Here is a 115,343-nt window from a genome sequence, read left to right as displayed (position 1 = left end):
CAGTATCGCAATGACGAAGGTCCACTAGATCCTGAGTGCGACTGCTATACTTGCCAAAATTTTAGCCGTGCTTATCTTTACCATCTTAATAAGTGTAAAGAGATGCTGGGCGCTCAATTAGCGACTATCCATAACTTGCGCTATTATCAGCGTTTGATGCAAGGTATCCGTGATGCCATTGAACAAGACAAATTTGATGAGTTTGTCAGCGAATTTTATAACAAACGTGGACAAACAGTACCTGAGTTAAATCTACGCTAATCATATTTTTGCCATTGTCATAGCTATAAAAAGGGCTTAAGAATTATCTTAAGCCCTTTTTAGTGTGTTGCTTTTATTATTTCTAGTTAATCAGTACTAGCCCATTAACGAGGTTACAAATACCACGAGCACGGCAATTGGTGCTACAAACTTAGCAACGATTTGCCATAATTGCCATGCACCATTAGACAGACCAAGCTCTTGCTGAATACTGCGTTGATCCATTTGCCAACCAACGAAAATAATTGCAGCAAGACCCGTTAGCGGGAGAAGGAATTTACTGGTAATTTTATCCAATGCATCAAAGATACCATTACCCATGATAGTAAAGTCAGACCATAGGTTAAATGATAGTAGTGCCGCAACGCCTAATAGCCAAATCACTGTACTGGCAACGATGGTTGATACCGTACGACTCATCGGTGTACGTTCTTCTAAAAACTCAACGGTTGGCTCAAGCAATGAGATTGATGAGGTAATAGCAGCAAAAGTAATAAGTAAGAAGAACAATGTACCAATGATCGTCCCTGCGCCCATGCTACCAAAAGCGATCGGTAAGCTGACAAAGATAAGACCAGGACCCGAAGCAGGGTCTAAACCATTGCTAAAGATGATTGGGAAGATTGCTAGACCAGCAGCCAAAGCAATAACCGTATCTAAGATCACAACAGTACGGGCGGTTTTTAGTAAGTTCACTTCACGACCCAAATATGAGCCATAAGCAATCATAATACCCATACCAATAGATAGGGTGAAGAAGGCATGACCCAATGCTGCAAGCATCACATCCCCAGTCAACTTGCTAAGATCCGGTGTAAATAGATAAGCCACTGCTTCACCAAAACCACCGTTAATCACGTTATAACCAACGATGACGAACAAAATCACGCCTAGTAGTGGCATTAAGACTTTAGCCGTGGTTTCGATACCTTTGGTCACACCAATACCGACAATCAAAGCAGTAATAGCCATAAACACGGTATGCCAAATCGTCAATGTACCTGCTGAAGCCAACATAGCATCAAAGGTCGCAGCAATAGAATCACTGTCTTGACCAATAAAACTGCCTGTGCCTGCTTTAGTAATATAGTTGAGTGCCCAACCGCCAATCACACTATAAAACGATAGAATTAAGAAACCACCTAAAATACCTGACGCGCCAATGATGCCCCAACTACGCGACTTACCTTCACTTGCTGCAACATCCGCAAAAGTGTTGACTGGGTTCTTTTGCCCACGGCGACCAATCAGCCATTCAGCGACTAGAATCGGAAAACCTACCAGCGCGATACAGAATAAATAAGCGATAACGAAAGCTGAACCACCGCTTTCACCGACCATATAGGGAAACTTCCATATGTTTCCCAAACCAACTGCTGAACCAACCGCTGCCAATACGAAGCCAAAACTTGAGCTCCACTGTGCATGTTCTTGTTTATTAATAGCCATTTTTTCCGTCCTCGTGCTTCAATTAACATCACTGATAATCTTCCTTGATTATCATAAATAGCCATGAGAAATATCAGGCTATTCAATAAACACCTCAATGTGAGGCGTCCAGCAACATTAAGAAAGAATTGTTTACAATATCGTAAAGGCTCAGTTTCTGCTAAGCCACCAAAAAAGTCAAGCGCTCATAAACATAAAAAGCCATAACAATTGGTTATGGCTTCTGGTAATTTTATCTATAACTGACAAGAGTTTGGCTGATTACTGAATGCATACTATATATGATTTTCAGCAAAAGCCAATCGCCGTTCTAGCGCACCACACCACGGCGGCTTTTTTGTAGTGAATCAATGAGCAACTGGATTTTTGGCTCTTTTGGTAGCAACTCATTATTCAAAACCTCAAGCGCTTGCACGGTCGTCAGACCAGATCTAAAAATCATACGATAAGCTTGACGCAATACCTCAATTGTCTCTTTTGACCATCCTTTACGACGCATACCTTCCACATTGAGACCATGAGTCGTTGCTGGATTACCAGATACCATGGTAAAGGCGGCTACATCTTTTAGAATCAGACTTGCGCCCCCAATCAAGCTATAGTCATCAACCGTACAAAACTGATGAATACCTGAATTACCGCCAATGATCGTGTGATTACCAATAGTCACATGCCCTGCAACGCCAACATTGTTGGCCAATACATTATGATCGCCAATCACACAATCATGAGCCACATGAGTGTTCACCATCAGTAGATTATGGCTGCCTATTTTAGTGAGCTCACTATCTTGTGCAGTACCACGGTGTAAACTACAGGCTTCTCGAATGGTATTATGATCGCCAATCTCAAGCCAAGTACGCTCACCAGCATACTTTAAATCCTGAGGATCTTCGCCAATGCTCGCAAATTGATAAAACTCATTGTGTTGACCAATACGAGTCAATTTGGTAACAACTACATGGCGATGCAGAACCGTGTGAGCACCAATAGTGACCTCATCACCGACGATACAATACGGACCAATGATAGCAGTCTCATCAATTTGGGCGGACGGTGAGATGAGTGCTGTTGGATGGATCTGACTCATAATGTGGGCCTTTGTATGATCTGATGCGAGTAAATGGTAAAACAAATACAGCCAATTTAGTTTTATGAAAAAACCTAAGCATGGCTCTGCTGTTAAATGCGAGTGTCAATTATAATGCTTATGACCCGCTTTGACCTAATTCTTTAGATGCTTTGTTTAAAGAATTAGATCAGCTACGAGGCACAATGGCTATTGGTAGACGTTATTGTTCTTGGCGAGCAATCATTATTTGCGCACTGGCAGCTAACTCATCGTCAACATGTACAGTACAGTCAAATTTATAAATACCACGCTTCTGCATCACTGTTTTGGCACGAATAGTCAGCTGATCACCAGGAATCACTCGACGTTTAAAACGGACTTTATCAACACCTGCAAATAGATATAAATAACCATCTTCTGCAGTTAGACCAGCACTGATAAATCCGAGCACGCCTGAGACCTGAGCCATGCACTCAACCATAAGTACCCCTGGCATAATCGGCTCATCAGGAAAATGACCATTGAAAAACTCTTCATTGATAGTCACATTCTTAATACCCGTAATGCACTCACCAGGCGTACAATCAATAATCTTATCTACTAAAAGAAAAGGATAACGGTGTGGCAAATAATGCTTTAACGTATGATAAGTTAATGGCAGCGTAAGACCTTGCTCAGCTAAGCTTTTCATTTCTTTATCATTCAAAATATCGATATCGGTGCTGCTCATAATGGTGCTTCCTTGCTATGTTTCAAATCGCTATGATTTTACTGTGTTTGTATATATGCATTGATATTTTCGCTAATCACGCCCAAGCTGACGGAAGCGTACAGCTGCCCGTCGCCAGTTAGCGGTCGGCATAGCAGCCGTTCCAGAGGAGTATGAACCAGCGGTTTTGATAGATTTGGTTACCATGGTCATCCCAGATAAAGTGACATCATCTGTAATCTCAATATGACCTGTGATACCGACCGCACCGCCAATAATACAGCGCTTGCCGATACTAGTGCTGCCCGCGATACCCGTTTGAGCCGCGATGGCCGTGCCATCGCCGATACGCACGTTATGAGCAACTTGTACCAAATTATCAATAATAACGTGATTGCCAATAACCGTATCATCAATGGCACCTCGGTCAATGCAAGTTTGACTACCAATTCGCACATGGTTGCCAATTACGACCCGTCCTAACTGAGCGATACGCTCCCAGCCAGTGGTACTAGGATCTTTGGTTGGTGCAAAACCAAAGCCTTCTGCACCCACACTGACACCCGCGTGTAACCTTACATGATCACCAATGACACAATCATGCCCGATCACCACTTGTGATTTAATAACGCCATCAGTACCAATAGTCGTATTTTCTTCGATCACCACATGCGCCGCAAGTGAGCTACGCGCACCAATTTGCACATAATCGGCTATCACACAAAAAGGCCCAATATTCACCTGCTCACCAATGACCGCACTATCAGCAATCACAGCGCTAGGATGAATACCACCAGACAGTGACTCACGAGCAAACAACTGGCTAGCACCAGCATAAGCTAAGTATGGGCTTGCGACGACTAACGCTATCGCTGTGGCGGGCACTTGGTCGCGATATTCTCCAGTAACCAATACAGCCCCTGCCTCGCTAATAGCCAGACTAGAAATATAATGAGGATCGGCCAAAAAGCTTAACTGATTATGACCAGCCGTGGTCAAACTACCAATACTGCTGAATTTTTGACGTAACTGTTCAGCGCTGATTTCAGCCTTATTGGTGATGGGCTGACGCTGCTCAATCCGAGTGATAAGTTGCTCAATCGTTATCATAGTGACTATTAATATAAATATTATTATGAATAAGACAATCGCCAAGCTGAACAATCACCTTGGCGATCTACTAATATCTAACAGATGCTGCGTTCATGTAAGTAACTGCTATGGTTAATGACATGAACGCAAACAATCATGCTACGTTAGAACGTATTACCAATCTGGAACTGAACTTTTTCAGTTTCATCGCCTTCTTTATCACCAATAGGTACAGCATAACTTAATGAAATTGGACCAATTGGCGTATACCAGGTTATACCTGCACCCGCACTAAAGCGCATACTATTGTCTTGCGTCAACAGTGGTACGCCCGTATCAGTACCGTCATTAGGATTGATAAAAGTACGATCTTCCTTATCAGTCGTATCAAATACTTGACCACCTTCGGCAAACAATACTGGACGCACTTGATCTGCCCAATCACCCTTAAACGGCATTGGCAAAATTAGCTCACTACCGAAGCTGACTAGCGCATTACCACCGATGTCTTCGTCTTTGTAACGCACATCATCATTTATGGCATCATAATACGTTTGTGATTTTGGCCCAAGGGTTGAGGCCTCATAACCACGTACAGAGCCATAGCCCCCAGCATAAAAGTTTTCATAAAACGGCAAATCATTACCATAGCCAAGCTTAGTATAACCGCGTGCTACCCAGTCTTTGTAGAAGGGATAATAGATGTTGCCGCTATAAACAAGTTTTTGATAGTTGGTATCACCCAAGCCAATGGTGGCATCGACCGTATGGCTCATACCTTTGGTCGGGAACACTGGACGATCTAAGGTGCTATAGTCCCAGCCGAATAGTAGGTTATAAGTATTGTAGTCATTTTTAAAGCCTGTGCGTCCAGAAGCCTGATTTTCATCATTGACAAAGTTCTCAAACGTACCGCCATCATCAATAATTTGCTGAACGTTTGATACACCCAAGAAGCGACCACCACGTACTGAAGTGTTATCAACATTCAAACCGGCACTAACACGTTTGGTTTCGTCAACAGGATAACTATAGTTCAGCGTAGCACCATAAGAATCGGTGACATAGTTACTAACGTTTCTATCATCGTATTTCGTTTCACGATAATAGGCACTAAGACCTTGTGAGACGCCGTTTTCGGTAAAGTACGGATCGGTATAACCCAAGCTATAAGAATCACGGGTTTCTGAGCGTGATAGTGCCGCTTTCACACGGTTACCTGTACCCATAAAGTTGTTTTGTGTTAGATCTAACTGGAAAGTCACACCGCCGCTTTGCGAGTAACCCGCGGCAATCGTTGAGCTACCAGAAGGCTGCTCTTCAACCGTATAATTGATGTCTACTTGGTCTGGTTGGTTCGGTACTGGTTTTACATCAACGTTGACGGCTTTAAAGAAGCCTGTACGCATCAGACGTGTCCGTGACAACTGGATTTTGTCACTAGTTGCCAACGCGCCTTCTAGTTGACGCATTTCACGGCGCAGTACTTCGTCTTGAGTTTTGATGTTACCAGTAAAGTTAATACGACGAACGTAAATGGGACGTGCAGGGTCGATGAAATAATCGATATCCACTACTTTGGTCTCGTCATTGATACGTGGTACTGGTCTCACCTGCGCCAAATAATAGCCTTCATTACCGTAACGACTCTTAAGTGCCGCGGTGGTTTCATCGAGCTTGGCTTGGGAGTATTTTTCATTGGGTGCAAAAGTCACCAACTCTGTTAGTTCATTATTCTCAAAAGTCGGCTTACCTAAGAAATTCACTTCGCCAAACTGATATTGTTCGCCTTCGCTTAGACTCACTTCGATAAACACACTGCTCTTATCTTCACTGATGTTAAGCACCGCATTATCTACTGCAAAACGCACATAACCATCGTTTTGGTAAAGCGCTTTTAAATTCTCTAAACTGGCAGCCAGTTTTTCTTTGGCATAACGATCAGACTTTGACAGCAGACGTGTCCACGAAGACTCTTTTACCGCAAAAACGTCTTTGATTTCTTCATCACTAAAGTGTTTATTGCCAATGATATTAATATCGACCACTTTGGCAGGTTTGCCTTCGACAAAACGCACGTCGAGCTTGACGCGATTGCCATCAAGTAACGTTTGATCAACCTCGATATTGCTGTTGTAATAGCCTTGGCTGATATATTGTTGCTGTAGCTCGTTGGCGACGCCTTGTAGCGTGGCTTGTTTCAGCACATTGCCGGCAGACAGACCAGCATTGTCTAGCCCTTGCTCTAACCCTTCTTTTGGAATGAGCTTATTGCCCTCAAAATTGACTTCAGCAATCGTGGGGCGCTCAACGACATCAAACCGTAGCTGTCCACCTTCGATACGGCTTTGAATATCAGCAAAATTTTCGGTCGCATAAAGCGCCTTAATACTGGCTGCTAAACTACTGTCATTTACCGTATCCCCTACCGAAATAGGTAGAACCGGATAGAGGCTATCGGGGGTTAAACGTTGCAAACCATTGAAACCGATGTCAGTGACTACAAATTCTGCAGCCTGTACTGGCATACTCATCATCGCTACAACTAACGGCAACCCTGCCGCGCTCATAAATAAAGGCGTACGCATAAACACTATCCGTCAATAAAAAACTTGCTTAAGTTAAGTTAAAAAGCCCATATTGTCTAGCGCATTTCGCATGAAATTTAAGCACATACGCAGCAGACTCAGAACACTTTATATAAAATGCATCACAAAATAAACTAAAAATTACGATTAGTACAGAGGCCATGATACAGAGCATGCTACCTATCATGGTCATAATCATCCCATAATAGGCGTAAAACCATTAGTATCTCGTGCCTTATCGATCATATTAGCGATTCGCTGGTCAAAACAGCCGACTAATATCATTACCAATTGCTAACACCATGAAACCTGCCAGCAAGAGTAAGCCGATATTTAGTCCAATCATTTGCACCCCTTCCGAGAGTGGCTTACCGCGAATCAATTCAATAAGATAATACACAATATGACCGCCATCCAATACAGGAATGGGTAAAAGATTGAGTACAGCAAGGCTCAAACTAATCAAAGCCGCCGTCGATAACACCATCTGCCAACTGATATCAAAACTCTGTTTGGCCACTTTAGCGATGGTAATCGGCCCTGACAAATTGTCCAAACCAATCATGCCAGACAGCATCTTGCCCATCGAGCTAACCGTCATCACTGCGAGCTGTTCAGTTTTCTCAAATGATTTCACCAATGACTCACCAGGGCCATAGACTACAGTGGTCTTGTAAGCGTCAGGAATAACAATTTCGGACTGTGCCACCATAGCACCAATTTGCCCATAATCGTTACCCAAATTGTCTTTTTTGCCTTGCGGCATAATCTGAAGCTGTACGGTTTTACCATCACGCAATACTGTGAAGTTAAGCAAAGTTTCAGGACTGTCGCGGATGATACGAGTGGCACTGAGCCAATCTTTAATTGGTTGATCATTGATAGCAACAATACGATCGCCTACTTTTAGTCCTTGGCGACTGGCGGCACCATCAGGGGTCAAATCACCTACTATCGGTGCAATATCTGGTTGCCATGGCAGCATGCCAAAGCTGGTCAACGCATCTTTACCTTGCGCGCTGCCTTGCATAAACTGAGTTACGGGCGCTTGATAAGTTTTGATCGCATTATCAGCTTGTGTCTCTGATTGCAGAGTAATACTGACATTGTCCGTCTCGCCCATTCGTCCAGCAAGCCGATAGTTGATGCCTTCCCACGTTTGTACCTCATGCCCATCAATCGCAACGATTTTGTCGCCAACTGGCAACTGTGCCATAGCAGCAGGCGTCTCGGGTAATATCTGCCCAATCTTCGTCGCCAGCTGCTCTGATGGTGTCATAAACAACACCCAAAACAGCGCAATAGCAATGATAAAGTTCATAATAGGACCAGCGGCAACAATCGCAATCTTTTTTAGTGGATGCTGACGATTAAACGCCAAATGTTGCTCAGCTTTTGCTACCTCGCCTTCGCGCTCATCGAGCATTTTGACATAACCACCAAGTGGCAAAGCAGAAATGCGATAATCAATACCGCTTTTTTTGCTCGTCCAGCCAAAGAGTTTGGGACCAAACCCGATAGAATAGGTCAAGACTTTAACGCCGCAAAGACGAGCGACGATATAGTGTCCCCATTCATGTAAGGCAATAAGCGGACCTAAGACAAATATTGCCGCAAGGAGCGTTAATAAAAACGTCATGATCTTTTCTCAGTATGGTTTCTCAGCATTCTTTCTTAGCATTCTTTCTTAGCATCTTTTATTAACGACGCAGTTGTTGATACACTTACACCAACTTTGCCACAAGTTTGTCCGTCAGGTGACGTGCTATTTTATCAATTGCTAGTATATCTTCTATGTCAGCCGTTTCATTTAACGGTGGCAGCTGTATGTCATTCAAAGCCTGCTCGTTGATATCAGCAATATCGGTCAGGCGAATTTTTCCAGCCAAAAACGCCGCCACGGCAATTTCATTCGCTGCATTTAAGACAATCGTCGCTTGTGTGCCCGCTTGCATCGCCTGTCTTGCCAAACGCAAACAGGCAAATTTTTGCAAGTCAGGCTCAATAAACTCTAAGCTGCTGAGCGCAAATAAGTCTAACGGCTGTGAGCCGCTATCGATACGATCAGGGTAACTGAGCGCATGGGCAATGGGCGTTTTCATATCGGGACTGCCGAGCTGCGCCAAAAAGCTACCATCGCTATATTCTACCATTGAGTGAATGATACTTTGTGGATGAATCACCACATTTATCTTATTTTCAGGCAAATCAAACAAATGACAAGCTTCAATCAGCTCAAGCCCTTTATTCATCATCGTTGCTGAATCGACGGATATCTTTTGACCCATTGACCAATTTGGATGTTTGACCGCTTCAGCGACGCTCGCTTGCTGCATCTGCGCAAACGATTTTTGCAAAAACGGTCCACCAGAGGCCGTTAACCATAACTTGCGCACGCCGTGGTTTGGCTGATGAATTTGAGTATTGTCCTGCTGAATAGCCAGTGGTAAACACTGAAAAATAGCATTGTGCTCAGAATCAAGCGGCAGCAAAGTAGCGTTATGCATTTTGACCGCATTAATCATCACTTGCCCTGCCATCACCAGCGCTTCTTTATTGGCTAGTAAAATACGCTTACCTGCACGAGCAGCGGCTAAAGTAGAAGGCAGACCAGCTGCGCCTACGATCGCAGCGACAACGGTATCCGTCTGCGAATCAGTGGCAATATCAACCAGCCCTGCTTCGCCGCCTACCACATCGATGTCAAGACCTGCCGCACGGAGTCGCTGGGCAAAATCATCGACTGCGGCGGTCGGTACGCTCACGCGCTTTGGCAAAAACTGCTGGCAAAGTGCAAACAGTTTGTCTAAACGGTGATAGCCTGACAGAGCGTAGACCGTGTAAAGCTGTGGTTGCGCCGCTAATATTGCTAACGTGCTATCGCCAATCGAACCTGTCGCGCCTAGTACGGCGATGCGTTGCGTCATAACCATCGGTGCCTGTAAATAATACTCTAAAAAATTAAATAAGAAATCGATAAAACGTTTGATAAATAAGAGATAGACAATATCCAGTGTATTGACTAGTCACTCATCTTAACTACTATAATTAGGGCGTATCATCGTCTATGAATTATTTTTTCAGTCCTAAACCACTATCAAACCTAACTGCTGTATCGCCCAAAAACCAAGCGCAAATATCGGTGTGGCAGAGAGCAGTGAGTCGATACGGTCAAGCACGCCGCCATGCCCCGGTAAAATCGTTCCTGAATCTTTGACATCAGCGCGGCGCTTAAGCATCGACTCAAATAAATCGCCAAGTACCGAGGCTAAAATAGTCAAGGCTGATAATGCTACAAATGCGACTAACGGCACACCCGTCAATTGCAACTTAAATACACTGATGGCAATGACCACGAGCAGACCAGTGACCAAGCCACCAGCCAGCCCTTCCATACTTTTATTGGGTGAGACGTTCGGTGCCATTTTGCGGCGACCAAGCTTACGCCCCACAAAATAAGCGCCACTATCTGCGCACCAGACCAAAAGGAACACATAGAGCAACCACCATGCTGACAGTTGCCACAAATAAAACATCGCCGTAATCGATGCGGTCAATATCACCGCACCCATCAATGCCAGTTTTTTGCCATACCAATTGGTATGAGTCGGGAACACTCGCACCCAAGACAGCGCCATTAGCCATATAGCCAGTGAAGCCACCCACCAAAACAGCCATGTGACTTTAAACATGAGTGATACTAGGGTCAACACCAAAACCAATAGCACAAACAGCGCAGGATGACGCCACTTAGGCATCAGCTTAGTCCATTCGTGAGCGGCAATAATGACGCCAATCGCTAACAGCGGTGCAAATAAAATAGGGGTTTGGCTCGCAAACATTGCAATACCAACGATAATAACGAGAACAACTGCCGTCTTAATTCGTTGCCACATACTTATTGAGCCTTATAATAATGAAAAACGCATGGTCAAAACGTGCATTATAGCAGCTAATCTACAATAGCCCACTAATAGCAGTTGACGCTTATTAACGCGGTTTATTATTTCACAAACAAGCAATATTAACTACTTATAGGATAACCGCTTTGTAAGAGCTTTTTCCTTTACAAAATAACAGGCAAATGCTTAACACCATTAACGACTTGCTTGCTCTATCACTATCTGCTCACTGGTTTTGCCAAAACGGCGCTGCCGCTGAGCGAACTCTTTTACCATTGCTGCCAACTCATCGGCTGCAAAATTCGGCCATAATGTCTGGGTAAAGAATAGCTCAGCATAGGCTGACTGCCACAATAAAAAGTTAGAAATTCGGTATTCACCGCCTGTGCGTATCAGCATATCTACTGCTGGTGCATCTGCTAATTGCACATAGTTGCCGAGCAATTCTTTGTTAATATCATCAGCACATAACTGACCAGCCTCTACTTGCTGCGCCAGCTGTTTTGCCGCATGGGCAATATCCCATTGCCCACCATAACTGATAGCGATGACTAGAGTCATGGCTTTAAAGTCTGCTGTTTTTGCTTCAGCGTCCGCCATCAATGCTTGCAAATCATCACTCAGCTGACTGCGGTCACCAATAAAACGTAGACGAATACGATACTCATTCATGCGTGGTATTTGCTCATGAATGGTGGAGGTTAACAGTTGCATAAGTAGTGCTACCTCACTGGGCGGGCGTTGCCAATTCTCACTAGAAAATGCAAATACCGTTAATACTTCGATACCCGTATTGACGCAATACTCGACGATAGGATCGAGTGCATCTTTGCCAGCCACATGCCCTTGGCCTTTGCCCAAATCATTGGCTTTACCATAACGATTATTGCCATCCATGATGATAGCGATATGGCGTGGAAGAAGATCAGGAGCCAAAACGGCTGAAGTGGACATAGGCGAAAGTGCTTATTGTTAAGGTAAAATAATAATAACGGCTGCGATAACGATTAGAAAGCGTCATAACCATAATTCACAAACTTATCATAAACCCGTCTATGGGCGTGATTTAGTTTGCAAGATAACGCTTATAAAATACAGTTTACAAATCTGAGCAAGCCTATTACCGTATCCGATTGATATAATATTGACGCTATTATCGGTACCGTCTACACAATAATAAGCAGCCAATAGTACTGACAGATTGGCTGCTTATTATAAGGATATGACATAACGGATTTTTGTCTTACATGATCGAAAAAACCAGTGCTTTACACGTCCATCAAGTCAGTTTCTTTTTTGCTCAAACGTTTATCGATGGTTTCGATATACTTGTCAGTGATTTTTTGAATGTCATCACTCGCGCGGCGCTCGTCGTCTTCTGAGATCTCTTTTTCTTTGGCCAATTCTTTGATGTCATTCATCATGTCACGGCGAATATTACGGATAGAAACACGGCTACTTTCTGCTTCTCCACGCGCAAGCTTTTGCATGTCGCGGCGTGTCTCTTCTGTCAATGCAGGCATTGGCACACGAATCACATCGGCGGTCACTGGGTTGAGACCCAAATCTGCTTCGCGAATGGCCTTGTCGATTGCTTGTACCATGGTACGGTCAAAAGGCTGAACCATGAGCGTACGTGAGTCTTCAACGTTGACACTCGCCACTTGATTCAGAGGTGTAGGCGACCCGTAGTAGCTAACCATCACGCCTGACAACATACCCGGATGTGCGCGCCCTGTACGGACTTTGCTAAAAGTGCTCTCAAGCGCTTCCAGTGTTTTTTGCATACGCGCTTCGCCGTCTTGCTTAATCTCTTTGATCATTAGATATCCTTATTTATCGCTGTCGATAAATCATTCATTTGTTAGTAAATATACGGGTGTTCATTACTAATTATTAGCGCTGGTAGTTATTAACGACTGGTCTAATTTTAATAACTGGTATTCTCGTATTAATATTTAGAGCGTTCAGAGCGTTTAGAGTATTCAGGCAAATCAGTGATAAACGCGTGTGCCTTCATTTTCGCCCATGATGACGTTTAATAACGCATTAGGCTTGGTCATATCAAACACTTGTAGCGGCACGTTGTGCTCACGGCATAAGGCAATGGCAGTTAAATCCATCACGCCAAGTTTTTGTTCTAATACTTCATCAAAAGTTAAACCATCATATTTAACTGCATCGTCATGTAAGCTTGGGTCTTTGTCATAAACGCCATCAACTTTGGTGGCTTTTAGAATTAAGCCCGCTTCGATCTCAATACCACGTAAGCAAGCTGCCGTATCAGTGGTAAAGAAAGGATTGCCCGTACCAGCAACAAAGATACATACTTCGCCATTTTTGAGATAGCGAATGGCATTGCGACTGCTATAGCTTTCGGTCACTTCACCGATTGGCAAAGCTGACATCAAGCGAGTTTTAATATTGCGGCGCTCAAGCGCATCACGCATCGCCAGACCGTTCATAACGGTTGCTAACATACCCATTTGATCACCAGTCACACGGCCGACTAAGCCTTCTTGTTGTAACTGCGCGCCGCGATATAAGTTACCGCCGCCGACCACGATACCGACTTGAACACCAAGACCACGCAAATGGGCGATAGACAAGCTCATCTTATCGAGCACTTCGCTATCAATCCCCATCTCTTTGCCACCAGCTAAGGCTTCACCAGAGAGTTTCAGCAAGATACGAGAGTAACGCGGGTTTTTGTCAGACATGAGGTCACCTTGTTAGCATTAAATTATAATTAAAATGAGCGGTAAAACACAAATAGAGTTTGCCTTCGAATTTACTCGAAGTATCATCAATGAGGTACTATATAAGAAACACCGCAACTAATGACAAACGGGTAAAAAGGCTAAATTGCGCTAATTGTAGCAAAAACTGCCCGCGATTGGGCAATTTTCACTCGTATATTGTAGTGACTAATCAGCTACAGTGACTGCTTAGCCTTTGTAACTGGCAAACAAATCATATTCGCTAGCGTCGTCAATCGTAACCGTTAGGAATTGTCCGACTTTAACTTGAGCGGTAATCTCATCAACGTAGACGTGACCGTCAATCTCTGGTGCATCGGCATAGCTACGACAAATAGCAACGCCCTCTTCACTATCAATTTCGTCGACCAATACCATCAAGGTTTTACCGACTTTCTCTTGTAGCTTTTGCGCTGAGATGCCTTGTTGCAGCGTCATCAAACGCTCATAGCGTTCTTGCTTAATCTCTTCTGGCACATGATTTGGCAGGTCATTAGCCGCTGCGCCTTCGACTTCTGAGTAAGTAAACGCACCAACGCGATCAAGGCGAGCTTCTACTAACCAATCAAGCAAGCATTGAAAATCTTCTTCTGTCTCGCCAGGGAAGCCCACCACAAAGGTTGAGCGAATGACGATATCAGGGCAAATCTCACGCCATGCATGGATACGTGCCAAGGTATTTTCGCTATGCGCTGGGCGTTTCATCGCTTTTAGGATGCGATGGCTGGCATGTTGAAACGGAATATCGAGATAAGGCAGTAGCTTTTTCTCGCCCATTAGCTCAACCACTTTATCGACATGCGGATATGGATAGACATAATGCAAGCGCACCCAAATGCCTAAATCATTTAAGGCTTGGCACAAGTCATAAAACTTCGACTTCAACGGCATGCCATTCCAAAAACTGGTCTTATATTTCAAATCCAGTCCATAAGCAGAGGTATCTTGTGAAATAATAAGCAATTCTTTCACGCCAGCATTTTTCAGCGCCAACGCTTCATTCATCACACTGTCAATCGGACGTGAAACCAAGTCTCCACGTAAGCTTGGAATGATGCAGAAAGTACAACGATGGTTGCAACCTTCTGATATTTTTAGATAAGCATAATGGCTTGGCGTCAATTTAATACCCGCCTCATTAATCAAATCTATCTTTGGATCATAACTAGCGTCCTGACTGCGGTCAGGCTTGGGCACATGCAGCGAAACGGCTCTAATAACCTCATCATAAGCATGAGCGCCAGTTACTGCCAATACAGCGGGATGCATTTCACGGATTTTATCTGCTTCTTTACCCAAGCAACCAGTAACGATTACTTTACCGTTTTTGCTAATCGCTTCGCCGATGGCATCTAGCGACTCTTGTACTGCTGACTCAATAAAACCGCAAGTATTAACGACAACTAAATCTGCACCTTCGTAATCACTCGCCACTTGATAACCATCACGGCTAAGCTCAGTGATAATGCGCTCACTATCGACCAAGGCTTTTGGGCAACCTAGTGACACAAATCCAATTTTTGGCGCTGCACTAACTGGCATCGTAGCAGTCGCATTGGCAGTCGTTACATCACTACTTTGGGCTACACTACGGTTTTGATTGTGATTGGCTTTATGATGGTAAGGTTGGTTAGTATTTGCTTGACTGACATCTGCCTGATTGTCTTGTGCTATATTTGGTTTGGCAGGATTAAAAACGGTGGCCGTGTCTTTTAACATAGAATCTGTTGGCGTAGAAGTTGACGGTGAGGTAGTAACAGTCGTATTAACCGACTCGGTAGAAGTGTTGGGCATGGCTGACCTTGCTAGAGATAAATTGGCTGTGCGCATTGTACGTTTTTTTTGCAAAAATCGCCAGTTTTGCCGCTCTATAGTGTTGATTTATGGTTAAATATTATATCGCGTCTTCTTTTATTGTAGGCAATAGCCATGACAACCCATTTGACAACTGTAAAACCGACACCTGACTTAGCATTCATGTCACAGCATTTGTTCACCGCTATTTTATGGATCAATGATGATTTATCGATCACTTGGCTAAATGCCCAAGCCGAACAACTACTCGCTATTAGTAGTGGGCGCTTACTGGGTCAGTCTATATTGACCCTGCTTGCATCCGAAACATCCAAAGCATTGAAATCAGCCGATAGCAATCATGACAGTGACAACCATGTAACTTTCGATAAAAGTAGTGGTGAAGATACTCATGAACAAACTTGCTCTTTGAAAGAGCGATTTCAGCAAGCAAAGCAGTATCAACAACCCTTTATCGATCATGATCACCTTATCAGCACACCGCTAAATGGTAATTTATCATTCTCAGTTGATTATAGCGTGACCCCTGTCATTTATGAGCAGCAACCTTATTTTATTATTGAGATGTGGGGTAAGGATCGCCAAAGTCGTATATCAGAGGAGCAACGCCAACAGCAGCAATATAATGTTGCCCGTCATATGCTGCGCTCGGTCGCTCATGAAATCAAAAATCCGCTTGCTGGTATTCGCGGGGCGGCGCAATTATTACAGCGGCAATTCATCAAATTCAGTGACGCCTCGCCTCTTAATAGTGCTCCTCCTGCTATTCTTGGCACAAATCCTATGATAAACCCGAATAGCCATCTGCAAAAAACGGCTGAAAAACTGCGCAATTATACTGATATCATCATTTCAGAAACGGACCGTCTAACCCATCTTATTGGGAAATTCCTTGGCTCCAATCAATTACCAAATTGGCAAACGCTAAATATCCATGAGCCACTGGAGCATGTTCTATCTTTGGTCGTCAATCAATATCCGCAAGTGACGCTACAGCGCGATTATGATTTGTCATTGCCTGAGTTATGCGCTGATAAAGATCAGCTGATACAAGTGTTTTTAAATCTGATTAATAATGCCTGCGAATCGATGACTGAGTTTGAGCAAACGCTGCAGCAAAGAGAGTTGTCAGAGCCTAAGGCGCAACAACCTGTCACTTCACAAATGAGCAATAACGACAGCGCCAGTTATAAGCCAACGCTGCACATTCAAACCCGCATTGCCTTTCAACATACCATTGCTGGGCAACAGCACAAGCAAGTGCTACAAATCAATATTGCCGATAACGGTTCAGGCATTGATCCGGCATTGATCGGACAGATATTTTTCCCAATGGTGACCAGCCGTGCCGCAGGGACGGGGCTAGGATTGTCTATCGTGCAAGATATCATCAGTCATCACCATGGTATGATTGACGTGAGCTCCCAACAATCAAAAAACCTTAACGACAGCCTTAAAAATGACCATAACAATCAACACACCAGTTTTACGCTGTACTTGCCTTTCAATCAGCCAGCGCACCATGCTTAAAACAGCCAGTGCCCAAGGCTTAGAAACCATGACCTAACTTATGAAACAATCACCCTGAATCACTTGCTTATTAGGCCTGATAAATGACTGCATATAATGACCACGCCACATCTAACAGCGACAATCAAGGCTCTGCCCAAACATCAGACAATCAAGAGTCTGATAACCGAGAACCTGATAACCAAGCTACAAAAGTAACGGTCAATAATGCACCTAATACTAATCCTGCAACGTTATGGCTCATCGATGACGATGCAGCATTACGTTTGGTGTTGGCAGATACTTTTGAAGACGCAGGATTAACGGTTATCAGCTTTACTCAAGCACAAGCGGCGTGGACACGCCTCAACGATATTTTGCAACAGCAGGAATCAGCCGCTCAGTTGCCTGACGTGATATTGACCGATATTCGTATGCCCATGATGGATGGTTTGTCTTTTAGTGATTGGGTACATGAGCATTTCCCTAAGCTGCCCATTGTCATTATGACGGCGCATTCCGACCTCACCTCTGCTATTAATAGCTATCAAACAGGTGCTTTTGAATATCTGCCAAAACCTTTTGACTTAGATGATGCAGTCGTCACGATTTATAAAGCCATTAATTATCAACCCAATATGTTGGCAGCGGCGGTAGCAAACTCAACAGCTACACCTACTCCGAAGACAATTACCAAAAATCCATCAAATACTTTACCCAATATGCAGGTAAAACCCAATACCAGATCCAAGCTTGCTAGCAAAGCTACTCTGATCAGCCAAACCAATAAAACATCCAGCCCTAAAATCAAAGTTAAACCTGTTATCAGCGCTAATGACAATCCGAGCGGCATCATTGGGCAATCACAAGCGATGCAGACGGTGTTTCGTGCCATTGGCAGACTGGCACACTCACCCATTACTGTCTTGATTACTGGTGAATCAGGCACGGGTAAAGAATTGGTCGCCAGTGCGTTGCACCAGCATTCACCGCGTCACCAGCAGCCTTTTATTGCCCTTAATATGGCCGCCATTCCACATGATTTGATTGAATCTGAATTATTCGGTCACGAAAAAGGGGCGTTTACTGGTGCGACGACGACGCGACAAGGACGTTTTGAACAAGCGGATGGTGGGACATTGTTTTTAGATGAAATTGGCGATATGCCTTATAGCACCCAAACTCGGCTGCTACGAGTACTCGCCAATGGTGAGTTTTTTCGCGTCGGTGGACAGCAGCCGGTCAAAGTGAATGTACGCATCATTGCCGCTACTCATCAAAACTTAGAAGAACTGGTCAAACAAGGCAAATTCCGTGAAGATCTGTTTTATCGCCTCAATGTAATTCGCTTGCCGTTGCCGCCATTACGGACACGACCTGAAGACATTCCAGCATTAGCCCATTACTTTATGCAGCGGGCTGCTGAACAGATGAACAGTGCAGAGAAACAGTTACATCCGACAGCACTACATATCATGCAGGCTTTTGAGTGGCGCGGCAATGTCCGCCAACTTGAGAATGTTTGCCTTTGGTTGACCGTAATGGCCACAGGCGACACCGTGATGGTGGATGATTTGCCACCAGAGCTGCTTGAAAATATCTCGTCTGATTTAGAAGAATATCAAGAGCAAAGTCAGCCTTCACAAGCTATGACTCACAATGACCAAATACGCCCTCATTCCCACAGTTCAAGTTGGCAACAAGCATTGGCTGCTTGGGCTGAGCAATCGCTACAAACAGGAGAAACCGATATCTTGCAGACGGCAACTCCTGAGTTTGAACGCGTTTTATTGACGGCGGCGCTCAACCATAGTGGTGGCAAAAAGATCGCTGCTGCTAATTTACTCGGTTGGGGGCGCAATACCCTGACACGTAAATTACAGCAATTAGATATTTCTTCAGAAGAAGGACAAAATAATCGTTATTAAAGGCACAAATTCATAAGATTAAACATCATTAATATCAATAACTTATAAATATAAGTGAAAATAAATGATAAATATTTAAAAATAATTGCAAATAGGGGTTGCCAAACGTTTCAAACTCTATATAATAGCCAACCACTGAGACGCACTACCGAATCAGTTAACTGTCTATATTGTGTTTGAGTTTAAACGCTAATAATGATAGAGTAACGGAAAATGGGGCTGTGGCGGAATTGGTAGACGCACCAGATTTAGGTTCTGGCGCCGCAAGGTGTGAGAGTTCGAGTCTCTCCAGCCCCACCATTTTCGGATAGTAAATCTTAGACCCAATATCAAAGCCTGCTTTTTAGCAGGTTTTTTTGTGTCTGTTCTTTTTGTATTTAGAGTGTGGTGGATTTATATTTTCCGATTTATTTTCGTAGAGCCATTAGCTGTCAATACTTTCTAAATCTAAAAGTATCTGCTTCATACTCTGATACCTTTTTTCCACCAGCTTTGCCAATGCTTTATTAATGATACCTTGATAGTGACTATATTCAAATGGCAAGGTTGGAATAGGTTGTTGGCAATGCTCAATAGCCCACGCTTTTAATTTGTCATTACTGTTAGCACTTATCTGAAACGGTCGCTTGCCTGTTAGTATTTCAACCATCATGATGCCAAACGCATAGATATCACTTTGCACTGTTGCACTCTGACTCTTACTCTGACTTTGCCAGCGTTCAGGGGCAAGATACGCAGGTGTACCAGCAGGACTTGCCAAAATTGGGGCGTTAAGACATTCTGCTAAAGCAAAATCGGTTAACAATAAATCAGCCTTGATACAGCTATCATCCGCATGATTTGGTAAAAAATCATCTAGCAAAATATTGCTAGGCTTAATATCATTGTGTAGCCAGCCAGCGCTATGTAGAGTGGCGATAAGGTGCGCAGATTGCACAATAAAATGATGCTTTTTTTGAGTGGTTAATAAAGAGTAATTTCGAATATTAAGCTGAGTTGCTAAGCTACCACTGAGATAATATGGCATGGTAAGTATCGTCAGCTGCGAAAACTGATCTAATACCTTTACCCTTAGAGTTTCATAAGCGAGCATTGGCGGAGCAATAGCAAAAAGACTGTCTTGAAATCTCTTTTGATTGGCTGATAAATTATTGATAGATTTTAGAACACCGATTTCATGGGTTAAGCCCGCCAAATTTTGATTGCTAGCAGCCGTTAACTGCCATTTAATCATCACTCGACCAAATTGTGGATGCTGGGCACGCGCCAAGCCTTGAAAGTCATTCTCATTATAGTTACTTTGCTGGCTGATGCGCTGATGCGAAATCTCGCTATAATTCAAGCTTGAGAATAACGCAGTCAATGTTGGCAACATTTGCTGCGCTTGCATTTGTAATGCTTGTTTTGCACACGCTTTTGCATTAGAGGAATTACTGGCACTATTTTTCATGGTAAAGTGATACCTCTATATAGCTAGTATGCCACACGTCATTTTAATTTTATGAGCGACTGAGTATTATGCCCCAATCCACTAAGCCTGTTACGAATTACGCCCTACCCGACCATTTATTGGATTTACTCGGACAGTATTTACAAGAGAAAGTCACGCCCACTATCGAGATTGATCCTGCACAGTTGGCCTATCGCTGGGTCGGTGGTCATAATGGACATTTGGAGCCATTGGCAGTGAACTTATTTTTAAGTTTAGATGATTTGCATGGTATCGATACGCAAAAGGCAAAACTGGTACAAAACACACGGCAATTTCTAAAGGGCTATCCTGCCAATCATGTCTTGATGACAGGGACACGTGGTGCTGGCAAATCATCGCTGATCCGGGCATTGCTACAAGCCTATCATAGCGAAGGACTGCGCATTATTGAAATTGCCCGTGATGACCTGCGAGTGCTTGATAAGATACGCGCCGCCATTAATGCACTGCCGACCGAGTGTAGTTGTCACTATATGGTGTACTGTGATGACTTGGCATTTAATGGTCAAGACGAGAGTTATCGGACGTTAAAAAGCGTATTGGACGGCTCGCTAGACTCAGAGCAAGACAAGTTATTGGTTTATGCGACCAGTAATCGCCGTCATCTATTGCCTCAGCTAATGAAAGACAATGTCAATATTTATAATGGTCAAACCGATGAGGTCAATCCTTATGAAACCATTGATGAGACGGTATCGCTGTCTGATCGCTTTGGGCTTTGGTTGTCCTTTCATCCAATGGATCAAAACACCTATTTGCACATCGTACGCCATTATTTATCACTTTCGCCAAACCGAAATCTAGATAATGCGAATGACGTTAAAGAAACTAATAATGAAGAAAAAAATAAGATGCTACCTGATAACATCAGAGCAGCAGCGCTACGTTGGGCATCAGAGCGTGGTGGACGTTCAGGACGAGTGGCGTATCAGTTTAGCCGCTACTGGATAGGACAGACACGATTAGCAGCTGAAGACAGTCCATCGTAAAGCTTCATTAAAAATTATTTTTATGTCAGCTCTCAGTGATTAACAACCGCGTACAGAGCCCAAATATTGTACGCGGTTATTTTCTTTAATACCTGCCACATCAACCGCACCATCGACCATATATTGGTCAAAATCTGCGGCTAACCATAGATTACCTTTGTAAACGCTCTCAGCATCCAAGCGAATGTATGCCATATTTGGTGTCCTGCTATTAGGATTATCAAAGCTTTGATAACGAGCGCTAAAGTGAGTCAATATTAGATTATTTACACCACTGTTTTCTACAAAATCTGCTACCAATTGCGCACTACTATGCATTGGATCAAACTCTGGATTTTTGGCTTGAATTTTAGTCAACACCTCATGCGTATATGTCGCTTCATGCACCAATAAATCCGCATCAACCAACGCCGCAGTGAGACACGCTAGCGTATCGTTATCACCAGCCACCACTACTCGCGTTCGTGACAGGTCATCATTGACATAATCTACTGCACATAACTGCTGACCGTCTTCAGCGATGACATCTTGACCTTGCTGCAATTTACCCCACAGTGCGCTAGCGGGAATACCTTGCGCTAGTAGTTTATCCGTATCAAGCGTGCGATGCTGGATAGTCTGCGTGATACCAAATGCATGAGACGCAACCCGATGTGCTAGCGCCGTGATATCAATATCAAGCTGATGCTGGTCGCTTAATCGGATATTCACCTTGCTTGTATCACGTTGCTCAGATAGCACCTCTTCAATGGCTACAAAGTTGAGAGCAAAGGGTAAATACAATTCCGTGGTTAAGGTAATGGCTTCGAGCAATGTCGCGATTGCTTTTGGGGCAATGAGGGTCAGCGGCTCACGGCGTCCTGACATGGCGGCACTCGCCAATAGTCCTGGTAACCCGTAGCAATGATCGCCATGCACATGGGTGATACAGATAGCGGCTAGTTGATGCAAAGACAGTTTTGTATGTAACAGTTGCTGCTGCGTGCCTTCACCGCAATCTATCAGTAGCCATGGACGCGATTTTTTATTTTGATTGACATTCTGTGGTTGATTGCCTTGCTGGGCGCCAGATAAATAAGGATTCAGACATTCAATCGCCAGTGCAGTCACATTGCGCTGTTTGGTTGGCACACCAGCAGAGGTACCCAAAAAAGTCAGCTTCAACATAGATTACCTCTCTTACACATGATACTTATCTGCTATGACAATTGGCACATCATGGTTTTTTGCGCTGCAACCATCTGCCCACCATTGGCCTTACATTCACTGACCATATTGGACTCATAAGATTTCCAGCCGCCATAAAAGCTGGCCACACACAATATAACCACGAGCAATTTTTGTGACCATGCTTTAATAGATACCTGCTGATGGTTCACGTTGTCAGCAGTAGTATCAAGCGCGGGCTTAGCAGCAATGTCAGTATCGACATCAGTATGCTTGTTATGCGATTTATTTAAGTCTGTCATTTCTTATCCTAAAAAAGGTTTTGTCTATGAATAAACAAAACCCTTCGTTTTAATATTAAATCAGTCATTTATGAACGATTAAATGCGCCGCTTTTAGAACTGCAAACGACCACCATTTTCTTCTGCACGCTTAAAGGCATCACGCTCTTCACAGCGTTTTAGCCAAATTAAGATATTGGCATATTTACTGCTATCTAATCCTGTACCAGCATTAGCACCTACAACCGCAAGATGCATTTGGATATCAGCGGCACTAAATTCAGCCCCTGCAAACCAATGATTGTCTTGCAAATGCTGCTCCATCATCGCCAATATAGCATCCAGACTTTTGCTTATCATATTTTTTTCGACTTGATTTCGAATGCTTTTGCTCACAGGCTTGATGAGCATGGGCGACTGCCCAACCACTTTGGTAAATACCAAACGCATGACCAATGGCGGCATCACTGATGCTTCAGCGAAATGCAACCAAAACGTGTAAGCCTCCCACGCCGCTTCATTATCATCCGCAGGCTTGAACTGTTTCTCAATATCATAATGCTTCAACAAGTATTCGATTATAAACCCTGATTCGATGAGCACACGGTCATTTACTTCTAACATGGGTGCATGACCGAGCGGATGTATTTTTTTTAAACTGTCAGGCGCACGGTATGCTTTATTGCGCTCATAACAAGTCAGTTGATAATCGACGCCAAGCTCCTCTAACAGCCAAATAATACGAAATGAGCGCGAATTTGCTAAATGATGAAGGTGTAACATAAACCATCCTAGTTATAATGTGAATAAGTTATCGTATGAATAAGTCATAATATGTATAGTTGGTGCACACGCATTCCATTAATAAACGTTGTTAAGCGTGGCAGCACTGCTATCGATAATAGCGTAATTAATGCCTCTTTAACACAGAAACTGTGTAGAGTAATGACGAAAAACATTGCCCGCTAAGTCAAGTCTATATCGACTTGCTGGCAGGCGCTACTTTGAATGCAGCTCTTCAATTTTGCGTGTCATCTTATGGATTTTTTGCTGATACTTTCTAATTTTTCGGAAACGATGCGCGGTTAACACACCTTTAATACGACGGTTTTTCAGACGGCGACGTGGCGGGAAGCTACCCACTTGTGGCTCATTATAACCATGCAAACGGTCATCACGCTTACGTGCCAAGTAACCAAGCGCACTATCCACAATCATCATCAACAGCGCGACAAAAATCATGCCGTACATAAATAAAGAGCCGCCCTCATCGATACTTTGATGCAAAATCGTGATGGAAAATATGAATAAAAATATCGGCTCAAGGTAGCATAAGGTGCCAAATAATGAGACGGGCAGCTTTTGACTGGCAACCATGGTCAATGACATCGCAGCCGTACTGATAATGCCTAATAGTGGCAACAGATACCAAAACTTATCGGTAGATATCGCCAGCGCAAATCCGCCATTGAGATATAAAGCAATCAACACCACCGGCGTCAATAAAACAAGGTCAGAGATAAGCCCTGTGATCGGCGGCACTGCCAATTTACGACGCAGTAGATAATAAGGCGGATAACCCAAGCAAACAAATAAAGTCGCCCAAGAAATACTGCCGTACTGAAAGACATCATAGGCAATACCTGCGCCTGCGCAAATGGTGGCAATCCATTGTAACAAGCTCATGTCTTCGTTATAAAAAAACCGACCAACCATAATCATAATCATTGGATATAAAAAGTAACCCAATGTCACCTCAAGCCCTAAATCATTGACAGGTGCCCACATAAATATCCAGATTTGCGCGCCCAATATTGGTGTGGGTATGATAAATAAAAACCATTCTTTTAGCGTCTTTAGGGTTTTTAAATAATCAAAAATATGCTGCCACTGCTTCAGCACACTAATCAGCAGCACCAGACTCAATAGCATCATCAATACGCGCCAAGAAGCGACTTGCGTGCCTGACAACGGCTGCATCAATAGACCAAATAAGAATAGCAATGAATATAAAAAATTTGCTGCCACTGCAGCGATGGTACCCTGCGACGTTTGATTCGTGGTGAGCATAACGACAACCTTGAAAAATGAGCGCACGTCCTTGGCAATTTTAGAAAAAAAACAAAAGCCTCCGACGCGGACGTCGAAGGCTTTTTGATCTATAAACTCTGTTATCTACAACATTATCATATAAGATTGAGATAAATACTTGGAATATATCGTGTTTATCTTATGGTCAGTATTATGTCAAAGTCAGAATAGATAAGCAATACACCTGCTTCACTAAAGCGTGCGCCTATTCATTCAGCATCTTACTTTGCACTCAACTGCTCGATTTTTTGCTGTATTCTATCCATCTTTTTTTGATAGCGCCGAATCTTGCGAAAACGATGCGCGGTTAAAACCCCATCAATACGCTGATCTATGAAACGACGACGCGGCGGAAACCCACCCACTTGTGGCTCTCGATAGCCATGCAAATGATTGTCACGGCGGCGCTTAAGATAACCTTTTATACTATCAGCAATCATCACCAGTAATGCCAAACTTACCATACCATACATGAATAAAGAACCGCCCTCATCGAGGCTTTGACTTAGAACAGTGATGGATAAAACAAACAGCAGCATAGGCTCGACATAGCTTAACGCCCCAAATAATGACACGGGTAATTTGCTACTGGCAATCATGGTTAAGGACATCGCCAGTGCACTAAAGGCTCCTAGCAGTGGTAATAAATACCAAAACTTGATGTCCTGTGCCGCCGTATTAAAGCCGCCGCTAAAATACAACATAATGAGCACCACTGGCGTTAACAAAGCCAAGTCAGACAACAGCCCTGTGATAGGCGGCACAGCCAGTTTACGCCGCAATAGATAATAGGGTGGATAGCCCAAGCACACAAACAACGTTACCCAAGATACTGAGCCATATTGAAAGATATCATAGCCAATACCTAAGGCTGCACATAGCGCGGCCACCCACTGCAACGCACTCATATGCTCGTGATAAAAAAATCGACCAAGTACAATCATCACCAGCGGTAATAAAAAATAGCCCAAGGTGACATCCAGACCAAAGCCATTGACCGGTGCCCACATAAATAGCCAAATTTGACCACCCAAAATCGGTGTGGGCAAAATAAATATCAGCCACTCTTTCGGAGTTTTTAAGGTTTTCAAATAGTCAAAAACATGTTGCCATTGCTTGGTAAAACTGACCAACAATAGCAAACTTAGCAGCATCATGAGCACGCGCCATGAGGCTACCTGTGTACCTGTCAAAGGCAGCATAAATAGCCCAAACACAAACATCATCGAAAATAAAAAGCTCGATGATATCGAAGCAAGGGTTCCTTGAAAAGTTTGATTGGTCGAGAGCATAACAACAGCCTTAAAAATAGAACTTTATGGGCATTATTTATAAAAAATTAGAGCAGCGGAAACTTAAAGGCAGACTCTAACAATAGATGGCGTACAGAAAAAAATAAAAGCCTCCGACGATAACGTCAGAGGCTTTTTATAGAACAATCATATAAGACTAGATCAAAAAGCTAACTACTGAGACATTTATTCGTCGTCTGTGTTTTCACCGTCTGTACTATCAACATCTGTACTATCAACATCTAATTCATTGTCAGTAGCAATATCCATAACGTCATTCGTTGCTGTGTTGCCAGTCGCCGCATCGATATCTATCTGCTCTTGACCTGCCACATCAAATGTACCGTCTTCTCTCATTGCATCAACCAGCTCATCGTCACCTTCTTCATGCTCAACACGCGCCATAGCGACCAGCTTCTCGTCTTTTGATAGACGAATCAGCGTCACACCTTGCGTATTACGACCAGAGCTAGCGACGTGTTCAACAGGCGTACGAACCAACGTACCTTTGTCAGAGATTAAAATAATATCGTCTGTAGAGTCAACCTTAGTGGCTCTTACTAGCGCACCATTACGCTCACTGGTTTTGATAGCAATTACACCGCCGCCGCCACGATTTTGGGTATTGAACTCATCGATAAAGGTACGTTTACCAAAGCCGTTTTCACAAGCAATAAGAATTTCGCGTACATCATCTTCGATCACCACCAATGATTTTATCGACTCATTAGCCGCCAAACGCATACCACGGACACCTTTAGCCGTACGACCCATCACACGAGCATCATTTTCATCAAAACGAATGGCTTTACCACTGGATGCAAACAACATCACTTCTTGGCTACCATTAGTGATACGAGCGCTTACTAGCTTATCACCCTCTTCTAATCCAACCGCAATCAAGCCGTTCGAGCGAATATTAGCAAACTGCTTAAGCTCTACCCGCTTCACCGTACCATTAGCAGTTGCAAAGAACACAAAAGGTGGCTCTGCTTGCGTGCTAGCGTCTAATGAATCATCATCCCCATCTATTAGAGCATCTGTTAACGCGTCACCTTTTACCGATAGCTCTTCCACTATTTTTGGAATCGGCAGTATCGTAGTGACCGTTTCATCAGGATTTAAGCCAATTAAATTCACTAATGGACGACCACGAGCACCGCGACTGGCAATCGGCACTTCAAAACCACGTAAGCTAAAGACACGACCGCTATCCGTGAAGCACAATACGGTAGCGTGCGTTGAAGTCACAACCAAATGATCAATCACATCATCTTCTTTCATTGCGGTTGCAGACTTACCTTTACCACCACGTTTTTGTGCGACATAATCGTCAATCGGCTGAGTTTTTGCATAACCTGTACGCGAGACCGTCATGACAACCGTCTGTTCAGGAATCAAATCTTCACGGTTAAAGTCAGTACGTGAGTCAATGATATCAGTACGGCGCTCATCACCAAAGTTATCACGAATCTCAATCATCTCATTGGAGATAATGGTCATTAGCTTATCAAAATCACCAAGAATAGACTCTAAATGAGCGATTTCACGTAGCAAATCCTGATATTCTTCGGTTAATTTGTCTTGCTCAAGACCCGTTAGACGATGCAACTGCATATCTAAAATCGCGTTGACCTGCTCAAGTGATAAGCGATAACGTTCTTCGCCCTCAATCAAGCCAAATGGTGCTTTAGGATCTTCGCCTTCGATATAGTCAGGACGCACAGATTGGCTACCAGCAGCGGTCAGCATCGCCACCACGCTACCTGAACCCCACGTATTATTTAATAAGCTTTCACGTGCCAAACCGCGGTTTGCAGAGGCTTTAATCGTTGCAATAATCTCGTCGATATTGGCTAATGCAACAGTCAAACCTTCGAGCAAATGACCACGTACGCGGGCTTTGTTTAATTCATAAATCGTACGGCGGGTCACCACTTCTTGACGATGACGTACAAAGGCGGCAATCAGCTGACGCAAAGTTAATAATTTTGGCTGACCATTATCGAGCGCAACCATATTGATACTAAAGCTTGATTCGAGCGGCGTTTGCAAGAACAAGTTATTAACGATAACTTCAGCTGTCTCACCACGGCGCAAATCAATGGCGATACGCATACCATCTTTGTCAGACTCGTCACGAATCTCGCTAATACCTTCAATCTTTTTATCACGTACCAGCTCTGCGATACGCTCAATCATTTTGGCTTTATTAGATTGATAAGGTACTTCGGTAAAGACAATACGCTCACGATCGCGGTTGACACCCGTATCACTCATGGCTTCAATATGATAGCGACCACGGATGTGCAAACGACCTTTACCCGTGCGATAAGCATCTAAAATACCAGCGCGACCATAAATGATACCGCCTGTAGGAAAGTCAGGACCTGAGATGTGTGACATCAACTCTTCAGCTGATATTTGTGGGTTTTCGGCATAAGCCAAACAAGCATTAATCACTTCTGTCAGGTTGTGCGGCGCCATATTAGTCGCCATACCAACAGCAATACCAGTCGCACCATTGATTAGTAAGTTTGGAACACGCGCTGGCATGACGCTAGGCATACGCTCAGAACCATCGTAGTTGTCTTCCCAATCAACCGTGTCTTTGTCCAAATCAGCAAGCATCTGATGCGTCAGCTTGGTCATACGTACTTCGGTATAACGCATCGCTGCCGGAGGATCATCATCGATCGAACCAAAGTTACCTTGACCGTCAACCATCGGATAACGCAAACTAAAATCCTGCGCCATCCGCACAATGGCATCATAGACCGCACTATCGCCATGTGGGTGATATTTACCAATGACATCGCCGACGACACGTGCAGACTTCTTATATGGCTTATTATAGTCGTTAGATAGCACGTGCATGGCGTACATCACACGGCGGTGTACAGGTTTGAACCCATCACGCACATCAGGCAGCGCACGCGAGACAATCACGCTCATCGCATAATCCAGATAGGATTGCTTTAGTTCCTCTACGATGCCAATAGGACTGACCGATTCGCTCATATACACTCCTTCACTCACATTGTTTTTCTAATGTTGACACGTTTGTTCAAGATACTCATGGGTTATACAAAAATATAGCTGCATCAATGCGCAGCTACTATCAGAATAGTGACCCTAAAAAAGCACTGTCAAAGGTGCAAAACAATAGGAAAATAGTGATACGGTTTTTGTTAAAAATAATGTTCAATTAAAGAAGCTATTTTAGCACAAATTTGCTGATTTAGGGGCGTCTGGCTGTTATTAAAATTAAGCAAAACAGCTGATTAGCGGTTTTTTTCACTCTAATAACAAGGGTAAAAACAACTTTAACGACATACTTGTTTTGATTGACTGATTTTGCCATTTTTGCAAACAAATTTACCATCTTTTGAGCAGTGAGATACGCCGCCCATTTTGCCCGAACAAGGTGTATTCTTAGCCTGTGCTTGACTGATCGGAGCTGTGATAAAGACACAGGCAATTAGTGATAATATTATCGATTTCATATTTTTCTCTTATTGATGATTAAATGATATTCATGAAAAAACTGCATCCAGTGGATACAGTTTTTTCGATAGTCAGGCTATTTTTTATGGTTAAAATGACCTCTATTAAGCAGGTTTAAATTCCTGATTAAAGAACTCACGTGTGGCTTGCGTACAAGCCGTACTGACTAGACCGCCGTGATAGTTGCCCAATACAGCAACGCTTGCAGGTATGCCTTGCTGTGCTCCTGCATCTACTACGCGTTGAAGATTTTGAACAAAGTTACTTTGAACACTTGTTACCACAGAATTAATATTCCATTGGTTCATGGACGCCTGTCCAATAAGTTGAACATTAGAATTATCAGGACGATCATCAGCTGTCGTCGCATCAACATCTAATACTGTCACGTTAACGGTAAGCGCTGGATTTTGTGCGACACTCCCTTGAATAATAGCAGCCATTGAACTGGTATTTAGGTCATAAAAAACCGTTGGATCTTGATTACCACCACATAGCAGAGTTGGCATTTTTGGTACATATCCACGTAGATCATTGGCTTTTAAGGCTTTTCGTAAGTTGTTTTGTGGATTGGCTGCTAGTGATGCTCCTGTCATCGCGATTAGGCTATCAGGGTTCTGTAATGCATCTGCGACATAAGCGGTACGGAAGTCTGTTTTGATCAGATAATTATCATCCGCGAAGCCAATAGAAGCAAAGGGAACGGTAGGCGCTGGTAGAAGATCAAGCGTGGGATTGTTTTCAGGATCTTTTTCAAACAGCGCATTATCAGGCAGTTTATTAGCAGCGACCAACTCACCAAAGCTCAATAAACTTGGTAATTGTGTGTTTGCATAATTGGCAGTGAATATATCAGCAGTACTATTATAGACATTGCCATACGCATTTTGGAGACCAGATGCCAGTAGCGGTGCAAAACGCGATGCACCGATATTGACGTTACCCGAAAATATTGCATCACCGAACGCTGCCAGTGCATAAGGCCCTGATAAAGGTGCAATGGCAGTGACAGGCTCATCATTTTTCTCGAACATTCTTGCAGTTGCCATCGCCACATGCCCACCCTGAGAGTAACCACTGATAAATAACTTACCAGAGTCATCAAGGTTGGTGTAGTCAGGATCATTAGCGCGCTGTTGTCTTGCAATGATGGTACGGGCACTGTCTAACGCATCAGCCATGTCAGTGGCTTGTTGCTCAGCCACAAGGTATGGATGGTAATCAAGATCAGACTCATCATAACCAGCATAGTTTGGTGCAACGACGATGTAGCCTTGAGCCGCAAAGTTGGCAGCGATTAATGTCGACTCACCAGCTGCTGGATTTTGAGGATTAGCGACTTGACTAAAATCGTAGCCTTTGTCCGTAGTTGTGCCATGGGCATACAGCAAGATAGGTCGATCGCCTTGACAGTCAGCACTGTCACCACTTGGTAGCATCAAAGCTGCTGTCGCGTTGGTACGCTCACCCGCTGCACCTACTGTCGGATAGCTAACTTTTTCGATTTTGATATCGCATTTGGCATCAGGGGTTGCCGTACCATCAAGACCGAACTGGGTATTTATTTGCGCGGTGTTAAATGAGCTGATTGATTTAACTGACGTCGCAGAGTCAGAGCCTATAACAGCATCAAAGTCATTGTCATCGCCACAACCGACGAGTAGCAAGCTACTGGCAATGGCGACGGATAATAGGCAGCGCAGCATCATAGGCTTGCCCGTAGTAATGGATACTGATTGATGGGTACTGCTAGATGGTTTGTTATTTATAGCGGTAGTAGATTTAGATACGATCATGGTTGCTGTCCTTAGCGGTGATAGATCAGACGTTTGCTGAGAGTCCTTGACAATAAAAAATTTCAGTATGGCAGACTCTTTTTATTGAATACATTGGAGTATCAAATATTTTCAATAAAACTTACTCAATAATTGTTTCTTAAACCTTACTACTTATACCGTAAAATATTGTGAAAAGCTACTGGAAAACAGGTATTTAATAGCATATTTAACGCTATGGTAAAGCTAGTATTGGTGTCAAGCCTAGCTTAGATTTTGTCTTTGTTGTACGATGTTTCAAAATACCACCCTAATACAGATAGCGCTTTATGCAAACCCATAGTGAAAGTACCAAAGAACATGACAACCAATCGGCTGATCTGACACAACCAATCGACACATCAGGCGATATACGTGCCGATCGTAGCTTCGATGCGATTGCGGATCATTTTGAAAAAAAGGTCTACGGTGGCTTAAAAGGCGATATTCGATTGGCGGTGCTACGCCGTGATATCTTTGAATATAGCGCGCAAATGAGTGAAAGCCTTGAGCGACCTTTACGTATTTTGGATGTGGGTGCAGGGCTTGCGCAGATTGCAATAGAGCTGGCAGCTCAAGGTCATACATTGGTCATCAATGATATCTCAGCCAATATGCTAGAAAAAGCGAAAGCGAGTGCCGCGCAGATAGACGAAAACCTCGATATCACATGGTACGTTTGCCCTTATCAGGAACTGCCAGAAAGATTAGGCAAAGAAAATCATGAAAAGTTTGATTTAATCATGTGTCATGCGCTGCTTGAATGGTTGGCCGAGCCCGCTGCCGTGATGGACTTTTTTGATCAGCAATTAATGGATAAGGGTGCACTATCTTTATGCTTTTATAACCCAGCAAGCTTTGATTATCGCAACCTAATCATGGGGAATTTCAACTTACTCGATAATACAGAATATAAGGCGGACAACAAAAAAAGCCTCACGCCCAACCATCCTGTCGCCAAAGAAGAAGTCGAATCTTGGTTGACTGCGCATCATTATCAGACCATACGCACCAGTGGTCTGCGCGTATTTCATGATTATGCCCCGCTTAAGCGTGGTGGTCACAATGACCCAGATGCCGTGATACGCATGGAGCTGCGCTACTCGCAATTAGAGCCGTATAAATGGTTGGGACGTTATTTGCACATATTGGCGACACGATAAGCTTAAGTGCAAGCACCTGTTTTTTGGAGGGAGTTTTAATCAATATAATCGCAGCAGTGTAAAATAGGTATAAAGTAGATACAAGGCAGCCAAGCATCAATAGAATACTGTGTGCATGTCGCGAGGTTAATACTCTAATCATTTATAAATGCTGCGACTATTCTGTCTCATCAACTCTCTCTGACCTATCATACTCTGACCAAGTCGTCGCATTGATGTCTTTTTCATCAAATACCACGACGTGCTCTAGGATAGGTAAAATACCAATCTGCGATCCAATCTCGTGATTATGGTGGCTGGCGACTAAAGACAATACCGTTTGCCCGTCGTCAAGTTGCAAGCGATATAAATAGTTGGCACCGCGAAATACGCGTCCAACGACTAAAGCGGTTTGGTTGCTCTCATCATCATGAATGATATCATCAGGGCGCACCAACACCTTAATCGGTGTGCCATTAGGATAATCATACTCGCAATACTGTGGGTACCCTGATTCATCGTACACTTCCATACGTCGATAGATATCGCCTAATGCCGTCTCAACATGGCCTTCTTTGATGATGCCATCTATCATCGCGCCTTCGCCGACAAACTCGGCGACAAAAGGACTGATTGGCTCATGATATAGCTCACTGGGGGTTGCCCACTGTACCAGCTTACCTTTATGCATCACCCCCACTTTATCAGCCAGTGCAAAAGCTTCGTTTTGATCATGAGTGACCAATATTGCCGTGGTATTGGTGCGTTTAAGAATATCACGAACATTCATTGCCAATGATTCACGTAGCACCACATCTAGATTAGAAAACGGCTCATCGAGTAGCAATAATTTCGGCTTTGGCGCTAATGCACGGGCTAATGCCACCCGCTGCTGCTGACCACCTGACAGCTCATTTGGACGTTTGTCAGCATGCTCAGACAATTCAACCAGCTCTAGCATCTCAGCGACACGGGCCTTTTTGTCAGCAGCCGACCATTTATTCAGACCAAAAGCGATGTTTTTTGCCACGCTCAAATGCCCAAACAACGCATAGTCCTGAAACACCATACCCATACCGCGTTTGGCGGGTGCGACTGCATACGAGTTACGGTCAGTTTTATCAGTAAGACATTGATTGTTTAAGAGAACCGTACCATCACGGCTTTGTTCCAGCCCTGCAATCGCTCTTAGTGCCGTGGTCTTGCCGCAGCCGCTATAACCCAAAAAGCAACCAATCTCGCCTTGCTTCAATTCCAATGACAAACCATTGACGATAATCGTATCGTCGTAACCAACGATTAAATCTTGCACACTAAAATAAGGATTAGTAGCCGTAGCTGCCTCAGTATTTGTCTCAATATCTTGGCTAAAAGCACTGCTTTTTTCTAAAGACTTGCTAGGCTGGGCGGGCGGCGTCTTAACTTGAGCAACTGGTAATTTTTTTATATGCTCCAGTCTTGCCTTGGCCTTTATTGACTTGGCATTGATTGATTTAGAGTCTGCTGAGCCTTTCATTGAATCGGTGTACATAGACGGTACCAGTTAGCTATTAGTAAATAAAACCCATAGATAAAACAGTGAAAACAATCATAAAATGGAGCGCTATCGGATAATGCAGATTCACTCTAAAGACACCTTAACCTTGCTTATCGCTTTGACGCAATAATATCCAAACAGGCAGCAGCCCAACCAGCACAATCAATAAACTTGGCAATGCAGCTCGTCCCCACATGCCTTCACTGGTCATCTCAAACACCCGCACCGCCAGCGTATCCCAGCCTTGGCGACGCGTCATTAACGTAATCGGCATCTCTTTCATGACTTCAACAAACCCCATCAATAGTCCTGTCAATATTCCTGGACTAATAACGGGCAACATCACTTGACGCCAGCGCTGATAAGGACTGTCACTCAGTAATTTGGCAGCCGCTTCTTGATTGACCGTTAGTCGCTGTAGCTGTCGATCAACTGGCTGAAAACTCACCGTCATAAAACGCGTCGATAATGCCAATAGCATCACAATCACACTGCCTGATAATACTTGCTGCGTGGTAATCCCAAAGACAATCATTTGGTTGTCTAGCCAAGCAATTGGGATAAAGATGCCCACTGCCAATACTGTACCCGGCACCACATAACCCAAATTTGCCAAAGTAGTCATGAGCTTGGTCAATTTATCAGGATACTGCCGCTTAATCCACGCAATGATAATCGCCAAAAAGGCAATAAAAATCGTGGTCATGCTAGCAATCATGAGGCTGTTGGTCACAAAATCAATATAGCGCGCATCAAAATCTTGGCGAAAATTCAATGCCGTCCAGTAGATGAGCTGCAAAAATGGGATTAAAAAAGCGCCAGCAAATACCAAGGTACACAGCAATGTCATGCCCAATTTCGCAGGCGTGCTGGCATCAAAACGCTGACTGCTGCCTTGAGTCACATTATTGCCGCGCTTGGTTTGCCAATACTGCTCAAACAATACCACAATAAAGATCACACCGATGAGCAAAGCTGCCAATTGTGCCGCAGTGGTCAAACTAAAGAAACCAAACCATGCTTTGTAAATAGCCGTGGTAAAGGTATCAACATTAAAGACCGACACGGCACCAAAATCTGCCAAGGTCTCCATACTGGCAAGCAATAGTCCGCCAATAATCCACGGCAAGGCTTGTGGTAATGCCAACCGGAAAAACACGCGGCTACGGCTTAAGCCCAGCATTTGTCCCGCTTCAATCGCTCGCCTTCCTTGCGATAAGAACGCTTGACGCGCCAGCAAATAGACATAGGGATAAAACGCTAGGGACAATACCAAACCTGCTCCCCAGACATTACGGATCGAAGGAATCGCTGCATCAAAGCCTAGGTCGCGCAAACCTGTCTGTAATGGTCCACTAAAATCAACAATACCAATGGTGACAAACGCCAATACATAGGCAGGTATCGCCAGCGGTAACATCAGCGCCCACGAAAAAAACCGCTGTCCAGGGAAGCGGTACATACTGGTTACCCAAGCAAGCGCGGTGCCAATAGTGCCAGACACGACTGTTACCATCAGCAATAAAATCGCGGTATTTTTAAGCACTTGCGGCAGCACATAATCTGCCATGTGCGTCCAGATATCGGCAATTGGCTGCGTCCAAGATAGCAACACAATCAAAATTGGCAAAAGCATAAACGACGAAATCAGTCCTAAGACTGATTTTGAGATAATACGTTTACGGACGGCGTGGTCTTGGCTGACAGTCTGCTTTCCATCAATATTATGATTATCCATATTGTTGGCATTAGCACTATCATTAACTGTATCGTTTTGACGTGCAGACGCGTCTGGCGTTTTGATCATATCATTATTACCGTGTCATACGCATAAAGACCTTACAACATTATACCAAACTCAAAAATACGGCTAAAAACACTGTCCGCTTTGAACATAAAGACTATCATTTAGCCTATCAATCTTGATACTCGGGGTTGATAGGCATTGTCATTTTTGAGAATGATATGACTGTCAATACCTTATTTATAGCCTGCTTTGTCCATCAACTGAATGGCTTGGGTTTGTAGCTCACCAAACTTTTGCACATTGATATCGTCTTTTTTGAATTCACCCCATGATCTGAGCATTTCTGACTCATCAACCCCTACTTTTACTGGGAATTCTTTGTCTGAGCTGGCATAAAGACCTTGCGCCTCATCAGAAGACAACCATTCTATCAGTTTAAGCGTACCCTCTGGATTGTCTGAACCTGCGACCACACCAGCACCTGAAATATTTACGTGTGTACCAGTCGTGCCTTGGTTTGCCCAAAATATTTTCACAGGGAAGTTAGGTTTTTCATCGAGCAGACGACCGTAGTAGTAACTGTTGGCAATGCCCACTTCACACTGACCAGCAGCGATGGCTTCTAGCATACTGGTATCATCGCTGAACACGTCAGTAGCTAAGTTAGCGACCCAACCACGGACGATTTCTTCGGTTTTCTCTTCGCCCAAATGCTCCATCATACTGGCCACAAGTGACTGGTTATAGACTTTTTTAGAGGTACGTAGGCATAACTTGCCTTTCCATTTTGGATCGGCTAAATCTGCATAAGTAGACAATTGGTCGGCACTGACTTTACTTGGGTCATAAAAGATCGTACGAGCACGCAATGATAGCCCTGTCCACTGACCTTTTGGATCACGATATTTGGCAGGGACATTTTCTTCTAACACAGTAGAGGATACTGGTTGCAACAAGCCTTGCTGAGCGGCTTGCCATAAGTTACCCGCATCAACCGTGAGCAGCATGTCGGCTGGCGTGTTCTGACCTTCAGCTTGCAAACGCGCCATGAGCGGACCTGTACTATCTGTGACCAGCTCAATCTTCACACCCGTCTGTTCGGTATAACGGTCTAGCAATGGCTTAATCAACTGCTCATTTCGCGAAGAATAAATAGTAATCGTTTGACCACCTTCACTCGTAGCACCATCATTAGCAGCTGGTTGCTCAGTAGCCGCCGCTGATGTCTCCGCCTCCACGCTCTCTTCTGTTGTAGATGAATTGCTACAACCAGCCAGTCCCAACATCATGCCAAATACGGCAACAGGCAAGATAAGCTTAGTAGAAGTTAGGTTAGCGCTAATGGCATTCAATGACATGGTTTTCCCCATAATGATGCTACGAAAAGGTGAGATAAATAGATGAGATGACAATAAGATAAGACGGCGCTAAAGACCTCTAACAATAAGGTTCAATCACGCGATAATCTCTGAAACAACATACTAATAGAAATGAGATTAATTATCAATACATTTGTTTAACTCAGAAATGCACCGATAATTTGGCTCAACTGTCACTTTCTAAGTGATAAATTTATAGATCTTCATGGAGTAATGTATAGATTTTCTAAGTGATGGCATGTCTTAATTATCTTTCAATGATCTGCTGATTCACGACAGCAACCATTGACCTAAAATCACATTGACGGCGGCTTCTGTACGCAGGATACGCGAGCCTATAGTGACTGCCGCGCAACCTTGAGTGGCGAGCAGTGCTATTTCATAATCAATCCAGCCGCCCTCGCTACCGATACAAACCAGACTTGGTAATCCTAACGATGGCGGCTGTTGTAGATACTGTGTAAAGGATAGCTCACTATACGGGTGCGCCACGATGGCTCGATTGGTTACCAAACCTGCCAGCTCATCTTCCACGAATGGCTTAAAGCGTTTTTGTAAAGTGATACGAGGCGCTATGGTGTCAACCCCTTGTTGCAGCCCTTCTAATACAAACTCATCAAGGCGCTCAAGCATCGGACTTTGCCAATAGCTTTTTTGCGTGCGATAGCTATTGATTAGGATAATATCGCGCACCCCAAGCGCGGTCATATCCATGATTAAGCGGCGTAGCACTTTAGGACGCGGTAGTGCCAACACAACGGTCAAATCTAGCTTTGGTGGCGGCGCAGTGGTGAGCTGAATATCACGCAACTCAATAGCATCAGAGCGGATGCTCTCAATCACAGCAGTGCCCAAATGACCGCCCATTTGACCGATTTTCAGCGTATCACCAACTTTTGCTGTTAGCACTTTATTGACGTGATTTATTTGTGATAATTCATCAATATATGCCGCATCCGAAGAGAAGTTTTCAATGGGTAATAATAAACAATTCATAGCAGCTCTTGGCTTGGTTGTTGAATAGCATGCTGCTCGACAACCTCTTTAATCATGGTAAATTGGCGGGTCAGTACGGCTTGCTGTTGTCTCGTCATTCGCGCGCCAGCTTGCCCTGCTTGTTCCGCTACCTCAAGATCACTGAGCCAAGACACTAGCTGCTGATAAATGAGCGCTACATCCTCTTTAGCGGCAGGCTTCTTACGAGAGGATTGTTGACTCGTATCATCATTAGTAGTAGCCGTATTAACAGTAACGGGACGATAGAAAACATTGTTTGGCTGATATAACGCGCCGACCTCCGCCAATTTATCTACCACGCTTTGGCAAGACTGCGTATAGCGCCCCATGAGTACAGGCGTTGCCACACTCGCTGGCTCAACGGGATTGTGCCCACCGACATCTACTAATGAGCCGCCGACCAGTGCCACATCTGCCAACTTATACCACGCCATCAGCTCACCCATGCTATCAGCCAGATAGACTTGTGTGTCTACATGAATGCTATCTTCTGCACTACGCCGTGCCATTGTTAATTCGGACGCTTGAATGAGCGCTGCTACTTCATCAAAACGTTCAGGATGTCTAGGTACAATGATAAGCAGCGCATCAGCGAGCGCGGGATGAGACAATAGCTGTTGATGCAGTGACAATGCCGTCTCTTCTTCGCCACTATGGGTACTTGCGGCAACCCAAATCGGTCGACCAGCGATATTCATTTCTTTTGCTAATGTGGACTTTTTGACCGATTCAGAATATTGGTTTGGTACGCTAGGATTTTCTGTATAGTTATTTTCTATATCAGCTTCTATATCAGCCGCTTTATCTTCAGTTTTAGGCGTATTAATCACCCATTTGAGTGAACCTGCGACACGAATTTGCGCGCTATTCGCACCCAATTGTCGAAAGCGTTTCGCTGAGTCGCTGTCTTGGGCGATAATCAAAGTCAGATTTTTCATCATACTGGCACTGACCGCAGCAATTTTTTGATAACTTTTAAAAGAAGACGCTGACAGCCGACCGTTGACCAAGATACTGGGAATATGGTGTTCGGATAATTTGGCTAGGATATTTGCCCACAGTTCCGTTTCTACAAACAGAGCAGCGATGGGCTTGACATGCGCCAAAAAAGCCTCAATCACAGTTGGGCTGTCGACAGGTACGTAGCTATGGCTCATCCGACCTTGAGCAATATCATCGGCGAAACGGCTAGCACCGCGAGCAAAACCTGTCTGCGTGGTATTGGTTAGCCATATTTGATAGCCATCAGCCAATAATGTATCTAATAATGGCGCGACGGTATTGGTCTCGCCCAATGACACCGCATGACACCAAATAACGCCTTTATCAGTTTGCGCATTAGTCACTTTAGCCACTGGCCGCGGCGGATATTGTTTACCAAAACGCTGCGCCACTTCTTGTTGATAGTTGTCGCGGTTGTGTGAGCGTTGCCAAACTTGGAGTCGATATAGCGGCTTAAGTAAGCCAATGGCGCACTGATAATACAAAGGCGCAGTATAAACAGTGCGACTGGGCAACGATACTGGGTCAGTCGCTTCTAAAGGACAATCAGAGGATATAGGAGAAGATGGCATAAAGTTGCCCAGATTAGTAATGGCTTAAATAATATAGTCAATTCACTATAAAAGAGTGACGGCATTAACCTCTTTAAATTAAATCGACTATAGTAAGGTGACGGTAAAAAATGCGCCAATTCTACCTGAATTTAGCGATTAACAATACGCTTTACAGCGTGTTGCCATAAAATATTTTAGACAATAATTAGGATCAATATTGCCACTACGAGTATGGCGGCGAATAGCAGCTGATAGCGCTTCATGCTATGTTGCTCTTGTTTTTGTGTCGTTATCAGCGCTTGCGCCTGCTGCCATTGCCCTACTACGCTCACCGCTTCCGCGTGTCCATTCTTTGCTGCTTGCTCTAGCCAATATTTGCCAGTGTCTATATCTTGCGCCACGCCGACCCCTTGGTAATACATCTTGCTTAGTAGGCGCTGCGCACGACTGTCATTTTTGCTGGCTGCCTGCTTAACCCACTCAACCCCTGACGCTGTAGCAGCACCCTTATCAACCGTTAATCCTTCGCCAAGTAATTCATACATTGCCAAATGTAGCATGGCAGCACTATTACCCGCCTGCGCCGCCTCTTGTAGTGTTAATAGCGCTTGCTTTTTTGTCGTTAAATGACTCTCTGAAAAGCGCATTTGTGCGCGCGGCTGACTTTGCTTGGCGATATGCTGTTCTAACTGCTCCAACACTTTATGGGCTTGCTGATACTCACTATTGCCAGCCGTTTGAACGACTTCTATGTTATCTAGCTCTACGAGTAGTTGCGTAAAAATCGCAGGCGTTGGCAATTCTTGAGGAGAAGGCACTGCCGATGGTAGTGGCTGCTCTAATACCGTATTTTCTGAGGTTGTATGAGGTTGCACTGTTTCTGATTTAGACAGCACAGGCTTAGTTTGGCTCTCTTGCTGAGACAGGTTCTGAGATTCTGGCACAGCATGTGGCGTATGACTCAACCCTTCTTTTTCTAACGGTTTCTGACTATCAACCGTTTTAATGCGCTCTACATTAGCGCTTGTATTTGGTGTGCTGATATTAATGGCTGGTGTGATTGAACTGGCAACGTGATCGTCGTGCGCATGTGGCAACCTTGCGCTAACCGCTTGATAAAGACCACTCGCCACTTGACCGCCTTGTACCGCCTCAAACGGCCGATCAATATGACCAAATAGACGCATCCCTATCGGCTCTAGTGCAAAAAACAATGACGTAACGCTATTAGCATCAGCCGACTGACAATAGACAACCGCCATGTATTGATAAAAATCATCGGTTGTAAGAGCCAGTTCAGGATAGCGCTTATGTAGCTCAAACTGTCCATACCAATGCGGCGTACTTTGCCATTGCTGTGCTAATACTCGCCCTGCATAAAACGCCAAAAATACCATAAAGTTACGATAGCGTTCATCGAGCAATAATCTCTCTTCATGCCATCGACCAGTTTTAACCATCTCACGGCGTATGTGCGACAGCAGCGTATCGACTCGCTGTAAGCTTGCCAATGACTCATCTAAGATACAATCACGAAGCTCGCTTTCGTAAGCAATGCCACCAGCGATAGGACGATCCGCTAGAAAGTCTTGCCAATAGCCTGCTGCAATATAATCAAAGGGCGTTAGAGGTGATGCAGACGATGCATACATAGACAAGCGCATCCTTTATCGGGATAAATTAATAGTAATAAAAATAAGGTCATCATGGCACTAAACTGACATCAGTCGTTTACCTTACCCTAAAATCGAAAATGCTACAATAAAGGACTAAATAAGCGTACCACATTATCAAATAAACGCTCTGCACCATGGCGCTGTTGCCACTGCTCTAAACTCAAAAAACGGCAACTTTGTAAGTAGGCTTCTTGGCAATCAGCGACTTGAGCGACCATCTCTGGTGTATAAATGGCCAAGCTCACTTCCATATTTAGATAAAAACTGCGCATATCGATGTTTACAGTACCAAATAAACAATAATCCTCATCGATAACCACTGTTTTGGTATGCAACAGACCACCCTTAAACAAGGCAATCGTCACGCCTGCCTCGAGCAGCTCTTGATAATAGGCTTGTGACGCATGCTGTACAAGAAATGAATCCACCTTTTCCGGGACAATCAGCGTCACCTCAACCCCGCGTTTGGCAGCGATCGTTAATGCTCCCGAGAGCGCCTCGTCAGGTACAAAATACGGTGTGGTAATGCGAATGCGTTTATTGGCGCGATGAATAACGGTCACCAATGTATTGTAAATAACATGGGCTGTCACTTGCGGTGCGGAGGGTATCAGCTGCGCCAGCACTCCTTCTACCATCGGCATCTTCGGTATCACAATCGATGTTGAGCCAATATTTGGTTGCTTATAATAGTCGATCTCACCAGCCAATACCTTTACCCGACTGTTTAAATCATTAATGGTTGGGTTCATCACATATAGTTTACGAGTATAGCCATTTACTCGCTGATTGAGCGCGTCTAGATTGTCGTTATTTTCCGCACCAATATCCGTGGCCACCACGATCGCCATGGCGGTCGTAATACTAATAGAGTGTTGACTGGTCGTGCGTATCGCCACATCGATCCACTGTCCAACGTTTTTATTTTGTTTAAAAAATCTTGGATCGACCAAGTTAAAGCTACCGATATAGCCAATGTGCTCATCAATCACCACAATTTTACGATGATTGCGCAAGTCAGAGCGCTTAAATAGCGTTTTAAATAAACCCACTGGTAGTGACTGATGGACAAAGACACCTGCTTTTTCTAAAGTACGATGCGCGCTACTATTAAAGAAACTAAAGCTGCCCACGCTATCGGCCAATATATGACACTCAATACCACGCTGCGCTGCCGCTGACAGCGCCTCTATCACCTCTAGTACTTGTCCTTTAGGATAAACAATATAAAACTCCATCAAGATAATACTCTGAGCGGCATTGATATCTTCGATTAATCGCTGAAAGATAGTATGAGGATCCGTCAATAGCTGCATATTGTGATTAGGAAACACGCCCAGCCCCGTCCAACGCGTGCCTATTTGACTGACACCGCGGTAGTTGGCTGACAGCAGCTCTTGTCCTTGATCAAAAACCAAATTCTCACGCCGTGCCATATCATCCATCAATAAGCTTGCTTGGTCTACCCGTTGACGATAGCGCCGCCCTATCATCGGCTCACCCAATAGTATATAAGCGATGAAACCAAAAAGAGGCAAGGTATAGAGCACAGCAATCCAAGCAATAGATACACCGATATTGCGCTGCACTGACACAACACGTAGCGTCATTACTATCATGAGAACAATATGCAATACCAGACCCAAGCCTGCAAAGTCTCCCCAAGACCAGGTCGTAAAAGTTTGTTCAATAGTGGAATTTTCTATGCCCGCCTCCAACAATCAACATAAAATAAAGCATGAGTCGTAAAACACCCTCAATAGTATAGTAGTTTTTGACCATCAAACAATGACTAACCATAATAAGTTTTTATGCAGCAACCTTAGTAAACACGTGCCTTAGACTACTATTAATAATAACTTTCAGACAGTATTTTCAATTATTTTTCAAAATAGTTAAAAAACTGTTTGACAGCCATGTGTAAATCTATATAATACACACCCACAGCAGCAGAGCTTAGTGACAAACTTAGAGCTCAGTTGATGTTGAATAAATTGCTTAGCAATTGTTCGAAGGGTGATTAGCTCAGTTGGTAGAGCGTCTGCCTTACACGCAGAATGTCGGCGGTTCGAATCCGTCATCACCCACCACTATCTAGTATAGCGTTACTCTCAAGTAGTAGGCTAAGTGGTTAAATAAACTAAGTACGACCTAAGCAGCGGTAGTTCAGTTGGTTAGAATACCGGCCTGTCACGCCGGGGGTCGCGGGTTCGAGTCCCGTCCGCTGCGCCATATTTAGTAAAAAGCTAAAACGAATTTAAACTTTCAAGTTTAAGCAAGTTTCGCCTCAAGTATTAGTTTACTTGAGGTTTTTTTGTGTCTATTAATTCTGCCATACCTCTATTCACTTGCCTCTCATATCATTTGTCCTCAACCACCCTACCAGCTCTTCTCACTACTCTGAATCGTAATAATTATTGCTAGTGGTTTAGCCTACCAACTACTTCAACATATCTCCTTGTTTACAAAAATAATAAAGCTGACCATTTAGTCAGTTAATTTAATAAAATCATAAACTTAGGTAATATCAAATACTTAGAAGGCTTGATAGACCATTATTTTGAGCCAGCATATGGTTGTCACTCATTATAAAACATGCTTAACTGTTTCAAAGTGTTAAGAATTATTGCGGATAATATAGCCAACAGAGCATTTTTTATACTTTTGACAATACTTATATCGATAGCATTTATCTTCATTATTTTAGATTGCTATCAAAAATTGACCGCGCTTTATCCTTAGCAGCATTGACCCGTTTTGACAGGAAGTTAAAACGCGCTTCTGTCATATACCCAGCCTGCTAGGATGACCCACTCTATATAAAGGAATATTACTGTGCGTTATCACTTATTTGCAAACCTGCCACTGGCTAGCCAATTATGTAGAACCAATATTCAGAAAAAACTGTTTTTTAGTAGCTCATTAACCACCGCTTTAGCCGCGATCGTTGCCTTAGGTACGATGAGCAGCAGCCATGCAAAGGTGCTTTTCACCGATACCAGTCTTTCTGTACTATATGGTAATGATTATGAGCTGGTAGAAGACGGAGAATTGACGACCATCACTCTGGAGCACGCATCTACCCACAGTTGGGGCGGCGTATTTTTCTTCGTCGATCGCCATCAAGGCGCAAATGATATTGAAAACAATAGATTTAAAGAAACGTATGGCGAGTTTGCTCCCAAGTTAAAGCTTACAACTTTCGATGATAGCTTTATCAAACAGCTCAATCTAGCAGGTCAATATGAGTTTGGCTCAAACAGTACAGGCTTTAGCCAAGACAACTATATGATAGGACTAGGTGCAGATTTGAATGTCCCTATTTCTGGTATGAAGTACGCCTCCGCTTCCTTATATCATGTCTTCAATGACAATACTGATGATGACCAACAAATCACCTTAACCTACGGTTGGGAGAAAAATAACGTTGTGATAGATGGTTATATAGACTACTCTTTTAACAACGACGACTTAAAAGATCAATTGCACATCAATCCGCAAATAAAATACAACTTACAGCCACTATTGGGCATTGATAATCGCTTAGAAGTCGGTATAGAATATAGCTATTGGAAGAATAAGTATGGTAGTGATACGACCCAAAATACACCTAGTGCTCTAGTGAAGTTTCATTTTTAATCGTCTATCTGGTCTGACAGATCGCTCTAAAATAGTACTCAAACAATCCTCATGCAACCTCTCAAGCCAGCATGAGGATTTTTATTTTATACGGGTTAAACGGATATCTGAGATTCTATTTATTTTCAAAATCAATGCGTATTTATAAATTTCGTTATGGTTTTACGACGTATAATTATTCAGCATTTTTTTATTATACAGAGGACAAAATATGGAATATAACCACATACCCAGACAATCATTAGGCTTCTTCCCCACTCCATTGATAGAGCTTACTAGGTTAAGTAAAGAACTTGATGGCCCTACTATCTTTATGAAACGAGATGACAACACGGGACTGGCATTGGGTGGCAATAAAACCCGTAAGCTTGAATTTATCCTGGGTGATGCCCTTGCTCAGGGTGCTGATTGCGTGATTACGGCAGGAGCTGCACAATCCAATCATTGTCGCCAGACTGCTGCTGCCGCTGCAAGCTTGGGACTTGACTGCCATTTAGTATTAGGCGGAGAAGAACCCGAGCAAGCAAGTGGCAATCTTTTATTAGACAAAATTTTTGGATCATATATCCATTGGGCAGGTGCCCATCGCAAAGGGGAAGACATCCCTAAAATCGTTGAACAGTTAAAAAAACAAGGCAAAAAACCATACGTCATACCTTATGGTGGCTCCAATGAGCTGGGTGCTTTGGCCTTTGTAGAGGCTTTTAAAGAGTTAGAGTCACAACGTAAAAGTATGGACGTCTCATTTACTCATATCGTTTTTGCCTCTAGCTCTGGCGCAACACAAGCCGGTTTGATGCTTGGTAAAAAAATACTCAACTCGCCTGCGCACATTGTGGGTATCAATATCGATAAAGGTGAAACAGACAAAGTACCGTTTGATCAGTATACCGTCGCACTTGCCAATAACACCGCCACCCTTATCGGTGCCGATTACCAGTTTTCAGAGATCGACTTAATACTTAACTCCGATTATGTGGGCGACGGTTATGGTGTGGTTGGTACTTTAGAGAACGAAGCCATTGAGATGACTGCGCAAACAGAGGGCATACTTTTGGACCCTGTTTATACGGGTCGGGCGATGGGTGGACTCATAGATATGATTCGGTCTGGCAAAATCAAAAAAACAGACACTGTCTTATTCTGGCACACGGGCGGCGCTCCGGCTTTGTTTGCTTACTCAACTGACTTAGATATGATGAAAAGAAATGGATAAATAAATTTTGATGCATTAATACAAACTGTATATATTAACTACGATCTTATGAGCGTTGATTCAGCCGGCTCACACTAGCAATCAACGCCACCATAATCACTCCCATAATGATGAGAATCCCAGACATCATGTGCGCTCCCTCGTAATTCAGCGCCTCTACTTGCTCGTATATCGCAATCGAGACCACTTTAGTCTCATCGGATATACTACCCCCTATCATCAAAACCACGCCAAACTCACCAATAGTATGGGCAAAACTTATTAAGCTGCCGAGCACAATACCGACACGCGCTTGTGGCAGAGCGACTCTGAGAAACCGTTTGAAACGGCTTGGCTCCAATAAATGTGCCACTTCCATCACGCTTTGTGGAATACGTAAAAATTGGGCGTAGACAGGCTGAATATAAAAAGGTAAGGAGTAAATAATTGAACCAATGACAAGACCTTCAAAGGTAAATATCAAGGAACTGATATTATGTTCGCTAAGCCATTTACCAATACCGACACTAGGGCTTAACAGTAATAAAAGATAAAAGCCGATGACGGTAGGCGGCAAAACCAATGGCATGGCAATGATGCCCATAAGCAAGACTTTAAGACGTGCCACAACTTGCCTACGACTGGGCTTAGCGAGCCAATAAGCCACAGGCGTTGCGAACAGTAATAAACAAATGGTAGTGACACCAGCAAGCTTAATACTGACCCAAAATGGACTAAGCATATCGGACATAAGAGACTGGTCTATCATAATGTCACTGCTCGTTGCCATTCGTTATGAGGATAAAGGATCTATTGTATCTAATATTAAAAGATTGAACAGACAAATATAATGTCAGCTCTTATAAATAGCGCGTTGATAAACAAAGCGCATTGATAAACAAACAGTGTAGCGTTTATCAGTCACAGTATCAGTCTTCTTGTGTCGATATTATTTATTAAAACCTGACAAGATTATGGTCTGTTGAAAAACAATCATAGCGTAAAATAAAAAAGCACCCTAATAAGGTGCTTTTTTATTTTATTCACTAAGCTCATCGTATTAAATACTACCGTCAAAAATGATGGTTAAAAAATTTCTTTTAACACGTTAATATTAGAATTAATACGAGTCAAAAGCAGTGCAATCAACCTGCTTCACCACGAAGCTAACGATGACGCACTACGCTGAGTAATAAAGCCGTCTGGAGTCTGACCATTGTCTGCTTGCCAGCGCTGGAACGCCAATCGAGTATTGGTACCCACGATACCGTCAGCGCCTTTAGTATCATAGCCTGAGTTGGTCAAACGCTGCTGTAAATTTCGTACTTGAGCTGTGGATAATGGACGCTCATAACGCGGCCATGATTTCTGTAATCCGCCTTGTCCAGCAAGCGCTTTACCCAACAAGCTGACACCTAGCGCATAGCTCGATGAGTTATTATAAACCTTGATCACATCAAAGTTTGGACTGAGTAACAGCACTGGACCATCCTTGCCAGCTGGTAGCCACAGCTCCATTTCGGTATTGGCATCCAAATAAACATCAGCGATGGTATCAACACCCATCGCCGCCCATCTCGCGGCAGGCTGCTTACTACCAACCATGGAGTAATCGAATGAGGCAGGAATGGTCGCTTCGTAAAATGGCGCTAGACCTCGAACCCAACCTGAGTTACTTAAATAATTAGCGGTGGACGCCAGTGCATCGCCCGTTGCCCACGGATTACGGTGACCATTACCATCGCCATCCACTCCGTGCTTCAGCCAAGTATCAGGGATAAACTGCGTCTGTCCCATGCCGCCTGCCCAAGAACCATCCAGCTGCGACCAAGACACATCACCGCGCTGCAATAGTGTCGCTAATGACAACAACTGAGTTTCGGCAAACTCTTGGCGACGACCATCATAAGCCAGACTCGCAAGCGAGCTTGGTATGCTGCTATTACCCGTCACCACGCCGTATGACGACTCCATGCCCCAAATGGCAGCGATTATTTCTGCATTGACGCCGTACTGCGATTCTAATTGCGACAAAAATGCCCGTTGCTCGGCGAACTTACGCTTACCAGTACTCACACGCCCATCAGATACGGCAGAATCGACGTATTCCCATGGCATCTTAGAAAACTCTGGCTGTCCTGAGTCAAGTGAGATGACTTGCTGATTTAAATAAGCGGTATCAAGTAGACGACGCACCGTCGCTGCATCATGGCCTGATGAAATCGCCCGCATAGAAAAATCCGACTTCCAATCAGAGAAGCTGTTATAGCTTGGCTTTGCCACTGGCTGCGGCTTGATGACAGGCTTCGGTGCTGGCTTCACTTGAATGGTTTGAGTTTGGGTAATCTGAACGTTGCCTTGACGCACGGGTTTGCTAGGTTTTTGCATTGCCTGTTGGCTGGTACACCCAACCATCACTAACGCAGGAAACAGAGCAAGATATTGTTTTTTTAACATCATAAAATTCTCAAGTATGAATAAGTAAAGCGACTCAAATAAACCGATTTAGTTAAGGTGGCTTTATTCAAACGCTCTAAAATTCAAGCGCTCTGAATAAAGCCACTAAACTTGCCAAATCAGTCAAAACTTGGCATCACGTTTAACGCCCTAGTACCGCACGTGGATCAATAGGATTACCATTTAAGCGCACTTGGAACTCTAAGCCGACCTGATTGGTCTGGCCACTGTTACCCATGTTTGCAATGCGCTGACCGCGCTGTACAGCATCGCCTTCTTTGACCAGTAGCTGACTATTATGCGCATAAGCGGTGATGTAATTATCACTATGGCGAATCATAATAAGATTGCCATACTCTGGCAGACCATCGCCCGAATACAGTACCGTGCCAGATTGGCTAGCAAGTACGGGATCACCGATATTACCAGCAAACCACATACCCATCGTACCCGCTGCCGCATCAAAGTTACGAGTCACTTGATTGCGACTTGGATATTCATAACCTGACGTTGCGTTAGCCGTCACTTCGTATACAGGGCTTTGTGAGCTATTATTAGGCACGCTCGTTACAGGTGGTCTGTACGTTGGCTGTGTCGTTGTAGGCGCGTTATAACGATTGTTATCGGCTGGCGTACCTTGCCACAGCTTGAGCCATTGACCACTATAAATCGTATACTTGCTGTCCAAACCATTGAGCGAACCGATTTGACGGTAACTGAGACGATAGCGCTCAGCAATCTGGCTGACCGTATCGCCACGCTGTACACGATGGTAGTTAGGAACGCCTTGTGCATTGGTAATAATCTTAGGTCCCGCTTGGTTAGCTGATTGGTAAGTAGGCTTGGTTGCACAGCCCACCATCGTTAACGTTGCTGCTGTTAAAGTACCTATCAATGCCACTGTTGCAAAGCGCGATCCAGCAATAAGCTTCTTCATACAAGATTTCCTATTCTTTATGTTACTCACAAACTCCTTGTGTTACTCACAAGCATTTTGCTAACTTTTATACCGTTTAGTATTTGGCAAATACCATTATCAATCACTCGATAGTAAACCATTTTCTAAGGCGTGTCCTCATTTTGAAAATGGTGATAAAAATGAGATAAATGGCAGCCAAATAACAAAAATAGCGCAGATAATATCAGGATATTGACCAGCTGTTTGACGCATTTTGGCAGCGTAAATTTATAGCATTAACGCCGACAGCGTTTTAAGCGTGTCTGCTGGCGTATGATGCAGGCGCACTGGCGATAAACTGATATAACCCGCCGCTACCGCTTGATCATCCGTCATATCTGTTGTGGAGGACTGCAAACCTTCAGTTTCTAATGGCAACTCATGTGGGCGTTTACGTAGCGACAACCAATAAGCATCACGCCCACGTGGATCGACCACATGATGTACAGGACGCGCAATCTGACGGTGCCCTAACGCCGTTATTTTCCGACCTTTGATCTCATCGGCACTATCCACATCAGGAATATTAACGTTTAATACATGATAGGGCAAATTTTTGCAAGCATCTAATATCGGTGTTTCTATCAATAATTTAACAATTTCAGCTGCCGCCATTTGATAATGACTGGTCTGCTCTTGCCCTTCTCCTTTGACGCCGCCGCCCACTAGGGAGGTCGCAATGGCAGGTATTCCAAAGAGCTGTGCGGTTAATGCAGCACCAAAGGTACCCGAAAATAAAACGTCTTGACCAAGATTGGCACCAGAATTGATACCAGTAATCACACAATCAAAACACGTATCAGGATATAACTCATGCAATGCCAAATGTACACAGTCCGCGGGCGAACCATTTACCGCTATAAAACCAGAATCCAATCGATGAGTATATAATGGCATGGAGAGGCTCAAAGCACTCGCGCAGCCACTTTGCTCACTGTTTGGCGCAACCACTACCACCTCTGCAATAGCAGACAGGGCTTGATATAATGCTAGTAACCCTGGTGCATAAACCCCATCATCATTACTAATTAAAAATTTCATTTTCACTCAATATACTCATTAATGACCGCCTGTCCACTTATGAACTTTAGCCGCATAAAATTGCTATAATCAGACCCGAAAATGGTGGTTAGTTTGTGTGATCATACTGTTGATGCTGCCATCTACATTGACTTTTTCTGCATAAATAGTATTTATACACAGCATTTGGCAAGCGTCAAATGGTAGCTGAATTTACTATCAAAGTTAAAAAAGCCATACCGCTATCAAATAAAATAATACTGTGTTTATATCGCAGCATGGATATGAAAAAATTGATAATTGATATAGCAAAACGCGGATGCCACCATAATTTTGGGCGATTATACCCTAATAATACGCTGACACGAACCCAGTCTTTGCGCAGAATCTATCCAATTTATAATTTTATCACGATGATATCTGCATCAATAACAGCAAAAAAACTTGGCGTGACGTTACAATAGGCAACACCTTACAACAATACAAACTTATATTTTTATGCTGACGTAACTTATGAGTCTATGCTGCTGATATGTTGCTCAAAAAGAGCTTTGGCTCACAAGATATCTACACATAAATCAATATTTTATGTGACTTTTGTTTTTTTACCCATTAACATATCACCATTAATTAAAGATAAGCGAGTGTAATACTGCATGAAAAATCAATCGATATTATCTATAGCTTCTGTGATAGCAAAGACGGCGTCCAAAATTAGTCTTGCAGGACTGGTAACGTCTGTTGCCATGTTGTCTCAAGCATCCTTTGCGGCGAATAATTCTGCTACAACCATACCTCTAGATATGTCTGGCATCAATGTTACCAAACATGAAATTGCGGTCATGCAAGTGCTATCAGAGATATGTCCACCGATGCTCAATGGCAAACAAAAACAGCGCTTTTATAAATCTTATAACGTGCAGCTTCACGAGTTGATGCCGTCTTTAGAAGATCCAAAAGCAGCGATTCAATATCTATCCACTCAGCAAGATTATCGCCAGATATTACAAGGCATTCGTAGCTGGACAATGGGCTTCTCTAAACAAGACAACAAAGCTCTATGCGAAGATTTGGCGAATGCTGAATACCAGTAGTGGAATATCATAACTAAGCTCAACAATTACAACATTATAATTGGCTTACTTATCATACATCCTATCGTCTCCCCTACAATAACTATGCCCCAGTATTGATTCTAAATTGATAAAGTCAGCTATAATTAATGACAATAAATCATGGCATTATCTGTTTTGGAACGTTGAATATGGGCTATTTAGCGACACCTTATAAGCTTGTTCATCAGGCTTGTAAGTAACAAAAAAGCTTACGGTAATTCTGTTTATACCAACAGGATGACCGTAAGCTTTTTTATGACAGTCGAATTATTTCTATTCAAGGCACTGTGGCAGTATTAGTCTGAGCAAACGTTTACTTCTTACTACTCTTTCTTTTTAATCGGGTCTTTTTTTGCATTTATCGATTCCCCATCGGTTGGCATTTTGCTAAGATAAGGCGTTAATTTTATGTCTGTCGCTCAGCCATCACCACTCTTATTAATACATTGTTTTTAAACAGAATGTTTAAGACAGGCTACTTAAAATGATGCATAAGATTTAGTGCAAGGTACAAGCGGTAGATACATTTGGTTTCATGATGCGGTGTAACGATATATGACAGTAAAGCGTGTAAAAAATCAGCTGGTGCAGCTGGTAGTCGGTGTGAGTATCTCTATGAGTGCAGTGATGGCAAACGCAGCCATCCAGCCGCCTGAGATGGATAATACCGCCTATGTATTGATGGATTATAATACTGGTGAGATTTTGGCACAAAAGAACGCCAATGAGTCGCTACCGCCAGCGTCTTTGACAAAAATGATGACCAGTTACATCATTGAGCAGCGCTTAGCATCAGGCGACCTCAAAGAAGATGACCAAGTCATAATGAGTCCAAATGCTTGGTGTCGTGGTAGTAGCAGCCAGTCTTGCATGTATGTGCCGGTAAATAAATCTGCGAGTGTTATCGACATGCTACGCGGTATTATTATTCAATCAGGTAACGATGCCTCAAAAGCTATGGCTGAGCATATCGCTGGTAGCGAAGCCTCATTTGCTATCTTGATGAATGAGCAAGCAGAAAAGCTTGGTATGAAAAATACCCATTTCGTCAACTCTACTGGTATGCCTGACGAAGGGCATGAGGCATCAGCACTAGATTTGGCCAAATTGTCACGTGCTATTATCAAGAATAGCGGCGACTATTATGGTATTTATGCAGAAAAAGAGTTCACCTATAACGGTATTACTCAAGGTAACCGTAATGCTCTGCTTGCAACTGACCCTACCGTTGATGGTTTAAAAACTGGCCACACTGATGCCGCAGGCTATTGCTTAGCGGCTTCAAGCAATCGTGATGGCATGCGCTTGATTTCTGTGATTATGGGAACAGAGAGCCAGCAAGCACGTGCCGATCAATCACGTGAGCTGCTCAACTGGGGCTTTGGCCACTTCACTACTGTCACCAAAGCACCTGCCGGACAATTCGTCAGCAAAGTTCCGGTCTGGTTCGGTGAAGCTGATGAAGTCGAGCTAGTCACTGCGGATAACTTACAAATTCTAACCAGCAAAACGCAAAAAAATAAAATCACGACTGTGGTAGATATTCCTGAGAGCTTAGAAGCACCCATCAAAAAAGGTCAAGAAATTGGCAAAATGATGGCGGTTATTGATGGTAAAGCGGTGGCTTCAGTGCCTATTATAGCGACCAGTGATATCGAGCAGTCAGGCTTTATGAGCCGCACTTGGCAGCGTGTCGTACGTTGGGCACAAAATCTGTTTTAGAGAATATTAGTAAAAGCTATTTTTCAAGAACATTACTGACAAAAAAGACGCCTCAAAACGGGGCGTCTTTTTTATGTCTTCATTCACCGCACAGATTTTATTATTGCCATTAAGTAGTGTCATCATAAAACTGTGATAAACACTGATTTACTAGACTTAGCAGGTTTGCCCTCGTTCATCATATTTTTCAGATTAAAAGCAAGCACTCTTGTCGAAAATACGATGTTCGAAACTATTTACAGTAAATGAGTAAATGAAAGGCAATCGAGTACATTAAACGAGGTTAGTACAGTAAGCGTGACAAATCCTTTAGTCCTCTTACGTCCATACCAACCAGCGCTTAAGCAAGTCGCTTAATGCTTTATCTTTATAAGTGGCGCTATAACAGTAATCGACGCCAGCTGCTTTCAAACCATGCTCAAAGCTATCTAACTGCTTCGCTCGATGTGGTGGATACCAATATACCAATAAAGCCCGATGTTCACTTTCAAATTGACGAATACGCTTGGCTAACGACTCAGCTTTACTTGGAAAGATATCTTCCGCAAACATCACCATATTCACCTGTCTTATACTCATCTCCTCTATAACCAGTGTTTCATGCTGACGATAAATGACCGTCGCGCCTAAACGCTCTAGCTCCTTCGCTAAAAACCCGACTTCATGATAATAATAGTAAATAATAGTCAATCCAGCCAATAAATGCTGCTGCCGAGACTGCTGTTTATTGGTCATCGATATGGTCAGCATGAATTGGGTGCCTGACCCTAACGTGCTATCTACTTCTATAGTAGCGCCCATCAGCTGAGCCATTTGCTTGACGACTGGCAAACCAACACCTGAGCCTTCATATTGGCGAGTTTGTGATGAATCCACTTGGAAAAACGGATTAAAAATATCATCGATATGAGTGCTATCGATACCAATACCTGTGTCTTTCACACTGATTTGCCAGCGATTGCTTTTATCAAAATGGGTCAATTGCGACGTAATAGTCACCTGCCCCGCTGGAGTAAACTTAATCGCATTACTCAGTAATATCGATAATATTTGTTTTATTTTTTCCGCATCCCCTTCCAGACCATAGTCTATATGATGAATACGGCTAATCAACTCTAGCCTTTTTTGCCGAGCAATAGGCTCATATTCTGCCAACAGATCGGCGATCAACTGCAGTGGATTGAACGCAATACAATTAATACTCATCTGACCTTTTTGTATTTGATTCAATTGAATAATATGATCAAGCGACGACACCAATTTATCACTACCGTCACTGATAATTTCAACCGCATCTTTTTGTTCTCTATTGAGGGTATCGTAATCTAACAGCTGTAAACCGCCTACGATAGCGTTTAGCGAAGTTTTCAGCTCATGGGTGATCATGCTTTGAAAGTTATGCAGCTGCACATCGAGGGATACGTCTTTGTTGTGTAATTGCTGCTCAAAAATAGCAAGCGCCTCATAATCTTGTTGGACTTTCTGTAAACGATCAAACAATACAGCCAAAGTTTGCTTGATTTGCACCAGTTCCTGAAATTCAAAAAGCTGTGGAATCACTGGTAACTGCTCAAGCTCTGGGTTTTTCACAACGATGTGACAGACTTCTTTCAAAGCTTCAATATCTCTGATTGGCCATTTGAGTTTGCGCAGAATGTACAATACCCAAAGTACCGTCAATATCGTGGTAATAAGCCATAGCAATATATTGCTTCGAAACCAATGTGAACGCAGGGTGTTCACATCTAAAGTGAGATCAATATATCCAACTAACGCGCTATTTTTATTGGCCTCACTAGACGCTGACGATTCTTGCTCACCATTTGATAAAGTCGTGGACGATTGCTGACTGCTGTTTAACGTATCTAGCGCGCTATCATCACCGATATCGTCACTGGTAACGGGATAATTGAAGCTGACAGTATCTGCAAATAAAGCATTCTTCCAATCATCTCTGGATTGATTAACTTCATCAATAGGTTTGGGTGTTGAATAAAATAAAATACTTCTAATGCTGGGTTCACTTTCTAACAAGAATCTCACTTGCTCAGCCACGATATCAGCACCATCGGCTGTCGATGCGCTGGTGGTCAACATGGTAGCCAATTGCTGGATATGCTGACGCTTCTCTTTATAGTGGTATAACAAACCATAAACGATAGACATCAAGAAGCCTGCCAACACAGCCAAAATAATGGCTTGTACGACAGAACGCCAAATAAGCGTAGAGATGGTTTGAGAGGGACGGTTGTTCATATTACTTAACTGAGTTAAGAAAACTTTTGATTATAGTACAGGTATTTTGTAGGAGTAGTGAGGGAAATATCACATGTTAATAAAACTTAACAACGTATTAATATATCATGATGACCGATATAATCATCATGATATGGCACATTACAGAGAAGCATGAACAATAGAATCCAATAGTCTTTATTTACTACAACAATATAAAGACCGTCATCATTTTGCTAAATTAACGCTTTTTATCTTTATTGGTGAATTTCTGCTTATCTTTGGTAGTAAATTTTTGTGCCCGATTACGCTCGCGTTGGCGCAACTGTTGCGTCTTCGCTTTGGTTGGCGTATCGCTCTTGTTGGCATATGGGTTGTCATTTTGTTTAAGGACAACATTGAGCGGCGTGCCTTCGAGCTTAAATACTTGACGGAATTGGTTCTCCAGATAACGCTGATAGCTCTTAGGTAGCGCGCTGGTTTGGTTACCATGAATGACAATCACGGGCGGATTGTGACCACCGATGTGAGCGAAGCGCAGTTTAATACGGCGACCAGCAACCGTTGGTGGTGGATTGGCTGTCACCGCATCTTGCAGAATCTGAGTCAAACGATTGGTTGACACTTCAAACATCGAAGATTTATAAGCACGCAAGATAGACGGGTATAGATTACCCACACCCGTACCATGTAGTGCTGAGATTAGATGTACTTTTACATAAGGGATAAAGTTAAAGCGGCGATCCATCTCAATCTTGATATAATTTTTCTGATCAGCAGTCAGACCATCCCACTTATTAATCGCAACAACTAGAGCACGACCCGCATCAAGCGCATAGCCAATCATATGCAAGTCTTGATCAACGATACCTTCATGCGCATCAATAACAATAACGGTGACGTTAGAATCTTCGATTGCTTGCAGGGTTTTAATGACCGAGAACTTCTCTACTTTTTCATCAATTCTGCCGCGGCGGCGCACACCAGCAGTATCGATTAAGACGTAGTCTTTACCTTCGCGTGTATAAGGAATATAAATACTGTCACGCGTGGTACCGGGCATATCAAAAACCACTACTCGGTCTTCACCCAATAGACGATTGACTAGCGTAGATTTACCAACGTTTGGACGACCTATGATCGCTAACTTCAAACCTTTTGGCTCTACGACATTCTCTTGCTCAGGCATATCAGCCGTCAATATTTCAAGCAAATTACCGACACCGCGACCATGACTTGCCGCCATCGGATATGGCTCACCCAATCCTAATGCATAAAACTCGGCAGGTGCAGCGTCGTGAGCACCATCGACTTTATTGGCAACCACATAGACTGGTTTGCCAAGTGTGTGCAAAAACTTACCAATCTCCGCATCTGCGCCGATCATACCAGCACGAGCATCTACCACAAATACGATGATGTCCGCTTCATGAATCGCTGTATGCGATTGCTCAGACATATAGTCATCAATATTGCCGCTACCATCATCCGCCTCACCAATACCACCAGTGTCTACAACGATAAAAGATTTGTCTTCATAGGTAGCATCACCGTACTGACGGTCACGAGTCAGTCCTGACAAATCAGCAACCAATGCCTGCCGACTTTTTGTGAACTGATTAAATAAGGTAGATTTACCGACGTTTGGACGACCAATTAAGGCGACCACAGGCTTGATACTCATGGGTTACTCTCAGTGAAAGGCACAATGGCGGGCAGTACAGTTATTCTTATAACCAGTGATATAACAGTAGTCGTGAATAAGCTGCTCTTGACCGCAAATTAAAATGAATGATAAAACAATAGTAAAAATAATAGTCAGCTATTTTACAATTAGTAAGTGGTACATAGGATGACTAAATGATAAATAAATAATATATATATATGGATAACACCTACGGCGCATCGGTCGCATAGAGTACGCGAAAGCCTGTATTTAAACAAGCAATTTACACAAGGCACTAAACGCTGACGAAGCAGCGTTGGTGTTCTCTAAAATTGCAATCAACCCGTTGGCTTAACGATAATATCCAACATACTATCTAAGTAAGCATTAACCGATAAAAAGCTTAGCGGGCTAATTGCCAAATAGCAACCTGTCCTGATGTGCTCTGTGTCATCAAGCGGCTGCCTTGTACTTGCAAGCTACTCAAAGCGCCCTTAGTTTGTACACGGCTAACGATTTTACCGCTAGCTGGATCAAATAAGTGTACCATGCCGTCAAAATCACCCACGGCAATATAATTGCCAATCATTACAGGATTGGTTAAATGACGATAAGCCAGCTCTTCACTTTCCCAAAGAACCTCACCATTACTGCGATTATAGGCAACCACTTTGCCCTCTAAGCTGGTACCAATCACTTGCTGGTTATTTACAGCAAGTGACTTTAAGCTGGCAAGCTCGTTGACAAACATGACTTGACGCGAAGCCAAATCAATACCTAATAACTGACCACTATAACTGATGGCAAATAGCTGGTTTTTATCGACGATCGGCGTACCATCGACATCACTCATGCGCTCAACTTCACTACTACCAGTACCAACGCCAACACGTCTTGACCACTGCGGTAAACCACTATCAGTCGTCACCGCATGTAAACGACCATCAGCAGTCGCCAATAATGCCGTTTTGCTATCTAATAACGTTGGCGCCGCACTACCGCGCACACTGATGGCTGGCACTTGTGTGGCAAACTGCCAGACAGACTGACCTGTCTGTAGTGACAAGCCATGTAAAAAGCCATCGTTCGCTGATAGAATGACACGGTTATTGGTAATTAAAGCGGGTGTCAATACTGATCCTGATAACTGCTTCTGCCAGCGTTTTGCGCCAGTCACACTATCAAATGCCATCACTTGACCGCCGCGTGTGCTAATAATCGCTGTTTGGCTTAAAGCATCTAAAGCAACACCGCCCGTGATTTGATCGCCAACGTTGATCGACCATAAACGTTCGCCTGCACTGTTAAAGCCGGTCAAGTCCCCACCGCGCGATGCAGTGACGATTTGGCCATTGACATAACCTACTTGCAAGTCTAATGGATCTTTCTTACTGGCTTTTTTATTGCCAATATCTGTGCTAAAAACCGGTTGCAACACACTGATAGGCTCAGCAATCTGTACCAGCTTGACTGGATCATTGACGACGGGTTTAATACCGCGATTACACCCAATCACTGCAGTGCCCATCACTGCCAATACTGCCACATGCATCACCGTCGATTTGATAGTTTTAGCTTTTGATATCTTGCTAGAGCGAATAGATTGAGTCATTATGAGTTCTCACTACAAATAAATTATTATTAATTAGTAAATTGGTTATCAGTAAATGTAAGATCGACGATTAGTACTCACCAAGCACATTCAATGAGTGCTAGTGGTCTATGCGACGCTATTGTTTTACTGCACCACTTAGCTTGTAGAACGGTTATAGATACGCGCTATTGACTAGCAATTATCAGGCATTAGGTAGAACGCAAACGCTATTATTGGTTAACAGCGCTTGTCACTGTACAATTATTGCGCAACCTCGGCAGCAGCATTTTCTTCCACTAAGGGCTGTGCAGCACTACTTGACTCTTGAATCAGACTGACTGGTTCGTCGATAGGCTCAGGTACGATGCCCAGACTCTCCATCTTTAATGCCAATACTGCACGCGTCTCTTGACGGTTGCGTAACAACTCCCAAGCATTATTATAAGACTTGATCGCTGAGTCTTTATTATCTTGTGCCAAATAAATATCCCCTAACAACTCTTGTTGGCTGGCTTCAAATGAGCTTGGCATATCATTGTTGGCTTCTGCTAATGCAGCATCCGCATCGCCTGCCGCTAGTAACGTTGTCGCATAGCGCAAACGAGTAATTGCCTGTAAGCCTGCATCACCTAAATCAATGGCCAATGCTTTTTTGAGGGTTTCACTTGCTTCGGTAAATTCATTATTATCTACTTGCTGACGCGCTTTAATCATCAGTGCCTGCCAAGCGTAAACCGACTCACCATGCTCGCTGACTAGCGCATCAATATCTTTGTTTAGCTGGGTGCGACTTTGGGCAAGTGCTGCCTGTGCTTCTGCTTCCAAATCAGGGTTTTGTGAGGCCAAACTGACTTCTTCATTCAACCGCTGAATGTCTGCATAATGATCTGCTGCAACGGTGTCTACGCGCGCATGGTTGTCCTGCCAATATGTCCAACCAAAATAAGCGGCCAGTGCCAACAAAATCGCAGTGACAATATAGCTGCCATACTGCTTTAACGCTTGCATTGAATTGTCTGCATTCGGCGAATTGGGTGTCAGAGCCATATATGTTTACCTGATAAAAGTGTTATGAAATTGCTAATACTAAAACCGCAATCGATTACTGACGGATAAAATTTTCTTTGCTCGACAGCCAATCTGTCGCAACCGTCTGTTGTTCGCCCGTCTGCATGTCTTTAACGCTGAGGGTATTATCATCCAGCTCTTGCTGCGCAATAATAACGGTCAATGCAGCACCTGACTTATCGGCTTTCTTCATTTGCGCTTTTAGGCTCGTCGCACTCGCCATTTTCACCCGAATGTCTGGGCGACTATAGCGTAGACGTTGAGCATAGCCAATACCAGCACTATAAACCTCTGGATGGGCAACCACAAAGACATCACAAGCGGGAACATCAGCAATTGGCGCAACCGCTTCCATTAACAGTAATAAACGCTCAAGCCCCATGGCAAATCCAACAGCAGGCTCAGATTTTACTGGCTTATTGCCATCAGTACCGATGGATTTTAGTTGCCCAATCAAACCATCATAACGGCCGCCTGCACAAACAGTCGCTTGGCTACCAAGCTTGTCGGTCACCCACTCAAAAACCGTTTTGTTATAATAATCAAGACCGCGTACTAAGTGTGGATTGATCTCAAAATTAATACCCAGCTCTGTTAAATAGGCTTGTACTTGCTCAAAATGCGCCACGCTTTCTTCACCTAAAAAGTCAGCAAGCTTAGGCGCGTCTACCAATAGAGCTTGGGTACTTGCTTCTTTGCTATCTAAAATACGTAGCGGATTGGTGGTCAAGCGGCGCTTGCTGTCTTCATCCAGCTGATCTTTTTTATCGGTTAAATAAGCAACCAATGCTTCGCGATAAGCATGACGCTCATCAATTTCGCCCAGACTGTTTAGCTCTAAACGCATCTCATCTTTTAGACCCAGCTCTTGCCACATCAAACGGGTCATGGCGATCAGCTCAGCGTCAGCGTCTGGTAAGGCACTACCAAAGCTTTCAACACCTATTTGATGAAACTGACGATAACGACCTTTTTGTGGACGCTCATAGCGAAACATTGGACCGATATACCATAATTTAGGCGTATCACCGCGCAGCAAGTTGTGCTCAATCACAGCACGTACTGCACCTGCTGTACCTTCGGGGCGTAGAGCCAACGGCGTTGGTGGATCAGATTTATCGTTAAAGCTATACATCTCTTTTTCGACAATATCAGTCGCACCGCCAATAGCACGCGCAAACAAATCGGTTTGCTCAACGATTGGCAAGCGAATATGCTCAAAGCCGTATCTGCCCAGTACTTCAGCCAATATCGCTTCTAAATGCAGCCATTTTGCGGACTGATCAGGCAAAATATCATTAAACCCTTTGATAGCTTTAATCATGGTACGGTCGTATCCTTAAAAATTTTAACAAGTGTCTCTTTTATTTTTTGCTCATAATAGTGTTTTATTTTACGCGGATAATCTCATTCTCGCGTTTTTTAGCCAAATCTTCGGCATGTGCGCGTACCATACCTTCTATTTCATCGACCAAATTGTCGGTATCGATAAGATGGCTTTTTTCACCCATACGATATACCAAGGATCTTGGTGCGGCACCAACAATGCCAATATCGGCCTCTTTCGCTTCACCAGGACCATTTACTTTACAGCCGATCACAGACAGATTCATTGGTTCACGAATGTCTTCTAAGCGCGACTCTAAAGCCGTCATAACTCGAATCACATCAAACTCTTGGCGCGAGCAGCTTGGGCACGCAATAAAGTTGACACCATTAGAACGTATATTTAGCGATTTTAAAATATCAAAGCCGATTTTAATTTCTTCTTCAGGCTCTGCCGCCAGTGAGATACGAATGGTATCACCGATGCCATCTAATAATAAACCGCCAAGTGCAATCGCAGATTTAACCGCGCCCGTACGATAAACGCCCGCCTCGGTGACGCCTAAATGCAGCGGGTTATCAATCTGGGCAGAAATCAGGCGATACGCATCCAAGGTCAAAAACACATTACTGGCTTTAACCGATACTTTATATTGATCAAAATTTAGACGATCTAATATATCGATATGGCGCATGGCTGATTCAAGCATCGCCTCGCCAGTTGGCTCGGTATATTTGCGCTGAATGTCTTTTTCGAGCGAGCCTGCATTGACACCGATACGAATAGGGATGTTGTAATATTTGGCACAGGCGACCACTTCACGTACTTTGGCATCGCTACCGATGTTACCTGGATTAATACGCAGACAGTCAGCCCCTGCTTCAGCAACTGCTAACGCAATCTTGTGGTCGAAATGCACATCTGCAATCAAAGGCACACTGACCAGCTTATGAATTTCGCCAAAAGCTTTGACCGTATCCATCGTTGGCGTCGACACCCGCATCAAATCCGCACCAGCTTCAACGCAGCGTTCGATTTGAGCGACAGTTGCTGCCACATCGCAAGTATCTGTATTGGTCATACTCTGCACACTAATCGGCGCATCACCACCAATCGCGACATCACCGACATATATTTTTTTGGTAAGGCGACGGTTAATAGGCGCTGACGTTGACATAGACAAACCCTTCAGTTAAAGCGAAAAAACGCAGAAAAAATATACTTATAATAGCTTGGAGATAGCAAATTTTAAAAATAAATCTTGTACAGCAGTCGATAAGACTAGCATTCAAAATTAGCCGCTCAAAAAGTTAAGGCGCTAACTCAAAATTGGCTTGCTTATCCGTTGCATAAGTATTTAGAGCAACCGCTTCTTGGTTAAGCATTATGCTGACATTATCGACATTATCAATTTGTACATTAAACGGCGGCGTACCTGACAGTTTATAATCCCCAGATGTCTGCGAGCCACTCATTAGACTACTACCAGAAGCATCAGTAATACTCACGACGGCGGTATCCGTCAGTTTGACATCTAAAGACGCTGGACTTGCATCGCCGCCCAAGTTTAGAGCAGAGCCAGAGGCACCAACGCCCATCTCATCAGTATTGATTGCCGCCCCTTGCGCTTGCTCTATCGCTGAGACGTCTTCGACCGTCGATACTGGCTGCTCGGTATTCTCTTTACTTGCATTACTCACCATGCGAAATAAGAAAATCGCTAAAATAATGACACCAATAACGGCGATGATCAGTAGTGGGTTAAAACGAATTCGATTGTGCGTATCACGTTGCAACGTGCCCATTGGACGCAGTGGCGTATCCGTGTTATTCACTGATTTTGCTTTCAGCTCCGTAGGATAAGCGGCATCAAAGCTGGTCGCTATTTTTACAGGATCTAAACCCAAAAACTTAGCATAATTGATGGCAAACCCACGGGCAAAAGCAGCTTGCGGCATCTCCGAAAAATTTTCATTTTCAAGCGCTTGCAAATGACGCTTTAAAATAAATAACTCGGCAGCTACCTCGTCTAAGCTGATTTGCTTATTTTTACGGGCTTGCTGCAACACGGCACCAAATGATCCCTGAGCGTTAGATTGAGTGTTTAATGATGGGGTGGTCATTTCCATGGTGCCTCTGGATTGTTAAGCCAAGTCTTAAGTTGTTTTGCTTCATCACTTAAAGGATAAGCAGATAAAAGCTGCTGTGCCAATTGCTGGCGCGTCGTTATGTTATTTTGTGCAGCGGCCAATTTGATACCTTGTAATAGCAAGCGCGGGCTAATGCCCTGCCCTTGCACCAGTATCAACGTTTCATCATAAAGCCGTTGAGCCTGTGGAACACGTTGCTGCTCAAGCAATAAGTCGACCAACTCGATATGGGCAATAATACTATTACGATTGCCATCAAGTGCCCGTAAAAATGCTTTAGCAGCCGCACTGCGATCCCCTAGCTGTAAGTAAGTGCGCCCTAGATTCTCTAGCGCACCAATACGACCTTCGTAACCTAATGCTGAACCCGCAATCTCAAACTGCTCTGCCGCCTCACGATAGCGCTTCATTTGTGACAAATAAACGCCATAGTTATTGTGGGCTTGCTCAAAATCTTTATCAAGCGTGATCGCTTTTTTAAAATACTGATCGGCTTTTTCGAGATTGAGTCGACTGCCCTCTTGCTGCAGCAAAACGCCCATCATATCATAGGCTGGCGCGTAACGGCTATCGGCAGCAAAGGCTTTTTCGAGTTGGCGTTGAGCGGTATCAAGCTCATTTTTGCGGATATATTGCGCGGCAAGTGAAGTGCGCACGCGAGCAATTTCTTGTTGATCTAAGTTACGATTGTCATTGGGTCGCGTAGACGTTTGATAAGCCGCGATGTTTGTCAAATCATTGGTCGGCGTGCTTTGACAACCAGTGAGCAGCAGCCCTACCAACGCCGTCACTAATACCGTACGCTTCGACATCGCTATTGGGTCAATAGCCACTTGTCCATTCGCTGTACTCAATCGCTTATAAGCCTGAGAAAATATTTTCTGATAATTGAACTGACAAGAATTTCTAGAAGTCATCATAGCCGCCATCATAAAACTGTGATTCAATGCGTTCGATCCTCGAGGCATCAGTTTAATAGATTTAGCCCGCATAAGTACAATTTAGTTGTCATTAATTGCTGTGCACATCCAAACTAATCGTTATTGCTACATTTTTATTACCATTGCGACAGATAAAAGACAAATACGATGATACATCGAAAATGTCTATTCACCATTTATATGACCATCATACTAAACACTTTCACGATCCTTGATGCTTTGCTGCCACGCGGCTGAACGACGCGTTCTATCAGCAACTTGCCCAACCAATTGACCACATGCCGCATCAATATCATCACCACGAGTTTGACGTATGGTACAAACAAAACCTGCTTCACTTAATATGTTGCTAAAGGCATGAATACGATTATTACTCGACTTATCATAATTTGCATGAGGGAACGGGTTAAATGGTATCAAGTTAATCTTACTCGGTAAATCGCCCAATAATGCGACCAATTGCTCAGCATGCTCATTACTATCATTGACACCATCTAGCATCACATATTCAATAGTCACGTGTTTTTTGTGGCGCGGATTGACTTCAAAAACGTAATTTCTCGCTGCCGCCATGAGCTGCTCTAATGGATATTTTTTATTAATTGGTACTAGCTCATTACGCAACTCATCATTTGGCGCGTGTAATGAAATCGCTAAAGCCACGTCAAGCTCCTGTGCCAACTCGTACATTTTTGGAACGACGCCTGAAGTCGACAAAGTAACGCGGCGTTTTGATAAACCATAAGCATGGTCACTGAGCATCAATTCCATCGAGCTGACAACGGGACGATAGTTTAATAACGGCTCGCCCATGCCCATCATCACCACGTTGGTGACGTTGTTTTCCCACAAACTATGGTCAACATTTTCTAAACTATCATTTTCATCGGTCATATAAGAGGCATTTGCCACCCATAATTGTCCAAGAATCTCAGCCGCCGTCAAATCGCGCTCAAAGCCCTGCTTACCCGTACTACAAAAGCTACAGTCGAGCGCACAGCCCACTTGCGAAGAGACACACAAGGTTTTACGACCGTTTAATTTACTATCATCTGCGGGAATCAGTACCGTCTCAACCAACGAGCCACCCGTGACTTCAAAGACCCATTTACGCGTGCCGTCATCGCTGTATTGACGATGAATCACTTTTGGCGGAATGACGCAGGCATTGGCTGATAATTTATCACGCAAAGATTTACTCAGATTGGTCATTTGCTCAAAATCAGTGACACCCTGCTGATATATCCACTTGATGACTTGCGTCGAGCGAAACGGCTTTTCGCCAATACTCTTAAAGTATTCCGCCAGCTGCGCTTGTGTCATACCTAGTAGATTGGTTTTCGCCTGCGCCTCGTCTACTAATTTTATACTCTTAGTAGTCTTAGCAGGGACTTGTTGGACGTCAGTTTGAATAGGAGTTTGAGCAGTTGACATAATAAATAACCTTTTTGTATCTACTGGTATGAGCGATACAATTGTTGAGATGGGTGTTGCAGACGTACTCAATATATGAGTGCATGAGCAATCCGTTATGAGCGCATTTTTTACCAAAAGCTAAAAGTAATATGCTGATAAAGGATTGATAACGCTATATAAAACCAATAATGAGGGAGAAAAGTTAAAATTTCAACACTAAAATTTCAACACATAGTCAGACTATTATAATAGCTAAAACGGCTTATACCAAAAGATATAAGCCGTCTTGCCACACTAATAATTTATAGTCAATTTTATAAGCTATTAGTGCATAGTGAATCAAATATAGAGCTGGTACAAGGAAGACAAGCGCCAATTGTACATTGAGTACATTAAGCGAGTCTGACACCGTAACAGACTATATTTGGTTTACTATATTAACGCGTACGTGCACACACTTCTTCTTCATTGAAGAAGTAGCTGATTTCACGTGCTGCTGATTCAGCTGAATCTGAACCATGAACGGCGTTTTCATCGATGCTACTAGCGAAGTCAGCACGGATAGTGCCTTCAGCGGCGTCTTTTGGGTTAGTAGCGCCCATGATATCGCGATGCTTAGCGATCGCATTTTCGCCTTCTAATACAGATACCAATACTGGGCCTGAAGTCATAAATGACACTAGATCGTTGTAGAATGGACGCTCAGCGTGCTCAGCGTAAAAACCGCCCGCTTTTTTATCATCAAGTTGCATCATTTTAGCAGCAACAATTTTTAGACCTGATTTTTCAAAGCGATCGTAGATAGCGCCGATGTTGTTGCCAGCTACTGCGTCAGGTTTGATGATAGATAAAGTACGTTCGTTAGCCATGAAAAGCTCCTAATAAATAATGAATTCGATAAAAATGAGATGGTAAATACTTTGTTTTATCTTTGGCCGCAATGTTGACTTAGGCATATTTAAATAACTCATGGTCTATCAATGTGATAATATGAGCGCCAACACAGGATTGCTGCCTATTATAATGATTAGCGCTATAAATGATAGGGTTAATTTATGACCGCATCTTGCATAAAAGTAAATTTATTACCATAGCTTATCTTAAGACAAAGTGAGCATTCATCAATAGCAGATTCTTGCCCTATGTATCTCATCGCTAACTATCTTTGTCATTGATGGGCATAAAACCAACTTGGCGGAAACTCTATGTAAGTGTTACCAACAAAAATCCCTCAGCATATAATGCTAAGGGATTTTATTAATACGCAGCTATGAAGGTCACTGCTTTCAAGCAATACTAAAAAACAACTACTCGCCTAAGCGGCTGTCGCGGCAACTGCCAGCGCTACATTCACGCACACGATCATTTAAGAAGTTCACTCGCTCAGTTGTCACCCGAGTCGCACAACCCATATTGACAAAAAATCCTTCATCATTATTATAACTACATTGGTCATTACGCTCGCGTATCCACGCCAGTTGTCCACGTTTGAGTTTGGATTTTTGCTGGCTATTTAACTGCTTAGCCAATTTTGCATAAGAACTATTCAGCTCTTTATCCGCTTCTAAATATACTTTCGTTAAGCAATATAAACCATCAAAATCATTGTTGGGTTTATCACAGTTTTGCGCGCCCCATGACAGCATAGGAAACATAAAAGCCGCAGACGTTAGCAGCGCTAAAGCTGTTTTGCCTATAGAGTGCTTGATAATAGTCGCTTTCATCACGTTTTCCTTTTTATATATTGATAAAATTACATTCATTTATGACATAATATACCAATTAAACCAGAATAATGTTAGCAATTTCCCTCTTTATACTATTTTTCTTATCACAGGTTATGCAATCGCCAGATATCTTGATTTTTTATCGTTAGAGATTAATAGTGATTAACACTTTTTATCATTTGCCATTAATGACAGTTCACATAATAAAAAATGATGAGAATTTACTCATAAGGTAATACTCATAAAAAAAATCCCAATGCTCAGCACTGGGATTTTTTATTAATACTAAAAGCGATTTAAGCAACTTTACAGTAAAAACTAAGCATCATACGGGTCGCGTAATACAATCGTCTCTTCGCGGTCTGGACCGGTTGAGATAATATCAACTGGGCAACCAATCAACGCTTCGATACGTTTGATATATTTTTTCGCATTTTCTGGAAGTTCATCATAGTTAGTGATACCAACGGTTGACTCACTCCACCCTTGCATGGTCTCATACTTAGGCGTGACTGACTCATAGAATTCAGCATCATGTGCACCTGCACATTCAGTCTCAGGCAAGTTATAACCCACACCAATTAGTAGCTCTTCAAGACCATCTAATACGTCAAGCTTAGTTAAGCAGATACCTGACATAGAGTTCAGTACCACGGCACGGCGTAATGCTTCCGCATCGAACCAACCACAGCGACGCGCACGACCAGTAGTCGCACCAAATTCATGACCGACTTTAGCCAAATGCGCACCAACATCATCAAATAGTTCAGTTGGGAATGGACCACTACCGACACGGGTAGTATAAGCTTTAGTGATACCAAGTACGTAATCTAAGTACAATGGACCGATACCTGTACCAGTCGATACGCCACCAGCGGTTACGCTTGAGCTAGTAACAAACGGATAAGTACCATGGTCGATATCAAGCAATGTACCTTGCGCACCTTCAAACATCAGGTTCTTACCAGCCAGACGCAATTGATTAAGGTCTTCGGTCACATCAGTAACCATGCCTTTAATCTCTTCTTTCCACTCTTGGCAAAGCTTAAGTGTCTCATCAAAATCAATCGCTTCAACTTTATAATATTGAGTCAGTTGGAAATTATGATATTCGATTAAGTTGCGGAGTTTTTCTTCTAAATCATCACGGAACAAGTCAGCAAGCTTGATGGCACGGCGGGCTACTTTATCTTCGTAAGCAGGACCAATACCACGACCTGTCGTACCGATTTTGCCAGTACCGCGTTTGGCTTCGCGTGCTTGGTCAAGTGCCACATGATACGGCATGATAAGTGGGCAGTTTGGAGAGATACGCAGACGCTCACGTACTGGTACGTTGTTGTCTTCTAGCTCTTTCATCTCTTTCAATAATGCGTCAGGTGCTAACACCACGCCGTTACCGATGAAGCAGGTAACGCCTTCACGTAAAATACCTGATGGGATTAAATGTAGGATGGTGGTTTTGCCATCGACAACTAACGTGTGACCAGCGTTATGTCCGCCTTGAAAACGTGCAACTGCTGAAGCTTTTTCGGTTAGTAAATCGACGATTTTACCTTTACCTTCATCGCCCCATTGGCTACCCAAAACTACGACATTCTTACCCATGATCAATCCTTACCTTTATGTATTGAGGTGTGTGCAATAACGTTTTAAAACCTGTGATAACTCTCGTTATCTTGATTTTAAAGACGTTAAAAAATGGTAATACTAATTAAATTAATGCTTAAATACTCTGTAACTGCCAATGATTATCTCTAAAGCTCAAACGATGCGTCATATCAGAGGGACGATCTTCTGCATTCAATGGCATGGTGACGCGATAGCCTTGCTCACGTAAACTCTCAACCTGCTGTAGCAGTATCTGTCTCTGTTCTTGGTTCGCACTGCTCAATGCTTCATAGTCGACCAATACGATAATGGGCGCCTCAAGCTGCGTGTGTGCAAGCAAACGACTGACATCCATACTAAAGCCCGTGGCTTCACGTGGCTGATTGATTGCTAACTGATTACCGCTTTGCATACCATCGAAACGACCGCCACGTACCAGAGGTTGCGTCTCACTATTGATATAGCCGTTGAACACAATACCCGTGTGATAATGATAGCCTGATAATTCCGTCACATCGATACTCACAGGGCATTGCCACTGGTCTTGTAGATGTGTTTTTAGACGTTGTAATTCATTGATAGCAGTCGCGACTTGCGTGTCCTGCTGTGCAGTCTCTGACAATCTCGCCAATAGATTGGTAATATCATGGCCAAAACGTGCCAATGCATAAAAATCATCACCCATTGACAATAACTGGCAGACACGCTTTAGCTCTGGTAGATTTTTATTGGCATATAAATGCATGAGTTGCTCAGTGTCATTATCAGACAACACTGCCAACTCAGCCAAGCGTTTGAATATCGCCACATGACCCAAGTCTATATGCAGCGTCGCACTCATATTTAGCTTATTTATCATGCCAAACAACACATCTATCAGCTCAATATCTGCGGCAATTGAGGCACAGCCAAATATTTCAGCGCCGAGCTGCAAAGGCGTACGTGAGCCAAATAGCCCTGATGGCAAGGTATGAATCACATCACCTGCATAGCAATAACGTGCAATACCTGTGCCGCCCCAATGCGCATCAATACGCAAAATCTGCGGGGTAATATCCGCACGCAGACCCATCAAGCGACCTGTTAGCTGATCGATAATCTTGAAAGTTTGACGCTTTAAATCTTCTGAGGCGCCACTCAACAATGACTCAGTAAATTCAATCATTGGTGGATTGACCAACTGATAACCATGACCAATAAGTTGCTGAGTCAGCTGATACCTAAGCACTTCTTGCTTACGCGCATCTTCGAACAGCACATCCACCACCCCATCAGGCAACAACCAGCTATTGGCAACGTCGCTGGCAAGGTTGTTTAAATATGGCATGCTAGTAGAGGTAGCAGTGTTTTCAGCAGGCTGAGCCGCCGCTTTATTAGTCGTATTTAACTGGGCAGGTTTTGCAGAATCAGAACTGACAGACACAATAAATCCTTGTTTGGCGTATCGCTTACCAAAAACGCGGTACTGATGCGGTACTTAAAGGTTATATTTACAATTGCATTGACGCCATGCATTTTTATTTTTAACGCGCAACATCATTGACCCAATTATTTATAAACAAACTAGGTAGCCGCAAAAGGGTGAGTAATAAGTATAATTTAGAATGATAAGACGAGTATCTTTATGCGCTAATAAACGGCGTTAAATAATCAAGGCACTTTATGCTTTAGTTTAGCATAGCAGCCAAGGTTCGCCTAGTGACAATTAGCCACAATTACTATCTAATTACGTCTTATCAGCACTTAATCTATGAAGGTTATCTCTAGACTATATAAGTAATCGTTGACTCAAAAATGATTCCCATTATTTTATATCATAAAGAAAATAATGAGCAAAGTGAGAACGACGCCTTCGATACCGACTCATGGTACACTAAGCCATATTTTTATCTCGGAAGCCTTATGTCATCTGATTACCACCCAAACCCTGCCAACAATCAAGCCAATGTCTTAGGTACGGCACTTGCCAGCTGCTGCTTTGACCCTATTACCGGTTATTACCGCAACGGCTTTTGTCATACTGGCAACCATGACGTTGGTCAGCACACCGTATGCGCCAAGATGACCAGCGAGTTTTTGAACTTTTCTGCCAGTCGCGGCAATGATTTGATTACGCCGCTACCTGAGTATGGATTTTCTGGCCTCAAGCCTGGTGACTATTGGTGCATTTGTGCGTTACGCTGGGTTGAAGCTTTGGACTTTGATATTGCCCCGAAAATCAAACTAGAAGCTTGCCACGAAAGCTTATTGAGCTTGGTCGATATTGATACTTTGAAAAGTTACGCCCTTTAATAACGATCATTATTAACAACAATCATTATAAGTGCTGATTGTGACACGTTTTTTACTTTATAAAGGGAGGGTGTATGGAAAACAATAACGACCAGTTGATCAAAAAAACCGCGCGTATTGCACCTGACTCTAATATCAATCGTATTTACGCCGATATGAATGATGAACATCTCTATCTAGACAATGACGACAGCTATATCTATGGTGATGCTGATACCACCACTGAGGACACCATCGAGACCATGACGGTCTACGATCCTGACTCTGAACGCTATGAGGATATTGACTCTTCCAGTGCCGATGAAGTCGTCAATTGCTATGCTTATTCACGTAAGACCGGTGAAAATCTCGATAAATTAGGGCTAAACGATGTTAGTCGTGCCTTAAATAATAATGGTCAGTTTATTTGGCTTGGTCTCTATGATCCAAGCCTAGAAACCATGGTCAAAGTCAAAGAAGCCTTTGGGCTACATGAATTGGCGATTGAGGATGCATTTGCCGATCACCAGCGTGCCAAAGTCGAGAACTACGACAATGATATGGTGTTTGTGGTATTGCGTACCGCTAAGCTTGAGGACAATGTCATTCGCTATGGCACCACCGCGATATTTATGGGCAAAAACTACCTGATTACCATCCGTAATGGTCCATCAAACTCCTACGCACCTGTCCGTGAGCATTGTCATCGTCGCCCTGAAAAGCTGCGTATGGGGCCGATATTTGTACTGCATGCTATTCTCGATTTTATCGTGGATAATTATATGCCGATTACCGATCGTTTAGGTCGCTATTTGCGTGAGCAAGAACGTTACGTGTTTACCTATGAGTTTGATAAAGGTACATTAAAGAACCTTTATGAGCTCAAATCGCAACTCGTACATATGCGGGCGATTATTTTACCAGTACAGGATATCTGTAGTTTTTTTATCAATCATAAAAAAAGCGAGATGGTCTCTGGGTTTTCTCAGGCCGCTAAGCCCTACTTTCGCGACGTCAATGACCATTTGCTACACTCATTAGACGCCATTAATGGTCTGAATGAGATGCTGAGTGTGGTCATGAATACCTATATGGCCATGGTTAATATGGGACAGAACGAGGTGGTGCGTAAGCTTGCTGCTTGGGCAGGTATTTTAGCTGTACCGACGGCCATTGCAGGTATCTATGGGATGAACTTTGATTTTATGCCCGAGCTGCATTGGCAATATTCCTACTTTGTCATCATGCTCATCATTGGATCATTATGTGGCTATTTATATTACAATTTTAAAAGACTTAAATGGTTATAACTAAAATTTATAGTTGATGTTTCATTGATAGTCAGCGTTCAGCTTTTAAAACAGCATCCTTCATGGTGCTGTTTTTCCACTTTATTATTGATAATAATTCTTATTTGTAATACTATTCACATTTATTATTGCTAAACTCTTGCCGCCATTTCTATTATTCCAACGCCACCATGTACGATTGACTCAGTCAATATCACAAATCCTACAACCGTCGGATTTGTATGGGACGGTTTTGTTATTTTACGGCTGGCATACTGACATATTGTCAATTTGCATCTATCGAGGTTTTTATGCGTTTATCCCGTCTTACTCAAGCTGTCGCGGTCGTTACCGCAGCCTTGATTCTTACTGCTTGTGGCAGTGATTCCGACACAGCCACTGCTATCATAGATGGGACACCGCCACTACTAACCACTGATAGCAACTTTACTGATGGCTATAGCGCGGTTGCAGCGGTATTTGTCTCAGGACAAGTACAAGATAGCAGCGGCGTCAAATCATTGACTTATATGCATAATAACGAATTAGCCCAAGCGCTAACGCTAGATGCTGATGGTTATTTTGATGATCGTATTTTATTAACGCTAGGTAGCAATACCATTGTCTTAGAAGCCACAGACAATGCTGGTAATATCATGCGCTCAACCAAAACCATCTACGTAGGCGATACCATAGCGGCAGGTGGTTCGCATACCGCTACCCTGCGTGATGGTCAGCTATATGGTTGGGGTCGCAACAATTATGGTCAGACAGGACTCGGTCTGACCACAAAAATCAGCGATATTATGGGACATCCAGACACGCCGATGCTGATGAACAGCGCACCAAAAGACCTGATATCTATTGGCTTTAATCAAAATCATTCACTCGCTATTGCTCAAAATGGTCAAGTTTATAGTTGGGGCGAAGACAAATACGGGCAGCTGGGTCGCGGTGACGGAGGTCGTAATGACTGTAGCAAAACTGCAGACTGTCGTTTGGATATCAGCGCGATCGAAGGTATCGAAAATGCCGTCATGGTCGCACCCGGCTATAGCCATAACTTGGTATTGACCGAAGAGGGTACGGTTTGGGCCTTTGGTGCCAATGGACACGGTCAGCTTGGTAATAATACCAGCACCGATAGCAGCACCCCTGTCAAAGTTGACTTTACAGCAGCCACAGAGGCAGGACATATCGTGCAGGTGGTTGTTAGTGGCAATAGCTCTTATGCCTTAGATGACAAAGGTCAGGTTTGGGGTTGGGGCAGCGATGCTTACGCCAACCTTGGCAAAGGTAAAGTCTGTAACACTACAACCAACTGTATCAACGTCAATGCAACCCCTGTACGTATTCATGTCATTAATGAAACGATTAATAACGCCATTACTGCTAAGACAGATGACGCCACTCAAAAAGCTGACGACCAACCCGCTATAGATGTAGAAAAAGTGACCCAATTGACGGCTGGCAAAGACCATATCTTAGCATTGACCAATAAAGACGCAGTGTATGGTTGGGGGTTAAATGCCACTAGTCAATTGGGCTACAATGGTGAGACATTTAATGGCAGCGAAAAGGCATGGGCAGATGTCATTACCTCACCGACCAAACTGCCTTGGTTTACAGATAAAGAAGTTCGCCGCGTCTATGCCAATGGCAATGCCAGCTATGCGTTACTGGACAATGTCGCCACTAATAATGGCTCATCAACAACGGATGGTATTCTCTATGCATGGGGCATGTTTGGGGAGACAAATGGCGCAGGCAAGACCATTTACAACGACCTAGATGAACCAACCAATAAGCTGCCGAATCTCAAGAATATCGATAATATGGCCATGGGTGCTATGCATCTGATTGCTCATGAAAAATCGTTTGACCAAGATAATAATGCGCTGAAAACTGGTCATTTATTTACGTGGGGCTGGAGTTTTGAAGGCTCACTCGGCAACAAAGACACCACTCATATTTGGATGTATAACAACCCTATCCCAGTTGCTTTACCTAGTCAGCTATAAGTGTTTTAAGTATGACGAAGCGAACAGTGCATAGTTGGTTGAATTTCCTATCATAAAATTCTCAAACAAGCAGCCTCGTTTATGCTGCTTGTTTGAGTCAATACGCCTAACTAATGCTCGGTAGCTTATCGCACAATCCTCAGGATATCCTCAATTAAATCGACAGCCCTCTAAATAGGCTGACAATGAAGATATACTCTAACCCCTTATATTCTAGCCATTTCAGGTCAGCCCATGTTTTTACGATCAAACTCGTCAACCATATCAAATTCTTCACTGTATACATCACTTCCCATCATACGTAACACACTACTCAGTGTAAGTATCGCGCTGCTGCTCACTGCTTGTGGTGGCTCAGATGATTCAAATAATTCCAGTAATGATGGCAATACTAACGCACCCAACCCACCCACTACTCCTGACACTCCAGAAATCGATACCAACTGGCAGCCAGCAGGTGGCAGTGCCACGATTGCCGCCAATGGATCACAGCCTTTTTTGCAAATCATGCCCAATCTACCGAGCAGCGCTTTAGGCGGGGTATCACCTGGACGTGAGTTATTTATCACCGAGTGGACACCAGCAAATGAGGGTCGCGTACTGTTCGATGGTGTAGGGCCACTGTTAAATGCCAATGCCTGTACCCAATGCCATAGCGCTGAAGGTCGCAAACCCATTTATGCAGCCAATGGTCAGCTGAGTGATGCGATTTTATTCCGATTGGGTAATAAGCAAGGCCTGCCACATGCTTATTACGGTGAACAAATGCAGCATCAAAGTATTGCCACAAGTATCAATCCCGAAGGGAGCATGCGCTACGCAGCAATGCCCAGTCAAAATGATAAACCTGCTGGCATACAGTTTAGCTTTACTCCAACTGACCCTAATCAACCCTTAGGAAATACAGCGATTAGCGGACGTATCTCACCGCAGCTGGTCGGCATGGGCTTGCTCGACCTGATTCCTGAAGCGCATATCATTGCGGCAGCTGACCCTGATGATAACAATCAAGACGGTATCAGTGGACGCGTACATTGGGTACAAGATGGCAAACAGCAGCGCATTGGCCGCTTTGGATGGAAAGCCATTAATACCAATCTACGTACCCAAAACGCCAATGCCATGTCGCAAGATATGGGTTTGACCACCTCGGTATTTATGGATCCTAACTGTACGGTAAATCAGCCTATTTGTTGGACAGCAGCGAATGGCGGCTCTCCAGAAGTCTCAGACAGCAGTCTAGACGCCGTGACCGATTTTATGACCGCCCTTGCCGTACCTGAAAGGCGAATAGACGATTTATCAGATTTTAATAAAGGAGCGCAATTGTTTGCGCAAGTCGGCTGTGCTGGCTGTCACACACCCAAGCAAAAAACAGGCAATAGTGATCGCTTCCCGCTCCTATCACAGCAAAACATTTATCCTTATACTGATTTATTACTGCATGATATGGGCGCTGGACTAGATGATAGCGTGAAAGAGAAAAATGCAGAAAGCTTTGAGTGGCGTACACCGCCATTGTGGGGAATTGGCATTGTGGCACGTGATCCAGAAGCGCGGTTTTTGCATGATGGTCGTGCCAGCAGCTTGACTGAAGCGATACTCTGGCATGGTGGTGAAGCAGAAAGTACAAAGACGCGCTTTACACAGTTATCCGCCACGCAAAAACAAACATTAATGACCTTCTTAAAGGGCATTTAACGCTCAAACAATGAAATGTGAGAGTTAAGAAGGCAAAAAAGGGCTACCAGTGGTAACCCTTTTTTATGCTGCTATTTAATAGTTATTCACGGCGATGCTTGGTATGACTATCAGGCGCTTGAGCATTATCAGGTAACAGCGCTTTAATCGTTAAGTTTGCATGCTGTTTATCTAGATTGTCCTCTGGACGGCCAAACGTTTTTGCTGTCCAAGTTAGTACTACGATAGAACCGCTCAATAGCATAATGGCCACAGAAATTGTCGCCAGCAGCCATAAATGGAAATAGTCTGAGACCGCCTGTACATCAACCACCAAATGTCGGGACAAAGCAGTAATCGCGATAAATATTAAAAACTGTACCGGCAGACGGTGTGTTTTAAAATAAATACCTATCATAGCCAGCAGCTCAAGGTAAATAAACAACATCAATATGTCTTTTAAATCCGCTGAGCCTTTTTGAACAATACCAACGAACTCTTTGCCAGCGGTCCAAACAACAACCACACTGATTAGAAATAAAATAACGTAATGACAGACATCGACAAACTCTCTACCGATACCTTGTAGTCGCTCATGAACACCTACGTTTTTTTTAGCCATGTTTAGGTCCTATCAACTGAGATGTGGTTGATTTAGCCTGAGTATATATTACCTCAGGCCCCTTATTTATCGGCAATCAGTATTCGTATGACTCTCTTTTTAGCCGATATTCAAACCGGCAGATTTTTCAGCCGCATCAACGGTTTGGCGAATGAGGGTATTAATGGTCATTGGACCCACGCCGCCCGGTACAGGCGTATAAGCACTGGCGATGTTTTCAACACCTTGCAACTCAATATCACCGACGCCGCCATTATCCGTTGGATGAAAGCCTGCATCGATAACCACAGCGCCCGCTTTGATCCAATTAGCTTTGATCAGTTCAGGCACGCCCACTGCCCCAACCACGATATCCGCACGCTTAATATGGGACTCTAAATCTTGTGTTCTTGAATGGCAAATCGTTACGGTGCAGTTGGCATTCAATAGCATCATCGCCATTGGTTTACCCAAGATGGCACTGCGACCTACAACTACGGCCTCCTTACCAGCAAGCTCGATATTATGATGCTCTAATAAGTGCATGATGCCTTGCGGGGTACATGAACCATAAGCGCTCTGCTGCATCGCCATACGACCAAAGCCAAGACAGGTCACACCATCGACGTCTTTTGCTAAGTCAATCTGCTCAAAGCAAGCACGCTCATCGATATGTGCAGGCACTGGATGTTGTAGCAAGATACCATGGACGTCTGGATTGCTATTAAGTTCATCTATTTTCGTCATCAGCTCTTCAGTGGTCGTCGCACTTGGCATCTCAACGCGTATAGAATCCATGCCGACACGTTTACAAGCATTACCTTTCATACGTACATAAGTCGCAGAAGCGGGATCGTCGCCGACCAATATCGTCGCTAAGCTTGGGGTGCGTCCTGTTTTATTCTTGATAGCGTCTACACGCGTACTCAGTTGCTGTTCTATTTGTTTAGCAAGTGCTTTACCGTCCAAAACGGTAGCAGATCCTTGGGCAGTTGACATAGTAACTCCAATAGAGGGTGCGATAAAAAAAAGAAAGACAGCGCCCGCAACTATTTGCATGCCTGTCTTATGCTTGATCAATGTATGATTAAGACTGATATTGTACCTGTCTGAGCTAAAAAATCCTAGCGTGAGATAAGACTTGAATACTTATAAATTTCTATCACTCGCCAATCTAGCAATATCATGTCATTGCCAATGCAGCCTTTACCGTTTAATAAGAAAGTCCAATCACAAATAAAAGTTAATAGCCGTAACTACTTATAAATACTCAACACGTCTTAATAAGCGATATTCTCACATTACTGAATCAGTGAAGCAAACACGCGATCGATTGCATCTATCGTTTGCGCGATTTCGGCAGTGGTTAAGGTAGGATGAACTAAAAACATTAAGCTGGTCTCTCCCAACTGTTTTGCTATTGGCAGTCTGTTTTCTGGACGCAAGCCTGTATCATCGAATGCTTTTTCTAAATATACCTCTGAGGCAGACCCTGAATAGCAAGGCACGCCTAGCGCATTTATTTCTTCAATGATGCGATCACGTGTCCAGCCCTCAGCTAGGTTATTTGGTTGCACATAAACATACAATTTATAATAAGCATGGGTAGAGTTTGGAAACTGATAATCTTGCTCTAATGTCGGCACCGATAGATAGCCTTTTTCTTCCCATTTAGCACATGCCTCTAATATCGCTTGAGCATTAGCACGGCGCTTCGCTATCCAATCACTCATATGTGCCAATTGAATACGCCCAATCACGCCTTGAATCTCGGTCATGCGCCAGTTGGTGCCAAAGCTCTCATGTAGCCAATTATAGCCGGGCAGCTGCTCAGTCTCATAGACCGCCGCATAGCTTTTGCCATGGTCTTTATACGCCCACATTTTTCGCCATAGCTGCTCGTCATCGGTGGTGACCATACCGCCCTCGCCGCCTGTGGTCATGATCTTATCTTGGCAAAAACTCCACGCGCCAATATGACCGATACTGCCAACGCTACGACCTTTGTAGCGTGCACCATGCGCTTGTGCGCAGTCTTCAATGACATATAAATGATGCTGATCTGCCAGTGCCATGATGCCATCCATATCACAGGGCCAACCTGCCAAATGCACACAGACGATGCCTTTGGTGTTGTCCGTCAATACCGCCGCTATCGTCTCTGGAGTGATATTCCCTGTCGCCTCATCAACATCCGCAAAAATGGGCGTCGCGCCTGCATTAACCACTGAGGAGATACTGGCAATAAAAGTGCGCGGCGTCACGATAACTTCATCACCCACACCTATACCAAGTGCCTGCAATGCCGCGTCCAATGCCAAAGTTCCGTTGCCCAATGCAATCGCGTATTTGCTACCCGCCCAGTCAGCGAATTCCTCTTCAAACTGACGGCATTCTTGCCCTGTCCAATAATTGACCTTGTTGGATAGCAATACTTGACTGACCGCATCCGCTTCTTGCTGAGTAAAACTAGGCCAAGGTGAAAAAGGAGTATTTAGCATGCGTTCCTCATCAAAGCGTGTTTTTATCGACGCTATTACCTGTGAATTTACTCATGGTCGCTTCACCATCAGCACTAATACCATCTTTGATAATGACTTTTTTTACTGTTTTAACCAAGATCATAATGTCTAACCATAATGACTGATGATCGACATACCATGTGTCGAGCGTAAATTTTTCATGCCAACCAATCGCATTGCGACCATTAACTTGTGCGTATCCCGTAATACCCGGACGTACAAGGTGGCGACGCGCTTGCTCATCATTATATAGCGGCAGATATTCCATCAATAATGGTCGCGGCCCCACCAAACTCATATCACCTTTAATCACATTCCATAGTTCAGGCAGCTCATCGAGACTGCTATTACGCAAGGTCTTACCAAATGCCGTCAAACGCTCATCATCCTCTAAAGGATTACCCTCTGCATCGATCGCATCTTTCATCGAGCGAAACTTAATCATCTCAAACGGCTTGCCATTTAGACCAGGACGAGTTTGTTTAAATATCACTGGCGATCCTAAGTTTTTTTTGACTTTATAAGCCGTAATAGCATAAACAGGAGATAATATTACCAAGGCCGCCGTGGCCGCCGTGATGTCAAATAGTCGCTTTATCATTTTGCAGCCCGCCTTTTGTCGTTTACGCGGTCATCCCTACTGCGTAAATAAAAACTTAAATAACTTTGCCACAATTGCTTGCGTTCAAAATTTGCAATGGCCCAGTCTCTTGCATCAGGATATCTCTTTTCAAATTCCTTATCAGTAGCAGCAGCACTGATCGCTTCGGCGACAGACGACATATCCTTAAAATTGAATTTTCGACCACTGACACCTTCTTTGACACTATCTTTTACACCAACGACATCATAGGCAAAGGTTGGAACGGCGCAACTTGCTGCTTCAATAGCGACACTGCCAAACCCTTCACGATAGCTCAAAAATAAATGTAAATCAGCACACTGAAAAACCTCGTGTACATTTGGATTGGCTGGTATATACACACCTCTATTATCTTTGACAACTTTCTCAACGACTACTTTTCCTACGTCGTCTTCACAGTCTCCTATGAACATAAAGTAGACGTTTTCTTCTCTTAGTTTTTCAGATATATACTCAATATCTTTGAAGCCTTTATCATCACAAACTCGTCCTACCACGCAAATCACAAAGGTATTGTCAGGTATCTTGTACTTCTTTCTTAATGCCTCTTTTTCTAGCTGAGCCATAGGTTGCAGCAAATCAGTATCGATGCCGTTAAATGAGCCATTATCAATGACAGTTGCCTTGCTTTTTTTGAGGATATTTTCTTCTAGGCATACGCTGAGCAAAGATTCAGAAACAAATAAAACCTCGTGAGACAAGCCAAAACTTAATATATCCAGACCCTGAAACACCCTCTTTTTTAAACCTGAGAAATTCTCATAGGCTCTACCCACGCTAAAAGCAATTCGTCTCTTTTGCAATGTAACAGCACTTGCGATACTCCCTAACAACAAGGCTTTAGGTGTTAAATAAACCACCACATCAAAACGATTCGATAGCATATAGCGGATTAAAAGCGCGAGTGACTGAGCATCTTTCAACAAAGAAGGCTTTCTCTGAAAATTTAAATTAATTACCTTGCCTATTTTGCGCTCACGTAAAATATCTAACTGCTGTTTATCGCCACCGCAGATTAAGGTGATCTCAACATCCGCGTGATCTCTAATGTATTCAAGCTGATCACGATATAGCACATTAAATGACACCGCATCTGTCATTAGAAAGCATATCTTTAATGTCATTTCAGCACCTCAATATTTTTTATATATTATTTTATCAGTGACATTTTATAAATAATATTATTTAGCACAAATACTATTTACCACCGACTGATGATGATTTCTTAGCGTGTCAGATATTGTTAATTTATTTCTTTTATTGGCTATCTTTTGTAATAATTTTATCGAATCTAAAAAAGTAACTGTTATCAGTTTTGCTGATAATTTTAAAGAACCTAAATAACTGTTTCCTTTATATTCACAGTACGTTTTAAAACTGTCTTTGTATGATCTGGTTATTTTAGATAATGATAAATTTCCTTCTTCTCTATAATAGTATAGTAAATCGGGCAATACCGCTAAATTTAAATCTTGATTTGAGATAGCTCTACACCACAAATCGTAATCTTCAGACCTTGGATATTTTTCATTATATTTATTTCGTTCATACCAACTCTTTTTTGCCAAAACAGCAGCATGTACAATAGGATAAGCCGCGGCTATTTCTTTAAATTCCGTATAAATTTCATCGACATGACGGCAACCATAAACTTTATTAAAATTATCAATAGACACGACACCTGTAGAAACCAAATCATAATCTGGATTTTTTTCTAAAAAACTTAATTGAATCGCTAGTCTATCTGGATGAATGAGATCATCGGCATCCATGCGCGCTATATAATCATAGTTCGCTTCTTCAATAAGCTGATTTAATCGAGCAGGCAGTTTTTTATTTATACCATCAGCAATGACCTTTATTCTATGATCAGCCTCTTCAAAACGCTTGGCGATGGCCAATGACGCATCAGTAGAGCCATCATCAATTAATATAAGCTCCCATAACTCATGCGTTTGAGCCAATATGGATTTGATAGCATCTTCCAAGTACGCTTCAGCATTATAAATGGGAATACCAATGGATATATATGTCTGATTTTTCATTAGAAAACCTCAAATATCGGATTGATAATATACGGACTCAAGTTACTAAATCTCGATGTCGTTAAGACAAAATACATGAGAAAAATAACGATACTCGCTATATATAAATAAATATTATTAATTCTTTTTAAAATCATAGGCAGTATCAAAACCAATGTCCATGTAAAATACGCAAGCAGCCTTTGAGGACCTGAAGGACTGGTGCCCAACATCGCTAACGGTATGATAAAAACCACGCCTGATGCATAAAATGTTATTAATTTTTGAAAATCTTTGTCTTTGATTTTATATAGATAACTGACCAAGATGATTAAAACCATGATAGCTGTATAAAAACCAAGCGTTAAAAACCCGCCTGCTTCATCAGATGCTTTCGCATAGCCTTCATATCTATCATTAGTAGAAGAAATATAAGCGACCAATACCCCACTCACTAATAGCGAACCTAAGAATGTTGCCAAAATCTTATATAAAGGTTTTATTCTTAAATTGACGATGAAATAAAATGGAATCATAAATAATGCGGTTACATGAAACAATGAAGCAATTGCACAAATCAGCAGGTATGGAATAAATCGTTTTTCCAACAGATAAGGAATGGCCAAGGTAAAGATCGCCATTGCCAATCCTTGACGCAGTCCATTAAAAGAAAAAGTATAAACGCCTAATGTAATAAATAAAAATACGGAGAACCAATAATTGACGCTGTATTTTTTAATCACTCTAAGATAGCAATAGACAATAATTAAACTGGTAATAACAAGCAGCCAAAAGTAATGAGTGGTCATACGTAATAACGCATACTCTAATAACTGATAACCGAACTCAATGTCTTCGTTGAACCTAAAGTATTCGGCATTCAATTGACTGTTGAAATTTCTCGTATAGTTTCCTGTATCCGTACCGACTCGGTAGCTACGAAGACCTGCAAACAATGTTAATATAATTAGAGGCAGCCAAAAAGACGTACGATTGAGAGATTTTTTCTCCAGTACGATCCAAAAAATAACAAGGCTAAGAACCAGCAGGTATGGAAGCATTTAACCCTCTATAAAAGTAAATGTCGTCAATCTTATATAAATCGGATATAGTGGCAGGTTTACACCGTCTAGTATCTTTTGTACCGTCCAGTACCTATATAGCTATAGCCTTCCTATCCACCTCGCTTTTTTCTCATTCCGTCCAAACTACCTTGAAACGACCATAGATAAGAAGCAACCACTTTGTCACATATTCAAGTACTTTTGCATTAGTATTTGCGCATTGGTAGCAGCACTAAATCCATATAAATTCAGCGCTGCGGTTATGTCTTTTTCATTGGGCTTTGGTTGTTTAGATGCTAATAAGCAATCAACCCAATCCTTGGCTGAGTGAATCGGTAAAAACTGTACTAATCCAAGTCCTAAATCTACTTCAGGCGATACTTGGTCAGAAACCAACGCTTTTAACCCAACTGTTTGGCTCTCGACCAAGACGACAGGGAAACCCTCGTGCAACGAAGGCATGATCATATAGTCGGCGCTGGCCATTAACTCTGTGATATCCGTACGTATCCCCAAAAACTTGACCGTATCTAGGAGTGACTTATCTGCTACTTGTTGCCTGAGCCTCGCCTCCAATGAACCTTGTCCAACAATATATAAGGTAAAGGCAACCTGATATTTTTTTAACTGCTCAGCGACCTCTAAAGAAAACTGATGGTTTTTAACCTCATTTAGACGACCAACTTGGATGATTTTTAGCCCCTCATCGCCAAATTCTTGGTCGATATACTGTCTTGATTGGTTAGCGACTGTCATCATCTGTTTTATGTCCACAGCATTGGGCAGTAGCCACACATCTTTTATGCTGCCAAATAGGTAATTTGCCGCTTGTTCACCGCAACTCATTTTATCCGTGGCCAATTTACGATTGGTAATGAATGCCCATTGTTCATATATTTTTTTAACAATATTGGTTTTCCCATTACTGGTGCTATGAGAATGTGAAATGCGATGCGGCACGCCAGCACCTTTAGCAGCCAGCAGATGAAAAGCATTGTTTAATAGCATGTGAGCATGAACGATTTGATAGTCAGGGTGTTGTTTAAGGAAGTTTTTAAGCTTCCACATACGCGCTAATGAATGATCCGCTAAAATCGGTATAATCCTACCGCCCAGCGCTATTATTTCAGCATCATAGTCACCGACCTCGTCGGTAAAAGTGATAAAATCAAACTGAATCTGGCTATGATCTATATGACGATATAGATTCATGAGCATGGTCTCTGCCCCAGCCCGATCCATTTTCCCCACGATGTGTAGCACTCTCTGAACAGTCATCTCTTTACCTATTAAGAAGCCATAAAACCAAACGTATTTTTCAAAACTATTCTGAATCTATTTTCTCTTGATCTTTAACCCTTGCTCTTTTGCCTAGCGCTTGACGAAGCACCTGTAACATCAGCAAGGCAACTTGAGTCGGCATACGTACGATATTACTAATCATCATATTTCTTACGGTCAAATCGCTCTTATAACCTTTTAGTCGTAACGTTTTATCTGCTTTTTTAGCTTGTGCCAATGCAGCTGCTAAATAGTCATTATCTATACGAGTAAGGATACTCCAATGACTTTGTTTAATTTTATTGGCGAGTGCTTTTTTAACCTCATCCGCTTGATAGTCCTCTACTAAACTGATGACTTCTGCATGGATAACGAAAAGGTCTAATAGCTTTTTATCTGTTGACCCTGTGATCGACGTGCCACGCTGTCTGTATAGATAAAAATCAATGGGCAGGTGATACTTAATATTAGTAGCTAAGCCAAGATGCCAATGAAAAGGCCAGTCTTCGTAGTACAGACCCACTGGGAACTGTAACGAGGCAGACCGCACTGCGCTAGATTTAATAAATTTGAGCCATGCAAAATGCGGTAAGCTAAAATATGAGCCGTCTATTTTGGTTGCCTCAAATGCTAAATTGCTAGCGGGATACGGCAGATCTGTCTCTGTGATGCCATCTTTGAATGGCGTAAAGCCATACGTCACGACCTCTGCATTCTCGGTGAGCGCACAATCCACACACGCTGCCACCAAGCGAGGGTCTATAGTGTCATCAGAATCAACGAACATCATGTATTCGCCTATCGCAGACTTGATACCAGTATTACGTGCCGCAGAAAGACCGCTGTTTTTATGATGCTGAATGACTTTGATGCGTTCATCTATGAGATGTGACGCAAGTGCTTGTTTTGAATCATCAGTGGAGCAATCTTCTACAACGATAATTTCAATATTCTGATAAGTCTGCTGCTTGATGGATGCTAAGCAAGCATCGATATATGACGCAACGTTATACACTGGTACGATGACACTCACTAATGGCGTTTCGATAGTCGTCATATCGCTACTAGCGCTTTTTTTAGGTCATCATACTCAGCTATATCAACTGGCGACTCATCCATCGTACCGTGAGGCAGGGACAGGAGGCTATCGATGAATGTTGCAATATCAGCAATCTCTTCCAATTCTAAAAACACCAGCCTTGGATGACCGCCTAACCAGTCCAACTGCGTCTGTCTTATCTTATGATTGGAGTTCGGGAGTACCAAGCACGGCGTACCCGATAGCAGACATAAAATCATGCCATGCAGCCGGTCAGTCACGACCAATTTTGTAGCACGAAACTGGCTAAGCTTGTCCGTCAGTAATTTTGTGCAATGTGCCTCATCGAGTTGCGAACCACCAGCGTGTGTATCGGTCTTTTCAATTTGATAGCCAGTATCTGCTAAGGCTTTGTCTATCATGGCGTATTGCTCAGCTGATAATGCGGCTTCTTTGTCATCTCGTAAGCAGCGCAAAATACCTGAAGGCGCTAAGCAATCTGTCGTACCCAGCACTGTTGCATTCGCGCTCATCACAGTATCTGGTACGAGACCAATATGCACATTACTGTACTCAGCAAAAAGCTCGATGAGTTTTGCCGCTGTTATCGACTCTCTGGCAAAAACATGTATATCTGGATGCTTGGCGTAAACTTTCACAATACGCTGCAAGGCACGTTTAGATTGAATAGAATCATTCCAATCTAGTGTCTGAGGAAAACAAACGATACGATTGGCAGGAAATGACTTGATGACTAATTGGCGCAGCTCCTCAATATCAGGATACGTGCCACCCATATTACCGCCGCCAATGATAGTGACGATATCCGTCTCTTTTATTTGTTGTTTAATGGAATTGAGCACAAATCTGGTTTGACTGATAGCAACACTAACAACATCATAATCCGTCAGCACACGTTGCAAATACTGCTTTTGCGCGTGAGAAATAGCAATATCACCAATATTGCCATAGTCAGCGGCAAGAAAAATAAAGCACCGTTTACCAGTTGGTAACGGTAAACCTCTCGCCCCCATATAAGCGGCTAAGTGTTTTTTTAATCTGAGCGGAATGAGCTTTTTTATAGCAGCAATATTCATTTTTAATGCTCCCTTATTCGTTTCTCATTAACAGCTTCTTCACCCACATACGACGCCTTGAGCCAACAGGAAACAATCTATTCAAGTTAGGAGGCGGTTTACGTTTGAGTGCTTTTTCAATGTATGGCAGCCATTCAAGACCTCTACCCGTTTTAATCATCTCATGACGAATTAACTTCCAATCTATGCTGACAGCCCTGCCCTTTAGAGCCATTGATTTAAAAAGTGATGAGTCCATGGGCTCGCTAAAACATTGAGGGTTATCTATACCTGCAACCAAAAAATTGAGACGCGTCCTAACACATTTCTCACAGCGACCACAGTTGCTATCATTTTGATCACCCGCCCAACAGAAACGCAGGCCTTCAATACCCAAAGGCCATGCTGAAAGAGTTTGAAGCTTCTCTGAACGACTAAAGCCTGCACCATCATGAATGAGTCTAAAGTCGCCAGAACTTAGCAGCGGGTCAGTGATTGGGTGTGAGCCCCAAGGACTAATTAATACATCATAAGAATCACCACTACCAATGAGCCCAATTTCTGCATATCGTTTCAAGCCGCATAATACTGAGGCAATAGCAGCAGCATGATAGTCTTCCCAGTTGATGTCCCAAAGTCCTCGAATATTTGTTTTCACAATGACCAAATCGATATTGATATCTGCGAGTGTGTTTGCCGCTGTTTTTGCCGCGCCAGCAAATCCTTCTGTATCATCTAGAGGTATATCAAAGCCATGCACAAAAACCCCTGCTTTAATATTTCGTGTGGCGTATCCTGCTCTGCCTGTCGCATGACGATAAGCGGTAAACTGAGCATCAACGCCACCAGAAAATGCAGCAATCGCACCATCTACTTGTACGTCGCTCTCTCTTATACGATCAACTTGTATATCAATCAAAAAATAACGCTCTGGTAACCACTTATTCCAAACATACTGTAGCTCTGTCAGGTTGGCTAATAGCTCATGCGACACGCTACCATGCACATGAATGGCTGCTCGCATCTGCATCGCGGGCAACAATGTGGCCAGTAAATAAGCATCACAATCATCGTCTTCTGGCATTGGCAAGTTCGCTGGATATACAAACCACAATGCCTTCTCAGTCATTTGCCCGTTAGCTGTTGTCTGTTGCAGCAAACAACAGCGCTTTTGGCCTTTTTCATCACTGCGTAAAGGCTGAGGCAACAAATCAATATTAAGCATATTTTTTCACCTTTTCTTTAGACCAAGACAGTTGAAGAAAAACCAGCGTCATAACATACCAACGCCGTGAAAAACATAAAATCAAGATACGAATGCCGCGTGCTGGATGTCGTTGATAATAATGCGGCAAACAGTGCTGATAAACGAAAGACTGGCGTATTCTTATCAACTCTGCACGACGTTTTTTCATATCAATATGCGCCAAGTTGTTGAGTAAATATGGCAGCATATGCTCGACATAACTACGAGCAAAGTCCGATAATAGCACTTGCTTTTCAGTAGCACTGATCGACCAATCATGTATCCTGACTCTGGCTGTATAGTCCGCTTCAATGGATTCCAAAAGCCCTGATTTATATTGTGAGCTTGTTATAGAGGTCGCATTTTCATAGTAGTTGTATGGACAGTCTGGCAGCACCGATAAACGATTCGCTTTGCTTAGACATGCGATATTAAAAATACCATCCTCACCAAATTTGACGTCGCTATCGAAACGCAGCTCTGCAATTAAATTTTTGCTATACACCTTGGTGCAAGCGTACCAATATATATGTCTATTCTCTGTCACTCTCAGTTGTAGCATTTCGATATCTTGCCGTGAGTATTCTGCCGCACTATTAGGACGCTCAATAACAGAGCCATCCAGCATCATGCGTTTATGACCAAATGCCAACATCTCGACATCTCGACATCTCGATCTACAGCTTGTTCAAAGACAAAATCAAAATACCAATCATCAATGGTGTCATCCGCGTCTATAAAAACGATGTAATTGCCGGTTGCGATATCGAGCCCAGTATTACGAGCCTCTGCCACGCCTGCATTTTTTTGAGATTTCACCGTAATCCATGACCTAGCACTCGCCCAGCTATGCAATAGGCTAGCAGTATGATCTTTAGAGCCATCGTCAATGACTATCAGCTCAATGTCGTGATTCTTTTTCGCAACGTCAATACTATTAATACAACGATCAATAGTAGCAGCGGCATTAAATGCAGCGATAATAACCGAAATCATAGTGAGCCTCTCAAGTTGAGACTTCTCATACATATCCTTTGTAACATTCAAAGCAGTCAAAAAACGTACCTACTGCTCCACTTCATCGATATGAACAAGACGCCGAAAAGCGACATAAATGATAGATAAACTGAGCAAAACCCCAACAAATGAGAAAAGGGCAATGGCTATCATATCTGACTCAAAAACGTAAAAACCTACATACAGCGCTGCAGCACGAAATACCACTGCGAACACTTCTCTAATCAAAAGGAATCGCTGTAAACGTAATGCTGGCAATGCCGCAGTACTCGCACCAGACACTAAACTGGTCAAAAGCCAAATAGACAGCCACTGCGAATAACTACCTGCCAATGCCCACTCTGCACCGAACACTAAAGAAAAAAGATAATCGCCAAAAACGAACACCGTACCGAATGGCACAATACCTACCACCAATAAAATCAACGTCACTTTTAATAAAAATTGATAAGCCTCAGGTGAATTTGCTGTGATGGCACGCGTAATTTTTGGATAGAAGACCTCTCCAACTGCCTGACCTAACAGCATCGCGGGTGCACCAAGCACAAGAACAGCCAACGAATACTGCCCTGCAGAAGAGGCACTAAATAATGACGCTAACAAGATAGTTGGCAACCCCACTGAAGCCGCATTCAGGATACTTTGTGGCATACGATATATCGCAAAATCACGCTGCGATATCGCGGCATGTCGAACACCCTCAGTGCCAAACCAATGACGGACATTTAATACACCTACTCTAGGTACACGAAGCATCTGCATAATAAAGTTTGTGAGCTGCCCTGCTATCGTTAATAAAATAAGCAACATACTAGAAGGCGCGAGCATACCGCCTATCAGCTTACTGCTATCTGTCACAAGCTTGCTTTCCACATAAGCCCGAGCTTTCGCTTTAAATAAGCCCACTCTAATAGCAGACTGATCAGCGACAGAAAGAAAGGCACCGACTAATAGCGTTAATGGTATGAGATATAGCATGTTTGGCGTGCTTTCCATACCCATCCAACTTGCCAAATGAAACTTGCCGACATAGACAACAATGAATGAGAGGACAGCTATAACCACACTGAGCAATATGGACAATCGGGCAATTGCCGCAGCATCCTCGTCACTGTCTGGCATCACGATTGCATTTGCATAGCCCATAGTGGCAATCGGAGTAATAATACTGACGATAGCAGTAAAGGCAGCAGCGATACCGAAATCCTCAGGTCTATACAGTCTGGTGAGAAATGGCATAAAAATCATAGCGATGGCCTGTCCAGCAGCAATCCCGCCACCGACCATGACCACATCTCGCACAAAGTGACTGGTTTTCAACCTGTTTATTGTGCTCTGTATCGATGAAAATACTCCAGAGCTCATGACATATTGTCCAATTTAGTGACTCACAGAACTTGTAAGGAATTTATGACAGCGCGCCTCTCTCTATTAACCCATTTCATCTGTCAGTGTGGTATCTACTTTCTCTACCTCGACATCTTTATCAGATCCTTCTCGGTAACCTTCGACAAAAAACTTAAACTGTGTTTTCAGCCAGACCACATCCTGCTGCTTTGCTTTTTCTGCAAATTCAAATAAAATATTTTCGATATCTTGTAAAGGAAAGCTGTGCTCCATTGCTTGCATAATCAATGGATGAAAAGTAGGTTCGATATTGTCTTCACCAATGATTAACTCCTCGTAGAGCTTTTCACCCGGTCTCAAGCCAGTAAATACGATTTCGATATCACCATTGGGATTGCTATCATCTTTTAGCTCACAACCTGTCAAACGAATCATACGTTTTGCCAGATCAACAATTTTGACGGGCGCGCCCATATCAAGCACAAACACTTCACCACCGAATGCCATCGCACCTGCCTGAATAACCAAACTGGCCGCTTCTGGAATCGTCATAAAATAGCGTGTGATGTCTGGATGAGTGATGGTGATCGGACCGCCTTGCTCAATCTGTTTGGTAAATAACGGCACCACAGAGCCTGATGACCCTAAAACATTGCCAAAACGCACCATGCTAAAACAAGTCTGACTGTTACTTTGGCTCAATCCTTGGCAGACCAGCTCAGCCAAGCGTTTGGACGCTCCCATGACATTGGTAGGTCGCACGGCTTTGTCAGTAGAAATCAGCACAAAAGTCTCAACGCGAGCCTGTATCGCAGCACGGGCACAATGGTAGGTGCCTTTGGTATTATTGATGGTGCCCTCAAAGGGATTGGACTCAACAATAGGCACATGCTTATAGGCTGCAGCGTGATAAATCGTTTTTATATGGTTTTTTTCGAATATATTGATTAATTTTTTTTCGTTACTGACACTGCCGATAATGCTAATAATCTCAATATTTTGATAATCAGCATCCGCTTTTTTGAGGTTACTAAGTTCTTGATCTATGGTGTATAAAGCATACTCAGACTGTTCATATAGCACTAAGCATTTAGGTTTATTTTTGATGATTTGCCGACACAGCTCACTACCGATTGAACCACCTGCCCCTGTAACGAGAACGTTTTTACCCGTGATGTTTTTTTGTAGCAACTCCGCAACAGGTTCCACCGTTTCTCGTTCGAGCACATCTAATATGTCAACGGGTCGTATATGACTGACAGTTACTATCTCATCAGCAAGCTCACGTAAGCTTGGCAAGTCTTTTATCTTAACGGAGATACCTGACAGACTGTCCATAATCTGTTTTTTACGACCACGGCTCATAGAGGGCATGGCCAAAATCACCTGCGCCACATTGAGTTTTTCTATCAACCACGGAAGCGCGTGAGCTGCATATATTTGTTTGCCATGTAAATAGGCCCCAGTAAGCTGCGGGTCATCATCGATATATGCCACCACATTGTACTGATAAGAATGCCTCAAACTTTCTAGCAACTCTCTACCAGCTTCTCCTGCACCATAGATAATCACATTGTCACAACAGGCATTTGGACGACGGTTTTGACCTGTACCCTGTAGACGTTTCAGTAACGCGCGGATCATGAGCCTACTATTCCACAGCCAAATAAAAAATAGAAATAAAAATATAACGGGGGCTGAGCGCGGTATTGTCGCTGATGGGCTCAAATAAATGATGACTTGATAAACAATAATAAGTAAAAAAAACAGTTGCAGCACACGACCCATCACTGCATCAAAAAACCCTCGAGAGGCGCTGCGATAAAAACCAATAAGATATAAGCTAGCAACCGGCACGAATGCATAAAAAGCCAATGCTGCAAGACTGATATGAGAAGCCACATATCCTTGTCGTAGCATCAATGCCAATAATAGGCAGAAGATCGACATAGCAAAATCTATACTAAATAAGAGGGTGCTTTTAGTCAGGCGTGGTAATGACAATAAATACAGAGCCACACGCTTCGACCATTGATTAAAACCACTGGACGATTGATAAGCATTGTTTGACTCTGTTTTTATCAACATAATATCCACCCAATTAAGTTGGTTTGCTTATAAGCGACTACCACGCAAACTAGTGGTTATCTCCATAGGCATAATGATAATGATAGCTATATTTATCCATAAGACCCTGCTGTACATCATTGAGAATAATGCCATCTACTTGTACATTGGCTTTATTCATTTGCTTGATCGCATAAACCAGTTGCCCTTCTATTGAATGATTAAACTTCGTAACGATGAGTACTTTGTCTGCATGTTGCGCAAGTACCATAGCATCTGACGCCGCCAATATCGGGGGTGAGTCGATGACAATATAATCGTATTGAGTTTTTAATTCTGCCATCAAATGATTGAATTTTTCGCCCATCAATAAGGAGGTAGGATTATGCGGCTGCCGTCCGCGCGGTATGAAATCGATCAACTCCATACCAGTGGGATGAATAAAGCTTTCGACCCCTAAGCTAGAGACCTCACTGTCTGATCGAGTACCATCAATCGGAGAAAAATGCTTTTTATCCTGCAACAAATAATCGGCAAGACCATCATGTTGGCTCATATTAAACATTTTATGCAGCTCACCTAAGCGCATGTCCCCATCGATGACCAAGACTTTTTTGTTGAGCTGGGCAAATACCTCTGATAAATTGGCAGCGATAAACGACTTGCCGACACCAGGGCTCTCCCCAGTAATCAATATGACTTGCGCGGGCTGCCCGACCGCTGTCCCCATTGGCATACCAAACATCAAATTGGTTCTTAAACTTTTGATCGCCTCATAACTCAAACTACTGTGATCAACATGAGCGAGCATGCGAGGGGTGGTATTCTTCTTTTTACTCAACCTCGACAGTAAGGGTGAGCGTGGAATCGTTGCAATGACAGGGATGCCCGTAGTGGTCTCCAAATGCTCTGGATCTTTTACGACATTTCTAATAAGGTTCTTCAAGAGCACCAGCATCACCCCAAACATCATGCCTATCAATGTGGTCAGCATCAGGATTTGTAGTTTATTTGGTGCAATGGCATTAAAGGTACTGGTCGGTGAATCGATAATACGGGCATAGCCGATTTGACCAGCCTTGACGATTTTAAGTTGCTCATAATTTTTGAGCAGCGTCAGATAGATTTCTCGATTGATTGCCGTATCTTCTGATAGCTTTAGAAACTCTCGCTGTATTTCAGGTAGACCTGCAATGGTATTATCTATCTCTCTTGTTCTATTATTGAGCACTTTGAGCTGTTCATTAATTTGAATGACCAGTGGATGTTCTTCGGTGTAATAAGTGGTCAGGTCTGCTTTTTTGAGTTTAAGCTCATTGAGCTGCTCATCGATGCGAGACTTCTCATTCAATAACAACTCGGCTTCTTTACCCACATCAATCGTGCCATATTTTTTACGAAAGTCATTAAACAGTGCTTCAGAAGTCTCTAATTTTTCTTTTAATAGAGGTATCTGCGTTTCCATAAAAGCAAGTGTTTTAGTCGTTTCTTCAGAACCGCGAGATTGGTTTTGATCGACGTAAGATTGGACGATCTGATTGAGTATAGTCGTGATTTGCTCTTGGTTAGGACCCGTCATCGACAGCTGAATAATACCCGTTTTTTGACCTTTTTCTTCAACGGATAAGGCGCCGTTGATAGCGTCAGTCGCAGCCTTTATCGTCTGCTTACTAATATTAATTGGGTAACCATCAGCAGGTAACTCTGTGACAGTGATATTAATCTGACCGTCCAATCCTTTGAACTGATGCGCCTGACCAAGCTGACCTTTGAATTCATCAAACCCATTGCTCAAAACAAACCCTGTAGCAGATTTTGTTAGTGTGAAAGGTTGGTTCAAGTACGCTGGTGATACATCAAATTGGCGGACTTTTACTATGCCATTTTCGGTATCAAGAGACACATCATCCGGTGTGTTTAATTGCGTGTAAGTACGATTGCTTTTTATTCTATCAAGATGACCGATATTGGGATCTGTTAGCTTAATGCGTAGGTGCAATAGCTCAACCACTGGCTCCAATATCATACGTGATCGTATCAGCTCTGCTTCTGTCTCCGCTTTGCTGACTTCTGCACCAACCAGCTCTGAGATACTCTCGCCAAACGCCTCTATTCCTTGAGTATTTTCTTCAATCTGTATCAGCGCATCTGATTTATAGATGGGATTCACATAGCGGGTATACAAAAGCCCTAGTAAAAGCCCTAATATCGCCATGAGAGCAATGATTTTCCAACCACGTAACAATACTAAAACCAGCGCCATTAAATCGATGTCGTCATTGTTTTTTTCGCCCGTAGACGTTGATAGGTCTTTTGAATCCATATTATTCATAACCATATACTCATCGCTCAATGTTGATCGTTTAATAGCATTCGCTGAACTTCAACGCTCTAATCGATGGCGCGTCGCTAATCTTGTCAGTCCATTGTTCAAGACTAGCGATAATATCTTGTCTACTCTTCTCAAATGCTGAGTCATCCTGCTGATAAGGGTCAGCAATATCTTTATCAAGCCAATGCCCTATTCGAAAGGTTTTTCCGCGACAGTGCGGCCACTGACTTTCAATCCATTTGGTTTGGCTGGTTGTCATCGTCAAAATTAAATCTGACTGACTAATGCTTCATTAATTTGCTTGGCGATATGAGCACTGATGTCTATATTATGAGTAGCCATCAATGCAATCGCTTTGGCATCAGCTGCGTGACCTACAAGCGCTGACAGACCAGCAGAGTCAATGTGCTTTTCTGGGTAATATGCCGTTAATATGGCAGCGGCCATCGGGCTGCGGCATATATTGCCAACACAAACGACCAAGATCTGATCAAACGCTCCCATGACTGACTCCTATATCCCTGAAATCACATTGATTGCTGATGTTGAAGGCAGTATGGCGCTAATAATACGATTCCAGCGCGCCAAGCCAGTTGGATCAACATAAAGAATGTCATTGGCTTGCATGTCAAAACGACTGGCCAAGGCAAAACTGGTAATGCTTTGCATGTCGACATAATAAATATTGGTGTATTGATACTTTGGATTATCCCGAACGATATATACTTTGGCCGCATTGGCTGTATTAGAATTCAACCCATTTGACTCACCTAATACATGCGCTAGACTCAGCCCTTGCTCAGGAATAGCAACGGGCTCAATTTTGCCAAATTCTCCCAATACATAGACCTTATTGCGGCTTTGGCTATTGACATGAATAGCATCGCCGTCTTGTAAGTATATTTGATTGGCAGACAGCCCCACTTGATTCAATGATTGGATACCGAGCTTGTAACTTTTGCCTTGACGGTTTAATACGATATGGTTTGAATCACCCGTATCAGTCGTACCACCCGCCATAGAAATAGCGCCATATACTGAGATAGGCACATCTGCGATAACAAACTCACCAGACTGCTTGACTTCACCATCCACGAAAAACTTACTACCACGGTAGTTGATGATTTTGACCTGAGGATCTGAGTATTTGAGATAGCGTTGAAGCTTGCTTTGCAAAGTGGCAGTGAACTGCGGCACACTGAGACCGCTGGCTTTGACTCTCCCTATTAAGGGGAATTGTATAAACCCTTGCTGGTCAACAGTCAGACTAGACGTTGAGGCATTAATATCTGGATAATTGGTCAGGATAATATTGAGAACATCCCCTTTAGCAATGCCATGGCTGACACGCCCAGATGTTTTTACTAAATGATATAAATCTCGATCAAGGATGACGGCTTCTTTAGGTGGTAGATTAGCCAAACTCAAAGGTTGGATATAGAATTGTAGACCGTTTTCTGCAGTGAATGTCCCTGACTCGGGTAATTTTCCAGACTGAAGTCCTGAATTTATTGTGCAACTGCTGAGCAATACTGTCAGCAATAAGCAAGATGCACTCGCTATTAAGGAGCGCTTTTGTACAGAAATGAAATATTTATAAACCATAACAGTTACTCATATTTATATTCGTGAATCAAAAATAAGTGCCTTGCTGCTATCAATATATTCATAAAAAAGGATGTATTTATTGAATATACACCTAAACTATACATAACGCAATATTTATAAACATTGATGTAAGAACATTTTTTTTAGTTAATTTATTTTATGTAAACCCTTTTCAAAAAAGGTGTATAGCGCATATCGATAAAAACAAAAAGACAGAAAAATCTAAATCGGCAGACATATTCAACGGAGTTAGCAGTATTTCTTAGGGTTCATGCTGTCAAAAATATAAATTTGGTATTGGTTATGCTGCTTAACTGATCTTAATAATATTCAAAGAAACCACTGTTTTATTAAAAATATAAATATAAGCATTTGTGTGCAAATATCTTACTTTTATCAAAACTTAATCAACTTTTATTTTGGAAATATCTTTTAATTTAGCAAACTTTCTTTTATTAATATAAAACGATAAATTGATACCGTTTGTAGATACTGGTTTGCGTGCTAAAGTCATCAAAATAGCGTAGAATAGTCAATCCAATTTTTTACATTGAGAAATGTAAACCCACCGACTCAAGGACATGATTATGAAAGATGAAAAATTACAGAAAGCCCTCGCCCGTATGGGTCTTGGCTCACGTCGTCAAATGGAAGAAGTCATAAAATCAGGGCGTGTTACTGTTAATAACGGACCTGCGACCATTGGTGATCGCGTCGAGCAAGGCGACGAGATTCGCGTTGATGGTCGTCAGATTAAATACACCTCTGAAAACGAGAAGCGTCGCCGTGTTATCGCTTACTACAAACCTGAAGGCGAAGTCTGCTCTGCTAAAGATCCAGAAGGCCGTCCAACCGTTTTTGAGCGTTTACCAAAACTGACTCATGATCGCTGGGTGATGGTTGGTCGCTTGGACATCAATTCAACTGGGCTATTATTGTTTACCAATGATGGTGAGATGGCGCATCGCTTGATGCATCCGTCTGGTGAAGTCACTCGCGAGTACGCAGTACGTGTATTGGGTGAAGTCACGCCTGAGATTGCCCGTGCATTGACGGCTGGCGTCATGCTAGAAGATGGCCTTGCAAAGTTTGAAGATATCAAAGAAGGCGGTGGTGAAGGCGTCAATAAGTGGTATCACGTCCAACTAAAAGAAGGTCGTAACCGTGAAGTACGTCGCTTGTTTGAATCACAAGGCCTGAAAGTAAGCCGTCTACTGCGCACACGCTACGGCACGATTGCCCTACCAAAAGAGCTACGTACTGGTCGTTTCTTAGAACTCGACAGAAAAGACATCAATACGTTGACCGATTTAGTGAGCTTGCGTCCTCGTTATGGTACCGGTCTGCATGGCGCAGCGAAAGAGAAGCAAGAGCGTATCAGAAGCAAGCCTCTTAAAGCGCGTCGTGCTACTGACAGTCGTAGCGATAGCCGCAGTGGTAGCGACACTCGCAATAGCAGTGCAAAGCCTAAAAGCAGTGCTAGCCCTGCCAGCCGTGGTACACGTAACACTCGTGACCGCAACGACAAGCGTTAAGTGATACCAAACCCAAAAAATACGATTAGCTGCGTCAAACTCGTTTAGTCTACAATGTGTAGTACTTGCACTTGTTTTCCTTGCTACTCTAATTTTTGTGAATGGTATCGTTTTAAAGTTATCGCTTTAAAGTAGACCACAAAAAAGCTGCCAATGATTATTCATCATTGGCAGCTTTTTTTATAGAAATAATATAAAAGGTAGCTGTCAACCTGACGACTTATATTTAGCTATCGTGGCTATTAATATAATTCTTCATTACTCGTAGCTCTTGCAACTGCTGACTTTCCATTTGTTCTAATAATCTATCTAGACGCTGCTCAATATTATTAAATACCTGCTGTAATAACTGATTGGCTTCCGCCTTTTTTTCATTATCCGCATTGTCAGTGCTTATATTAATATTCGCTAGATGATGATGACTGGCAAGCATTTCAGGCAGCCTAGTGTGCAACATCTTATTCAATACAAACTGTTGCTCGGTTGCGGCAGGCGTTTTATGCTGAGCTTGTAGTGATTTTTGATACGCTTGATAGCAGGTTACTTTTTCATCGATACGTTTTAATTGGCGCAGCTGTAGCTCTGACAAATTTTTCAGGTGTTTTTTATTTAAGTTTAGTTGCTGCCAACTGAGTTTGGACAAGGACAACGGTGCATCATAATCCTGATAAGTGAGTACACCTGGCGAAATACCGACCGCTTTGTGCAGCGCATGCCAGCCTTTTTTACCCAAATAGAAGGTGGTAACGGTCGTTACAATGCCAATGCCTATTAAGATGCTCATATACCCTTACTCTTCATCGTTTAATCACACCACTTTGCCTTTACAGTTTAATATTCTCAGCACTCACATTCTTACCAGTTGCGCCAGTTGGATTTTCAATCGCTTTAATTTCCATATCGGTATTAGCACTACTGAAACTACTAACATTGCTATCGAGCTTTTGCATATCTGCAGTAGCAGCAGGATTATTAAAGCGTTTTTGTAGATAGCGGTTGGTCGCCAGCAGCTTTTGACCATCTTGGTGATAAGAGGCATTCAGTAAATCATCAAACTGAGTATTAATGGTACGTAATACATCTAATAGCGCTTCTTTTCCAGTCACATTAGAGTGCTTGATTTTGGTCGTGTCAGCGCGCGCGCCATCGCCCACATCTAGGTCATGCAAGCGGCGATAGTCAGTCACAGCAAGTGGCACATGCCTGTCCATTAGGTTTTGAATCATAATGTAGGTTTCATTGACCGTGTCTTTATCGTCTATCTTGCCATCATTATTGGTATCGCCATAAATAACCCGCAGCTTCTCCCCTTTTTCATTGATTTGGTCAAGTGCTGTTTTGACTTCAACAGGCAAGCTTTTTTCTGGGATGTAACCCAATTGCGGCATCGCTTTGTACTCAAGCATTTTAGGCGCAGTCATTTTTTTGATACCACGATACCCCAGATATAACCCAGCTACTGGTAACACTCCATATAAAATGAACATGACAAACATCGCAGTAACTTGAGTCATTAGAGTATCCTAATTGTTGAATAAAATGGTTTGGCTAAATGGCTTGGTAAACTTCTTATTATGCTAAATAAGATAGATAGTTATTATTAAACAAAAAAATAAGGCTCTATTAAAGCCCTATATTGTTATGCATTGCGTCACTTGTGTGAAAACCATGTTAGGGCGTGTCCCCAATTCAATCACAGCTCTAGATTATGTTAATTTTATAATGTCAATTAACAGCCATTATCTATTAGTAATTAACTTTTTGTCCGGCTTTTGACATAACGGTGCGTTGAAGCCAAACGATTCATCACCGTTTGATGCAGCTCATCTAACAATTCATCAAGCTCATAATCAATCTCTAAAAATAAATCCGTCAACATGTCACCTGCCGTCATTTTTCCTTGCACCATATTGTTTTTGGTACGGTGCGGGCTAAAACGCTGTAGCTGCTCATAATGATGGAGGGCTTCTGGAATGCTCTCTGACACCAGCTTATCGATGACAAATTGGCGTTCATTATGTTGCTGTTGTTGCTGCTCATTGAGCTCACTGCTCCACTCACGATAGCGTTTTAACTTACCATTGATACGGTCTAGTATCGCAACCGCCTCGATGGGCATGGCGTTTAGGGTGGCTTCATCGACCACATCAACAAGCTCAGTCATAATCGGGCAGCGTCCATGTTTGAGATACCACAAGGTATCTGGGTCAAAAGGCGGTCTATTGGTCGGGCGCATCTGAGCGCGATTGGACAGGTAGCGATCAGTCAATGGTGTCGGCGTTCTGATATCACTCACTTGCGCCAAAGCATCACAAATACGTTCGCTGCGCTCAGGCGGCGTCAGTACAGAACGCTGACTGACAGCTTGATCGTTTTTATCATTGTTTTTACTATTATTATCAGTCACCTCTATATCTTGACTGATAGCCATCTCCTGAGCATTTTTGGCTGCTAGCGTTGGCAGGTCATCTTGAGCTTGCCCAAATGACTTTAGCATTCTTGTCAGACTTACCACCATGACCTACCTTGCCCCTCGTCCCGTGCACGCTTATATTGCATAGATTTATCCAATAGCGTATCTTAACAGCTTTTTACCGCTCTGCCAGTAAGCAAAATGTCAACACCTCTCATCCGCCCCCTGCTAAGCACACTATTATGAATGCGACCGACTACACCTCTGGATTCTTACTTGGGCTATCGCTCATCATCGCGATTGGCTCACAAAACGCCTTTGTACTCAAACAAGGACTCAAACGCGAGCACATATTTTTTGTCTGCTTATTTTGCACGGTCAGTGATGCGCTGTTAATCTCTGCTGGCGTTGGCGGTTTTGGCGCGGTTACGGCGCAATATCCGCAAGTGGTCAATATCGCAAAATTCGCTGGCGTCGTATTCTTGCTAGGCTATGGATTGCAGAGCTTATATGCCAGTGTGCGCGTCACACATGCACTCACCGTCGAGGGACAAGTCGTCACCAGCTTAAAAAAAGCCCTGCTATTATGTTTTGGCTTTACTTGGCTCAACCCACACGTTTACTTAGATACATTGGTACTCGTTGGCATGGTTTCAACGGGTGCTAGTAGTAAGCTGGCATTTGCAGTCGGTGCAGTCAGCGCCTCATTCTTTTTCTTTTTTGCGTTGGGTTATGGGGCGCGATTACTCAAACCATTATTTGCCAAACCAAAAGCATGGAATATACTCGATGCTTTGGTAGGGATACTCATGTTGTATTTGGCGTGGCATCTGTACCGAAGTTAAAAACAGCGATAAAGGCAAAAGTAGGTGATAGGCTAAACCATTAACACAGCTCCTAAATATAAGTATAAGTACAAAAAAAGCCAAACACCTTGTATAAATGTGTTTGGCTTTTTGGAATCTGACACTTTTACTATTTACGATACTTTTTTACGCTTTTTAGGCTTAACGAAGGTTAAGTTCAAAAAATGCTCAAGCGAGTCATCAAGGACATCCAACCAAGGCTCTGGCAACTCAGGCGATAGCGTGCCTGTTAACGTAGAGCGATACGCCCTTTCTCTAAAGGTCATAATATTATCAGCTTTGTCTTTTTGCCACTCTTTTAAGATTTCACCCTGTTTTTCAACCGCAAATTCTGGATAATCGGTCGCATTGGTTAAATCACGAATATAAGCGGCTTGAAAGTCGATTGAGTCACTGACCGTCACGCACTTCGCGTAAGTTGCCAACCACTTTTTCTCATCTGCTTCACGGTGTACCAATTCAGGCAATTCGATATCGCCCATCATCACATCGCGTGCATACCATGCTTGAGCGTCAAACATATTAAAGGTGAAATACTGATCCTGCATACCTAAATAAATGAGCTTTGGGTTTGGCTGCCAAAAAATCCCTTTGTGCAAGTTGGCTGGATATAAGCAGTTATGCGTTTGCAGACGTAATTCATCGGGCATAAAGGGGAAATGAAACAGGTAACCAGTACACATAATAACGGCATCAAATTTTTGGCTGCTACCATCGGCAAAGTGCGCTACATCTCCTTCAAAATGGGTGACCAAAGGCACTTCTTTGATGCCCTCTGGCCAATCATAGCCGAGTGCTTGCGTGCGATAGCTGATAGTGACTGATTTGGTACCATACTTATAGCACTGCGTGCCAATGTCTTCGGCTGAATAACTACTGCCGATGAGCAAAATATCTTCGTCTTTGAACTCTAAGGCGTCACGAAAATCATGCGCGTGCAGAATGCGGCCGGGGAAAGCTTCTAACCCTTCAAAGTAAGGCATGTTTGGCGTGGAAAAATGACCCGTCGCTACCACGACATAATCAAATTCTTCCACTTCTTGCTCATTGGTTTTATGATTCATCACCGTCACGGTGAATTTTTGCGTGTCATCATCAAATGACACCCAACGTACTGGGCATTCAAAGCGAATGTATTTTTGGATATCTTGTTTATCGATACGCCCCATAATGTAGTCTTTTAGGACTTCACGCGGTGGGTATGAGGGGATCGCTTCACCAAAATGCTCGTCAAACGAATAATCAGCAAACTCTAAGCACTCTTTGGGACCATTGGACCATAAATAACGGTACATACTACCGTGAACAGGCTCACCATTTCTGTCTAATCCTGTGCGCCAGCTATAGTTCCACATGCCACCAATAGCGTTTTGCTTTTCATAACAAACTATCTCAGGTAAGTTTTTTGCGCCAGCCAAACGAGCTGCTTCAAAAGCGCGTAATTGTGCTAAACCACTTGGACCTGCACCTAAAATAGCAATTCTTTTATTACTCAAGACTAACTCCTATGATAATAGTTGTCTCTCCACTGTAACATATTTTTATGAATGGTGTTTTTTCGAATACTTTTGGTGATTAATTGGCCATAGCTTAAGACATGACTATTCTCCAAAAATGGCTTCTAACCGAATCTTTGGTTTTTAAATTTGATATGAGTTAACACGTGCTTTTCATTAGGGCGTATTAAATATGCATAAATCGGCACTGTCAGTGCTAGGGTTGAATACTGAACACGCCCATTAAGGAATAAATCAAAAAATTGACGGACAAACATAACGTAGCAGCGTCATTACACTAAATCAGGAAATAAAGTGCGTAAGCCATTAACGATAATTTCGATAGAAACTGCCGCCAATAACATCCCCATAATTCGGCTCATGATGTTCAATCCAGTATCACCCAGCAAGCGACTGATACGACCTGCCGCCATCAGTGCTAGATAACAAAACAGACTGATAAATAAACCAGCAATCAATATGGCAGATACTTGCAAAATACCAGAGACTTGTGAAGAATAAATAATCACCGTCGAGATACCACCTGGTCCAATCATCATTGGAATAGCGATAGGCACAACTGCTGCAGCCATGGTGGGCGGCGCGTCTTGTACATGGTCAACATCGAAGTTTTCTTGATCGGGCTTCACGGGATTACCGTCGCCATTCATCATATTAAGAGCAATCAAAAACACCAAGATACCACCTGCCAGCTGAAACGAGCCGATAGAAATACCAAGTGCTTTTAGTAATGTCTCGCCTGCTACCGTAAAGAAACTAATAGTGATAAAAATCGTCAAACAAGCAACACGCGCCACTTTGCGTCGATTATTCATTGAATAACCACGGGTCAAATCCAAAAATAACGTCAAAGCGCTAAAGGGATTAATCAGCACCATAAAGGCTAAGATTATCTTGATGATTTCAGTATTCACTGAGCGCTCGCTTGTCTATTAGTCAAATCGGGCAAAAAGATAAGGTCATCGTGCGAGTGCAACGATGACCCAATAGATGGTTAACAATAACTTTGTAGCTTATATTGTATCATAGGCAGATAAGCTAATTAAATCATTAACTTTGCTTACCTTTCTGGCAGCAGACTATCAACGAAAATAGAGGCTCAACATTGACCTATCAGCCACTATTTGGTGGGTAAATAACCTCATAAAGCCTAATCGCTAAAACAGGTATGTGGAGACAGGCATGTTGAAAATCATGCGCTAAAATCAAGACCGATATCTAATGCCGTGGTACTGTGCGTCAAATAACCCATGGCAATAAAATCAACACCCGTTTTTGCTGCTGCTTGCACCGTTTCAGGAGTAATACCACCTGAAGCTTCTGTTCTAGCACGACCTTTACACATCGTTACTGCCTGCGCTAGTATTTCAGGGGACATATTATCTAATAGCACCAAGCTCACACCAGCATCTAATGCTTGCGCTAGCTGCTCTAAAGTATCCACTTCTACTTCGATGGGAATTAAATGCCCAGCGAAGTTTTGCGCTTGTTTAATCGCAGTCTTGATATCACCAGCGATAGCAATATGATTGTCTTTGATTAAAATAGCATCATCCAGTCCCAAACGATGGTTGCGCCCGCCGCCGCAGCGTACCGCGTACTTTTGTACAATGCGCAAGCCAGGAATGGTCTTACGTGTACAAGTAATTTGCGCAGGATACTCTGCAACGCTATCTACAATTTTTCTGGTATCTGTCGCAATGCCACTCAAGTGGGTCATAAAATTGAGCGCGGTACGTTCTGCTGTCAGTAAATGGCGCGCATTACCACGCACACTAGCCAAGACTGTACCTGCATCAACCCATTCACCATCAGCAACTTGAGCCACAAACTCAATCTGAGGATCAACCATGGCAAACGATAAACGTGCCAAATCCATACCACATATCACGCCTGCTTGCCGCGCTTTAATCTCTAGCTTCGCTTGCATATCGGCTGGAATGGTGGCTTGTGATGTGACATCTCCGCGTCTGCCCAAATCCTCAGTTAGCGCAGCTTCAACCAAAGGTCTAAGCAATACATCATCCAATGCTGGTTCTTTTTTAACTGTCATCTTTAACCCTTAAATAAACGTGGCGTTCATATATGCTTATGCAATTAAACTCAAAATGAGCATAAATATAGCGTAAAGTTAACAGCCTCGCAAGGAACCGTCATCATTTTGGGCAGCCGACAGGGTTTTATAGTCATAAAAATAAAGATAGCAAGGTAGTCTATTAACTCCTATTTACGCTTAGGCAACTTACTATCCATCAATAAGCTTTGTAGTTCAATATCATGACGAAATCGATAAAGCTTGGCAGGGCGACCACGTTGGGCACTACTACTCTGCCCTGTCTCCATCACAAGTTTTTGTGAATCTAGCAAACGACGGAAATTTTGCTTGTGCAAGCGCATTCCTGAGAGCGCTTCTACGCTTTGTTGTAATTGTGACAAGGTAAATACATCTGGCATCAAGCCAAAAATAAGCGGTCGGTACTCAATTTTGGCACGCAGCCGTGAAATAGCCGTTGCAATCACTCGGCGATGATCATAATACATCGGCACCCCAATGAGCTGTGACCAGTTTTCAGGTAGTTTATTTTGATGGCTCGGTTGGTGAACGCTTTGATGATTCATTGAATAGCTAGGTGGATAGTTCGGTGCTTCCGGTATCAGTCCCGCTTCATACAGCATCTCATAGCGCAGTAACACATGCTCAGCGACCCATTCTCTATTTTCATAATGCTCATAGGCTGTGTATTCATTATCCGCATTTTCACTTGTGGTCATATCACCCACTAAGAGCGCTTCACTTACACCCCAACATAAACCAATACGCTGACGGCGGCGCTGCTGGATGCCTGAATCTTTAGCGCTATCTGCCCAGCTCAATAATGCTGGCACAATATTATTCATAATGATGCTAGGTATGCCATCCAAATGATTTTCCCAAGGAAAGTAATCATACCAATCGCGCCACAATGCTTGGCTTTGTAACTGCGGCGTTTGTGTCTCTTGCACCAGTCCCAAATAGCTCACGTAGACCAATGCGTGACCATCAACATTGCGCCTATTGGTATCGACAAAGGTATAGAGCTGCTCCAAATAACCAAGTGGTTGCTGTGTTTGCTCCTCAACCCATTGGCGCACACCCGCTTGCAATGAGCGATGCAACGGCATCAATGGACCATTGGGTAACAGCTTTCCTTGATCAACGGTTAAGACCCGAGCGGTATGCTCAGTAATGGCGACTAGCACGGCCACGACTTCTGTGGTGCCACTACCTTGCTGATGCGCGTGTGAATAAGACAACGTCATGACTTTAGTGATTACCTTTTATTTTAATTATTAAATAAAGCTCAACTGCTAAGCTGTTGACCATTTGCTCAGTATAGCTTGAATCAACGATTATCATAGCTTGTGGTTGTAATTATATAAAATGAGTCTGTATAAATCATAAATATATAAAAAGTACTTGTATTTATGCTCAAAATGAGCATAATTAAAACATCTGACTAGCCAGCGATATTAATTGACTTATTTTTAGCGGCATATTGCTTGTCGTTACTGCCTAAAAGGTTTGCATCTATGAAAACTTATCCTTACGACGCGCCCATCATGAGTAATGACAATCGCATTGCAATACAAATGAATATTGAATATGCCAAAGCTAAAATGCCAGCAGACTTGCCGCGTACTGAACGTCTCATGGTCGAGGAAAACATCAAACGGCTATTAAAAGCGCATGATGCGGTATTGGTCGCCCATTATTATGTCGACCCCTTTATTCAGGATTTGGCATTAGCAACGGGTGGTTGTGTGGGTGATTCGCTGGAGATGGCACGCTTTGGGCAAGCGCATAGCGCCCAGACATTAGTGGTCGCTGGCGTCCGCTTTATGGGTGAGTCGGCGAAAATTTTAAGTATGGAAAAAACAGTACTGATGCCAGACTTGGAAGCGGAATGCTCGCTTGATTTGGGCTGCCCTACTGACGATTTTTCCGCATTTTGTGATGCTCACCCTGAGCGTACGGTTGTCGTTTATGCCAATACTAGCGCCGCCGTCAAAGCCCGTGCCGATTGGGTAGTGACCTCATCGGTTGGCATAGACATCATTCGCCATTTGCATGCTAATGGTGAAAAAATTATTTGGGGGCCTGATCGCCATTTAGGTAAATATATTGCTGCTGAGACTGGCGCAGATATGCTGCTTTGGCAAGGCTCGTGCCTCGTACATAATGAGTTTAAAGCGACCGAGCTGATGCAATTAAAAGAGGAGCATCCAAACGCCAAAGTATTGGTGCATCCTGAATCCCCTGATAGCGTGGTGGCGCTCGCCGATGTGGTCGGCTCGACCAGTAAGCTGCTGCAATCGACTTATGAGATGGACGCCGATACCTTTATCGTCGCCACCGATTTGGGTATTTTGCACGAAATGCAAAAACGCTCACCAACCAAGCGGTTTTTGGCTGCACCTACTGCAGGTGAAAGCGCCAGTTGTAAGAGCTGTGCCTTTTGCCCATGGATGGCAATGAATGGTCTAAAAGGTATTGAACAGTGCTTGACGCAGCGCAGCGGTGAAGTTTCGATGACGCCTGAGCTGGCAGTCGCGGCTAGAAAACCCTTGCAACGTATGCTTGATTTTGCCGAATCACAAAAACAGCGTGTGACAGCGAGCGGCGATATTGTCAAAGACCGCGAGCTATTCGCCAATGTCGGGGCTGCCTAATATGAGTGCGGCATTTACAGCGGAATCATTAGGTCTCGATAGCCCTGCTGCTATGGTACAAACGGATATACTTATCATTGGCTCAGGATTAGCAGGCTTAAGCACAGCTCTAGCATTACCAAAATCGCTGAATATTACTGTATTGAGCAAAGCCGCCTTAGAGACTTGCTCCAGTCATTATGCCCAAGGTGGCATCGCGGCAAGCTTGGATAAAGAGGACTCTGTTGCTGACCATATCGCCGATACCCTAATCGCTGGCGCAGGGTTATGCGATGCTAATAATACCAGTCGCATTTTAAGTGCCGGGCAACAGGCCGTTCAATGGCTGTGTGAGCAAGGTGTGCCTTTTACCCAAATACCGCAACAAGATAATGCAAAACCTGTCACCAAACTACAGACCGAACTACAAACTGCTGACTTACATTTAACCAAAGAAGGCGGGCATGGTTGCAGGCGGGTCGCACATGCGGATGATGCGACTGGTCGACACATTATGGAAGCCTTGACTATAAAGGCGCAAAACGCTGCCAATATCGCTATTTTGCCTTATCATAAAGCGCTGAGCCTTTTAACAAACAGTGCCAATCCAAATAATCAATGCCAAGGGGCGCAAGTTTTTGATCATAATAATCAACGACAACTGACTTTTTTTAGTCGCGCAGTCGTACTGGCTAGTGGTGGCATGGGTCAATTATTTAAGCGTGCCAGTGCACCCAACGTCTGTGTCGGCGATGGTGTGATGATGGCATGGCAAGCAGGCTGCCGCTTAGCAAATTTAGAATTTATCCAATTTCATCCGACGGGCTTAGCAGTAGCAGACAGTAGTTTTTTAATATCGGAAGCACTACGCGGTGAAGGTGGGCGGCTGACCTGTCCGCAAACCGGTGCGCGCTTTATGTTGGAAATTGATGAGCGGGCAGAATTGGCACCACGCGATATCGTCGCTCGCGCCATCGCTGAGCAGATCAGTAATAATGGTCTTGGCTACGTACATTTAGATGTTAGTCATTTGCCAGAGCAATTTTTACGAGAGCATTTTCCGCAGATCTATAAAACGCTATTAGAGCTTGGTATTGATATCACGAAACAACCTATCCCCGTTGCCCCTACCGCTCATTACAGTTGTGGCGGTGTGGTAACGTGTGCCAATGGTTTGACGGATGTGATAGGTTTATATGCCGCAGGCGAAGTTGCCTATACAGGTTTGCATGGTGCGAATCGCTTAGCAAGTAATTCACTTTTAGAATGCGTAGTCGTTGGGCGCAATATCGCTGCTGACTTGCCGCGATATTTAAAAGCATTAGAAAATCTAAATCACGTTACCAGTTATGATCACTCAGATTTATTAGCAACTGCCATTTGGACAGCACCAACGCTTAAAGATATTCAAGCTATTAAGCTTCCTTCTTCTCCTACCATTCTATTTAATTTATCTCATTGTGATGACACTGATATCATTACCCATGATTATGCTGGCAAAATAGTCACAGAATTAAAAGTTTTAATGACCTCTTATATGGGTATCACTCGAACTGCCGAATCATTAGAGCAAATACTGATACAGATACAGCAATGGCAACAGTCGCTTGAAAAAACCAGGTTAAATCAGTCCAGTATGAGTACTTTAGATGGCACTATCACTGCTAATGAGCTGACACTATTTCAATTAGCACGACAATTACAACTAGCGACATTGATTATTCAGTCAGCTTATCAGCGTTATGAGAGTCGCGGTGGTCACTATCGTCAAGACTATCCGTATTTGGCATCCACACCTCGAACCAGTGTGATTGCGCCCTTATCGAAGCTAAAAGATGATGACAAAACAGGCAGCAAAGAGGGTGGCATTGATTGGCTGCTTCAGCCTATAATCGATGACACAGAGGCTAGAGTGGTAAATACAGTTGCTAACATCTAACAGCAATTGGAGGCTGCCACTTTAGCCATGACAAAACGGTAATCCACCGTTTTCTATTGACCTCAAAGTGCTAAAAACATGGCTTCTGATTTACGGTTTGTGATCGTTCTAATGCTAGTCGTCAGTTCGATTTGGGCGATGCTTGCCCTACCTCGCTTACGTCAGCGCTTACCGAAAATCTATTTGATCGCGCGCTCATGGTGGCTCATGTTAGCGGCACTTTGTGCTTGTTATGTTATCGCTAAGATAACGGATCATAGCCAACCCTCACAGCCTCCTACCTACCCCTACCAGTGGCTGCTCATCGCTTTTTTCGTTTTAATTAGTCTGCGTGGCTGCTATGAGATCAAACGCTTATGGTGTCTACAAAGCAAGTCTTTGCTGATTGAGAAACTGCAAGCGCGCGGTTTACAACCCAAGATATTGCCTTTTAGCCAAACCTCTTCCCATTCTACTCAAGCTTATACGCGTCTAAATCTGTTAGACCTAATCTTTAGCTCTGCTTTTATCACAATGATTGTCAGTCTCATTGCCTTACAACAATTAATCTGGCAGCGCGAGCAGTATGGCGTTTTATTTTTTGTGTTATTCGCCAGTCAATTTAATGATATTGCCCAGTATTTATGTGGACGATTGCTTGGTCACAAGCTGTTTACGCGTGGTCTTGCCCCAACCATTAGCCCGAATAAAAGTATCGAAGGCGCTCTTTTCGGCAGTATGCTAGCAGCGATATTGGCAACGCTATTAGGCATTTGGCTCACGCCTTTTAACTGGTGGATTTGCTTATTAGCCGCTTACGGCTTAGCGGTCAGTGGTATCGCTGGAGATTTATTAGAATCCGCCTTTAAACGTCAGCATGGGGTGAAAGACACGGGTACGATGCTCGCCGGACATGGCGGCGTATTAGACAGAGTAGATAGCTTGCTCATTGGCGTGCCGCTATTTACCTTGTTTTATTGGCTGCTTGGATAACCTGTTATCAAGTCTTTTTATCCAATTTACTGCGTAATATCCAGCTAATCACAGGCTTAGGCAAATGATTGAGCGCCCGAGTAATATAGCGCATGGAGCGTGGAAATATGGACAGCTCAATATCACCATCAATCGCTTGCATAACATTCTCAACCGCCGTTTGCGTACTGATGACGAATGGCTTATGACTGGCATCGCCGTCATTCAAATCGCGTAATGCTTGAGTATCGATATAACCTGAGGCGATGCAGTTGACTTGAATATGATACGGCGCAAGTGCCGCTCGATAAGCGCTGGCAGTCGCAATCATCGCGCGTTTGCTTTTGGCGTAAAGACTGGCATAAGGATAATCCATGATGCCTGCGATAGAAGCGATGCAAATGAGGCTTGGTCTATCATTATTTTTGAAATTCAGTGATTGATTCTGAAGCCTGCTTTGGTGCTTTAAATGCTCACTCGCCCACCTAAAAACTTGCTCGAACGCTTGCAAATTAATTGCTAGCATTTTATCGCTGTCTGCCTGGTTTAGTTGATGAATACGCTCATTACTATAACTACCCGCACTATAAATCAATCTTTGAAAATTGATATCAGACCAACTCTCTAACAACGTTTGTGTTTGCGCCCTATCGGTTAAATCACAGCAGTGAGTAACAATGTCAGGATGCTGACTATTAATATGGGCTATCTTCTCTACGCTATGACCAACCACGCTCACTTGCCAGCCAAGCGCTTGATGATGCAGCGCCAACGCCAAGCCAAGTCCACTCGTACCGCCAAAAACGATAAGATGCGATGGCTTATGCACTGAAGTAGACTGTGTGATATTTTTCATTTGCAAGTTCATAGACCATGCTGCTGTATATAGTCAGTCGTACGCTGATAGCCATATTGCCATTGCGCCTGCATTTGCTGCACAAAGCCATCATAGTCACTGTGAATAAGTTCAACGGTCATTTGTCTGATATTAAAACGCTTTTGTACATGCTGTCCTGCCAACTGCTGACCATTATCTGCAAAGGGCAACCAATGGAGCTGATTCACTCGATGCTTGATTGCAGTAGAATCAGCGAGCGACAGTATTTCTGCTGACTCATAACCATGCACTTGTGCCAAACGCTCATTGGGGTCAAAACCAAAAACGCGCTGAATCGCTGGTGCCGCCAGCCATGAATCATAACCTGCCTTGGTCTCTGCAAATACCGTTTGTCCCAGTTGACACGCCAGCTCAATCGGTGTCAGATTAATCACTCCGCCCAAGCACCAACCAAGCGTTTCAATATGCGTTGGCGGTAGATAATACATATCTGCCATAGAAGCACGAACCGCTGAATCAAACGCCCACTGCTTTACAACATTTACTGACTGATGGATACGCCCATCAGCAAACGTATGTGCAGGTGAGTTAAGCATTTGCTCAAAGTGCTCTGATGCGGCCAAACGCGGTGGTGCAAATAACAACTCTTGCAGCTTAAACTCATCATAAACAGAACTATCAGCAGTAGGCATTTGATTAAGCGTTTGATTGGGTGCTTGATAGATTCGGCTAGCGATAATGGCTATCTCTGGCGCGGTAGGGTTATATAGATTATTGTGATTAGGAGAAAAATGGGACAACTCTTCAAGCCATTGTCCTTCGTTATCGACTCGAAACATCGCTAACTGCTGCAACTCATCTAATAGTCGCTCATAGTTATCTGCTTCTTGCTGTTTTTGGCGGTTAGAAACCTGTCGTGATAACCGCCAACGTTTAAGCGCCTGCGTCATATAACGTATTCTTAGTAGCTTATTGGCTTCGGCTGGCGCAACATGTCTGATTGCCGTAATGACACGATACAACTCACGACTGCACATGAGCTCCTGCAAATCCTTGGGGTCAGGCGCTAGATTGACCAAATAAGCCGACAGACTGCCACCGCAAGTGCCGACGATGATATCTGGCTTCAAATCATGGGCAACCAATGCCGCATAGCTGCCCAAATAATAGGCGAAACGTGAACCGCCCCCTGAAAAAAGCTGCACACGCTCATAAGGCTTTATGCTGTTATTACTCATTGATTATTCATCTATCACTTATCATTGGTTGTTGTAATTTTAATCGCTAATGACACGGTAAAGATACCGAATTTATCGATACGCATGGCGACTTTTTTAAAGCCAGCATTTTCAACCAATTGATCCATTTCCGCTTGCGAGCGACAGCGCATCACCCAACTACTGCCGCGATGATTGTTTAAGGTTTTGCTAATGAATTCCTGTTCAGGATGCCACGGCTGATTGGTATAAAGTAAATAACCATCAGATTTTAAACTGTCATAAATGCCTGCCAGAGCCGTCGCTGGTAGCATATTATCAGAAAACAATTCAAAAACACCAGAGGCAATGGCGATATCGAATTTTGTTTCATCGGTACTGCCAGTCTCTTTCTGCTCATCAACATAATTGGCGGGGTCAAACGCATCTTTTTGACAAGTCATCACGCGATCAGCAATCTCTAACTGCTCCGCCTTTGCCTGTAACGCTTGGATATTATGCTGCTCATAATCGCGTAGCTCAGCGTGCAATTTGGTAAACTCTGTCAGTAAATCAAAGGCGTAAAAGCCATGTCCACTAGCGATATCGAGTAGTTTCGGCTGGAATGACTCAGTGCTGTTTTGACTAGCTTGGTTTTGATTGCCAGACTTTATATCCGCTAAAGCTTCACGTGCCAGATCTAATATATGCTCACGGCGAATACGAATTCCTTGCCAACCAATATTGCTCAAGTAAAACTTATCAACCGCCTGACCAAATTTATTCTGACCACTAGGCTGATTATAATACACGTGATCGAGCGAATGCCCCGAATCAAATCCATGCTCCAGTCCTGTGGCAATCGCGTCGCTGACATGACCAAATTTTTGCATGGCAAAACGGGTAATGGCAAAGCTTGGGTTAAAGGGCTTAATCGCTAAACGGTCAACCTTATCTTTACTGGCACTATTCAGATGCGCCAAGCTCAAATCAGGTGCTTTAACGTCCTTACTGAATACTTGCTCAGCGAAATTAATACAATCCGCAAAGACGTCCGCTTTATTGGTCTCATGAAAGATTGCATGATAGCTATCTGGATACAGTTGCCAACGTTTATCAGTCGTATTAATCGCCTCATAAAAATCGCGCTCTGCCTGCTTATCGACCACGTAATCCTTGCCTGCACATAATACAAACGTCGGTACAGTAATAGCGCTAGCATCATCGAGCAAGCGTTGACCGGTTGCATGAGTATCGATAAGCAGATCAGTTGAAATACTATTAGAAATCAGTGGATCGGCATTATAAGCTTGCTGCGCGTCTTTATCATGGGTTAAGACTTGCGCTTTGACGTAGCTGCTCACGCGTGACATCAGTCCAAGCGCGCGAGCCACTTTTAACGAAGGTATGGCAAATGGCATGTATAAGCGAATACTCAACGCTGGTGTACCCAATATCATTCCGCGAATATTTGGCGCATAATCATGTACCCATGCTGCTGCGAGTACCGCGCCGATACTACTGGCGACAATTAAGGTATCCTCGATAGCAATGCCCGTTTGCCCGATAACCAATTGCACAAAACCGTCTAAATCGCGCTCAAGCTCGGTGACGCTTTCGGCATGGTCTTTGATGCCGCCTGAGCGCCCATTACCACGCGCATCCCAAGCAAATACTTGATAACCTGCCATAGCAAACTGCTCTCCAAGTTCTGCTAGTCGTCCCGAATGTTCGTGACCACGATGTAACAGAATGACTTGGCGTTGTTGTGTGTGCTGCTGACCGGCTTGTTTGATATTCTCTAAAGGCATCGTTAGCCAATAGCGATAATAAATCGCCGTGCCATCGTAAGCGTTATAGCAACTTTCACCGCTTATCAATTTGGAAGACGATGAATTGAGCATATCGCTAACCTGTTCCACTTTTTCATGACTATTGAGAGGGGTGGTTGGCATTGTCTTAGGCTCCAAAAAGGAAGTTTTAATAGCAGAATTTGATAAAGGGGTATTTAATGAAAAGCTATTGGGAGATAAAGTATCAGGTTGATCAATAATCACTTGGCAATCGATAGATGAAATAGATTGATACGATGACTCTGGTATTAACTTAAGAGTTTCTGAGTGATTTGAGCGAAGCGCGGGTAGCTTACGTATCAAGTATAAATCTGCCATATAACGCAGCCGATTCAAGCAGGTTTTTAATAGTAGTGCCTCTGTCAGTATCAATAGTGGACCCGCTTTGATATGCGATAGCATGATCGGCATTTTAGTCGCCATGAAAGCGCCAAGCAAACCTAGTAAAAAAGCACGATCGCTTTTGCCTAAAGGCCCTTGGTTTGCTCTAATGTCTAACATCGTATTACTACTGATACCTAGTAACTCAGTGCTGATACTAAGCGCAATCAGACCGATAATATGACGCTGATGGATTGATATACAGTTTGGTAAATTGACTGTCGACGCTTGTAAATTACCATTAGCAATATGCGGAGCTAAACTTGCGATAAGCGCCGTATCAGCCACGATATCACCCACTTCATTAAGCACTGCCCCAAGCCTTGAGGCTTGCCCATGCTCACGCGCCATCATGCCATCGATAGCATTGAGCGCCATACGCACAAACAGTGATGAAGGTAACAGCAACCATAATGCCTGCTGCT

At 43.3% G+C, this 115,343-nt stretch carries 91 protein-coding genes, 3 tRNA genes and 1 pseudogene (2 of these 95 cut by a window edge); 21 read left to right on the top strand and 74 right to left on the bottom strand.

Annotation, left to right across the window (positions count from 1 at the left end; genetic code table 11):
* Positions 1–261: the final stretch of a tRNA guanosine(34) transglycosylase Tgt gene (gene tgt / locus ACP69U_RS05985; protein WP_426138107.1), read on the top strand. It extends 891 nt beyond the left edge of the window; only the last 261 of its 1,152 coding nucleotides appear in the window; its start codon lies off the left edge, out of view; it ends in the stop codon at positions 259–261.
* A 96-nt stretch (positions 262–357) separates the two neighbouring features.
* On the opposite strand, the gene ACP69U_RS05980 is transcribed toward tgt, so the two are convergent.
* From ACP69U_RS05980 to rimO, 12 genes are all read right to left on the bottom strand, one after another.
* Entirely contained in the window at positions 358–1,710 is a 1,353-nt protein-coding gene (locus tag ACP69U_RS05980) for a sodium-dependent transporter (protein ID WP_087814621.1), read from the bottom strand.
* Between the two features lie 310 nt (positions 1,711–2,020).
* Positions 2,021–2,800 (bottom strand): acyl-ACP--UDP-N-acetylglucosamine O-acyltransferase, encoded by a 780-nt coding sequence (gene lpxA / locus ACP69U_RS05975; RefSeq protein ID WP_060490688.1) that lies wholly within the window; start codon positions 2,798–2,800, stop codon positions 2,021–2,023.
* A gap of 202 nt (positions 2,801–3,002) precedes the next feature.
* Entirely contained in the window at positions 3,003–3,512 is a 510-nt protein-coding gene (gene fabZ, locus ACP69U_RS05970; protein WP_045444990.1) for a 3-hydroxyacyl-ACP dehydratase FabZ, read from the bottom strand.
* Between the two features lie 72 nt (positions 3,513–3,584).
* Positions 3,585–4,601: a UDP-3-O-(3-hydroxymyristoyl)glucosamine N-acyltransferase gene (gene lpxD, locus ACP69U_RS05965; protein WP_426138106.1), complete on the bottom strand. Its 1,017-nt coding sequence runs from the start codon at positions 4,599–4,601 to the stop codon at positions 3,585–3,587.
* Positions 4,602–4,747: 146 nt separating this feature from the next.
* On the bottom strand, positions 4,748–7,171 hold the full coding sequence (gene bamA, locus ACP69U_RS05960; RefSeq protein WP_201559873.1) for an outer membrane protein assembly factor BamA: 2,424 nt from the start codon (positions 7,169–7,171) through the stop codon (positions 4,748–4,750).
* 262 nt (positions 7,172–7,433) lie between these two features.
* Entirely contained in the window at positions 7,434–8,810 is a 1,377-nt protein-coding gene (gene rseP, locus ACP69U_RS05955) for an RIP metalloprotease RseP (protein ID WP_426138105.1), read from the bottom strand.
* Positions 8,811–8,895: 85 nt separating this feature from the next.
* Positions 8,896–10,104, bottom strand: coding sequence for a 1-deoxy-D-xylulose-5-phosphate reductoisomerase (gene ispC, locus ACP69U_RS05950; RefSeq protein WP_426138104.1), 1,209 nt, complete (start codon positions 10,102–10,104; stop codon positions 8,896–8,898).
* A gap of 153 nt (positions 10,105–10,257) precedes the next feature.
* Complete coding sequence (locus ACP69U_RS05945) at positions 10,258–11,067, bottom strand: phosphatidate cytidylyltransferase (RefSeq protein ID WP_045451791.1); 810 nt, start codon at positions 11,065–11,067, stop codon at positions 10,258–10,260.
* A 201-nt stretch (positions 11,068–11,268) separates the two neighbouring features.
* Entirely contained in the window at positions 11,269–12,027 is a 759-nt protein-coding gene (gene uppS, locus ACP69U_RS05940) for a polyprenyl diphosphate synthase (RefSeq protein WP_426138103.1), read from the bottom strand.
* 314 nt (positions 12,028–12,341) lie between these two features.
* Positions 12,342–12,896, bottom strand: a complete 555-nt coding sequence (frr, locus tag ACP69U_RS05935) for a ribosome recycling factor (RefSeq protein ID WP_045451790.1) — start codon at positions 12,894–12,896, stop codon at positions 12,342–12,344.
* Positions 12,897–13,067: 171 nt separating this feature from the next.
* Positions 13,068–13,793 (bottom strand): UMP kinase, encoded by a 726-nt coding sequence (gene pyrH / locus ACP69U_RS05930; RefSeq protein WP_045444979.1) that lies wholly within the window; start codon positions 13,791–13,793, stop codon positions 13,068–13,070.
* A 228-nt stretch (positions 13,794–14,021) separates the two neighbouring features.
* A complete protein-coding gene (gene rimO, locus ACP69U_RS05925) occupies positions 14,022–15,626 on the bottom strand; it encodes a 30S ribosomal protein S12 methylthiotransferase RimO (RefSeq protein WP_426138102.1) in 1,605 nt (534 codons plus the stop codon).
* Between the two features lie 135 nt (positions 15,627–15,761).
* Between rimO and ACP69U_RS05920 the strand changes: the two genes are divergently transcribed.
* From ACP69U_RS05920 to ACP69U_RS05910, 3 genes are all read left to right on the top strand, one after another.
* Positions 15,762–17,177: a two-component system sensor histidine kinase NtrB gene (locus ACP69U_RS05920; RefSeq protein WP_426138101.1), complete on the top strand. Its 1,416-nt coding sequence runs from the start codon at positions 15,762–15,764 to the stop codon at positions 17,175–17,177.
* Between the two features lie 83 nt (positions 17,178–17,260).
* Positions 17,261–19,084: a sigma 54-interacting transcriptional regulator gene (locus tag ACP69U_RS05915; protein ID WP_426138100.1), complete on the top strand. Its 1,824-nt coding sequence runs from the start codon at positions 17,261–17,263 to the stop codon at positions 19,082–19,084.
* 215 nt (positions 19,085–19,299) lie between these two features.
* Positions 19,300–19,384: transfer RNA gene (locus tag ACP69U_RS05910), tRNA-Leu, on the top strand.
* A gap of 124 nt (positions 19,385–19,508) precedes the next feature.
* On the opposite strand, the gene ACP69U_RS05905 is transcribed toward ACP69U_RS05910, so the two are convergent.
* The gene (locus ACP69U_RS05905; RefSeq protein ID WP_426138099.1) at positions 19,509–20,534 is read right to left on the bottom strand and encodes a protein kinase domain-containing protein; all 1,026 of its coding nucleotides are present in this window, start codon (positions 20,532–20,534) and stop codon (positions 19,509–19,511) included.
* Positions 20,535–20,602: 68 nt separating this feature from the next.
* On the opposite strand from ACP69U_RS05905, the gene ACP69U_RS05900 reads away from it, so the two are divergent.
* Positions 20,603–21,565 (top strand): ATP-binding protein, encoded by a 963-nt coding sequence (locus tag ACP69U_RS05900; RefSeq protein ID WP_198329807.1) that lies wholly within the window; start codon positions 20,603–20,605, stop codon positions 21,563–21,565.
* A 39-nt stretch (positions 21,566–21,604) separates the two neighbouring features.
* Here the strand turns inward: ACP69U_RS05900 and ACP69U_RS05895 are convergent, their stop codons facing one another.
* The 8 genes from ACP69U_RS05895 to ACP69U_RS05860 all read right to left on the bottom strand — a co-directional run bounded on the left by ACP69U_RS05895 (position 21,605) and on the right by ACP69U_RS05860 (position 31,699).
* Positions 21,605–22,732 (bottom strand): ribonuclease Z, encoded by a 1,128-nt coding sequence (locus tag ACP69U_RS05895; protein WP_426138098.1) that lies wholly within the window; start codon positions 22,730–22,732, stop codon positions 21,605–21,607.
* A 32-nt stretch (positions 22,733–22,764) separates the two neighbouring features.
* The gene (locus tag ACP69U_RS05890) at positions 22,765–23,034 is read right to left on the bottom strand and encodes a hypothetical protein (protein WP_426138097.1); all 270 of its coding nucleotides are present in this window, start codon (positions 23,032–23,034) and stop codon (positions 22,765–22,767) included.
* A gap of 93 nt (positions 23,035–23,127) precedes the next feature.
* Positions 23,128–23,796, bottom strand: a complete 669-nt coding sequence (locus ACP69U_RS05885) for a glutathione S-transferase (RefSeq protein ID WP_426138096.1) — start codon at positions 23,794–23,796, stop codon at positions 23,128–23,130.
* A gap of 216 nt (positions 23,797–24,012) precedes the next feature.
* A complete protein-coding gene (gene rarD, locus ACP69U_RS05880; RefSeq protein ID WP_426138095.1) occupies positions 24,013–25,083 on the bottom strand; it encodes an EamA family transporter RarD in 1,071 nt (356 codons plus the stop codon).
* A gap of 242 nt (positions 25,084–25,325) precedes the next feature.
* Positions 25,326–26,396, bottom strand: a complete 1,071-nt coding sequence (rarD, locus tag ACP69U_RS05875; RefSeq protein WP_201553567.1) for an EamA family transporter RarD — start codon at positions 26,394–26,396, stop codon at positions 25,326–25,328.
* A 186-nt stretch (positions 26,397–26,582) separates the two neighbouring features.
* Complete coding sequence (gyrA, locus tag ACP69U_RS05870; RefSeq protein ID WP_426138094.1) at positions 26,583–29,417, bottom strand: DNA gyrase subunit A; 2,835 nt, start codon at positions 29,415–29,417, stop codon at positions 26,583–26,585.
* A 305-nt stretch (positions 29,418–29,722) separates the two neighbouring features.
* Positions 29,723–29,902: a hypothetical protein gene (locus ACP69U_RS05865; RefSeq protein WP_193009516.1), complete on the bottom strand. Its 180-nt coding sequence runs from the start codon at positions 29,900–29,902 to the stop codon at positions 29,723–29,725.
* Between the two features lie 105 nt (positions 29,903–30,007).
* Positions 30,008–31,699, bottom strand: a complete 1,692-nt coding sequence (locus ACP69U_RS05860) for an alpha/beta hydrolase family protein (protein ID WP_426138093.1) — start codon at positions 31,697–31,699, stop codon at positions 30,008–30,010.
* A gap of 308 nt (positions 31,700–32,007) precedes the next feature.
* Here ACP69U_RS05860 and ACP69U_RS05855 point away from each other — a divergent pair, with 308 nt between their 5' ends.
* Complete coding sequence (locus ACP69U_RS05855) at positions 32,008–32,880, top strand: methyltransferase domain-containing protein (RefSeq protein ID WP_426138092.1); 873 nt, start codon at positions 32,008–32,010, stop codon at positions 32,878–32,880.
* A 157-nt stretch (positions 32,881–33,037) separates the two neighbouring features.
* On the opposite strand, the gene ACP69U_RS05850 is transcribed toward ACP69U_RS05855, so the two are convergent.
* From ACP69U_RS05850 to ACP69U_RS05820, 7 genes are all read right to left on the bottom strand, one after another.
* Positions 33,038–34,390 (bottom strand): ABC transporter ATP-binding protein, encoded by a 1,353-nt coding sequence (locus tag ACP69U_RS05850; protein ID WP_314884377.1) that lies wholly within the window; start codon positions 34,388–34,390, stop codon positions 33,038–33,040.
* A 106-nt stretch (positions 34,391–34,496) separates the two neighbouring features.
* Positions 34,497–36,203 carry an ABC transporter permease gene (locus ACP69U_RS05845; RefSeq protein WP_193009520.1) on the bottom strand — a complete coding sequence of 569 codons (1,707 nt, stop codon included), beginning with the start codon at positions 36,201–36,203 and terminating at the stop codon, positions 34,497–34,499.
* 173 nt (positions 36,204–36,376) lie between these two features.
* Positions 36,377–37,501 carry an extracellular solute-binding protein gene (locus tag ACP69U_RS05840; protein ID WP_055124594.1) on the bottom strand — a complete coding sequence of 375 codons (1,125 nt, stop codon included), beginning with the start codon at positions 37,499–37,501 and terminating at the stop codon, positions 36,377–36,379.
* 291 nt (positions 37,502–37,792) lie between these two features.
* Positions 37,793–38,518 carry a 16S rRNA (uracil(1498)-N(3))-methyltransferase gene (locus ACP69U_RS05835; RefSeq protein ID WP_193009521.1) on the bottom strand — a complete coding sequence of 242 codons (726 nt, stop codon included), beginning with the start codon at positions 38,516–38,518 and terminating at the stop codon, positions 37,793–37,795.
* Positions 38,515–40,113: a 3-deoxy-D-manno-octulosonic acid transferase gene (locus ACP69U_RS05830; protein WP_314884382.1), complete on the bottom strand. Its 1,599-nt coding sequence runs from the start codon at positions 40,111–40,113 to the stop codon at positions 38,515–38,517. Before ACP69U_RS05830 ends, ACP69U_RS05835 begins: the two co-directional genes overlap by 4 nt.
* A 176-nt stretch (positions 40,114–40,289) precedes the next feature.
* Positions 40,290–41,747, bottom strand: coding sequence for a tetratricopeptide repeat protein (locus tag ACP69U_RS05825; RefSeq protein ID WP_314884384.1), 1,458 nt, complete (start codon positions 41,745–41,747; stop codon positions 40,290–40,292).
* 104 nt (positions 41,748–41,851) lie between these two features.
* Entirely contained in the window at positions 41,852–43,489 is a 1,638-nt protein-coding gene (locus ACP69U_RS05820; RefSeq protein ID WP_426138091.1) for a cardiolipin synthase, read from the bottom strand.
* A gap of 296 nt (positions 43,490–43,785) precedes the next feature.
* Between ACP69U_RS05820 and ACP69U_RS05815 the strand changes: the two genes are divergently transcribed.
* The 4 genes from ACP69U_RS05815 to ACP69U_RS05800 all read left to right on the top strand — a co-directional run bounded on the left by ACP69U_RS05815 (position 43,786) and on the right by ACP69U_RS05800 (position 46,626).
* Positions 43,786–43,861: transfer RNA gene (locus ACP69U_RS05815), tRNA-Val, on the top strand.
* Between the two features lie 65 nt (positions 43,862–43,926).
* Positions 43,927–44,003: transfer RNA gene (locus ACP69U_RS05810), tRNA-Asp, on the top strand.
* Between the two features lie 603 nt (positions 44,004–44,606).
* Entirely contained in the window at positions 44,607–45,410 is an 804-nt protein-coding gene (locus ACP69U_RS05805; protein WP_319020724.1) for a DUF5020 family protein, read from the top strand.
* A 211-nt stretch (positions 45,411–45,621) separates the two neighbouring features.
* Positions 45,622–46,626: a D-cysteine desulfhydrase family protein gene (locus ACP69U_RS05800; protein WP_193007098.1), complete on the top strand. Its 1,005-nt coding sequence runs from the start codon at positions 45,622–45,624 to the stop codon at positions 46,624–46,626.
* A 46-nt stretch (positions 46,627–46,672) separates the two neighbouring features.
* Here the strand turns inward: ACP69U_RS05800 and modB are convergent, their stop codons facing one another.
* The 4 genes from modB to surE all read right to left on the bottom strand — a co-directional run bounded on the left by modB (position 46,673) and on the right by surE (position 51,061).
* Positions 46,673–47,374, bottom strand: coding sequence for a molybdate ABC transporter permease subunit (modB, locus tag ACP69U_RS05795; protein WP_426138090.1), 702 nt, complete (start codon positions 47,372–47,374; stop codon positions 46,673–46,675).
* Between the two features lie 386 nt (positions 47,375–47,760).
* Positions 47,761–49,065: a lytic murein transglycosylase gene (locus ACP69U_RS05790; protein WP_055124471.1), complete on the bottom strand. Its 1,305-nt coding sequence runs from the start codon at positions 49,063–49,065 to the stop codon at positions 47,761–47,763.
* Positions 49,066–49,204: 139 nt separating this feature from the next.
* Positions 49,205–49,999 carry a M23 family metallopeptidase gene (locus tag ACP69U_RS05785; RefSeq protein WP_201559919.1) on the bottom strand — a complete coding sequence of 265 codons (795 nt, stop codon included), beginning with the start codon at positions 49,997–49,999 and terminating at the stop codon, positions 49,205–49,207.
* Between the two features lie 249 nt (positions 50,000–50,248).
* Positions 50,249–51,061, bottom strand: coding sequence for a 5'/3'-nucleotidase SurE (surE, locus tag ACP69U_RS05780; protein ID WP_426138089.1), 813 nt, complete (start codon positions 51,059–51,061; stop codon positions 50,249–50,251).
* Positions 51,062–51,696: 635 nt separating this feature from the next.
* Between surE and ACP69U_RS05775 the strand changes: the two genes are divergently transcribed.
* Positions 51,697–52,134, top strand: a complete 438-nt coding sequence (locus ACP69U_RS05775) for an MCR_0457 family protein (protein ID WP_045444876.1) — start codon at positions 51,697–51,699, stop codon at positions 52,132–52,134.
* Between the two features lie 576 nt (positions 52,135–52,710).
* Positions 52,711–53,877 carry a D-alanyl-D-alanine carboxypeptidase family protein gene (locus ACP69U_RS05770; RefSeq protein WP_045444873.1) on the top strand — a complete coding sequence of 389 codons (1,167 nt, stop codon included), beginning with the start codon at positions 52,711–52,713 and terminating at the stop codon, positions 53,875–53,877.
* A gap of 318 nt (positions 53,878–54,195) precedes the next feature.
* Here the strand turns inward: ACP69U_RS05770 and ACP69U_RS05765 are convergent, their stop codons facing one another.
* The 13 genes from ACP69U_RS05765 to ACP69U_RS05705 all read right to left on the bottom strand — a co-directional run bounded on the left by ACP69U_RS05765 (position 54,196) and on the right by ACP69U_RS05705 (position 71,035).
* A complete protein-coding gene (locus ACP69U_RS05765) occupies positions 54,196–56,133 on the bottom strand; it encodes a sensor histidine kinase (RefSeq protein WP_426138088.1) in 1,938 nt (645 codons plus the stop codon).
* Between the two features lie 220 nt (positions 56,134–56,353).
* On the bottom strand, positions 56,354–57,796 hold the full coding sequence (der, locus tag ACP69U_RS05760) for a ribosome biogenesis GTPase Der (RefSeq protein ID WP_055124475.1): 1,443 nt from the start codon (positions 57,794–57,796) through the stop codon (positions 56,354–56,356).
* Positions 57,797–58,181: 385 nt separating this feature from the next.
* Positions 58,182–59,390 (bottom strand): outer membrane protein assembly factor BamB, encoded by a 1,209-nt coding sequence (bamB, locus tag ACP69U_RS05755; protein WP_270894605.1) that lies wholly within the window; start codon positions 59,388–59,390, stop codon positions 58,182–58,184.
* Between the two features lie 243 nt (positions 59,391–59,633).
* Positions 59,634–60,419 carry a YfgM family protein gene (locus ACP69U_RS05750; RefSeq protein ID WP_426138087.1) on the bottom strand — a complete coding sequence of 262 codons (786 nt, stop codon included), beginning with the start codon at positions 60,417–60,419 and terminating at the stop codon, positions 59,634–59,636.
* A gap of 55 nt (positions 60,420–60,474) precedes the next feature.
* On the bottom strand, positions 60,475–61,764 hold the full coding sequence (gene hisS / locus ACP69U_RS05745; RefSeq protein ID WP_198330074.1) for a histidine--tRNA ligase: 1,290 nt from the start codon (positions 61,762–61,764) through the stop codon (positions 60,475–60,477).
* A gap of 64 nt (positions 61,765–61,828) precedes the next feature.
* Complete coding sequence (gene ispG / locus ACP69U_RS05740) at positions 61,829–62,944, bottom strand: flavodoxin-dependent (E)-4-hydroxy-3-methylbut-2-enyl-diphosphate synthase (RefSeq protein WP_426138086.1); 1,116 nt, start codon at positions 62,942–62,944, stop codon at positions 61,829–61,831.
* A gap of 133 nt (positions 62,945–63,077) precedes the next feature.
* A complete protein-coding gene (locus ACP69U_RS05735; RefSeq protein WP_109591647.1) occupies positions 63,078–63,890 on the bottom strand; it encodes a helix-turn-helix domain-containing protein in 813 nt (270 codons plus the stop codon).
* Positions 63,887–64,834, bottom strand: a complete 948-nt coding sequence (gene pilW / locus ACP69U_RS05730) for a type IV pilus biogenesis/stability protein PilW (RefSeq protein ID WP_426138085.1) — start codon at positions 64,832–64,834, stop codon at positions 63,887–63,889. The genes ACP69U_RS05735 and pilW overlap by 4 nt, the downstream gene beginning before the upstream one ends.
* 216 nt (positions 64,835–65,050) lie before the next feature.
* Entirely contained in the window at positions 65,051–66,292 is a 1,242-nt protein-coding gene (gene rlmN / locus ACP69U_RS05725; RefSeq protein WP_201502915.1) for a 23S rRNA (adenine(2503)-C(2))-methyltransferase RlmN, read from the bottom strand.
* A gap of 419 nt (positions 66,293–66,711) precedes the next feature.
* A complete protein-coding gene (gene ndk / locus ACP69U_RS05720; protein ID WP_055124481.1) occupies positions 66,712–67,143 on the bottom strand; it encodes a nucleoside-diphosphate kinase in 432 nt (143 codons plus the stop codon).
* Between the two features lie 438 nt (positions 67,144–67,581).
* Positions 67,582–67,998, bottom strand: coding sequence for a lysozyme inhibitor LprI family protein (locus ACP69U_RS05715; protein ID WP_426138084.1), 417 nt, complete (start codon positions 67,996–67,998; stop codon positions 67,582–67,584).
* A gap of 321 nt (positions 67,999–68,319) precedes the next feature.
* Positions 68,320–69,609 (bottom strand): adenylosuccinate synthase, encoded by a 1,290-nt coding sequence (locus ACP69U_RS05710; protein ID WP_045444847.1) that lies wholly within the window; start codon positions 69,607–69,609, stop codon positions 68,320–68,322.
* A gap of 118 nt (positions 69,610–69,727) precedes the next feature.
* Positions 69,728–71,035 carry an ATP phosphoribosyltransferase regulatory subunit gene (locus ACP69U_RS05705; RefSeq protein ID WP_426138083.1) on the bottom strand — a complete coding sequence of 436 codons (1,308 nt, stop codon included), beginning with the start codon at positions 71,033–71,035 and terminating at the stop codon, positions 69,728–69,730.
* Between the two features lie 479 nt (positions 71,036–71,514).
* Here ACP69U_RS05705 and ACP69U_RS05700 point away from each other — a divergent pair, with 479 nt between their 5' ends.
* From ACP69U_RS05700 to ACP69U_RS05690, 3 genes are all read left to right on the top strand, one after another.
* Positions 71,515–71,904, top strand: a complete 390-nt coding sequence (locus ACP69U_RS05700) for a DUF2237 family protein (protein WP_426138082.1) — start codon at positions 71,515–71,517, stop codon at positions 71,902–71,904.
* 74 nt (positions 71,905–71,978) lie between these two features.
* Positions 71,979–73,193 (top strand): magnesium/cobalt transporter CorA, encoded by a 1,215-nt coding sequence (corA, locus tag ACP69U_RS05695; protein WP_426138081.1) that lies wholly within the window; start codon positions 71,979–71,981, stop codon positions 73,191–73,193.
* Between the two features lie 290 nt (positions 73,194–73,483).
* A complete protein-coding gene (locus ACP69U_RS05690) occupies positions 73,484–75,193 on the top strand; it encodes a chromosome condensation regulator RCC1 (protein WP_426138080.1) in 1,710 nt (569 codons plus the stop codon).
* Positions 75,194–75,420: 227 nt separating this feature from the next.
* Here the strand turns inward: ACP69U_RS05690 and ACP69U_RS05685 are convergent, their stop codons facing one another.
* Positions 75,421–75,702 carry a hypothetical protein gene (locus ACP69U_RS05685; RefSeq protein ID WP_426138079.1) on the bottom strand — a complete coding sequence of 94 codons (282 nt, stop codon included), beginning with the start codon at positions 75,700–75,702 and terminating at the stop codon, positions 75,421–75,423.
* Between ACP69U_RS05685 and ACP69U_RS05680 the strand changes: the two genes are divergently transcribed.
* Complete coding sequence (locus ACP69U_RS05680) at positions 75,701–76,894, top strand: di-heme oxidoredictase family protein (protein WP_426138078.1); 1,194 nt, start codon at positions 75,701–75,703, stop codon at positions 76,892–76,894. The two genes, ACP69U_RS05685 and ACP69U_RS05680, sit on opposite strands and share 2 nt — an antisense overlap.
* 82 nt (positions 76,895–76,976) lie before the next feature.
* On the opposite strand, the gene ACP69U_RS05675 is transcribed toward ACP69U_RS05680, so the two are convergent.
* The 18 genes and pseudogenes from ACP69U_RS05675 to ACP69U_RS05590 form a co-directional block, all read right to left on the bottom strand.
* The gene (locus tag ACP69U_RS05675) at positions 76,977–77,495 is read right to left on the bottom strand and encodes a phosphate-starvation-inducible protein PsiE (protein WP_045451736.1); all 519 of its coding nucleotides are present in this window, start codon (positions 77,493–77,495) and stop codon (positions 76,977–76,979) included.
* A 99-nt stretch (positions 77,496–77,594) separates the two neighbouring features.
* Positions 77,595–78,473 (bottom strand): bifunctional methylenetetrahydrofolate dehydrogenase/methenyltetrahydrofolate cyclohydrolase FolD, encoded by an 879-nt coding sequence (folD, locus tag ACP69U_RS05670; RefSeq protein ID WP_426138077.1) that lies wholly within the window; start codon positions 78,471–78,473, stop codon positions 77,595–77,597.
* Positions 78,474–78,775: 302 nt separating this feature from the next.
* Positions 78,776–79,975 carry a DegT/DnrJ/EryC1/StrS family aminotransferase gene (locus ACP69U_RS05665; RefSeq protein ID WP_426138076.1) on the bottom strand — a complete coding sequence of 400 codons (1,200 nt, stop codon included), beginning with the start codon at positions 79,973–79,975 and terminating at the stop codon, positions 78,776–78,778.
* Positions 79,976–79,985: 10 nt separating this feature from the next.
* Positions 79,986–80,597: a sugar transferase gene (locus ACP69U_RS05660; RefSeq protein ID WP_372815078.1), complete on the bottom strand. Its 612-nt coding sequence runs from the start codon at positions 80,595–80,597 to the stop codon at positions 79,986–79,988.
* On the bottom strand, positions 80,594–81,763 hold the full coding sequence (locus tag ACP69U_RS05655; protein ID WP_426138075.1) for a glycosyltransferase: 1,170 nt from the start codon (positions 81,761–81,763) through the stop codon (positions 80,594–80,596). Before ACP69U_RS05655 ends, ACP69U_RS05660 begins: the two co-directional genes overlap by 4 nt.
* Before the next feature lie 57 nt (positions 81,764–81,820).
* A complete protein-coding gene (locus tag ACP69U_RS05650; protein WP_426138074.1) occupies positions 81,821–82,684 on the bottom strand; it encodes a glycosyltransferase family 2 protein in 864 nt (287 codons plus the stop codon).
* Positions 82,684–83,724: an EpsG family protein gene (locus ACP69U_RS05645; protein WP_426138073.1), complete on the bottom strand. Its 1,041-nt coding sequence runs from the start codon at positions 83,722–83,724 to the stop codon at positions 82,684–82,686. Before ACP69U_RS05645 ends, ACP69U_RS05650 begins: the two co-directional genes overlap by 1 nt.
* Before the next feature lie 186 nt (positions 83,725–83,910).
* A complete protein-coding gene (locus ACP69U_RS05640; protein WP_426138072.1) occupies positions 83,911–85,005 on the bottom strand; it encodes a glycosyltransferase in 1,095 nt (364 codons plus the stop codon).
* A gap of 46 nt (positions 85,006–85,051) precedes the next feature.
* On the bottom strand, positions 85,052–86,065 hold the full coding sequence (locus ACP69U_RS05635) for a glycosyltransferase family 2 protein (RefSeq protein ID WP_426138071.1): 1,014 nt from the start codon (positions 86,063–86,065) through the stop codon (positions 85,052–85,054).
* The gene (locus tag ACP69U_RS05630; protein ID WP_426138070.1) at positions 86,062–87,144 is read right to left on the bottom strand and encodes a polysaccharide pyruvyl transferase family protein; all 1,083 of its coding nucleotides are present in this window, start codon (positions 87,142–87,144) and stop codon (positions 86,062–86,064) included. The genes ACP69U_RS05635 and ACP69U_RS05630 overlap by 4 nt, the downstream gene beginning before the upstream one ends.
* Before the next feature lie 13 nt (positions 87,145–87,157).
* Positions 87,158–88,348, bottom strand: coding sequence for a hypothetical protein (locus ACP69U_RS05625; protein ID WP_426138069.1), 1,191 nt, complete (start codon positions 88,346–88,348; stop codon positions 87,158–87,160).
* On the bottom strand, positions 88,341–89,024 hold the full coding sequence (locus ACP69U_RS05620; protein WP_426138068.1) for a hypothetical protein: 684 nt from the start codon (positions 89,022–89,024) through the stop codon (positions 88,341–88,343). Before ACP69U_RS05620 ends, ACP69U_RS05625 begins: the two co-directional genes overlap by 8 nt.
* Positions 88,997–89,365 (bottom strand): glycosyltransferase family 2 protein, encoded by a 369-nt coding sequence (locus tag ACP69U_RS05615; RefSeq protein WP_426138067.1) that lies wholly within the window; start codon positions 89,363–89,365, stop codon positions 88,997–88,999. Before ACP69U_RS05615 ends, ACP69U_RS05620 begins: the two co-directional genes overlap by 28 nt.
* Positions 89,366–89,434: 69 nt before the next feature.
* A complete protein-coding gene (locus ACP69U_RS05610) occupies positions 89,435–90,751 on the bottom strand; it encodes an oligosaccharide flippase family protein (RefSeq protein WP_426138066.1) in 1,317 nt (438 codons plus the stop codon).
* Positions 90,752–90,817: 66 nt separating this feature from the next.
* Positions 90,818–92,821 (bottom strand): polysaccharide biosynthesis protein, encoded by a 2,004-nt coding sequence (locus ACP69U_RS05605; RefSeq protein WP_426138065.1) that lies wholly within the window; start codon positions 92,819–92,821, stop codon positions 90,818–90,820.
* Positions 92,822–92,870: 49 nt separating this feature from the next.
* Positions 92,871–95,132: a polysaccharide biosynthesis tyrosine autokinase gene (locus ACP69U_RS05600; RefSeq protein ID WP_426138064.1), complete on the bottom strand. Its 2,262-nt coding sequence runs from the start codon at positions 95,130–95,132 to the stop codon at positions 92,871–92,873.
* A gap of 31 nt (positions 95,133–95,163) precedes the next feature.
* Positions 95,164–95,636, bottom strand: a pseudogene (locus ACP69U_RS05595) (low molecular weight protein-tyrosine-phosphatase).
* Between the two features lie 9 nt (positions 95,637–95,645).
* The gene (locus ACP69U_RS05590) at positions 95,646–96,737 is read right to left on the bottom strand and encodes a polysaccharide biosynthesis/export family protein (protein ID WP_426138063.1); all 1,092 of its coding nucleotides are present in this window, start codon (positions 96,735–96,737) and stop codon (positions 95,646–95,648) included.
* A gap of 590 nt (positions 96,738–97,327) precedes the next feature.
* Here ACP69U_RS05590 and rluB point away from each other — a divergent pair.
* The gene (gene rluB, locus ACP69U_RS05585; protein WP_426138062.1) at positions 97,328–98,275 is read left to right on the top strand and encodes a 23S rRNA pseudouridine(2605) synthase RluB; all 948 of its coding nucleotides are present in this window, start codon (positions 97,328–97,330) and stop codon (positions 98,273–98,275) included.
* Positions 98,276–98,501: 226 nt separating this feature from the next.
* On the opposite strand, the gene ACP69U_RS05580 is transcribed toward rluB, so the two are convergent.
* The 3 genes from ACP69U_RS05580 to ACP69U_RS05570 form a co-directional block, all read right to left on the bottom strand.
* Entirely contained in the window at positions 98,502–99,059 is a 558-nt protein-coding gene (locus tag ACP69U_RS05580; RefSeq protein ID WP_426138061.1) for a hypothetical protein, read from the bottom strand.
* Positions 99,060–99,099: 40 nt separating this feature from the next.
* On the bottom strand, positions 99,100–99,789 hold the full coding sequence (locus tag ACP69U_RS05575; RefSeq protein ID WP_426138060.1) for a hypothetical protein: 690 nt from the start codon (positions 99,787–99,789) through the stop codon (positions 99,100–99,102).
* Positions 99,790–100,028: 239 nt separating this feature from the next.
* A complete protein-coding gene (locus ACP69U_RS05570) occupies positions 100,029–100,772 on the bottom strand; it encodes a hypothetical protein (RefSeq protein WP_045451705.1) in 744 nt (247 codons plus the stop codon).
* A gap of 158 nt (positions 100,773–100,930) precedes the next feature.
* Here ACP69U_RS05570 and ACP69U_RS05565 point away from each other — a divergent pair, with 158 nt between their 5' ends.
* On the top strand, positions 100,931–101,533 hold the full coding sequence (locus tag ACP69U_RS05565) for a LysE/ArgO family amino acid transporter (RefSeq protein ID WP_426138059.1): 603 nt from the start codon (positions 100,931–100,933) through the stop codon (positions 101,531–101,533).
* 134 nt (positions 101,534–101,667) lie between these two features.
* Here ACP69U_RS05565 and ACP69U_RS05560 read toward each other — a convergent pair whose 3' ends face one another.
* The 4 genes from ACP69U_RS05560 to ACP69U_RS05545 all read right to left on the bottom strand — a co-directional run bounded on the left by ACP69U_RS05560 (position 101,668) and on the right by ACP69U_RS05545 (position 106,371).
* Positions 101,668–103,050, bottom strand: coding sequence for an NAD(P)-binding domain-containing protein (locus ACP69U_RS05560; RefSeq protein WP_193007490.1), 1,383 nt, complete (start codon positions 103,048–103,050; stop codon positions 101,668–101,670).
* A 293-nt stretch (positions 103,051–103,343) separates the two neighbouring features.
* On the bottom strand, positions 103,344–103,985 hold the full coding sequence (locus tag ACP69U_RS05555; RefSeq protein WP_083475671.1) for a MarC family protein: 642 nt from the start codon (positions 103,983–103,985) through the stop codon (positions 103,344–103,346).
* Between the two features lie 278 nt (positions 103,986–104,263).
* Entirely contained in the window at positions 104,264–105,124 is an 861-nt protein-coding gene (gene nadC, locus ACP69U_RS05550; RefSeq protein WP_045444787.1) for a carboxylating nicotinate-nucleotide diphosphorylase, read from the bottom strand.
* A 170-nt stretch (positions 105,125–105,294) separates the two neighbouring features.
* Complete coding sequence (locus tag ACP69U_RS05545) at positions 105,295–106,371, bottom strand: NUDIX hydrolase (protein WP_426138058.1); 1,077 nt, start codon at positions 106,369–106,371, stop codon at positions 105,295–105,297.
* Between the two features lie 270 nt (positions 106,372–106,641).
* On the opposite strand from ACP69U_RS05545, the gene nadA reads away from it, so the two are divergent.
* From nadA to ACP69U_RS05530, 3 genes are all read left to right on the top strand, one after another.
* Complete coding sequence (gene nadA, locus ACP69U_RS05540; RefSeq protein WP_426138057.1) at positions 106,642–107,781, top strand: quinolinate synthase NadA; 1,140 nt, start codon at positions 106,642–106,644, stop codon at positions 107,779–107,781.
* A 1-nt stretch (position 107,782) separates the two neighbouring features.
* Positions 107,783–109,699, top strand: coding sequence for an L-aspartate oxidase (gene nadB, locus ACP69U_RS05535; RefSeq protein WP_426138056.1), 1,917 nt, complete (start codon positions 107,783–107,785; stop codon positions 109,697–109,699).
* Between the two features lie 78 nt (positions 109,700–109,777).
* Entirely contained in the window at positions 109,778–110,671 is an 894-nt protein-coding gene (locus ACP69U_RS05530) for a phosphatidate cytidylyltransferase (protein WP_426138055.1), read from the top strand.
* A 7-nt stretch (positions 110,672–110,678) separates the two neighbouring features.
* Here the strand turns inward: ACP69U_RS05530 and ACP69U_RS05525 are convergent, their stop codons facing one another.
* The 3 genes in view from ACP69U_RS05525 to ACP69U_RS05515 are tightly spaced (at most 14 nt apart) and all read right to left on the bottom strand, a layout consistent with a single transcriptional unit that may run on beyond the window.
* Positions 110,679–111,506 carry an SDR family NAD(P)-dependent oxidoreductase gene (locus ACP69U_RS05525; RefSeq protein ID WP_426138054.1) on the bottom strand — a complete coding sequence of 276 codons (828 nt, stop codon included), beginning with the start codon at positions 111,504–111,506 and terminating at the stop codon, positions 110,679–110,681.
* 8 nt (positions 111,507–111,514) lie between these two features.
* On the bottom strand, positions 111,515–112,726 hold the full coding sequence (locus ACP69U_RS05520) for a patatin-like phospholipase family protein (protein WP_426138053.1): 1,212 nt from the start codon (positions 112,724–112,726) through the stop codon (positions 111,515–111,517).
* A 14-nt stretch (positions 112,727–112,740) separates the two neighbouring features.
* Positions 112,741–115,343 carry the 3' portion of an alpha/beta fold hydrolase gene (locus ACP69U_RS05515; protein WP_426138052.1) on the bottom strand. Its footprint extends 154 nt past the window's final position, so only the last 2,603 of its 2,757 coding nucleotides appear in the window; its start codon lies beyond the right edge, outside the window; the stop codon is at positions 112,741–112,743.

It is taken from the genome of Psychrobacter sp. TWR1-1-1, assembly GCF_049895865.1.
Classification (GTDB): Bacteria; Pseudomonadota; Gammaproteobacteria; order Pseudomonadales; family Moraxellaceae; genus Psychrobacter; species Psychrobacter immobilis_A.
Note: the sequence above shows the minus strand (reverse complement) of the source record. Positions and strands in the feature narration are given on the sequence as shown.

Coding starts and splice junctions, on each gene's coding strand:
- ACP69U_RS05980 (WP_087814621.1), bottom strand. CDS start 1,710: ATGGCTATTAATAAACAAGAACATGCACAGTGGAGCTCAAGTTTTGGC.
- lpxA (WP_060490688.1), bottom strand. CDS start 2,800: ATGAGTCAGATCCATCCAACAGCACTCATCTCACCGTCCGCCCAAATT.
- fabZ (WP_045444990.1), bottom strand. CDS start 3,512: ATGAGCAGCACCGATATCGATATTTTGAATGATAAAGAAATGAAAAGC.
- lpxD (WP_426138106.1), bottom strand. CDS start 4,601: ATGATAACGATTGAGCAACTTATCACTCGGATTGAGCAGCGTCAGCCC.
- bamA (WP_201559873.1), bottom strand. CDS start 7,171: ATGCGTACGCCTTTATTTATGAGCGCGGCAGGGTTGCCGTTAGTTGTA.
- rseP (WP_426138105.1), bottom strand. CDS start 8,810: ATGACGTTTTTATTAACGCTCCTTGCGGCAATATTTGTCTTAGGTCCG.
- ispC (WP_426138104.1), bottom strand. CDS start 10,104: ATGGTTATGACGCAACGCATCGCCGTACTAGGCGCGACAGGTTCGATT.
- ACP69U_RS05945 (WP_045451791.1), bottom strand. CDS start 11,067: ATGTGGCAACGAATTAAGACGGCAGTTGTTCTCGTTATTATCGTTGGT.
- uppS (WP_426138103.1), bottom strand. CDS start 12,027: ATGTCCACTTCAGCCGTTTTGGCTCCTGATCTTCTTCCACGCCATATC.
- frr (WP_045451790.1), bottom strand. CDS start 12,896: ATGATCAAAGAGATTAAGCAAGACGGCGAAGCGCGTATGCAAAAAACA.
- pyrH (WP_045444979.1), bottom strand. CDS start 13,793: ATGTCTGACAAAAACCCGCGTTACTCTCGTATCTTGCTGAAACTCTCT.
- rimO (WP_426138102.1), bottom strand. CDS start 15,626: ATGCCCAACACTTCTACCGAGTCGGTTAATACGACTGTTACTACCTCA.
- ACP69U_RS05920 (WP_426138101.1), top strand. CDS start 15,762: ATGACAACCCATTTGACAACTGTAAAACCGACACCTGACTTAGCATTC.
- ACP69U_RS05915 (WP_426138100.1), top strand. CDS start 17,261: ATGACTGCATATAATGACCACGCCACATCTAACAGCGACAATCAAGGC.
- ACP69U_RS05905 (WP_426138099.1), bottom strand. CDS start 20,534: ATGAAAAATAGTGCCAGTAATTCCTCTAATGCAAAAGCGTGTGCAAAA.
- ACP69U_RS05900 (WP_198329807.1), top strand. CDS start 20,603: ATGCCCCAATCCACTAAGCCTGTTACGAATTACGCCCTACCCGACCAT.
- ACP69U_RS05895 (WP_426138098.1), bottom strand. CDS start 22,732: ATGTTGAAGCTGACTTTTTTGGGTACCTCTGCTGGTGTGCCAACCAAA.
- ACP69U_RS05890 (WP_426138097.1), bottom strand. CDS start 23,034: ATGACAGACTTAAATAAATCGCATAACAAGCATACTGATGTCGATACT.
- ACP69U_RS05885 (WP_426138096.1), bottom strand. CDS start 23,796: ATGTTACACCTTCATCATTTAGCAAATTCGCGCTCATTTCGTATTATT.
- rarD (WP_426138095.1), bottom strand. CDS start 25,083: ATGCTCACCACGAATCAAACGTCGCAGGGTACCATCGCTGCAGTGGCA.
- rarD (WP_201553567.1), bottom strand. CDS start 26,396: ATGCTCTCGACCAATCAAACTTTTCAAGGAACCCTTGCTTCGATATCA.
- gyrA (WP_426138094.1), bottom strand. CDS start 29,417: ATGAGCGAATCGGTCAGTCCTATTGGCATCGTAGAGGAACTAAAGCAA.
- ACP69U_RS05865 (WP_193009516.1), bottom strand. CDS start 29,902: ATGAAATCGATAATATTATCACTAATTGCCTGTGTCTTTATCACAGCT.
- ACP69U_RS05860 (WP_426138093.1), bottom strand. CDS start 31,699: ATGATCGTATCTAAATCTACTACCGCTATAAATAACAAACCATCTAGC.
- ACP69U_RS05855 (WP_426138092.1), top strand. CDS start 32,008: ATGCAAACCCATAGTGAAAGTACCAAAGAACATGACAACCAATCGGCT.
- ACP69U_RS05850 (WP_314884377.1), bottom strand. CDS start 34,390: ATGTACACCGATTCAATGAAAGGCTCAGCAGACTCTAAATCAATCAAT.
- ACP69U_RS05845 (WP_193009520.1), bottom strand. CDS start 36,203: ATGATCAAAACGCCAGACGCGTCTGCACGTCAAAACGATACAGTTAAT.
- ACP69U_RS05840 (WP_055124594.1), bottom strand. CDS start 37,501: ATGTCATTGAATGCCATTAGCGCTAACCTAACTTCTACTAAGCTTATC.
- ACP69U_RS05835 (WP_193009521.1), bottom strand. CDS start 38,518: ATGAATTGTTTATTATTACCCATTGAAAACTTCTCTTCGGATGCGGCA.
- ACP69U_RS05830 (WP_314884382.1), bottom strand. CDS start 40,113: ATGCCATCTTCTCCTATATCCTCTGATTGTCCTTTAGAAGCGACTGAC.
- ACP69U_RS05825 (WP_314884384.1), bottom strand. CDS start 41,747: ATGTATGCATCGTCTGCATCACCTCTAACGCCCTTTGATTATATTGCA.
- ACP69U_RS05800 (WP_193007098.1), top strand. CDS start 45,622: ATGGAATATAACCACATACCCAGACAATCATTAGGCTTCTTCCCCACT.
- modB (WP_426138090.1), bottom strand. CDS start 47,374: ATGATAGACCAGTCTCTTATGTCCGATATGCTTAGTCCATTTTGGGTC.
- ACP69U_RS05790 (WP_055124471.1), bottom strand. CDS start 49,065: ATGATGTTAAAAAAACAATATCTTGCTCTGTTTCCTGCGTTAGTGATG.
- ACP69U_RS05785 (WP_201559919.1), bottom strand. CDS start 49,999: ATGAAGAAGCTTATTGCTGGATCGCGCTTTGCAACAGTGGCATTGATA.
- surE (WP_426138089.1), bottom strand. CDS start 51,061: ATGAAATTTTTAATTAGTAATGATGATGGGGTTTATGCACCAGGGTTA.
- ACP69U_RS05775 (WP_045444876.1), top strand. CDS start 51,697: ATGAAAAATCAATCGATATTATCTATAGCTTCTGTGATAGCAAAGACG.
- ACP69U_RS05770 (WP_045444873.1), top strand. CDS start 52,711: ATGACAGTAAAGCGTGTAAAAAATCAGCTGGTGCAGCTGGTAGTCGGT.
- ACP69U_RS05765 (WP_426138088.1), bottom strand. CDS start 56,133: ATGAACAACCGTCCCTCTCAAACCATCTCTACGCTTATTTGGCGTTCT.
- der (WP_055124475.1), bottom strand. CDS start 57,796: ATGAGTATCAAGCCTGTGGTCGCCTTAATTGGTCGTCCAAACGTCGGT.
- bamB (WP_270894605.1), bottom strand. CDS start 59,390: ATGACTCAATCTATTCGCTCTAGCAAGATATCAAAAGCTAAAACTATC.
- ACP69U_RS05750 (WP_426138087.1), bottom strand. CDS start 60,419: ATGGCTCTGACACCCAATTCGCCGAATGCAGACAATTCAATGCAAGCG.
- hisS (WP_198330074.1), bottom strand. CDS start 61,764: ATGATTAAAGCTATCAAAGGGTTTAATGATATTTTGCCTGATCAGTCC.
- ispG (WP_426138086.1), bottom strand. CDS start 62,944: ATGTCAACGTCAGCGCCTATTAACCGTCGCCTTACCAAAAAAATATAT.
- ACP69U_RS05735 (WP_109591647.1), bottom strand. CDS start 63,890: ATGACCACCCCATCATTAAACACTCAATCTAACGCTCAGGGATCATTT.
- pilW (WP_426138085.1), bottom strand. CDS start 64,834: ATGACTTCTAGAAATTCTTGTCAGTTCAATTATCAGAAAATATTTTCT.
- rlmN (WP_201502915.1), bottom strand. CDS start 66,292: ATGTCAACTGCTCAAACTCCTATTCAAACTGACGTCCAACAAGTCCCT.
- ndk (WP_055124481.1), bottom strand. CDS start 67,143: ATGGCTAACGAACGTACTTTATCTATCATCAAACCTGACGCAGTAGCT.
- ACP69U_RS05715 (WP_426138084.1), bottom strand. CDS start 67,998: ATGAAAGCGACTATTATCAAGCACTCTATAGGCAAAACAGCTTTAGCG.
- ACP69U_RS05710 (WP_045444847.1), bottom strand. CDS start 69,609: ATGGGTAAGAATGTCGTAGTTTTGGGTAGCCAATGGGGCGATGAAGGT.
- ACP69U_RS05700 (WP_426138082.1), top strand. CDS start 71,515: ATGTCATCTGATTACCACCCAAACCCTGCCAACAATCAAGCCAATGTC.
- corA (WP_426138081.1), top strand. CDS start 71,979: ATGGAAAACAATAACGACCAGTTGATCAAAAAAACCGCGCGTATTGCA.
- ACP69U_RS05690 (WP_426138080.1), top strand. CDS start 73,484: ATGCGTTTATCCCGTCTTACTCAAGCTGTCGCGGTCGTTACCGCAGCC.
- ACP69U_RS05680 (WP_426138078.1), top strand. CDS start 75,701: ATGCCCAATCTACCGAGCAGCGCTTTAGGCGGGGTATCACCTGGACGT.
- ACP69U_RS05685 (WP_426138079.1), bottom strand. CDS start 75,702: ATGATTTGCAAAAAAGGCTGTGATCCATTGGCGGCAATCGTGGCACTG.
- ACP69U_RS05675 (WP_045451736.1), bottom strand. CDS start 77,495: ATGGCTAAAAAAAACGTAGGTGTTCATGAGCGACTACAAGGTATCGGT.
- folD (WP_426138077.1), bottom strand. CDS start 78,473: ATGTCAACTGCCCAAGGATCTGCTACCGTTTTGGACGGTAAAGCACTT.
- ACP69U_RS05665 (WP_426138076.1), bottom strand. CDS start 79,975: ATGCTAAATACTCCTTTTTCACCTTGGCCTAGTTTTACTCAGCAAGAA.
- ACP69U_RS05660 (WP_372815078.1), bottom strand. CDS start 80,597: ATGATAAAGCGACTATTTGACATCACGGCGGCCACGGCGGCCTTGGTA.
- ACP69U_RS05655 (WP_426138075.1), bottom strand. CDS start 81,763: ATGACATTAAAGATATGCTTTCTAATGACAGATGCGGTGTCATTTAAT.
- ACP69U_RS05650 (WP_426138074.1), bottom strand. CDS start 82,684: ATGAAAAATCAGACATATATATCCATTGGTATTCCCATTTATAATGCT.
- ACP69U_RS05645 (WP_426138073.1), bottom strand. CDS start 83,724: ATGCTTCCATACCTGCTGGTTCTTAGCCTTGTTATTTTTTGGATCGTA.
- ACP69U_RS05640 (WP_426138072.1), bottom strand. CDS start 85,005: ATGACTGTTCAGAGAGTGCTACACATCGTGGGGAAAATGGATCGGGCT.
- ACP69U_RS05635 (WP_426138071.1), bottom strand. CDS start 86,065: ATGACGACTATCGAAACGCCATTAGTGAGTGTCATCGTACCAGTGTAT.
- ACP69U_RS05630 (WP_426138070.1), bottom strand. CDS start 87,144: ATGAATATTGCTGCTATAAAAAAGCTCATTCCGCTCAGATTAAAAAAA.
- ACP69U_RS05625 (WP_426138069.1), bottom strand. CDS start 88,348: ATGCTTAATATTGATTTGTTGCCTCAGCCTTTACGCAGTGATGAAAAA.
- ACP69U_RS05620 (WP_426138068.1), bottom strand. CDS start 89,024: ATGTTGGCATTTGGTCATAAACGCATGATGCTGGATGGCTCTGTTATT.
- ACP69U_RS05615 (WP_426138067.1), bottom strand. CDS start 89,365: ATGATTTCGGTTATTATCGCTGCATTTAATGCCGCTGCTACTATTGAT.
- ACP69U_RS05610 (WP_426138066.1), bottom strand. CDS start 90,751: ATGAGCTCTGGAGTATTTTCATCGATACAGAGCACAATAAACAGGTTG.
- ACP69U_RS05605 (WP_426138065.1), bottom strand. CDS start 92,821: ATGTTGATAAAAACAGAGTCAAACAATGCTTATCAATCGTCCAGTGGT.
- ACP69U_RS05600 (WP_426138064.1), bottom strand. CDS start 95,132: ATGAATAATATGGATTCAAAAGACCTATCAACGTCTACGGGCGAAAAA.
- ACP69U_RS05590 (WP_426138063.1), bottom strand. CDS start 96,737: ATGGTTTATAAATATTTCATTTCTGTACAAAAGCGCTCCTTAATAGCG.
- rluB (WP_426138062.1), top strand. CDS start 97,328: ATGAAAGATGAAAAATTACAGAAAGCCCTCGCCCGTATGGGTCTTGGC.
- ACP69U_RS05580 (WP_426138061.1), bottom strand. CDS start 99,059: ATGAGCATCTTAATAGGCATTGGCATTGTAACGACCGTTACCACCTTC.
- ACP69U_RS05575 (WP_426138060.1), bottom strand. CDS start 99,789: ATGACTCAAGTTACTGCGATGTTTGTCATGTTCATTTTATATGGAGTG.
- ACP69U_RS05570 (WP_045451705.1), bottom strand. CDS start 100,772: ATGCTAAAGTCATTTGGGCAAGCTCAAGATGACCTGCCAACGCTAGCA.
- ACP69U_RS05565 (WP_426138059.1), top strand. CDS start 100,931: ATGAATGCGACCGACTACACCTCTGGATTCTTACTTGGGCTATCGCTC.
- nadC (WP_045444787.1), bottom strand. CDS start 105,124: ATGACAGTTAAAAAAGAACCAGCATTGGATGATGTATTGCTTAGACCT.
- ACP69U_RS05545 (WP_426138058.1), bottom strand. CDS start 106,371: ATGACGTTGTCTTATTCACACGCGCATCAGCAAGGTAGTGGCACCACA.
- nadA (WP_426138057.1), top strand. CDS start 106,642: ATGAAAACTTATCCTTACGACGCGCCCATCATGAGTAATGACAATCGC.
- nadB (WP_426138056.1), top strand. CDS start 107,783: ATGAGTGCGGCATTTACAGCGGAATCATTAGGTCTCGATAGCCCTGCT.
- ACP69U_RS05530 (WP_426138055.1), top strand. CDS start 109,778: ATGGCTTCTGATTTACGGTTTGTGATCGTTCTAATGCTAGTCGTCAGT.
- ACP69U_RS05525 (WP_426138054.1), bottom strand. CDS start 111,506: ATGAAAAATATCACACAGTCTACTTCAGTGCATAAGCCATCGCATCTT.
- ACP69U_RS05520 (WP_426138053.1), bottom strand. CDS start 112,726: ATGAGTAATAACAGCATAAAGCCTTATGAGCGTGTGCAGCTTTTTTCA.